The organism is Myxococcus sp. AM011 (assembly GCF_013372595.1).
Lineage (GTDB): Bacteria > Myxococcota > Myxococcia > Myxococcales > Myxococcaceae > Myxococcus > Myxococcus eversor.
Genome location: NZ_JABXEM010000005.1, coordinates 1 through 99344 on the forward strand (window position 1 = coordinate 1; position 99344 = coordinate 99344).

Consider the following 99344-nt stretch of genomic DNA (forward strand, 5'->3'; position numbering starts at 1 on the left):
AGCCCCCCAAACCGGGCCACCGCGGGGGTCCACCCCTCCACCTGGGACGCATCCTGGGGCACCAGGGACTGGGCACGACGCAGGTAGCGCAGTCGCTCGTCCCAGCGGTCGATGTCTCGGAGGACCTCTTCCGCGGTCGCCGTGAGCGGGTGGAGCACGGCGGCGCGCGTCCCCAGGTAGCGGGGCGGTCGCTCCATCATCGGCTGGAGCAGCGGGTCGAGTACCTCGTGTTGCTTGGGCTCCGAGATGCTGTATCGCATCCGGAAGGCGCGGGGCATCACGAGGTCGTCGTACCACTCACGAAAACCCCCGAACATGCCCCGGTGTAGATCGTCCCACGGCGAGTCGTAGAGGAAGCAGTACTCGGTCTTCCCCACGCAGTACCCATAGAGGAACAGCGTCTCGTCCGCATAGCCCGTCACGCCATAGAGCAGCGCATCCCCCTCGGCCGTGCGTCCCGTCAGTGGGGCGAACTGATGGACCGGCATCCGGGAATGCAGGGTGCGGAGCTGGTCCAGGAGCGTGCGGACATCGGTTGGCATTTCAGCGGACATGGGCGGAGACCCCGGCGTTGAGCCTCCATCAAGCCCTGGACGCGGCCTTCCGTCCACCCGAGAGGCATCCCATTCCGCTGCTGGCCGCCCGCGGGATTTCGAAGTACAAAAACTCGATGGAGAGGATTCGTTGGCTCGCGCTCGCACTGCTGATCCTGTTCTCCGGCTACACCGTTCACGCGAGTCGGACAGAGTCGTTCTGGACGTCCCTGAAGCGCGTCCTCGCGTTGAGATGGGGCCGTCAGGTGACGATGGACCTCTATCTGGGGCTCTTCTTGTTCAACTTCTTCGTGTATCTCAACGAAGGCTCGGTCCTTCTGGCACTGGTCTGGCTGGCGCCGACCCTGGTCCTGGGGAACATCGTTCCGCTGATCTACTTCGTGGTGAACTTCAACTCACTGGTCGGCCACTTCCTGTGAAGTGTCGCGGTGCGGGGCGTGTCGGGCCGCACATGTCGATGCAGACCCCGTGGAAACCCCCATGTCAGCTCGTGGGATTCCACCAGGACTCTGTCTGTCTGTGATTGTTTGTGGTGTCTTTGTCCGGTTTGGGAACTTGCGGGGGTTGTCCGGATTTTGATGGATTCCAAATCTTGGTATCTGTTTTCCAGTCACCCATCCATCCCGGAGGTAGACCATGTCATCACGTCTTCGCAGACATGCCGCTCCCTTGTCGTTGTTGCTCACCCTGGGGCTCGCCCTGGCCGGATGCCAGAAGGAGAGTCCGCAGGCGTCAGGACAGAGTCGCACCGACATGCCGAGCTCGAACGAGCTGCGCCCCGGGGACCTGACCTACGTGCGCGAGCTGGCGGCGAAGCATGATGGCGTCGTCGCGCTGGACCTGTCCGATGAGGCCCAGTACCGCTTCCTCCGCTCCCGCGTGGCGGCGGCGGGCAAGACGCCGGAGAAGTATCCGCAGTTCTTCGCCATGCTCCAATCCGTGCGGGAGCGTCACGCCGCGCGCAAGCACGGCGTGAGCGCCCAGGCCGCCCCGGAGGTGCCGAAGGACCACATGATTGGCAAGGTCATCGTCGGGCCGGACGGGAGGACGTTCGAGGCGACCGCGTTCTCCACCGTCCAGGGTGGGGCGGACTACAGCTTCCTGGACGTGGTGGTCTGGGATGAATTCCAGAAGCAACAGGTGTCCGACTATGGATGGGGCGAGGTCTATGCTGATGGCCGCAAGCTGTGGGCCCGCGCCACCGGAGTGCTCCCGGCGGACCCGAACGCGCTGCTCTTCGTGGACTCCGCGAGCATCGTCTCGTTCAACGGTGAGGAGCAGGTCGTCTTCAAGTCCCTCACCGTCGCTCCGTCCCCGGGATGTGAAATCATCCATCCTCAGGACCTGGCGCCCGTCGCGAGGCCGGACAACATCGTCACCATCTGCCTGCAGCGCAACAACGGGGACTGCGACTACCCGATGGTCGCTATCCAGCAGGTCCAGATTCCCCTCCAGGGAACGATGACCTTCCCCTTCCCGGTGACCAGCATCAACAACACGGTGGACACGTACGCCAAGCTCGTCGAGGAGAGCGGTGGGCCTCGGCAGATGGCCTTTGGCACCTTCTTCAGCTGGCTGCAGATCAACCCCGCGGACCCACGACAGGTGCGGTGGTCCATTCCCCAGAACCAGGGCGTCTTCACCGGCATCCTCTTCAGGCCCTACGAGGACGTGGACCTGTTCATGAGCATCGACGTGACGATGAACCGAGGGGGGAGGCCGACGCGGGTCGTCAAGCAGTTCTCCTCGTCGCCCACCTTCACGCCGGGCATGGCGTGCGTGCCGAAGATTCAAATCTCCTACAGCTGCCTGGCGGAAGGCACCCAGGTGAAGCTCGCGGGTGGCAAGAGCGCCCCCATCGAGAGCATCGCCAAGGGCACCCGCGTGGTGACGGATGGCTCTGGCCAGGCGCTGCGCGTGGCGGATACGACGGTGGGCACCGAGAGCATCCCGATGGTCCACCTCCGCGACGAAGCGGGCCATGACCTGCTCCTCACGGGCACGCACCCGGTGATGACGCCGGACCAAGGGGTGGTGTGGGCGGAGGAGCTGAAGGTCGGCAACCGCGTCGTCACTGATTCGGGTGTCTCCACGCTGGTGAAGGCGGACCGCGAGATGTTCAAGGGCGCGGTGCACAACCTGAAGCTGGACCGGACCTCGCTCAACGAGCGCCGCGAAGCCAAGGGCAGCACGCTGTATGCCAACGGCTTCCTGGTCGGCGACGTGAGCATGCAGCGCGCCTACGAGTTCAAGGACCGCGCGGCTGTGACGGCGGAGTTGCTCGCGCGGCTCCCTTCGAAGTGGCAGGTGGATTACCAGAACAGCCTGAAGACGGGTCGGCTCCCCCAGGGCCCCTGATGGAGTGAGGGCGCCCCGCCCTGACGTAGAGCCAGGGCGGGGGCGTCTGTCTTCACCGACGTCAGGGTGCCGGGAAGTGGTCGAAGTGCTGGTCCAGCGTGCGTGTTCCGTCTGGCTGGTTGATGCCCGTGGTCAGCCAGGGCGGGACGACGCCGCCCATGACCGCCGGGACATTCATCGGCTGGCGCCGTCTGTCCTGGAACCGCGGCCCCGTCCCCGCCGTCAGCGCACCCAGACGCAGCCCTGGGAGGGTGGCCGTCCCCGTGTGGCATGAGAGGCAGAAGGCGTTGCCGCTCGTGTCCGGGCGGGGCATCGCCGAATGGAGCGCGGGCATGGCCAGCATCCCGGCGCGCATGCACCGCGCGGCGAGGCCGGGAGTGGGGTGCGGATTCTTGTGCACCCGGTCGATGCAGAGGTGCTCTCCGTATTGGGCCGGGTAGTCGAGCGGCTCCGAGTAGGTGCCCAGCCGCATCTGCTCGCAGATGGACCGCCGCATCCCGGGATACAGCGCCGCCCGAGAGCGCAGCGCTTCCAGCGTCGGAGTCCACGGCTCGGGCTCCCGCCGCGACAGGTCCACCGTCGTGCCGAGCGCCTGGTTGCAGACGAGCTCCTCGGTCCAGGGCCGCTGCGCGTCGCCCGGTGCCAGGGCGTAGATGCGCAGCTCATCCACCCAGCCGAAGAAGGGCAGCCGCATCTGGCCCGGTACGAAGGCCGGTCCCGGGTCGCTCACCGTCATCCACGTCCAACCATTCATCGAGTTGAACATCGGGTCGAAGCCCACGTCCCCCGGCGCGACGGTCAGCGTCGAGTGCCACGTCCCATCGATGTAGAACGCCAGGGTCCGCTGGCCTCCGACGGTGTGAATCTTCATGCCGAAGTGGAAGTAGCGCCCCGCCTGCACCAACGAGCCCAGGTTGACGGTGTACGAAGCGCCCGTCGCGCCGTTGTACACGGAGAGCTCGTGCCAGACATTGCCGGTGTTGTCCTTCACCTGGACCAGCCCGACCCACGAGTTGTCGGAGAAGTAGAAGAGGGTGCGTGGCAGGCTCCGCACGAGCGTCGCGCCGGGCCTGAGCACGTTGTCCTGACGTGAGTCGAGCCAGATGCCGAGCAGCCAGTCACGCTGGGCGCCGTTGACCGGATAGCCCATGTCCATGAGGTCATTCAGGCCATCCAGCCAGACACCCTTGCCGCTGACGCCGCCCAGGGCCACGGGCTCGATGCGCGCGCCGCCGCGCAGGCGCACGGAGGTGGGGGCCTGCGGTCCATCCGTGCCGAGCAGCGGGCTGCCCGTGGCGGCGTTCTGCGCCAGCGGGTTGCGCTTGAAGCGGAAGTCGGCGAGCTGGCCGCCGCGCACATAGGCCCAGGCGTCCTTGACGGGCATGAAGCCGTCCTGGGCGAAGGTCTCCGCGCGCCAGGGCCCATACGGAGACACGTCCATGCGCATGGCCGCGTTCATGTGCGCGACGACGAAGGCGCGCTTGTTGAGGTAGTCGTCGAAGGCCACCTCGGTGTTGCGCTGCGTGTTCGACTGGACGTTCCACACCACGTCGAAGGGCAGGGTGGGCCGCATCCCGTCGAAGTGGTTGAGCTGGTTCTCGAAGGAGAAGATCTGGGAGCTTCCCCGGGGCGTCAGTGACACGTCCGCGCCCGAGTACAGGCGCAGATCATAGGTTCGCTGGTACTGGTCGTCGGTGTGGCCCGCCAGGTCGGTGATGCTCAGCCCGTTGTCGAGGATGACCGCCTTGCCGCGAGTCCACGCGCCGAGCACGCTGACGGCCTGCGCGGGCGCCCGGTCCGGATTGAAGGTCGCTCGGGTCGCATCCGACGGCGGGCCCCAGGTGACATCCGTCTGGGAGATGGTGCTGTAGCGGTCCTCGCGCAGCACCTGCCGCGCGTAGTAGCCGTCATGGGGATTGTTCTTCGCGGCGAAGAACAGGTTCTTCCCCTCGCGGTCCAACCACGGGTAGGCCCACTGGTTTCGCACGCCGAAGGGCATGGCATTGCCCAGCGTGTCCCGGAAGGGCTGCGGCCGGCCGTTGACCACCTGGGACTTCGCCAGCTCGTAGCGGCTGTTCACCAGCGGGTCCATGGGCATCATGCTGATGGGCTTGAAGTGCCCCCAGCTCGAGGCGCGACACACGTCGTCGGAGGCCGCGTAGTACAGGCCATTCATGTTGACGACGAACAGCCGTCCGTCACCGCTCGTCGCGGGCTCGAACAACGCATAGGGCCGCTCGTTCGTGCCCCAGCCCGTCACGCCATTCCACGTCCCACCGTTGCCGATGACGCCGTCCTCGTCGTCCTCGACCTGGAACGAGGAGCGGTAGCTCTGCCGGTCGAAGAACTGGCACCACTTGGGCGCGGAGGCGGACGTGTTGCGCACGTAGACGGGCGTGGGGAGCGGCCACACCGGCACCGCGATGTAGCACTGGAAGCCAGGGTTGGCGGTGAACAGGCGCCGCCAGTCGATGGTGTCCGGCGTGCCGGGAACGCTGTACGTGGAGCCCGCGCTCATGTCGCCCCATGGCGAGTCATGGATGTTGAAGGGGCGGTACGGCGGCAGGTTCCAGGTGGGCAGGGACTTCACCTCGCCCTCCGGGTTGCGAGGGTAGACCCAGAGGCCCCAGCCCGCGGTGCCCGCCCCGTCGACGGGCTTGCCCGCATCCGTGGACTTCGGCGTGCGCACGAAGACGGTGAGGTCCACCGAGCGAAGCTCCCAGCGTTTGCCGTCGGAGGCGACCATTCCGTAGACGAGCGACATCTCATAACAGTCGCCTGGGACGGGGGCGGTGCTCACGTCATAGCGGGCCGTGCACGCCACGGGGTTGCGCCCATGGCTGCCCTGGAGCTGGGCGGACATCGAGTTCTCACAGGTGGTGCTGTGGAGCGCGTCGGGAAAGTCACCGTTGTTCTTCGCCGTGAGTCCGGTGGCCATGGGGTTGAAATAGGTGAAGGGGTGCAGGCCCACCGTGTGCGGAGGTTGCACGTACCGGATGCCCTTGCTGGCGAAGTCGTAGCGGAAGTCCTGGCCCAGCGTCTCCGGACGGAACGAGTACAGGATGGAGCCTTCCGCGCAGCCACGGCAGCCGCCGCGCACGAAGAGGCGGCCGTCGTTGGTGCCTCGGTTGAAAGGCAGCACCTGGATGGCATTCGCCGCGTCGCCATTCTCCGGCATCCGGGGCGTGGACCACCCGTTGTCGTACTCGTTCGGCGGAAAGGGCTGCATCACCCCGGAGAGCGCGGCCGGGCGCAGCGTCAGTGGCGACGCATAGGTGGAGCGATAGGGCCGCCACGCGGGGGACAGCTCCCGGAAGATGCTCGGCCGCTGCGGGTTCTCCACGTTGTAACAGTTGTCGATGACGCCGTAGTTGTTGAGGCCGGTGGAGCAAGCGCTGGTGCCCACCATGGCCACATCCGTGAACCAGGTGGGCGGGTCCAGCGGCGCCTGCTGTGTGCCGACAGCCCCGGGGGCCAAAACCGCCGGCGCCGCGGGCGCCGTGTCACAGGCGATATGGAGTATCAGCAGGAGCAGGAAGGCGGATGACAGCCTTCCCGCGAGATGTCTTGGGTTCAGGGGCATGCACGCCGTGTAGCAGAGACGTCGCACACGGCGTCAACCGGGCATGAATGACCCATGCCCGGGTTTCATCAAGGCTCAGCAGCAGTTGCTCGGCTTCTGCGCGATGACGGCGATGAGGACGGCGATGTTGATGACGAGCTGCGCCAGCACGACGGCGAGGTAGGCGCCCCCGGTGGTGAAGAGGCCCACGACCATGAGGATGAGCGACGCGCAGTTGAGGGCGATGGAGACCCAGTTTCCGGTCAACATGTCACCCACCACCTTGCCAAGCGTCCCCGCGACGTAGAGCGCCTTGATGACCTTGATGACGGTGCTGCCGCTGGTGGCGCCCTTGGCCGCTTCGCCGATATCCTTGAGCAGCGCCGTGCTCTCTCCGATGACCTTGCTCAAGGAGGAGACGGCCCTGGTCGCCGAGAACCCCAGCCCCACCACCGTCAGAAGCAGGCAGAGCGAAGTCGCGGCCACGGAGATGACCCAGCCGACGCACTCCGTGTTGACGGTCAACTCCATCCGTCCGCACTCCACGGGCCCCTGGGCGGTGTGGTGGTAGAAGACGTACGCGGCGCCCTCCACCTTTCCGGCGATGGAGCCCACCGGCATGCCTCCGGGGCCGTTGCCTTTCGCCAGGCCGAGGTAGAGGTTGTTGCGGAACAGGGAGCGCAGGCGGTCCTTCATCGCTCCAGGAACGGAGGCGAGCACCGGCTCATAGGCGGCGATGATGGCTTCGACCTGGTCGGGCGGAAGCGGGCTGTTGGCGGGGTAGGGCACCTCGTCCGGGGACCAGCGGACGGCGGGCTCCAGCCGCGCCGAGGGCTGCACCATCTCCACCTGGGTATAGGAGCCTCCGGACGGGGGCGGCGACTCGGACGGCGGGGTGACCACGGTGGCGGGAAAGGCCGTGTTGAGGAGCACCGGCGGATTGCCTGTCACCTGGTTGGCGAGCATGAGGCTGCTCCAGGCATAGAACGCGACGCAGCCGTCGGAGTCGGAGGGGTCTTCCGACATGTACTGCTGGACTTCGTTGGCTGAAATCACGCGGGACCAGAGCGCCGCCGCCTGGAGGTAGCCCTGGAGTTCGTTTTCGGCGGACCCCGCGGTATCAGGGGTGTACGTGGCGCCGAACATCCATACCGGGTTCGCGAGCACCGGCATGGTGCACACGATGGTCAAGGTCAGGGTCCCATCGAGGTAGATGTAGACCATGGTCCCGTCATACGTGGCCGCCAGGTGATGCCAGGAGCCCGGGGGCAGTTGGATGCTGTCCCCCCAGCCGCTGGAGCCCCCCGCCGTGTCCTGTTTGAGCTCGAGGTTGAACCCACCGCCGTTCCACATCACCCCCAACGAGAAGCCGTAGCCGGTGTCGCGGTCCCTGCACGAGAACAGGGTCCGGGACGCCGCCTGGAACTCGGAGGGCGCGTCGCAGTTGAACCAGGCCTGCACGCTGAAGGGGTCTCCGTCCGCCACCACCGTGAGCGCGTCGCGAGGAGACGGTTGGACTCCCGTGTTGAGCAACCGCAGCGCCGGGGCGACCATCACGACCTGCGCGCCGCCCGTGAAGGTGGCCGCGTTCCGGTTCTGGCCGGAGACGTCATTGCTGGAGCCATCCGCGAAGCTGTAACACGCGGCGAGGTTCGTGCTCGGCGAGGGGATGTCCCACAGGGGGAGGCGCTCACCCTCGGGCAGCGCCGTGGACCAGAACGCGACATTGATGAACTGCGCGTCCGACGTGTGGCCCAGGCTGAACAGGCTGTTGGTCGCGGTGACCCGGGAGAGGGTGCCTTCGATGAACGGCGTGCCATTCACCGACAACGAGTAGGTGCCCTGGTTGGTGCCTTGGGTCTCGAAGACGAGCAGGACGTACTGCCATTGGTTCTGCAGCAGCTCGATTTCAGAGCGCTGCGGCGTGCTCATGCCCGGGATGCTGAGGGTGAGCAGCATCCCGTGCTGCCCGATGTAATAGGACGTGCCAGACAGCAGCAGGAATCCGTCGTAGGCGGGGGCTCGCGGGTTCAGCCAGAACCCGATGGAGTAGGAGCTGCTGCCGCTCAGGTCGACAGGGCTCGACGTGCCAAGTGAGATGCTCTGTCCATAACGCACGTCCGCGGCACCGTACTGATACATGGGTCTCATGCAACAAGGGCAGAGCAAGGGATGCGCCAGACCGCGCATTCCCCTGTTCTCGCCCGGTCAGGTAGTGGCGCGGGCTCGGGGTGAGCCGACCTGGTGCGTCCAGTCGTAACGCCGTTGCGTCGCGCCGGGACGCATTCGCGTCCGGAGGCGCGAGGTCTCCAGACGAGGGAGATGCTCGGAGGGTTACCGGCCCTTGCGGACCTCGTTCCAGAGCTGGTCACCCCATTGTGACTCGGAGGTGGTCAGGTCCTTGCCGGTGTCGGGGATGATGGGGAGGCTGCCATAGGCTTCGTCGTCAGGCAGGTAGGTCTTGAGGACGTTGTACATGTACAGCCGGCTGATGCGGCCGTTGCCGTCGTCGAAGGGGTGGATGGCGACGAGCTGTTGCTGGAGCCGCGCGGCGATTCGCGTCACCGCCTCCGCGCTCTCCGCGGGAGCCTTTGTCAGAGCTCCCTCCAGCTCCACGCGCGTCGAGTCCAGCAGGTGTGTCAGTGCCCCCTCCAGCTCCCCGGCGGATTGAATGCCATACGTCACCGAGTACTTGTAGTCCTGGGCCTTTCCCTTGCCAGGGCTCACCAGTCCCTTCGCGTTCTTCAGGACCCCCGCGTCGACCAGTGCCTGGACATCCTGTCGCCATATCCAGAGGGCCTTCTGCTTCCCATGCTCCCGGAGCTTCTCCTGCTGGTACTTCGCGGAGGCCAGCGGCGCGAAGGTGTCCGCGCCCACGTAGTCGCCCGCTGGGAGGTTCTTCAATGCCCCCTTCCAGCCGGCGGCCAGGTCATCCGCGCCGAACCACCGTCCGATGCGCAGTCCCAGGGTGGTGGCATTGTCGGCGCCCTCGGGTGCCAGCGAGTATTCGTCGTCGTCCTGTCCCCAGCCTCTCCAGTTGTCCCGGAGGGCCACGGGTTCTCCGGCGAGTTCGGATGCGGTCTCCAGCAACCCCGCGGAGGTCCAGAAGCGCGCCAGTGACTCATCCGCCAGGGAGCGGCGCAGCAACTTCTGCCAGCGCCGGAAGCCCCGCAGGCCATACAGCTCGCGAGGCGCGTGGATGCCCGTCGTCAGCCCCTCGATGCCCAGGTGCTCGGCCTCTTGCTGCGTCCAGGGCTCCAGCGACTGGAACTTCTCCACCGCCTGCTGATGGTGGCGTTGGTCGATGTAGCTGCGGACCTCCGAGTCCTCGCGGCGCGACTCGTCGACGTCGAGGGGCCGCTCGTCCAACTCGCCGACGCGGGCATCCGGCGCGATCTCCCGCAGGGTGTAGACGGTGGCGTTGCCATGGGGTTGGACGTCCTCCACGACGAAGCGCGCATAGGGAGGGAAGACGACCTCCCGTTGAAACCATTTGAGCTGGCCCGCCAGGAGCTGGACGTCGCGGCCGGTGAACAGGCTGTGGATGGCATAGATGACGCCTTTCCCCGCGCGGTCGAACTGGGTGTTGAACCTGGGAGAGAGGGACGAGCTCCAGAGCACCCCGGGGGAGACGACCTCGCCGATGACCTTCTTGTCCTCCTCCTGGTCGGCTACCTCCTCGCGGCGGTAGACCCAGCCCTCGTGGACGGGGAGCCCCTCCACGCCTCGCACCACGTCGTGGACCTGCCGCAGGACCACCTGGTTGTTCTCCAGGCCCCAGGGGGCGTCGAGCGCGTCGCTGAGCTGTCCAAAGTCGCCGGAGATGTACTTGCTGATGCCGTGAGCCCCGGTGGGGTCGGACTCCACCAGGTGATTGGCGGCGGCCTGTTTGTCTTCAATCGGGAGTCCGAAGTCATACGTGCCCAGGTACTTCGCGACCTTCGTGACATTGTCCGCCAGCGTCGTCCGTTTCTTGGGGGCGAGCTTCTTGTCCGCGCCGGGCAGCTTCCGCGGGCGCGCCTCGGGTGGAACCAGGGCCAGGGCCAGGTTCTTGTACCAGTCCACGGTCTTGGCCGCGTCGTGGTCCTCGCCTTTCGTGAGCAGGGTGGACACATACGAGGCCACATCCCCGGCGGACCTGAAGCGCGCCTTGAGCCTGTCGTAGGTCTGCTTGTCCTGGATGCCGAGGATGAGCCGCTGGTTCCTGGCGGAGACCTCATCCCAGAGGACGCCGGGAACCTGGGGGGCTGACTCCTCCGAGCTGACCAGTCCTCCCTTGCTCCGCAGCGCTTCGACCTGCTTCTTCGTCGTGTCCTGGAGGAAGCTGGGGAACGCGCCCAGGCCCGGGCCCCAGGTGCTCTCGTCCTCTTGGGCGACAAGCCCCTCGAGCACGGACTGGAAGCCTGGCGCCTGAAGCTCGTCCGGATACCTCCACTGCATGTCCTCGACGACCTCGGGGGGGACGGCCTGCCGGTAGAGGTGGACGCCCTGCTGGGGTGTCTGGACACCTCCGGACTTGAAGGCCTCGAAGAGGCTCATCTGCTTGTCGGCGTGCAGTCCCGCGAAGACGAACAGCCGGGCCTGCTCTTCGTCTCCGATGCCATTGGTCGCCAGGGAGAAGGCCGTGGCGACACGGGAGTCCAGCCCCGAGGCCACGCGGTTCTGGTGGGCCCGACTCGACTCGGCATAGAGCGAATCGAGCTGGAACCCATCCGTGTCGACCGCCTTCTCCTCCAGGCGGCGGTGACGTTGCTGCTTCTTCTTCGTCTTGTTGATGGAGCCGCCGTACAGCTTGTTCGCGTTCTTGATGTTCAGGTCGAAGTCGAAGGTCTGCTCACGCCTGGACGTCGTCCAGACCCGCTCCGAGTCGTCGGGCTTCGGGAGCTGCCAGGCGTCTTGGATGGCCTGGCGGGCGATGTCCATGTTCTCGGTGTCATTCGCGAGGTGTTGGGTCAGCGCGTCCTCGAAGCCGACCTCCGCGAAGCGGGTGAGACCTCGGGACAGGCCGAGCAATTGCTGACCCGCGACGTTGTTGTCGAGCTTCTGGCGTTTTCTCGGGGCGTTCTCATCGCCCTCGTCCGGACTGGCTTCCTGTTTCTGTTCTTCCTCCTGGAGGAGCATGTCGTCTTGCTCCTCCAGATCGGGCGCCACGGGAGTTCGTGTCTCCGAGAGTTTCCGCTTCTCGCCGATGCCCTTGGCGCCCTGGAGCGCGGCGGCCTCGACCTCCTTGACGAGGAGGTCGCCGGTCTCGGCCGAGCCGCTGACCCGGGCGTAGTAGGTGTTCGTCTTGCCGTAGAGGTAGAGCTGTTCGCCGTCGTGGCGTCGGTCCTTGAGGGTCCTCAGGTTGAGTCGATTGCCTCCCGACTCCGGCCGTCCGTGGACGCCCTGGATGGGCGGTCGTGACGTGGGGTGCGGCGTCTGGAACGGCCCCGGCTCGGGGCGCGTGCCTCCCTCGTGGATGGGCATCCGTTGGGTGGCGGCCCGCCCCTGGACGTCTGCCTCCCGCTCCAGTCCGGCGTCGTCATTGATGGCGGCGCCCTGGGTCTGGGTGGTGGCCTTCACACGCCCCTGCATCTGCTGCACGACATGCCAGGCCTCATGGGGCAGGTGGCGCTCCTGCCCTGGGCCCACGTGGATGTCGGAGCCCTGGGTATAGGCCAGGGCCTGGAGCTGCGCGGGCTTGTCGGAGTCGTAGTGGACCTTCACTCCATTCATGGGGAGCCCGGAGAGTCGCTCCACGCCCGCCTTCAGCGGTCCGGGCAGTCCGGTGGCGCGGCCTGGTGGCGTGGAGAGGGCTTCCGCCGTCCGAGCCTGGGCCACCACGCGGGGGCTGCTGTCCATCATCCGCTGCAATCCGAGCTGGGCCTGGACACGGGGGCTGAGCGCGGCCCGGGCCTGGAGCTGGACGTAGCGGGAGACGTCGGGCGCGGGCTGCTCGAAGGACGGCGCGGGGGGCCGGCCTGTCATCTCTCGCGAACTCTCCACGACGGGGGCATGCTTCTCGTCTGTGTCGAGCTTGGGGGGGAAGACACCCATGGACGCCGTCCCTTCCGGACCTGGAAACCGTCGCTCGAAGGTATGTGAGTCGCTCGCTGCGTTACGAGCACCCGGGACGTCGGCTCATCCCCGGCGTGGACTGCCTCGTACCAGGGAGGGTGGGCTCCGACGGGCCGACCTCTCCCGACAGGCGGGGCATCAGGTCCAGGTGCGCTGCTGGTTGCGCTCGTTCTTCTCGCGGAAGGCCTGCTCCAGGTCCACGCCGACGCGGTTGGCGATGGCCAGCAGGTAGTTGAAGACATCCACCAGCTCCTCGCCGACGTGGGCACGGGCCTGCTCGGTGGGAGTGCCGCGTCCCTCGTCATAGAGCTTCTCGTGGCGGCGCACCGCCTTGAAGACCTCGCCCACCTCCTCGCCCATGAGGAAGCAGTTGTGGACCAGGTCCAGCTTCAGCCAGCCGTGCAGGGCCTCCAGCTCGTGGATGTAGCGCTGGTAGTCCTTCATGGAGGCGTCAGGGGGCAGTTCAATCATTCCCCTGTCCTCCGTCATGAAGCGGGGGCCGTCAACCACCTCGCCGCGCGGGCTGGAACACGCGCGATACACGACTCGCGGAGGGCTGATGCGGGAAGTCCGAGCGCTGGCTTGTGACTTCCCGGAGCTCCGAAGAGGGCTGACCCGAGACCGTCAAAAAACACGAACCCCCGGCCCGACGTGAGTCGCGGACCGGAGGCTCGGGTGTCGACTCCCATGGCATCAAGAATGACGCCGTGGGGTGGTCGCCAGGGCTGACTAGTAGAGGGTGGTCAGCGCCGTGCGGTCGGAGGCCGTGAAGTTACCGGTCTCCGTCGAGCGGAAGCAGGAGTTCATGAGCGAGCCACCGGTGGAGGCCGTGGTCGGCGTGCCAGCGATGTGGATGGCGCCCACGCCCGCGGTGCCCTCGTTGGAGGCGGCGCCGCCGCAGCTGATGGCGCGGTTGTAGTAGTCAGAGTGACGGAAGCCGACCGTGTGGCCCAGCTCGTGGGTGATGACGTGCTCGTTCACGCCCACGCTGTAGGTGTTGAGGCTGGTGCCGATGTTGATGGTGCCGTAGGGACGGCCGCCGGAGGGGAAGCCCGCCGAGCCGCCAGCGCCGGACGTGGTCTGCGCGGTGATGGTCGCGCTGCAGCCGCCCGCGTTGCCACGCACCATGGAGAAGGACAGACCCAGCGCGTTGTAGTTCGCGATGGCCAGGTCCAGGCCCTGGCTCAGGCGGGTGTAGCTGTTGAACGTGGACGTCGGGACGACGCAGATGCGGGTGATGCTGGAGCTGACCAGGTTGGTCGTGCGGTACTGCTCCATCGTCTCCACGGGCTGCTGCAGCATCTCGCGGGACGCCTCGAGCGTCACGTGGGCGTCGCGGCCGACGTACACGTTGCCGTCCGCCACCATGATGTCGTTCGCCGGGAAGCCGGCCTCGACCAGGTTGGCGATGATTTCCTGCTCGACCTGCGACTCATCAACCTGCACGTCGGTGCCGCAGCCAGTCAGCAGCGCGCTACCGGTCATCGCGAGGACAGCAGCTCCCTTGAACATCTTCTGGAACACGGGCATCGGAGATTCCTCGTCCATTCAGACTACGGGGGGACGCGTCATCCGCCTGGTGTCCACCAGCAGCGGCCTGACGCGCTCCCGGCCTTGAGCAATTGATGGGCCATTGAGTCTCGCAGGGCGAGAAACCCGCAAACGATGTATAACGTGGAGTATCCGTGCTCCAGGCATCCGAGGCGGATGTGTAAACAACGTTGACGCCGTTGGGCTTAAGTCCGCGTGGCTCCAGGAGATTTTCGGAGTATTTCGAAGCGTTTCGAAACCACACAGTGATGTCTGGTTATCGGGCACCTGCCTCATGGGGCAATACCAACCCAGGTTGAGGGCTCGGCGGGTCCCCGGGGATTCACCCCTGTCGAACTGTTACATGAAGTTGAAGGGCATGGAGACGGCGAGCGTGTGGATGAGCTGATCGCTCTGCGCGGTGGGCCGGCGGGTGAAGACGTTGAGGTAGCCCACCTCCAGCGAAGCGTGGTCTCCATACTTCCAGCCCACGCCCACGAACGCGCGGTTCATGTCGAAGCCCGCGCTGGGGCCGCCCGCCACCGAGTTGAGGTGGTAGAAGACCTCGTCCCAGGCAATCAGGGACAGCCGCCCCTCCGCGGCCACCGGCTGTGCGCCTCGGAGCATGACGCGCGCGCGGAGGGAGACCTCCGTCGTCCCGGCCAGGAAGCGCTGCTCGAAGCGGGCCCGGAGCGTGCCTCGCACCGAACCCAGCTTCGGGGTGTAGAGGTACTGCTGGAAGAGGCGGCTCTCTCCCTGCCGCAGGGCCGGGTCTCCATCCCAGACCCAGAGCGGAATCCAGGCCTGTCCCAGCCACAGGGACATGTCCTGGAGCAGCCGCACGCCCCCCGCCGAGCGGAGGATGGCGCGGCCATCGTCCTTGCTGAAGCGCGGCTGCGCCTCCAGATAGTAGAGGAAGTGCTCTCCGATGCCGCCCTGGGCCGACACGGTGTACCAGAGCTGGACTTCCGACTGGACGGGCCGGGCCTCCACGGTGCGGAAGGGAGCGACGAGCAACAAGCCGATGAGGGGAAGGAGCTTCTCCGTGCGCATGGTGCGGGGCCTAGAGCATGACTCGAACACGGGCTCAACCCGGCTGATGACACGACTGCGGCCTGAGTGACGATGGGGCGCTCGTGTCCGCGTCGTTCGTGGGGCCGCGCGCCCGGCGTGTCGACGAGGGTACAGGGGCGCGGAGCTGCTCCAGGTGCCCGTGGCCGGGGTGTGAGCGGCGGCGCCGAGGAGCGAGGACTCTGGGCGCGTTGACGGTGTCGGTGTGGCGTGTTTGATGGACGCTCACCGAGCCGAGGAGATTCTGGGGCATGAGGACTGTCAGCGCATTCAAGTGGGTCCCGCCGTTCGCTCAAGGTCTGGTGCGGGACCTTCGGGTGAGGTGGGCGCTCGAAGAGGCTGGATTGCCGTACCAGGTGAAGCTCATCGACAGCGCCGTCCAGGCCTCGGCGGACTATCGCGGGCTCCAACCCTTCGGGCAGGTGCCAGTGTTCGAGGAGGACGGCCTCGTCCTCTTCGAGTCGGGGGCCATCGCGTTGCACATCGCGCACAAGTGCGAAGTGCTCCTGCCGACGGATGCGGTGGGCAGGGCCCATGCGGTGACGTGGCTCTTCGCGGCGCTCAACTCCGTTGAAATCGCGATTCAGCCGCTCGCGGAGGTGGACCTGTTCTTCCCCAACGAGGAGTGGGCGAAGCTGCGCAGGCCCGCGCTGGTGGAGGCGCTCCAGGAGCGGTTGGGTGAGCTCGCGGCACGGCTGGGGACGCGCGAGTACCTGGAGGACCGCTTCACGGTGGGCGACCTGATGATGGTGACGGTGCTGCGCATCCTCCGTCACACGGACGTGCTCGACGGGTTTCCCACGTTGAAGGCGTACAAGGAGCGATGCGAGGCCCGGCCCGCGTTCCAGCGGGCACTGGAGGCGCAGATGGAGCCGTTCCAGAGACCCCGCGCCTGAGGGGGAACGGATGAGGGCTCGACTTGGGATTCGGCTGGGATTGATGACGGCCTGCAGCAGTCGCCCGGGGATGGAATCTACTACGCGACCTATGGTTCCCCCTTGGGGGCCACCGTCCTGGTCGGGCCCAGCAACCGCAAGCGGTGCATTCCACCTCGATATGTGGTGGACGAGCGCGGGCGAGTGGTTCCCATCGCGGACTACCACAGCCATCCGTGGGCCCCCTCCGAGATGTCGCCCGGGGACCGGCAGGCGGGCCTCCAGCGGTTCCTGATCCGCGTCCAGTTCGGACACGGACTGCACCATCATGAAGCTGGTTCCCTGCGTCAACGAGTCTCGTCCTGGTGAGGCGTACGTGAGGCGAGGAATGCGGTGGGTGCTGATCGGCCCTATCAAGAATGAGGACAAGCGGTATGGGCGAATCACGGACGTCGGCAGCGAGTGACGTTGGCGAGGTGACTGCATGAAGCGCACGCTCCTGCTCCTGATGGTCCTGCCTGGATGTGCCCTCTTTCGCCCGGGGCCCCGCCCGGTTCAGGCGCCACCGGAGGAAGCGGCGCGGGTGGTGTTTCCTCGCGACCTGCCGGCCCAGGGGCTTCACGAATTGTCGGGCACCCTCGCCGCGGCCATTGCCCTGGCGATGGAGGACTTCCGCCCGTTGGGAGCCAAGCCACATCGCGGAGCCACACCGCTGGAGCAATGTCTCTACAGGCGTGAAGCCTTCAACGTCTCCACCGCCCCAGGCCCAGGCGGCATCATGTTCGTTCGCTTTTCCTTCAGCCCGAGCAACTGCGCCGAGCACGAGCGGGAAATCGTCCTCGACATGGGCGCGACCTACGCAGTGGACGTCCCTGGCGCGAGAATCCTCGCCGTCCAGCGTTGAGCACCCGCGCGTCACTTCTTCGGGCAGGAGAGGAGCGTGGGCACGCTCTCCTTGCATTCGCAGCCGAGCTCCGGAGAGAGGGTGCAGGTCTGGGTCTTGCTCTTCCCCGCGGAGCAAATGCAGGTGACGCGCGCCCGGGTGGCCCTGGCGGTGGTCTTCACCGAGACCAGGTTGAACTCGGGCGTGGTGCGCGTGCTGACGACCTCACAGGGAGCCGATGCCGAAGATGTCTAAAGGGGTGGAGCTAAGGGCCGGACCGGTCCACGGAGGGCGCCTTGTTCGCGGACGGCTCCATCCGCTCCGCGCGAAACCGACGCAGGCGACGGCTGCTGACCAGCAACCCATCGACGCTCCCTGACGCCGCCCGCGTGAAAGTCATGGCGCCGAGCGAGCCGACGAACCGGTCCCCGCCCACGGGCTCCAGCATGACTTCGTCCCGTCGCGGCCAGCGCACCGCCAGCTTTCCGTCCGTGACGCGCACCGTGTACGTCATGTCGACCTCCTCGCTCCGGTACTGTCCGGCGAACACCGCCAGGTCCGTGGGCATGGGCGCGCTCAAGCGGATGAAGTCCCTCGTCGTGGGCCAGGAGTCCTTGATGCTCAGCTCGCGCGGGGCCTGGGGCTTCGGCGTCGCGAAGCGCCACACATGCTTCGACTCGCCGGGGCGGAACGCGCCCTCTCCAATGTGGACGAAGGGCTTGGTCGAGCCGACTTCGCGCAGCGCTCCGTCCTTGAACTCCAGGCGCACGACCTCGTCCGTCAAGGGACTCCAGTAGTTGCCGGCGAGCGCCGACAACTCCGCCTCCGGCAGCGCGACGGCGGGCGGCATCGTGTCCTTCAGGAGGTCACCCAGATACACCTCGGCCACCTTCCACGAGAGGTCCGTGGATGAAATCGAGCTGCCGTTGCAGAGCACGACGATGGCCAGTCGTTGGTCGGGGAAGAGGACGGCCTCCGTGCGGAAGCCGGATGCCATGCCGTCATGTCGCACCGTGCGCAGGCCGCGATGCTCCCCCAGATGCAAGCCACCGCCGTAACCCGTCTCGATGCCGTTGTTCAGCTTGCCGGAGGTCCGCATCAACGCCGTCAAGGCCGGCCCGCCGACGCGCCCGTCCATCAGGTTCTGCTCCCACTTCAGCACATCACCGACGGTGGAGAGCAGATTGCCGGGGCCGTAGTTGTCGGTGTTGGGCATGCTGATTCGCCAGCCACCCTCACGGGGCTCGTAGCCCGTGGCGCGCCTGGGAACGATGGCATTGTGGTCGTCCTGGAACCCGGTGTCGTTCATGCCGAGCGGCTTGAAGAACCGCTCATCGGCGAAGGCCCGGAGGGACTTGCCGGAGACGCGTCGCACGATGACCGCCAGCAACGTGTACGCGGCATTGCCGTACAGAATCTCCGTCCCCGGCTCGAAGTTCACACCGCGTTGCCGGGGCAGCGCCCAGAGGACGTCCGCCTCGGTGCTCAGGTCGTCGCCGCGCCAGCCGGCGAGGCTCATCAGTTGGCCCTGCTCGCGCAACCCGTTGGTGTGGTGCATCAGGTGCGCGAGGGTGATGGTCTTGCCGTAGGCGGGTATCTCCGGCACGTATTGGCGGAGGTCGTCGTCCAGCGACAGCTTGCCCTCCTGTGCCAGCAGCCCGATGGAGAACGCGGTGAACTGCTTGGAGATGGAGGCCATGTTGAAGACGGAGCCCGGCGTGATGGGGACGTCGTACTCCAGATTCGCCATGCCGTAGCCCCGCGCGTAGTCCAGCACGCCGTTGCGAGAGACTCCCACCGCGCAGCCGGGCGAGGCCTTGCCGCTCCAGGGCGAGAAGATGGCGTCGACGCGGGTGTGACGCTGTGACCGCGAGCCTCGTGGTGTCTGGGCACTGGCGATGGTTCCTGGCACGAGCCACTGAGTGACGAGCGCCAGCAGAAGAAGGGAACGGGGAAGTCGCATGCGAAAGAGGCTCCTCGAGCAGGGCGCGGAGGCGCCCGTCGTGAGCGAAAGGATTCCCGAGCCTCCAGCGACGAGCAGGGCATATCTGCGAAGCCCCACCCGGCATCGGTGAGCCGCGCGATTCAGGCGGTGAGCCGCGAAGAGCGGTCGCCTCGGACCGTGGGGTGACGCCCGCTCGCCTGGCGGTCCATGGCCCGACTCCGGTGTGACGCGAGACATTCGCGCCCGGCGCCCGTTCTCCTCCCTGGAGCCTCACGTACGATGAGGTCGACCCTCACCGCTCTCTCGACACGCGTCCTCGTACGAGACCAGACCGCGCGCACTCATGCACTCGAAAGCACGCTGGACCTTCCTCCTGGGCTTCCTCTTCATGGGCTGCGCCAGTTCCTCGCCAGGACCTCAGCGTTGTTCCGAGCGGTCGCCATATCAGGGGCCGGCGCTGCGCACCGCGCCTGAGTCCATCTGGCCGACGCTCGCTCCACGGCGACCCATCACCGGAGTCCTCGATGCGGGGCTCACCCAGGCCCTGGACACCGCGTTGGACGCCGTCCTCCGGCAGGTCCCCGCCGCCAGCGTCGCGGTCGCCGTGCCGGGACAGGGACTGTGGACCGCGACTCGTGGGAAGTCGCGGACCGACACGCAGGAACCAGTGGACTCCGCCTCCCTGTTCCAGGTCGCCAGCGTGACGAAGAGCTTCACGGCGATGCTCGCGGGCCAGCTCGTTCAAGAGGGGCGCCTTCGCTGGGACACTCCGGTCTCCACCTGGGTCCCCGAGGTGCCCGGCACTGAGTTGATGACCCTGGAGGACCTGCTCGAACACACCCACGGCCTGGTGAGCTTCAATGCCCTGCCCGGTTTCGAGGACGGCCCTTACCGCTCCCCCGAGGAGTTGATTCGTCTCTCCGCCGAGCAGCCTCCCCAGTTCTGTCCGGGCGGGAACTGGGCATACAGCAACACGGGCTACGTCATGCTCGGACGCATCCTGGAGCAGGTGGAGGGCAAGCCTTTCAGCGTCCTCCTCCAGGACCGACTCCTTCGTCCGCTCGGATTGGCGCACACGGAGTTCAGGGCAGCGGGCCTCCCCCTCACCCAGGTCGTCGTCGGCCATGTGGCGGGGGCTCCCGTCACCGACCTCGACTACGCCGCCCCATACAGCGCGGGCGGGCTGGCCTCGACGGCGGAGGACCTCGTGCGCTTCTGGCACGCGCTGCTGTCCGGCGAGGTGTTGGCGCCCGCGACGGTTCGAGGCCTGTTCCAGGACATGCACTCCATGGACGTCATGTACCCGCCGACGCAGCCGGGCAGCACGATGTTCTACGGGCGAGGCGTCCAGCTCTACGACGTGCCGACGGGCCCTGGCCTCATGCTTGGCCACAGCGGAGGCATCAAGGGCTTCTCCTCGGTGGTGGCCTATGTCGTGGAGGACGATGTCTTCGTGTCCGTCGTCTTCAATGACAGCCAGGTCTCGGCCGAGGCGGGACTGTGGGCCCTCGTGCGCGCCTTGCGCGAGCACCGCGATGCCCAGGCCTTGCCTTGACAGTCAGCGCTCAGGAAGCGGAGGCGATGCCCCACAAGCCCACGGTGCCGTCGGGCTCGCCCCACGCCACCGTCGTCCCGTCCGGGCTGAAGACCGCGTTGCTGCCATAGAAGTCGTTGTCGACCTCGTAGCGGAACACCCGGGCGCCCTCGTCCACACCGAGCACGAGGAAGCCGAACTTCGTCACCGCGAGCAGCCCGCCATCCGGACTGAAGGCCGCGTGGCGTGAGCCCGGCACGGGGCCCGACAGCGTTCCGCCCAGGCTCCAGTCGCCCACGTGGAAGCGCTGGATGCGGGGACCCGTCGTCGTCGCGACGAGCTGCTCGCCCGAGGGGTCGAAGGCGACATTCACGAACTGTTCTTCCTCTTCCGCGTGGACGTGCGCGAGCTGGCCCGTGCTGGCGTTCCAGAGGACGACCCGCCCCCGGAGACAGGCGGCGGCGAGCCACTGCCCGTCGGGAGAGAAGGCGAGCCCCACGACCTCCTGCTGTGGCCCCGCGAGCCTGCCCAGGGCCGTCCAGGTCCCGGTGTCCCAGAGGAGCACGCCGCTCCCCTGGTCATGCATGGCCAGCCGGGTGCCATCCGCGCTGGCGACGAGGCCCCAGGCCTCATGGTCGGGGAGCTTCGCCTGACGCAGGAGCGCGCCGCAGGACTCGGCGTACAGGCCCAGCTCGAAGCGGGTGTTCGTCACCGCGATGCCCCCGAGCGCGGGCAGCGCCTGCATCGCGACGCCTTTGGGAACGACAACCTCTCCGGCCAGGGACTCCCGTCGTCCTTCCTGCCAGTGCCACCAGCGCAGCCGCTCATCTCCCCGGTGCTCCAGGGTCACCAGCAGGTGGCCGCTCGGAGAGAAGCCGACCTTCTGGTACTCGACCCGCTGTTGGCTGGGAGTACCCCAGCGACCCAGGAGCGACCAGCGGTTGCCATTGTCGGGACGCAGCACCTGCTTCATCACCACACCACCTCGTATCGAAACCCCGAGGCCACCCGCATGGTCCGGGGTGGCCTCGAGGTGGGTCATCATGCACTACGGCAACAGGTCGAAGTGCGTCTGCTTGCCCCAGTACTTCTCCAGCTCCAGCAGCTCCTGGCCGAACTCGTCCAGGTCATTGGGGTTGCGATTCACCATGGACGCGAACCAGTTGCGTATCTGCTTGCTCACGCCGATGGTGTCGTCCGCCCACTCAGGCAGGCTGAAGACGTACTCGACACTCCCGAGGTCATCCTCGATGGTGACGCCGGTCACCTTGACCGTGATGGCATCCCGGTTGGTGTTTCCCTTCACGCTGGTGATTTCCCGCCGGAAGTACGGCGGCTTCGTCGACGTCCCCGGGGAGATGCGGACCACGGAGAAGTCGTCGTGCACCCAGTTTCCGTCCGCGTTCTTGGTGAAGCCCCTGGCCTGGAGCTCGGCCTCCAACTGGGCCACCGTCTTGCCCTTCATGGTGCCCATGCTCTTGACGTGCCCGCCATTGGCCACCGCGTGACTCCTCTTCGCGGCGGGAATCTGGAGCATCGACAGCTTCTCCAACTGGAGCAGTCCCGTCTTCTTGAGGTGCTTGGCCAGGCGCTGGACGGCGGTATCTCCCAGTCCATTGAGGAGGCGCTCCACGTCCTTGCCGGACAGGCCGTCCACGTGGTCGATGGCTTCCTGCCCCAGCCGCTCCACCAGCTCCTCGCGCTTCACCTTGTCGGGGATGTCGTACCAGCGCTTGATGAGGGCCTCGCAGCGGTCCGCCACGGCCTTGCCCACCGGCGTCACCGCGTTGCCGACGGCGCGCCAGAACCGGCCGGTGCCGACGACCATGCCCATGGCGGTGAACACGCGCTCGCCCGTGGACAGCTGCGTCCCGTTGGGCATGCACGTCTCCCAGCCGGTGATGACCTCGCAGAAGTCGATGAAGTCACCGACGGGCGTCATGCCGACGCCGAAGAGCGCCACCTCCTTGATGATGACCTGGGCCGAGTCGCCGATGCTCAAGAGCGTGGAGATGATGCTCGGGTCCTCCACCGCCGCGCCGTCCTCCACGGACTGCCAGCCGCCGTGGAGCCCGTCGAGCGTGTTGAGGATTTCGTTCTGCTGCGCCGTCGGCGCGTCGCCCTGCCAGAGGTTGAGGTTGGACTGGAGGCCGTCCGCCTGATGCGCTGCCTCGGGGCGCTTGCGCAGGTAGGCGATGAGCGACTTCGTCGACGGGCGCACCGGGGTGTCCAGGAACCAGCCGGCCTCGTCCATGTACTCGCGCACGACGTTCCACACCATGTCGCGGGCGTTGATGAAGGCACCGACCTCCTCCATCGACACGCTGGCGCGGCTCTGGATGGCCTTCTCGAAGATGTCCTGGTTCTGCCGCCAGCTCCGGACGATGGTCATGAAGCCGCCGCGGTTGACCACCACGCCGGCGCTCCGCGTGGTCTCCAACTGCTGCAGCACCTGCGTCGCATAGGCGAGGTAGGGGTCGTTGTCCGGGTCGAAGTCGTCACCCACGTCCAGGTCCGGCGCTTCCACCTCGGGGATGGAGCCGGGGTCCAGGTCCGGGTCATACGTCCCTGAGTCGCCCAGGTCCGGGGAGCCCGTGGGAGGTGTCCCGGCGAGCCAGTCATCCAGGCCGCCCATCTGCCCTCGGAAGTCGGACATGATGCGGTTGATCTCCGTGCGGAGCGCCGCCAGGTCTTCCTTCAAGTCCCGCAGCAACTGCTGGAGCTGGCTGAGGACGCGCGGGTCCACGCCCCCATAGCGCGACAGGATGTCGCTGAGGTCCGCCTCGGTGATGGAGTCGAGCGGGCGCTTGGACAGCTCGTCGATTTCGCCCTTCAGCTCGGCGAGCAGGTCGAGCTCCGCCTGGGCCAGCGCGAGGTCCCCGTGGATGCTCAACAACTGCCACTTGCGGTCCTCCAGCACCTTCTCGAGGTTGGCCAGGTTCTCCGACAGGCGGGGGTTGATCTCCTTCAAGTCCAGCGCCACGGACGTGGTGCCCGAGTAGGCGGTGCCACGGCGCTTGACGAGGAAGAGGGGCCGGGCCGTCAGCCCACCGGTCTCCAGTTGCACGACGTCATCGGTGATGACGCAGCTCTGGTCGGGCTGCGCGAGCATGACGTTGAAGTAGAACTGGTTGGCACCCCAGCGCAGAAGGGTGGCGTTGAAGGGGGCTGCGAAGAGGTTGGAGTCGTTGCCGTGGGCGTCGACCCGGTAGTTGCCGGCAACCGTCCGGGTCGGCAGCGGCATCGAGTTGATGGAGAAGTTGGCCTGCCCCTCTTGATAGAGCCGGCTCGTGTCCTGACAGCTGCCTTCGCTGCGGTAGGACGTGGACCGCCAGGCAATCACGTAGTCGCGATAGGTGGTGGCGAGCGCGGTGGCGGGCGCGAGGACCGCGCAGGACAACAGCAGGGCAAGTGCTCGAAGGATGGATGAAGTCATGACGGGCCTCACAGGTCCGAGGCGCGCAGCGCGACGTCATGCGCGAGCACGGCCTGGCGGAGATTGGCGTTGTTGAGGTGGGTCTCCACGTCCACGAGGAGCGCCTCGGAGACACCGGCCCTCCGCATGTTGGTGACGTTCAGCCGCACCATGTTGGGAAGAGTCGTGTTCAGGTAGTTGCGAGCGCTGGTGAACTGCCGGCGCAGGGCGATGCAGCCCGTCTCCATCCAAGGCGTGGAGGTGGTGGAGACGTTGGCGCACAGCGGCTCGAGCTGGAGGATGCTCTCGAAGTCGACGTGCTTGCTCGCCAGGAAGAAGTATTTCAGTTTGGTGCTGCGAGGAGGCAGTTGCCACAGCGCGGTGGTCCGCTGGTTGGCATTGGCGAGGAAGGCCTCGGAGGCCTTGAGCGTCGCCGCGGTGGCGAGTGTCTGGCGGGTGGCCGCGTTCGCCTGGGACGTCACGAGCGCGCCCCGGCGCAGTCGCATTCCCTCCAGCAGCTTCGCCACGGCCGTGGCGACGCGGGCATACCGTGCATCCGCGTAGCTGGAGATGTTGTTGAGGACGATGGCGGAGCGCTCGGTGAGGTTGACCCGAGGCAGGTTGTTCCGCGCGAGGAAGGACGAGAAGGGCTCGGTGGCAAGCAGGTGCCGGGCGTGAATCTGTCCCATCGAGTGGACCAGGCGCCGTGCGTCCATCTGGAGCTGCTGCGGGCGCTGGCTCTCCGTGCGGCTCAGGTCCACCAGCTCCCCCTGGAGTGCGCCCAACTGCGCGAGCGTCGCGGCGGAGGCGCGGGTCGAGATGTCCTCGAGCTGCGTGAAGAGGGCGGCCTCGCCGTCGCGGTACGTGACGAAGGCGGCGAGGGTGGTGGTGACCTGCGGCTCCAGCGCCTCCAGGGCGAACTGGTAGGACGCGAAGTGGTGCTTGTACTCCTCCAGCGTCTCCCGCTGGGTGGCCAGGTCCGCGCTGGCGGCGCGCTGTTCGGCCGTGGCCCGTGCCTTCAAGCCGTCACCCACGCGAGCGCGGGCATCGGCGCGGCGCTTGTTCCTGCCGTCGAGCTCCCTCTGAGACGGCCCCACCATGTCCTCACCGACACTCTCCATCTTCTCCAGGCTCGTCTCGTAGATGGCCATGGACGCGCCGATGGACATCCGGAAGTAGCCCTGGACCTCCTCCGTGCGCTGCACCCAGATGCTCGGGTTGGCGCTGTCGCCGGCGGGGGCGAAGACGTAGGGCGGCTTCGACTTGCATTGCGAGCGAAGCTCCGCGTCCGTAAAGGTGTCGCAGAGCGCTTCCTGTGTGGGTTTGAACTCGCTCAGGAGCGAGTCGATGCTGGAGCCTCGGGGCTTGCACAGCGTCCTGCTCTTCGCCCAGAAGAAGATTTCCACGCAGACCTGCTCGGAGGCCAGGGCAGGGGACATCTCCGCGACGGGTGTCCGGGGTTCACGTGGGGGCGGAGCGCTTTCGCTCGTGCCGCATCCGGTGGCGCCCAGGGTGAGCATCAGCGCACCGAGGACACGTCTCCTCATGTTCTTTTGTGTCTGGGTCATGGGATGTCTTTTGTGAATGGGATTGAGGCCGGGGGCGCTCAGGGCGTCGCCCAGGGCGCGAGCTGCGCCCGGGCCAGGTCGAGCTTCGCCTGGGCGGCGGCGGCTTCCTGCGCGGCCACCTGGTACTGCGCCTGGTATTGCTCCTTCGCGCCGGCTGCGGAGAGCAGGGAGAGCTTCTGGATGACGGGGAGCGCCTCGGGGCCGATGAGCTCCTCCAGCGTCTTCGGCGAGCCATCCGGGTGGTGGTACTTCGTCGGGTCGCTCAACGAGCCCAGGACGAAATAGAAGTTGGCGAGGATGCCGGCTTCCTCGTCGGTGAGCACGCCCGCGCAGCCCATGGCGGCCTTGAAGATGATGGGGGCGGCTTCCTGTCCCTGGACATGCAGGGCGTGCGCCGTCTCGTTGGTGAGGTCCACGAGGAAGCTGTTGGCGAGCGTCTTCATGAAGTCGAACGCGGCGCTGTACTCGACGAGGCTGGCCAGGTGGTCGCGCTGCGTCGTCTTCGTGGTCAGCTCCGCCTGGAGCGCCTGGAGGATGTCCTGGGCCTGGGCGGCGTTGTCCACGTCCACCTCGTTCCAGGTGATGCTGAGGGAGACGCGGCAGGTGTCGGCGAACGCGGCGGTGCCCGTCCACGCCGAGGAGTCCTTGAGCTCCAGCGAGGCCATCAGCTCCCGGTCCAAATCTCGGAGGGTGACCTCTGGGGTCGACATGAAGGTGTAGCGGGTGGCGGGCGTGCCCGGAGGCGTCAGCGTCACCTCCAGGGGGAACTGCGTGGAGCAGTTCCCCGTCATGACGCGTCGGAGGATGGTGCGCAGCGGGACGGCGGTGGCGAAGTCCGTGGCGGTCAATGTCTGGGTGGGAATGGAGCAGCGACTGAGGCGCCCGTTCCCCATCGTGCAGTGGGACGGGGAGATGAGGTCCACCGTCGTGGTTTCAGCGCGCGCGGGAGCGCTCCACACGAGGGAGGAGAGGACGCCTGCGGCGAGTGTGAGTCTGGCATTCATGATGGTTTGTGTGTGGCGGGCATCCGGCCGGCATCCGGAAAAACCCGCGGAAATGAGCCCCCATGGCTATACGCGCGCATGGGCGGATGTTGGTTCTGGCTCATGGACACGACAGCGCACGTGGCTGCCTGCTGGGCCGCCACGTGCGTCTCGATTTGACCGAGATTGAGAGCGTATTTCGGGGCAGCGCGACCTGCGGAGTGGAGATGAACTCGTCCAGTCCTGATGGACGGCGTCGGCGCTCGCCGTCACGAGTCCCGGGTACTGCGGAAGCGCTCATGGCGCTCCTCCAGGTACTCCGGACGGGGACGTTGCGCGGCGGGCAGGGTCACGAGGAGCGGATGCCCATCTGGTCCGCGTCGAACGCGCCATGGTGGAGCTCGCACAGCGACAGTCCGTTGGAGAGCTCGGGGCGTCCGCGCACAGATGGGCACCCGGCACCGGGTCAGGGACGGCGCCGGGGTCCGACCAGGCTACCGGGTTGCCGTCCTCGGGGGCCCACCGCGCCGTGGGTCCCGTCACCGAAGTCCCGTGGCGCGCGCACCTCTGGTGAGGTAGCGCCCCCAGCAGCTTGCCTCGCGCCGGTGCACGGGCGTGTAGCCACTCGAGGCCCTGCCAGGGCATCCACCGCCTGGGATTGGCTCCAGGCCCTCGGGCCAGGTGTCCTCCGAAGCCGGCTTGCTCCCGCGAATTCACACACCTTGAACCCAGCTCAGTGGCCGCCCGACACTTTCGCCCCTGGCCGGGCTCGGTGGAGACGAGCCCGGAGACGTCGCCGTTCAACTCTCGCGAGGGCCTCTTCATGGCAGACACACTTCCGATTCAAATCGTGAACAACACGCCCTATGCGGACAGCGATATCTGGCTCGTGGCCACCGGGCAGCAGCAGCCGGACAGTCCGGGGGAGGGGCGATTCCATCCGTGGTATCGCCTGGCCGACGCGAGGACCGGCGCGCTCGAGCAGATACAGCCCGGCGACGAGAAGAACGGGCTCCTCGACTACAGCATCAACCTGGAGACTGGAACCGATGGCGGGAAGATGCTGCTGCCGGCGCTCAACGGCGGCGCGCGCATGTACTTCTCGGTCAAGGACCAGCTGAAGATGAAGGGGGCCAGCATCATCGGCTCGCCCTACTTCAACAACACCACGCCGAACGGCTGGAGCACCCACGGCGACAACTTCGGCACGCTCTTCGACTGGTGGGAGTTCGTCAACCTGCCGAAGGACCCGACGACGGGCTTCAATGCGAACCTCACGCAGGTCGACATGGTCGGCATTCCCATGTCGCTGCGTGTGTACGGCAAGGATGCGCCCGGCGGAGACGGGGTCGGCTTCAAGGCCGGCGCGCGCTCCCAAATCCTGTCGGCGCTCAAGGCCACCCCCGGGTGGGAGAAGCTCGTCATCCAGAATGGCGGTCAGGACATCGTCGCCATCGCGCCGTTCCACGGCATCGAGAACGGTGCGTTCAGCCCGACATACTTCGACCCGTACATCGACGCGGTGTGGGAGAACTACGCGGCCGGCGGCCCCCACCGACTGGGCGTCGAAGTCGAAGCCGGGATGTACTTCGTCGGCTCCGTGGACGCCTCGGGCTCGTTCGTCTTCCAGCAAGCATCCGTCGCTGGGAGCGTGCAGCCCGCGTTCTCGAAGCCGACGACCTTCCAGGTGTTCGCCAACCAGGTCAACGCCCAGGAGGGTGGGGGCCTCCACGGCTCCCAGATTCAAGGCGCGCTCGCCCCGGCGCTCAATCGAACCGTGCTGCTGGCTCAGGACCGTCTGGGCGTCATCAGCGGAACCGAGGCGTGCAAGGAGACCCTGCGGGACAGCTACCAGGCCTGGAAGGGCCTCACGAATCACTACGCCCGCGTGGTGCACGCCAACGCCATCGACGGCCGCGCATACGCGCTCGGCAACGACGACAACTGCGACGGCAGCTCGTTCACCGTCTCGCGGCAGCCCACGAGGGCGACCATCACCCTCGAGGCTTTCTGACGGCCGATAGATAGACCTCGAACGGCTTCATCGCGGAGGGCTGGAGCTGGAGGCGGATTACGAAGACGATCATCACCGGGAACGCGACGGGAATGACCCAGGCCAGGAAGGGCGGCGGAGGATTGGCGGCGAGCAAGAACATTCCGCTGGACTCTATACCCGTGACCGACGCCCTGCCTCGCGTCGGAAAAAACCGCCTGGCTCTGACCGGATTGCAATTTGACGGCGCCACCCCAATGTCATTGCATGGCGCAATCTCTTTGTCTGGAGATGGGCGTTCGGGCCTATGGTGGCCGCGCGGGAGTGTCTGGCATTCGCCTCCGGGCGGTGTCTGCCTCTCGCCTGTACCCCACATCCATCCAGAGGAATCCCATGTCACGACTCATGCCCTGGCTCTGCCTTGCGACACTGCTCACCGCCTGCGCTGGCGACATCACCGAGGTTGGACCGAGCACGACCTCCACCCAACCCCAGTCGTTGCCGGGCAACCCCCCGCCGGGCCATGAGGAACTCGCATACTGTGGCGATGGCATCTGCGGCGACTTCGAGGACGAATGGACCTGCCCCTGGGACTGCTCCGGATCCGGATACTGTGGTGATGGTCTCTGTGGTCCCAATGAGAATGCGTGGAACTGCGAGATTGATTGCCAGGTCTGTGGTGACGGGGTCTGTGGTGGCAACGAGGACGTGTCCACCTGTCCGGATGACTGCGGGTACTGCGGAGACGGGGTCTGCAGCTCGAACGAGAACGCGTCGTCCTGTCCGAGCGACTGCCCTTCCTGTGGCGATGGCATCTGCAACAACGGCGAGACGACGGGGACGTGCCCGGGTGATTGCGGCACCTCGACTGGCACCACGCTCGGTCGCTTCTCGCGGTGGTGCGGCAAGGTGAACACCCACAGGTCCGTCAGTGGAAGCTGGACGCCGGACCCCGATTGCACGTCGGGCTGCGACATCGGCGGGCTGGCCTACTGCAAGAAGTTCTGGCCCGCCTCGACGGTCATCCGCCAGGTCGCCCTCACCACGAAGCCGTCGAGCGGAGCCTGGGTCACCGCCGGGTGCGGCTATTGGCTCCAGTCCTGGAATGGCGACGACGAGTTCGAGTGCGTGAACTGAGGGAGGGGCCTGCCCGACGGCCGTGAGCGCACCTGCTCCGGGCGCCTGGAAGCTCGGGCGCCCGTCCGTCGGGCCGTCCGCTTGAAGGCGGTCCTCGGAGATATGACGTTTCCCGTCCAGGCTGGATGGGAGCGAGGGCCCCATGAGCGAGGAGACAACAGCGCCGCTGCCTCACGGCACGCGGGACAGCGGCATTCCCGCGCGCTTCTTCGCGGACCCCGACTTCGACTTCGAGGCGCGGATGGCCCTGGGGCTCGCGACGCAGGGGGTGGGCGATATCGGCGGCGTGCTCGTGACGCTCGCGTCCATCGAGGAGGGGAGCGCGGAAGGGTGGTTCCAGGCCTGGAAGGCCTCCGCGGAGCGGTTGCGTGCCCAGGCGGAGTCGAGCGCGGCCTCCGGACACGAGGAGAGCGCGCGGTGGTTCTTCCTGGCCGCGGCGGAGGCCTGCTCGCGCGCGCTCGCCTTCGTCACGGGCCTGGCGGACCCCGGCGTCCTGGCGCCGACCTTCGCCCTGCATCGACGGTGCTGGGATGCGGTGGTGGCCCACTCCGAGGGCTGCTTCCTCCGGGTGGAGGTTCCCTACGAGGAGGGGACGCTGCCCGGCTACCTCCTCCGTCCGGATGCCTCGGGCACGGCGCGGCCGACGCTCGTGATGACCAATGGCAGTGACGGCTCGCTCACGTCGCTGTGGGGCACGGGCGCCTCGGGCGCGCTGCGACGGGGCTTCAATACCTTCGTGTATGACGGCCCCGGACAGCAATCGCTGCTGTTCGAGCGGGGCATCGCCTTCCGACCGGACTGGGAGGCGGTGCTCACTCCCGTCGTGGACGTGCTGGTGTCCCGCTCGGATGTGGATGCGCGCGGGCTGCTCGCCTATGGCATCAGCCAGGGCGGCTACTGGCTTCCTCGTGCGCTGGCTTTCGAGCCTCGCTTCATCGCCGCGGTGGTGGACCCGGGAGTGATGGACGTGTCCACGTCGTGGACGTCACACCTGCCACCAGAGCTCATCGCGCTGCTGCACGCGGGAGCGCGGGAGCCGTTCAACGAGGCGATGCGCGAAGTGGAGGCGGACCCTGTCATGGCCCGGGTCATGGCCTTTCGGAGCAGGCCCTACGGCACCGGGACGCCGTTCGACACGTTCTCCCAGGTGCTGCGCTACCACCTGCGTGACGTCGTGGAGCGCATCCGCACGCCCATGCTCGTCCTCGACCCGGAAGGCGAGCAGTTCTGGCCAGGTCAGGCGGAGGCCTTGTTCCAGGCGCTGCGTTGCGACAAGGAGCGCGTCCGCTTCACCCGCGAGGAAGGGGCGGACTTCCACTGCCAGCCCCTGGGCCGGGCGCTCACGGACGTGCGCATGTTCGACTTCTTCGCCGACCGGCTCGCCCGCGTCCGCACGCATTGACGGCCGCCGCTCTCTGACTGTCTTGCGCGGCGCGTCGATTCCATGCCGGCGCGCACGGATGGCGAGAGGTGCGTAGGCCTCGTGACAGTGATGTCGCGGTGTGCAGGGCGCTACACCCCCAGTCATCGCGGTAACCACTCGAAACACCTGGAATCATGCTTGGCCCATGCATTGCTCAGGAGGGGACACGTACCCACACCCCTTTCAAGGAGCAGTTCATGAGGAACGCCAGGTCCTGGCTCGCCGGCGTCGCGGTGTTCGCACTCGTCGCCACGGGATGCGACAGCGAGAACCCGCCCGACGCGCGGAAGGTCGCGGACGTCACCGCCAGCCGTGCCGCGGAGATGGTGCGCGGCGTCAGCGCGAGCGTACGGACGATGAATGGCCTGCCCGCGGTGGACAGCCTGGAGGAGGCCCTGTCCGTCTTCAGCACCGGCTTCGAGGGCGTTCCGTTGCCGGCGCTCCCGAGCGAGGAGACGGAGGAGGACGGCTCGTCGCTCCCCGACTTCTCCAACGAGGCCGAGACGAACGCCCAGGCCGCGCGGCTGGAGAAGTACCTGCGCGAGCGCGTCTTCACCGCGGAGCACGTGGAGTCGACGGAGGGTGACTCCACCGTCTTCCTGCTCAAGGGCGAGAATGTCTGCACCGATGGCAGCGAGGCGGCGGACACCGACTGCGTGAAGTTCGTGAACCAGTCCGAGCTGCGCGTGCGGGCGACGACCCTGGACGATGACGGGCTGGAGCTGGCGTTCCTCATCGGTTCGAAGAAGGCCCAGCCCGTGTCGCTGCGCTTCCTGCCGAAGGTCATCTCCCTGGTCGTGGACCTGGGGGGCGTGAAGAGCGCGGTGCAGCAGCTCGACGCGGAGGCGGCCGCCGCGCTGCCGACGGTGATGGTGGGGCAGGTGGAGCTGAAGGTGACGAAGGAGGGGGCGCAGCACTGGATTGTCAGCGGCTCCATCCTCCAGGCGCTGCGGCTGGAGCTGGCGGGTGAGGGTGGCACCGTGGCCATCTCCTCGGCGCGCGCCGCGCCGCTGGTGGAGCTGGAGGCGGATGGCGTGGCGAAGCGCGCGCGCTTCCTGCTGGACTTGAACACCACCGAGGTGAGCCTGCCGTACTCGGGTTTCGCGCCCGCGCTGCGGGGCAAGAACTGGACGGCGTCGCTGTCGGGCCTGTCGTTCACCCTGGAGGCGACGGAGAACCAGAAGGACTTCACCGTGGCCCACGTGGGGCTCGGCGATGCGCAGAGCTTCTTGAGCCTGGGCACCGACAAGCTCTTCACGCTGGACCTCAACAGCCAGTCCGGCCGCCACTTCGACCTGAATCTGTCGCGCGGGGATGACGGACTGCCGCTGGTGCGCGTGCAGCCGGAGGTGGACCTGGTGGCGCGCTTCTTCCTGGCGCCGCTCAAGGCGGACCCGGAGATGGAAGTCCCTTCAGCGTACGAGGATGCGACGTACCGCGTTCGCTTCACGGGTGGGACGGGGGGCCCGAGCCTGCGTCCGGTGCGCGCCAACGCCACCACCGGCTTCAAGGGCGGCGTGCAGGTCGTGACGGGCGAGCTGTCGCTCACCGCCGGGGCCTCGAGCGTGGCCGTCCCCGCGGGCCAGTGCCTGGTGGGCCGTGAGACTTCGAGCGGCGGTGGCTCGCTGCTCGACTACCTGCAGGCGGGGAGCTGCCAGTAGCCCGCTGTCAGCGCTGACGTGAGAGAGCCGCGCTCCACTCCAAGGTGGGCGCGGCTCTCTTTCATTCGGGTGACGGGCTCAGCCCTTCCGTCGAAGGCGCAGGCCTTGGTGTCGGAGACGCCATGGCCGGGCGCGATACGCATTGTCGACTTCAGGTCCTATCGATGTGGGCAGGTATTGACTGGAAGGAATTCCGGACGGCCCGCCGTTGCTGGAAGACGAGGTGAGGTTGACCCGACGGCACACCGGCACCTGGGTCTGTTGCGTGTGCGTGCACGGGCCTCCCACTCTGCCCGCCGCGAGTGCGTCGAAACCTCTTCGACGTGAGGCTTCTGGGGGAGTCATGGCGCAGGACGACGGGCAGGGTTCAGGACCCACGGTGGAGTCAGGAATGGCACGCAGGACGCTGCTGCGGGGCCTGGGTGCCGCGGGGGTCGGCGCCGCCCTCTCCGGGACGGGCTCGGCGGCGGAGGCGGCGGGGCCAGCAGCCGTTCCAAGGGCCGCGACTCAGGCGACGCCCGCGGCCTCGGGGCAGATCACCGCGGACGGAGTGACGCGCGCCCTGGCGGTGCTCGACGACATCGTCAAGAAGGACAAGGCGGCCACCACCGTGCCCGGAATCGCGGTCGCCGTGGTGTACGACGGCGTGGTCCGGTACCTCAAGGGCCTGGGCGAACGACAGGCGGGTGTCGTGGGGGACGTCGACGCGGACACCGTGTTCCAGCTCGCCTCGGTCTCCAAGCCGCTGAGCTCCACGGTGATTGCCGCGGCACTGACGCGGCGCCTGGCCAAGGTGGACTGGAATGACACGCTGCAGACGTTCCGTCCTGGCTTCACGCTCGCGGATGCCTGGGTGGGGCAGCACGTCACGGTCGCCGACATGTTCGCGCATCGCAGTGGCCTGCCCGACCATGCGGGAGACCTGCTCGAGGACCTGGGCTACAACGCCGACCAGATCATCTCGAAGCTGGCGCTGTATCCCCTGACGCGGTTTCGCGACTCGTATGCCTATACCAACTATGGACTGACGGCGGGGGCGTTGGCGTTCGCCACGGGGACGGGGCGCTCCTGGCAGGACCTGGCGCGGGAGATGATTTTCGCGCCGCTCGGCATGAGCAGCAGCTCCTACTCCTTCGCGGACCTCCAGGCCCTCAAGAACCGGGCGGCGCTGCACACGCTGGTGGATGGCCAATGGAAGCCAGACCTGGGGGCCAACAATGACGGACAGGCGCCCGCCGGTGGCGCGAACTCGTCGGTGCGAGACTTGTCCCGCTGGCTGACGATGTTGCTCGCGGGAGGCAGCTACCCGGGCCTTCAGACTCCCGTGGTGGACGTCCCGGGGCTGCAGACCATCTGGCGGCCCAGCAGTGTCACCCAGGGGCCGGACGAGCTGGGAGGACGGGCGAGCTTCTATGGCCTGGGCTGGAACGTCGGCTACGAGGACACCGGCGAGTTGAGACTGGGCCACTCGGGCGCCTTCGGCCGGGGTGCGTCCACGGTCATCACCGTCTATCCGTCCAAGAAGCTGGCCATCGCAGTGCTGACGAACGCGGACCCGCGAGGCGTGCCGGAAGCCATCTCCGCCGAGTTCGTGGATGTCGTCCGCTACGGCGCGTCCACGCGAGACTGGCTGGCCTTCTTCGGGCCCCTCGTGGCCGAGCCCATCACCGCGGACCAGACGAAGTATTCCAAGCCCGCGGTGAACCCGACTCCCGCGCGAAGCCTCAATGCCTATGTCGGGACCTATCCCAACCGCGTCTACGGAGACCTCACCGTGTCGCTGAGAGATGGGGCGCTGTCCTTCACCGTCGGTCCCGCCGGTAAGCGCTTCGCGCTCATGCACTACAGCGGCGACGAGTTCTATTTCCAGACCACGGGCGAGAACGAGTCAGGGTTCTCGGGGGCCCTCTTCGCCGCGCCACGAACGAAGGTCCTCTCGCTGACCATCAACGCGTGGAACCGCGACAAGCTGGGGGTGTTCACCCGCCGCTAATGCTGACAGTCGGGTTGTCATGGTTATATTGGTTGTGGCGATTTGCTGGTCTAGGCTGCGGTGCTTCAACCCAGGAGGAGCGGATGAACTGTATCGTCAAGTGGGCTGTCGTTGCCGGGGCCGTGCTGATGGCGGGTTGCGGTGGAGCGGCGGCGACCGAGGAGTCCGAACTCCCTGTCGAGGCGTCGGAGGAGGCCGAGCTGCGACCGGCATCTTGCGTACCGGGCGCGCTCACGGAGATCACCTACTACCGTGACGCGACGAAGACCGAAGAGGTCGGTCGGCAGGACTGTCTCTGTAATGGGACCATCATCCGAGGGGGGGTGGTGTCTCCGCACGTCTCGATCTGGACCTACGGTTGTTTGCGCTGAATCCGCCTGCATTCCGTGACAGGGCATTCGAGCGGCCCACCCCAGGGAGTCGGGGTGGGCCGCGGGCGTTCAACTCCATCCAGGTCCGTCAGATGGAGACGTCAGGGCGCGGGGGCCGCCGACTGGTTCACCAGCACGTCGTGGAAGTAGGCATTCACATACCCCAGCGGGCTGGGAGTTCCGCTGCCGCAGGAGGGCAGGGCGTGCGTCACCACGAGCTCCTTGTTGGCGATGCCCGGGACATGGGTGTCCGTGACGGTGTAGGCGCCGTACACCTCGGGCTGGCTGTCGCGCTGGAACACGAAGCGGTCATTTACCGCGTCCCACTGGACTCGCAGCCGGGCCTGCTCGCCCTGGTGAACCGGGCCCAGGTCCGACGTGAAGAGCGAGCTGCGCCCCGTGCACGACGCGTCCCTGCACCGCTCGATGAGCGCTTCCACCCTCAAGTCCTGTGAGCCCAGCGGGTCCGTGGACCGGGAGACGATGCGGATGGACGCGGTGATGTCGTCCTTCGCGCTGGCCCGGCTCGGCACGGCGGCGTTGAAGAAGTGGCCGGACAGCTCCGCCGCTCCCTGGGAGACCCCGACACCCGGCGCCGCGCACCCCGTGCTCCGGGCGTTGTTCACGCGGACCTTCGCCTCGATGGCCGTCACCGCCGACGGCTGCGTGAAGCGCAGGCCGTAGCGTCCCGCGCCCGTGTTGGAGCGGCTCAAGAGCCGCAGGCGGGTGAAGGCCAGCTCACGAATCGCCTGCTGCCGGCTTCCGCTCTCCTGGCTGGTCCACCGTGCCGCGTCGATGCCGCGCACCTTCGTCGCGCGAGGCGGGTTGGACTCCGTCGGGTTGAAGTTGTCGTAGGGCACCATCGGCTCGACAGCGTGGGCCGTCCCCCCGAGGAGCAGCGCGAGCACCGCGTACTTCAGATTCATTGCGCTCATGGGGTCTCCAGCTCCTTCAGTTGGATGAAGTGCCGCACCCGGGCGTTGTCGCCCGTGTCCAAATCCTTGCCCTCGGTCTCCAGGGACATGCCGTTCTCGTACCCGTTCAGGAAGCTGCCCATCAGCTCGAGCCCCGTGAACCAATCATTGGGACTCGTCTCGCCCTTCACCCGGCGGACCAGGCCCGTCCCCGCGAAGAAGCTGAAGTGGCCGTCCCGCTCGTCCACCGCCGTCCCCGCGCCCCCCTCGGGGATGGAGTCGTAGTGGTCGTTGGGGCCAGTATCCTCCTCCCAGATGGCGGAGGTCATGTTCACCACCCCCGTGAAGTTGGCGGGCAGGTCCGGGAACTGCGTGGGATTGTCCGGTCCTGTCTGAACCTGCCAGTTCGGGTAGATGGTCTGGTCCTCGACGATGGTCAGGAAGGCGTTCTCCCGGAAGAAGCCATTGGCCGTCATGTGGACCCGGGGCGTGAACCAGTCCGCGCAGCAGCCGCTCTCCGTCTCCAAATCCGTCACCTGCTTCACCGCGTATTCAAGCCGGTGAGGCTTGGCGGGGTTGTACTTCACGGTGTCCTTCACCTTCGTCAATGCCACGCTCACGTCCACCATCGCGTGGTCCGACAGGCATTGCTGGAAGAGCTGCGGCGGGTTCGACAGGATGATGCTGGAGTCAGGGTCGAAGTGCGGCTTGACGTCCGCGGTGGGCTCCTTGAGCAGCGCGTAGGCGGGGAACTCCAGGGTGTCCTCGGCGGGGAACACCAGCACGTAGTCGAGCCGGTCCTTGGAGCCCAGTTCGTCCGTCACCAGGTCCGTGCAGGTGGTGCCCAGCCACGTTCCGGTCGCCATCGGGTCCGGGCCGGACGAGGTGCGCGCCAGGTCACGGGACTCGGAGAAGAGGCTGTTGGCCTTCTCGAACTCGGTGAGCTGGCTGATGTCCAGGAAGCTGGGGCCCACCATGTCTTGATAGCGGGGGAAGTTGGAGTCGGGCTGGGTGGCCTTGGGCCCCAGGGTGTTCATGTCCCCGAGCAGGAAGGCGGGGCGGTCCATGCCGCTCGGCCACGTCCCCTGGGGGAAGATGTCGTCGTCGCCGAGCAGGTACGGGAAGGTGTTGGCATGCAGGGGCCCGCCTTTGCGCACCTGCTGGACATAGGCCTTGATGTCGAAGAGCTGGTCCTCGCGGGCATCGGTGTCCGGCCCCGGAGTGTTCTCTCCCGCGTTGACGTGGGTGCAGAACACATCGACGAACTCACCGTAGTCCGTCGCGGAGGAGGTCCTGGAGGCGCCGGTCTCTTCCATGACGATGACGGGCTCGGTCGCGGCGGGGGTGGCGATGCGCGCCCAGATGACGCCCTTGTCCTGCATGCAGTCGGAGCCGGTGCACATGTGAGAGGGAAAGTGGTGCACGCCTCCCTCCAGAATCTGCCGTGAGGACAGCAGCACGAGGCCCGTGCTCTCGGTGGGCAGCTTGAAGACTTCGTCGTTCAGCTCCGTGACGGCCTGCATGGGCGGCAGCAGCTCGATGGCGCGCAGCGCGTTGACCTTCTCGATGAGCTCGCCGCGCTCATGGGACATCCAGATTTCGGAGATGCAGGCGACCTCCTTCCTGAAAATCTTGACGGCGACGGTGTCAATCTCTCCCGAGCCTCCGTCGGGGACCCAGAATGTCGCGTCGGGCATCTGCCCCACGTTCCACATGGTGAAGCTCAGGGGGATGGAGACGGGCTCCTTGAGCTCGAGCGTCTCCCAGGTCGAGGGGATGAAGTCGACGGGCGACTGGTTCTTCACGTTGGGGAAGATGCCGCCTCCCACCCGCTGCGTGGCGCCGGCCACCGAGAAGACGGTGCTCTGGATGCCGAGGCCCAGCTTGCGGACGAGCGCGGACAAGGGTTCGCTGCCGGTGATGGGCGGCACGCTGCTGCGCAGCTTCACCGCGAACTCGATGTGCACGCGGGACGACTGTGCGCTCGGGGTCGACACCACGACGGTGGTGGCCCAGGCCTGGTTGGGGTCGGTCAGTCCCGTCCAGCCATTCGTGTTGTTGCCCATCCGCTGCGAGAGCGTGGTGTTTCCATTTGGACCGGTGGAGTAGCGCAGCTGGAGGCGACGGTCCTCGGAGCGGGGCTGGTTCGCCCCGGTCACCTGGTTGATGGTGGCGTCGCGTTGGGAGTCGAGCCAGATGTCGATGAGGCCCGCCGCGTCCAGGAAGTTCCCGTTGGCGTCCTTGGGCCGGGGCAGCCGCATGCCGATGAACAGCGTCTGCGAGAGGCAGGGGTTGGTCTGGACCGAGGGAATCCCGCCGGCCTTGGGCATCCCGAAGTTGCACTCCTCCGAGGTGTACTCGGCGTTGTCACTGACGAGCAGGTACAGCTCGCCGTTGGGGCCGCCGTTCGCATAGTCCTGCAGCGGGAACTTCTTGCCGTCGGCGTACTCCATCGGAGCAACCCAACCGTCCACCGTGGGCTGGGTGCACGTCGCGCCGGGGCTGCATTGGACTGCTGCGTTCTGAGGAGGAAGCCTCGTGACGTGGGGCGCCGCCAGGGCCCATGTGGGGATGAGACTGGCGAGAGCCAACAGGAATGCACCGCGTTGCATGAAACCTCCGGGTTGTGCCCCAGAGGAACGAAGGCGTTCGCGGATCTTCCCGCCCGTGTTTCACGGCCCTTTTATTTTACGCGCCGGCGGGCGGCTCGCGGCGGCCGCGGCGGCTTCGCGCAGCTTGTCCTTCTTGCTCTTGCGCTTCCCCTTCACGCCGCCATTCACGTCCAGGGGCGGGGTGGGGACGTCGACGGGCTCGAACCCCGGAAGCTGTTCGCGGGGGAGGCGGAGCTGGTGGCGACGCTCGATGAGCCGGAAGTGGGCCTGGGTGTCCGCGCTGATGAAGCTGAGCGCCGTGCCAGGCTCGCCCGCCCGGCCCGTGCGGCCAATCCGGTGCACGTAGTCCACGGGTGAGCGCGGCAGGTCGTAGTTCACGACGGCGGGGAGCTGCACGATGTCGATGCCGCGCGCGGCGACATCCGTGGCGACGAGGACCTTCACGCGCTTCGCCTTGAAGTCCGCCAGCGCGCGCGTGCGCGCTCCCTGGCTGAGCTCTCCGTGCAGGGGCGCGGCGGTGATGCCAGCGCGGTTGAGCTTCATCGCGACGTGCTCCGCCCCATACCGGCTGGCCACGAAGGTCAGCACGTGGGACCAGCCTTGGGTCTCCAGCAGGTGACGCAGCAGCATCGTTCGCCGCCCCGCGTCCACCTCGATGGCGCGCTGGATGACGAGGTCCGCGCCGGGCAGGGCTTCTGGCTGGATGTCGATGCGGGTGGGCTCGTGCAGCAGCGCCGCGGCGAGCGTCCCCACGGCGGGTGGAAACGTCGCGGAGAACAACAGGTTCTGGCGGCGCTTGGGGAGCAGGGCGAGCAGGCGCGTGAGCTCGTCGGAGAAGCCCAGGGAGAGGAGCTGGTCGGCCTCGTCGAGGACCAGGGTCTCCACCGTGGAGAGCCGGAGCGCGTTCTGGTCCACCAGGTCCAGCGCGCGGCCCGGCGTGGCCACGACGAGGTCCGCGCCTCCGCGCAGCGCCATCATCTGGGGGTTGATGGAGACGCCGCCGACCGCGAGGCACGTCTTCAATCGCCGGGGCAGATGGCGCCCGAGCTGCTCGACGGCCTCGGCGATTTGAGCGGCGAGTTCGCGGGTGGGAACGACGATGAGGGCGCGGGTCCGCCGGGGTGTGCCAACGGGACTCACGCCCAGGGCCTCCAGGAGCGGCAGCACGAACGCGGCGGTCTTCCCCGAGCCCGTCGGTGCCGACGCCCAGACGTCACCGCCTCGGAGCACCGCCGGAATGGCGGCGCGCTGCACAGGGGTGGGGTCGAGGCAGTCGAGGTCGCTCATCGCGCGGACGAGCGCGTCCGAGAGACCGAGGGAGGAGAAGGTCATGGCCGGGCACCCTATCCCACGGATGGGGACGCACCCGTCCTAAAGGGCTGGGGTGGCGGCTCAGCGGTGGCCTTCCTGGCTGCCCGGGTCGGGGCCTCGGCCGGAGGCGTGGCGTTCGTCGGCGTCCGGGAAAATGGAGAGGGGGTGTGAGAATTCCTCCCCCTGGCGCGAACCATGGAGTGAAGGCGATGGACGCGTCACTCGCGTCCTCGCACCCTGTGGACCCGCGATGGCCGAACCCGACCGACATGCCCGCTTCCTCGCCCTCCTGGAGGCGCACCGGCGAATCCTCTACAAAGTCGCCCGCGTCTACGGCGTCCCTGGGGTGGAGCCGGACGACCTGGTCCAGGAGACCATCGCCCAGCTCTGGCAGTCGTTTCCCCGCTACGACGAGAGGCTCCGGTTCTCGACGTGGATGTACCGGGTGGCGCTCAACGTGGCCATCTCCTTCCAGCGGCGGGAGGGGACGCGGAAGCGACATCTCGCGCCGGAGAGCCAGGAGATGCTGGAGGTGGCTCGGGACGTGGAGGGGCCTCCGTCGGAGGACCTCGCGCTCTTGTACCAGTCCATCGCCCGGCTCGATGACCTGAGCAAGGCCCTGGCGATGTTGTACCTGGATGGCCACGGCCACGCGGACATCTCGGAGGTGCTCGGTATCAGCACCGCCAATGTCTCGACGCGAATCGGACGCCTGAAGGACCGGCTGCGCGCCGACATGAAGCGCCTCTCAATCGACACGACGAAGGAGACCTGACGATGGAGCTCGATGATTTCCAGAAGTGCTGGCAGGCGCATGACGCGCGGTTGGACGAGGTGATTCGCCTCAACCGACGGCTGCTGCGCGCGACGGAGCTGGAGGGGACGAGGACGGCGATGACCCGGCTGCGAGTGTCGATGGGGTTCGAGCTGGTGATGGGGCTGGTCAGCCTGGTCGCGCTGGGGGCCTTCATCGCGGCGAACGTGCATGAGCCCCGGTTCGTCGTGCCCGCGCTGCTGCTTCATGGTGTGGCGCTGGTGCTCACGGCCATCTCGGGGCGACAGTGGCTTCGCGCGGGAGCGCTCGACTATGCGGCGCCCATCACCCAGCTCCAGGCCGGTGTCGAATCGTTGAGGCTGTCCTCGGTCCGCACGACGCAGTGGGTGCTGTGGCTGTCGCCGCTCTTGTGGACGCCGCTGCTCATCGTCGGACTGCGAGGCGTGGTCGGGGTGGATGCCTGGCGCGCGTTGGGGACGGGCTACCTGGCGGCGAACGTGCTCTTCGGGCTCGTGTTCCTGGCCCTCATGGTGGTGGGCAGTCGATGGCTCACGAAGCGGCCCGCGGGGGCCGCGTGGCTTCAGCGGCTGGCCCATGCCGTCGCCGGGACGAACCTGAACGTGGCGCGCGAGCAGCTCGCCCGCCTCGCGGCCTTCGAGGAAGCGCCGCGAGGCGCTGGGAAATAGCGAGGCTCGCGCTGGAGCGGCCCTCCTTTTCTCCGGACACACAGGGCCGTGCACTATCATCCCGCGTGCACGGGCCGTCGGTCGACCCGGCCTGGGGGTCATCGTGGTGCGCAAGGTTCAAATCATCGCCGTCGCCGTCGTCGTCGTCGGATTCGTCGGCGCGGGCCTCGCCTCGGTGCTCATCCGCGCCCTCGGCGTCGGCAGGCTGCACGTCCTGACAGTCGCGGGCAGCGCGGTGGAGCTCTCCGTGGACGGGAAGCCGACGCCGGAGGCGAGCACGGACGGTGACCACCTCGTCTTCGAGGTCAGTCGCGGCCCGCACAAGGTGAAGCTGACGGACCCCGTGTCCGGCACCGTCATCCACTTTTCCGTCGACGTCCCCTACGGCTTCGACGAGCTCCTCCTGCCGACACGCGAGGACCAGTGTTTCCTCCGCTTCGACATGACGGAGGCCGCTTACGGTCGGAAGGGCGCCGATGGCGAGGAAGCGTTGCCCCAGGTGGCGGACCGGTATCAGAACACCAACGAGCCCATCAGCATCCCGAGCCACACGTACTACACCTTCGCTGAACTGCCCGAAAACGTCAGGTCCTCCGAGAAGGCCTTCCTGCTGCGCGACACGCCGTGTGACTTCGCGGGCGAAGGCGCCAACGAGGGGTTGCAGCGCATGGCGCTGTCTGACCGGGCGGATGTGTTGTTCACGGACCCGGATTCACTGCTCGTCAAAGACGAAGCGCGATAGCCGCACGGAATCCGGGCACTTCCTCCGCGCTCCCCCGAGGGGTTCGCCAGCGGCCCTCCGCTGCCTTCCTGTGCCCGCTCGCTTGCCCGCAACGGGTGCTCGACTTCGCTCAGGCTCCCCGAGATGATGGCCGCTCGCCCTCATCGAGCACCATGGAATCCCCTAGAGCGGAAAGGCCTCGTCGGCGGTGGGCGCGAGTCTTCGCGGGCGTGGTCCTGCTGCTCGTCGTGCTCCCCGCGCTCGTGCTGCTCGGGGCCGTGGTGGTCTTGCACAACCTCGACCACCCGTGGGTGAAGCCGCGCATCCTTCCCAGGGTGGAAGCGGCCACGGGCCTGTCACTGGATTACCAGCGCGCCCACGTTGCCATTCTGTCGGGGTTGCGACTGGAAGGGCTGGTGGTGCGGACCCCGGCGCCGCTTCACGCCGCCGCGCCCGAGCTGCTGCGCGTCGGCACGCTGGAGGCGCAGTGGACGCTGGATTCACTTTTGAATGGGCCCACGCTGCTGGAGCGGGTGTCCGCGCGGGACGTGGCCGTCACCCTGGTGGCCGATGACGCGGGGCCCACGTCCCTCACGCTCTTGACGCAGCCGGAGCCGCTGCCCGCTGAAGCTCCCCTTGGAACCTCCCAGCAGCTCGCTTCCTTCCTGGCTTCGGCGCCTCCCGTCGGGAAGGTCGAGGTGTCGGGCGTGTCGTTGGCCTACGTCCGCGTCCGGAACGGCGAGGTCGTGGACCACTGGTCCTTGCGCGGGCTCGCGGCGCTGCTCGAGTTGAAGGAGCAGGACGGGAGATGGAAGGTCTTCGCGAACCTGGGCGGGGCTGGTGCTCCACTGCCCCTGGAGGTGCGCCGTGAAGGCCCCGCCGCTCCCCTGGGTGTGGCCGCACTGGAGCTGGCGCTTTCGGTGGAGGCGGGGGCCGAGGCCGCTCGCGCGCGGGTGGACCTGGATGTCGCGCGGCAGAGCTTCGATTCGCGGTTCACGGTCAGCACGCTGCTGCACGGCGCGGTGTCCGCGCGGTTCGACACGGAGAAGCGACACACCGTCATCGAGCTGGAGCGCACCCGGCTGACCGACAGCGCCCAGGTGGAAGCCCTGGTGGTGCTGCCGGATGCGGCGGAGGTGCCCGTGTTCGTGACGCGGGCTCTGGCGGACGTGGACCTCGGAGGGTTGCTGCAAGCGATTCCCGCCGAGTGGCGTCCGCTCGTCCTCGAACAGGGCAAGGCGCATCTGGACGCCCGGGACGTCTCGCTGAGCGCAGTGCCGACCCTGGGCACGCAGGGCAAGCTGGGCCTGGACGTCGACGTCACGGCGGTCCGGATGGTCCAGGACGCGCTTCAGGTGGCGCTCGGCAGTGGCCGCGTCTCCCTGGTGGCGACGCCTGATTCGAAGCAGGGGCTGTCCGCTCAATTGGCCTTCGCGCTCCAGGCGCTGGCGGTCGACGGGCCCACCACGCTGCGAGTTCCGAAGGCCCAGGGTGAACTGAAGGGACACCAGCTGCGACCGGAGCCCTCTTCACCGCTCATGCTCGCGGGGGATGCAACGCTGTCCGCCATGGTGGAGGCGCTGGACGTCAGTGCCTCGGGTGTCCGTGCGAAGGCCGAACGACTGGGCATTCAGCTCCGAGCTCCGTTGGCCAGGGAGCCGCCCTTCGCGCTGAGCGCGGACGTGCCCGTGGGCGCGCTCCAGGTCGTCCTGGCGGATGGGCGCGAGGTGCTGAAGGGCCCCGTGCACCTGAAGCTGGATGCGTCGGAGGTGTTCCCGCTGCTCGACGAGCCACGGCTCAGCCGGGCCCGGGCCCGCGTGACGCTCGATGTCGGCGCGGTGCACGCGTCCCTGGATGCCACCAAGGGCCCGGAGGACGTGGCGTTCACCCTGACCGCCCAGACTCCGGACCTCGCCGTCGCGCGGCCCTTCCTCCCCAACGAAGTCGCCGCGCGTCTGGGCTGGAAGGACCTGGGCGTGGACCTGACGTCCAAGGGCACGGCGACGGCGCTCTTCTCTCCCACGCCTCGCTGGGACCACCGGACGGAGCTGCGGCTGACGCGGCCCGCATGGGACGACGTGACGGCCAGCACCATCGCCGTCGTGACGAGCTCGCGGGGAGATGTATGGCGACACAAGGCGGAGCTGGACGTTCGAGTCGAAGGGCTTCGCGCGGGTGACCTGGAGGTGGGCACTCAGCACCAGTTCATGACGTTCGACGTCGACCGTCGGAAACCCGCGGTTCGCTTGGTCGTCACCAGCAAGGAGGGGCTGAAGGGAGGGGTCGATGTCGCGCTGGCCTTCGACCGGAAGACCCGTGCGCTTCGCGGCGATGTGACGGCGGACCTCCCGCCCCTCGGTCCGTTGTCAAAGCTCCTGGCCCGGTTCCATGTGCCCGCGGCGGTGGATGCCTCGAAGTTCGCGCTGAAGCTCGATGTGCATGGCACCCTGTTTGGCGTCTTCAAGGACATCACCTCCGAGGGCCAGGTGCGGCTGATGCCCACGCCGCTGCGGGGCGTGGGCTTCGAGGGGACGGCGGTGATGGACGCGCTCGGCGTCCGCTGGAGGGACGATGCCCTGTCCCTCAACCTCCCCGCGGTGCACTGGCGAATCGAGTCGCACATCGATGGACCCCGGCGGAGCGTCCACGGTGACCTGACCGCGGAGAAGCTCACGGTCGGCTTGCAGGACCGTCGGTTCACCTTCGCCGACCTGTCCAGCGATACCCTCTTCACCTTCTCCGACAAGTGGGAGGCGGACGACATCGAGGTGAAGCAGGACCTGAAGGCGCGCACGCTGGAGCAGAAGCCGGCGCTGCCCTATCCGGTGCAGGACCTGACGTTGGCGTTCACCGCGACTCGCAAGGCCTCGGGTGTCATCCACGTCCCCGACCTGCTGCTGTCCAACGGGGGGACGAGCACCGAGCTGAAGGTGAGAGGCAGGCTGGACCTCAGCGAGGAGCGGCGGCGCCTGGCGCTGCGGGGACAACTGGCGCAGGACCTGTCCAAGCTCGCCCAGCCCGGTCTCCTGGAGAGCAGCGGCAAGGTCGCGGTCGAGTTCCGGGTGGCGTCTCCCGACCTCGTGGGATTCCGGACCTTCTCCAGCCTGCTGTTCCAGAACGTGAATGTCCGACTGCCACCGCAGGGAATCGTCGTCGAGGCGCTCGATGGCAACGTCCCGCTCACGGAGAACTTCCAGTTCACCGAGGGCCAGGTGCGGCTCCTGGACGACATCGACGTGAATCCGTACCCGATGCTGCGGTTCGCCGACCAGCACCCCTTGCTCTCGCGCAGCGGGTTCGTGTCGGTGGCCCGCATCACCACGCCGCAGGTCTCCATCTCTCCGCTGGCGGGCAACCTCGCCATCGACCAGCACGTGGTCTCGATGACTCAACTGGAGATGGGCGTTCGCGGCGGGCGCATCACCGGCCAGTGGCTCCTGGACTGGCAGGGCAAGCAGTCGACGCTGGAGGCGCGCGTGAGGGCCACCGGCGTGAAGTCCTCACACGGCGAGCCCTTCGACGGCAATGCCGCGATGGTCATCTCCGCCAAGGACCGCAGCATCAACGGCCGCGCGGAAATCCTGCGCATCGGCAATCGGCACCTGCTCGACCTGTTGGACCTGGAGGACCCGCGCCACGTGGACCCCGCCACCAACCGGGTCCGCTATGCCTTGAGCCTGGGCTATCCGGAGCACGTGCGCGTGAGCTTCAACCACGGCTTTGGCAGCCTGAGCATCACCATGGGCGGTCTGGCCAAATTGATCAGCATCAACGACATCCGGGGCATTCCCATGGGGCCCATCGTGGATCAGCTCATCAAATCCATCCCCTCCCTGGAGGCCACGCCATGAAACACCGCGGGTTGCTGCTGGTGGCCGCGCTGGCCGCTCCCGGGTGCATCAGCGCCCCGGAGATCGTCATGGTGGACCGCGCGACGGCGCTCGAGGAGCAGGCCTCGGGTTCGTTCAAGGACGTGGAGCAGCGGCTCGCGCGCGCGGGCATGAGTCCGACGCCGGTGCCGCTCACGCCCAACCAGTTGGAGGAGCTGGGCATCCAGCCCACGCCCCTGGTGGAGAACCTCGGCAGGACGCAGGCGGACCGCGTCGACGAGCTGCTGCGGCGCCACTGCGTGGGCGAGGGGAAGGACGGGCTCCTGGCGGACACCCGTCGTCGCTGTCAGGCGGGGCGCCTGACGTCCGATGACGTCGCCCTGATGGAGCGGGTGAACCGGGCCCGGCTCCAGCTCTGGAAGTGGATGCGGACCGTGCGCCCCGGCGTGCCCGAGGAGTCGCTGCGCCAGAGCTGGCATCAGATGCACGCGGAGGGCGTGGTCTGCGGTGGCTGGGTGGAGGCCGCTGACGGCACCTGGGGAGAGAAGAAGTGCTGACGCCCCAGGGGCGGTGCTTGCTGCTCCTGGCCCTGCTCGTCGCGAGCGGCGCGAGCGCGCAGGATGACGAGAACGACGGCGGTGTGCGCATGCCGACACGGCTCACCGTGGGCGTGGGTGACCAGTTCCTCGGGCAGTTGGGGCCCGATGAGAACACGTTGATCTTCGCGTCCAACCGCAACATCGCGACCGAGCTCTACACGCAAGACCTGGAGAAGGGCCGCGAGCGCCGCCTCTTCGACGAAGGCGCCGAGGTGACGTGGCCGCGCGTCAGTCCCGACGGCAAGCACCTTCTCTACATCTCGTTCCGGAACCAGGCCGGTGGCCAGTTGTGTGTGCGGGAGCTGCCCGGCGCGGAGGAGCGTCGCTGCCTCGACGAGGAGGCCAACGCGCTGCAGGCGGAGTGGATTGACTCGTCACGCATCGCGCTGGTGAGCCGGGCCACCATCCAGGGGGACCTGCGCTTGTCGCGGGTGGAGCTGGGGCGCGAGTGGAGCGTGAAGACGCTGCTCGAGCGCAACCTGACGAGTCCCACGCTCACGTCCGATGGGCGCTGGTTGGTGTACGTCCCCGTCGAGCGCTCCGTGACGCAGGTGGGCCCTGGCTTCGCCGCGCGTGCCGCCACCCACCTGGAGGCGCTGCGGTTGGACAGTCCAGGCGCGGCTCCCATCGCGATGGACCTGGACCTTCCGGGGCAGACCGGGCAGCCGGTGTTCTCGCGCGATGGGCGCTTCCTCTACGTGGTGCAGTTCTTCACCGACTCCACGGGGGACGGGCTGATTGATGCCAGCGACACCGGGGTGCTGTTCCGGGTGCCTTTCGAGGCGGAGCGCGACGACGCGCCCGCGCTGGCCGCCGCCGCCAGTCCGACCCAGCTCACCAGCGCGTCCTGGAACTGCCAGTACCCCTCGCCCGCCTCCGCGTCCCTCATCGCGACCTGCTCGCGCTCGCAGTCGCTGGATGTGTATCAGCTGCCACTGGATGGGCAGGTCCCCGACACGTGGGATGTGCGGCAGCTCAGTGAGGAGCTGAAGATGGTGGGCAGGCGCGCCGACCAGCTCCTGCTCTACCGCCACCGCCTGTTGCTCGAGGCCCGGCCCAAGCTGCGCCGGCTGTTGATGATGCGCCTGAGCCGGCTCCATCTGGACTCCGAGGACTTCAGCGCGGCGGAGTTCTACGCCGACCAGATGCGCCGGGTGGAGGACTCCGCGACCACGGGCCTGGAGGAGCCGCTGCGAATCCTCATCGACCACCGGCGCGCGATGAAGGAGCGCGAGCGCGGTCGCATGGTGGAGGAGCTGAGCGAAGCCGAGCGGCAACGCATGGCCGCGCTGGAGCCCGCCCATGCGCCCAGTCCACCGACGGCCGTCTTCCAGCGCGTGGTGCGCAGCGAACTGGCGGAGGCCGCTGGGGACTTCACGCTGGCGCGCAAGGAGCTGGAGTCGGCGGAGCTCGTGGACACCACGCCTCGCGCGGTGCTGGAGGCCTGGTACGACAAGGCGGACGCGCTGTACCGCAAGCTCGATGACCGGGACGCCCTGGTCGAAGCCGGCCGTCGGCTCTCCATGCACAAGGTCTTCCCGGCCGACGACCAGCTCGACTTCGCTCGCGCCGCCGTCAGCGCGTTGTACCGGGGCCGCCCCTATGCCGAGGCGGATGCCGCCATGGCCCAGGCCCTGACCGGGGCTCCCGCTGGCTCCGCGTATGCGTTCGCCCTGGAGCTGGGGCGGCACGTCAACGCGGTGCACGAGGAGCGTCCCCCGCGTCCCGTCCGGGATGCGTTGATGGCGTTCTACCGCCAGCAACAGGACCCGCTCCGCCGACGCGCGGTGGTGCAGGACGCCGTCGAGCGTGCATCGGGGCTCGGCGCCGACGGCGTGCTGGAGGCCCTGGCGACCGTCTATGTCGACGATGCTCCCGCGGGCACCGAGGAGCGCCGCCGGGCCGAGCGGCTGTTCCGGCGCGCGATGATGGGCCGTGCCTACCGCCGGTTGGGACAGCAACGCCGGGATGAGGCCCGTGCCGACTTCGACCTCGTGACGAAGCGGACGGGCTTCCTGGAGAGCGCAGTCGAATCCGTGAGCCTGCGCTTGCGTGCCGATGTCAGCCCCGAGGTGGTGGAGAAGGAGGTCACCACCACCTCCGCGAGCATGGCCAGGCCGCTCGCGCATTTCGTGAAGGCCTACCTCATGGCGCGCCAGCTCCCCAAGCTGGATGATGACAAGGCCCATGCCCTGATGGTGAAGGCGGCCGTGGCGGAGCTGCGCCTGTCGTGGCCGGAGCTCAAGAACCAGCGCGCGGTGCAGGCCCTCCTGGGCGCCATCCACCATGAGGATTTCTTGCGGAGCCGCGCCCCCGCCGCCGCCGAGCGCGCCAACCGGCACTACATGGTCGCGTTGGACTTGATGCGCAACAACGTCCGCTACAAGGCGATGATTCTCGGCGCGTTGGGGATGCTGCATACCCAGGTGGGCAACTACCACATCGCGCTGGGCTACCTGGACCAGCGGGACAAGCTGCCCTACGTGGACAACTGGGCGGGGCTGGCTGTCTCCCTGGCGCGTGCGCGCGTGCTCCTGCACGTCGGGCGCGACGAAGAGGCGGCGAAGGCGGCGGACCAGGCCCTGTCCATGGTGGATGCCACTCCGAGGCTGTCCCGCTTCAGCACGCTCGTGGTGGACCGCGCGGCGCTCTACAACCTCGCGGCCGGCAGGTTCGAGCGCGCGTTGGCGCTCTATGACCGCGAGCTGCCCATCATCGAAGCGAGTCCTCGCGACGAGGAGGGGTTGCGCAACCGGTTGGTGGTGCGGCTGTCCCGCTGCGCCTCGGCGTTGGGGATGGGGCAGCCCCAGCGGACGTTGGAGGACCTGGACCAGGTGGAGCGCGACCTGGGGACTCCGGAGGTGCGGGCCGCGCTGAAGTGGGCACGCTCCACGCCGGAGCATGTGCTGCGCACCTATCGCATCATCGCCGCGGGCCTGCGTGCGAACGCGGAGAGCCGGCTCGGAAACCTGGATGCCGCGTCCCGTGCGCTCGAACAGCGGCGGGAGCTGTTCCTGGAGCAGTTCGCCCAGTTGGACAGGGATGAGGATGTCCGCGCGGTGACGCTGGCGGAGATGCGCCTGGCGGAGAATGCCGTGGATCGCCAGGACCCGGCGCAGGCGGCCCGGTGGCTGGGCAAGGCGTTGGAGCACGCGGACGCGCTGGTGGAGCGCACCCATGCCCCGGTCGATGCCGGCCAACTGGATGTGCTCTGGTTCGCGGCGCAGCTTTACTCGAACGGGAGCACGCGGCTGCCCTTCGACGTGCCGGAGCGTCTGGGCAAGGCACGGCGCTCTCTCATCGACCAGCGAGACGCGTCCTGGCGCGCGTATCTGGCGTGGTTCGAAATCTACATGGCGCTCAACGCCCACCCGCCAGCGGAGGTCCGCGACGCGCAGGTGCTGCCCGCGCAGCGGTAATCGACGCTCCCATGCGAGATTGGAGTGAACTGGAGCACTCGCTCGTGACGTCCTGGCGCCTGGAGACGCTCGCCGTCCAGGCGGACCTCCTCCAGCAACAAGGAGACCCGCGCGGCGAGCTGATGGCGTTGGACTTGAACCCCACTCCCGAAGACCGGGGCTGGCGGCATCGACGACAGGAGTTGCTCGCGACCTGGCTGGGCGCGCCGCTCGCGGAACGTGCGGGCCACCTGGTCCAGCATGGCTTCATCCACGCGCTTCGCGATGACCGCTTCCATCCTCCGGGCCTGCTCGACAGTCCGCTGGGCACTTTCGTCAGGCGCTACACGGTGCGCGGCGATGAGCGGGCGCTGGCCCGACTCGCGAGCCGTCCACGGCCCTGGCTGGTTCAGCTCACTTCATTCCCAGCAGTCCCGCCGTGCGTGTCGGCGAAGCGGTGCGGGACGCGCTCATCGCGGCGGCACCTCATCTCCATGAGCTTCTCCTGCTGGGGACACGCCCTTCGTTCGATGCCTTTCCCCATCCCACCGTGCGTCGCGTGTACGTGGGCCAGGGAAACCTCCCGGCCCCCCAGAACACCCTCACTGTTCCGGACGGTGTCGAAGTGCGCGGCACCTCTCACGCGGAAGGCCGTCGCGGCCCCTGGGTGGAGAACGCGGAGCAGGAACTCGCACTCGAGGCGGTCCAGGCGCAGCCCGACTGCGGCCAGCTTGAGGAGTCCTATGGCGCGTACTTCGCCGAGGTGGGCTCCCTGCCCGCGCTGCTCGCGCGCCTGCGCTCCGCCGGACTCGTCGCGATGGACGGTCCGCGCGTCCGACTGACGACGGCGGGCCGTGTGCTGAGCAACCTCGAGCCCCTCCGCGTGCCTCGGGTCCCCCCGGCGCCGCCTGACCTGGGCCGTTGGGTCCTCTGGGCCGAGGCGCGCCAGTCCGCGAGCGAACAGCACTCGGTGCCCATCAGGAGCCTGAGTGGACACCTCCAATGGCTCGATGCCTGTCTCTCTCTCGCGCCCCTCGACACGCGCGTCCAGGACACGCTGGTGAGCTATCGCCGCTTCCTCATCGACACGTTGGTGCCCGCCGGTGAGCACGAGGTCCTCGCGTTCGACTCACCCGGCCCTCTCGCCGAGGCCGTGGAGACGATGTTGGAGCTGGAGGACCTGGACCTGGAGGTCCTCCACCTGGACAACCCGCTGAGCCACGATGGCCTCGGGGCGCTGGAGGCAGCGCTCGGTTCTCCGCGGGACTCCAGCCCCGCCCTCTTTCATCTCGTGTGGGGCTCGTAGGCGACGAACGAGCCCGGCATGACGCTGGGGGCCTCGGGTGCTCACGGCAAGGTGTAGAGCCCGACGACGTTCGGGTCCAGCGTGGCGCTGGAGAGCCGCAGGCCCGTGGCGCCACTGACGCTCGTGATGTCACTCACGCCCAGGTCCGCCAGGGAGAACGAGGCGGCGCCCAGCTTGGACTGCACCGTGCCTGGCGGGGTGCCGGTGATGTTCGCCACTCCGCTCGTATAGGAGACGGTCGCCAGGGCGGTGGACGTGGTGCCAGCGGAGGAGGGCGTGAAGTCGCTCGCGAGCAGCGCCAGCGACCAGGTGCCCACGGGCTGGTTTGCGGCGTTGACCAGCGTGACGGTGGTGCTGTCGCCCAGGGTGGTGGATGTCGTCGTGCTGTCGACGATGAAGAAGCGGGTCTTCGCGGTGAAGCTCGTGCCGAACTGGAAGTGGCCCGTGCCCAGGTTGTTCGCGCCGTCATGGACCCCCAGGCCGGAGACGGCCACGTTGGCATTGGCGGGCGCCACGCCCACGGCGCTGGGGGTGTTGGTGCCGGTGATTCCCTGGGCCGTCGCACCCACGAACTGGGAGAAGGTGCCCTCCGCCGTGGTGAGCGAGGCCAACGAGACCACGCCGGTGAGGTTCGCCGGAGTGCCCGCCGTCACCGCGCCCGTGAAGGTCGCGCGAGTAACGGGCAGACGCGTGGGGCCACGTCCAACGGGAGGCTCGGCCAGGGTCGTGATTTCATGAGCGATGCGGTGGAGGTTGCTGGCGTCGGTGGCGCTGATGCCCAGCTCGGCCGCCGCGCTGCCCGCGCCCGTGGCGAGGCCTCGGGGATCGACCTGCGTCACCCTGGCGAACAGCACCGCGGCGGAGAGGTAGCTTCCGTACTTGCTCGAGTGACGGCTGTCCTGCGCGCTCCACAGGTTGAACATGCCCGGGGAGATGCCATCCGACGGGTTCGGGTCAGCCAGTCCCTGGTCGACCGCGCGCAGGAAGCCTTCTCCCACGCGGGCAACGCCCGTGAAGCCCCAATCCCTGGAGGCCTTGAAGTAGGCGTCGCGCAGGTCGGTCTGCATCGCCTGGAGCCCCGGGGTGCCGCTCGGATAGCCCTGGGTGCCCACGCCGGTGGGCGAGGCCCAGGTCTCGTACAGGAACAGGCTCGCGGCGGGGTTCTTGGAGAGCACCAGGGAGCGCAGGGTGCGCGCGGCGTCCGTGAAGGCCGTGGGGGAGCCACCTCGCGGGGTGGGAAGCGGCGTCGTGCTCTGCTCCTGCAGCACGACTGCGTTCCAGGTGGCTTGGCCGATGATGGCGGTCCTGTTGGAGGCATGCCAGCCGAGCGTCTGGCCACTGGCCGTTTCGAGGCAGACATTGAACGAGAGGCCGGCCTGCACGGTCAGCTTCTTGAAGATGCCTGGGATGCCTCCCACTCCAGAGCCATTCGTGTCCGTGACGGCGGCCTTGTTGTACGAAAGGGTCGGCTCCTCGTGGCCGTGGGTGAAGCTGTTGCCCACGAAGAGGATGTTGCCGCCAGAGATGGCCGCGAGGGAGTCGTCCAGGGCGTCTTCGTGCTCCGGGGCCGCGAGGGCGGAACAGCCCATGCCGACCGCGAGGACGCTCCAGGCCATCAGTGCCAGCGCTCGTGAGGAGACGGTGGGCCACGACGGTACGGCGACGGGTGAACGGCGCATGATGCCTCCCTCATGAACTCGAGTCCGAAGTCACTCGAACATCCTGGCCTTGCTTCGGGTCCTGTACCTTACGCCCGTGACGGAGTCCCACGCACCCCGCGGCGGGCATGCTCCTGGCGGAGGACGCAGAACTGACAGACTCCCGCGATGAGCAGCAGTCCCCAGGTGCACCTCGGCTCGCGCGTCACTCCCAGCACGAGCACCGACAATGCCAGCAGCCAGGGGGCCCAGAGCGCCTCTCCCTCCCGGTATCGCACATACACCCGGGCGGGTGGCAGCAGCAGGACGCACGGCACGAGGAAGAAAGGCCACTCTTCCGGGGGCCTTCGCAGCATGAACGCCATGGAGAGTGTGGCGAAGCCAGCCCACTCGACCAGCACGAGTCCCGTGCGCCACGCGAGGGTCCGTCGCTCGGAAGCCGGCAATCCGCGCGTCACGGAAGCGGGGGGCCCATCGCCCGTCAGGGGGCCCACTCCCGTCTGGGCCTCGCGCAGACGCGCGCGGCGCGAGCGCACCTGGGCGGCGATGGCCACGAGCCCGAGGGCTCCCACACCCACCATCGCGACGAAGTCCGACAAGGAAGGGACGCGTGGGCTCCCTGCCAGCACGGCCACGCGGGGCCCGGATGGACGGGGAGCGGACACATCGAGCAGGCCCGCGACGGTGTGAGTCATCACTGTCGCCACTGCGATGAGAACGCCCAGGATGATGGGGACTTCACGAGGCGCCGCCATGTCGGCAGTGCAGGGGAGCCCAGGCCCGCTGTCAAGTTGCGCCGAAGTGTTGCGAGACACCACACCCAGCGGGTGTGCCAGGAGGGGTGAGCCGTATCACCTGGGAAGGCAGGCTGTGTTTGAGTTGCCTTGCACCATCCTCCCGAGGCATGCTTCTTTCGAATTCTTATTCCTATCATCCGTTGGAGATTTCCTTGTTCAAGCACCTCCGCCACTGGGCGCCAACCCTGCTGCTCCTGACCGCGGCGTGCTCCTCCTCGGAGCCGGAGCCCGCTGCTCCTCGACCGGGCGATATCATCCCAGGATGGCCCCAGAAGACCTCGGTGGAGCCGGTGCGGTTCGTGCCCCTGGCCGCGGGTGGGGTCTTGGGGATGCCACGGCCGTATGAGAACTCACGCGGGGCTCGGATTCCAGCCTCTCTCGTCAAGTACGACGTAACAGGGCAGGAACTCGTGCAGGAGGCCCTCGGTAACGGTGTGAGCTCGTCCGGGTTCTTCTCGGTGGATGCGCAGCAGCGCGTGCTGACCGTTACGACGGCCTTCGACGGAAGCACTTCGATGTCCGTGTGTCGCAGGCACACGAGCGACGGGACGGCTGATTCATCGTTTGGCGGTTCAGGGTGCAGCCACATCACCGGGCTTCCGCTGGCGCATGCCTCAGGCGTGATCTCGCTTCCTTCGGGCGGCGCGCTGGCAGGCTCTCCCTCCTACCTCGTTCAACTGACCGCCAGTGGTGCCCGCGCTCCCCAGTTCGGGACGGATGGCGTTTTCTTGCTCGAGCCAGGCGACTCCGTGGATTCCTTCCTGGCTCAGTCCGACGGCCACATCCTGGTCTCGTTGAGAGCTTGGAACAACGCCGCGCAGAGGAAGCTCATCCGACTCACGCCCTCCGGGGCGCTCGACCCGAGCTTCGCGAACGCGGGCACGCTCCCCGATATGGGCGGTCCCATCCTGGTGCGTGCCGACGACACCTTCCTCCACCTGCGTGCCAAGAGCATCGCCGCGTATCTTCCCGACGGCACACCGGACGAGGGGTTCGGAACGAACGGGACGGTGAACCTCCAGGAGGCCACGGGGATCGATGCTGACCAGTTCGGCACACGCGGATTCACCCAGGATGCATCGGGTCGCATCTATGTCACGGCGGTGTTCACCAAGGAGGGCCGCGATGGTGGGCTGGTCGCGCGCCTTACACCCACAGGGGCCTTCGACCCGGAGTTCCACGTGCGAGACGCATCTGGCGCTCCCATCACGTCGGTGGGGTCTACGCTCACGGTCGGCGCGGATGGGAAGATCTGGGTCATGCTCTCGGTGGGTGAGGGCGACTCCGTGCGGGCAGGCCTCGCGCTGCTCTTGCCCTGAGCTTCGTCCCTGTCAACGGCGGTGGGGTGCCGGTGGGCACGCACGTCCCACCGGCACCTTCCCACCTCGACTGACCCGCCTACTGCACGGTCAGCACGCCACTGAAGGCCTCCGCGGAACCGAAGGACACGGTATCGGTGAGGACGAACGGCCTGTTCACCGCGTCATATGAAGGCGCCACGATGGCAGCCACGTTGAGGTGGTAGTACGCCCCCGACTGCAGGATGCCCGCGGGCAGTCGGATGGAGGTGGTTTCCCCGCTCATGTAGAAGGAGGCGGAGAGCAGGGTTCCACGGGGGGAAGCACGCAACTGGTAGACATGCACCGCGTAGGCATTCGGCGACCCGGAGGCCGGTGGCTGCCACTGGATGACATGGGAGCCCGGGGTGATGAGGAGCCCGGTGAACGCGTCCGCACCGTCCACCGTCAGCCCTCGGGGCGACCCGACGCGCGGACGGATGGGGGCTGCGGTCAGCGCCGAGGGCTGGTCCCTCACGGACATCCGCGCCAGGCGCCTGAAGGGGGTCGTGCCTGGTATCTCCAGGGGGACGGTGAAGTAGCTGATGGCCTCGCCCACCAGTCCCCAGTTGGCTGGGTAGGGATTGCCATACACGAGTGTCTCGTTGAAGTCCCCGGCCTTGTTCGAATGGTCAAACGTCAGCAGCTCTCCGGAGTAGCCAATCCACTCCGCCTGGGTGAACGGAATGGGTGACAACCGGAAGTCACTGAAGGCATGCGTGGCCGTCGGGTGCACCTCCGCGGCGATGGCGGCGAAGGTGGAAATGCGCCAGTCGAGCGGAAGCTCCCGTGTCGGCACCGGCTGGAGCGTTCCCTGGATGCGAATGGGCTGGCTCCCGTCGTTGGAGAACGGGGGGAGCTGGAAGGCACGAACCGCGGAGGTATATTCCCGCGAGCTGCCATCCGGCAGGGCCGCCAGGGCGCGAGGCTGGCGCTGAACCACCCACGCCCTGTCACCCTTCTCCTGTTCGAAGCGCACGGGTGCACCGGCCACGGAAAGCGATACGTCCTCCGCGCTCCCGGACGTGGCGCCATCGGCGAAGGCGGGGTACATCGCGCCGGCGAGGCCCACCTGCTCCGAGATGAACTGCAGCCCCGAGGAGGGGAAGGTCGAGTCGACCCAAGGCTCCAGTCCTTCCAAGGCCAGGCTCGCCGCGGGCCCGCGCTCCAACGTCACGACGTCAGGCCGGCCCAGCCGGTTGATGCCCAGGTCCAGGTCGCGCGAGTTCGTGACGAGGTAGGTGTTGCCATAGTGCAGGTAGTACGTCCCCTGGGGCACCTCCGGGAACACATACACGCCGGGCTCCTTCAATGCGCCGGTGATGGGGACCAGGCTTTCGCCCTCGGGGATGAGCGCCTCCAGGGGGCCGCTGCCGAAGTCAGCCGGGTGCCGGGTCAGGCCGCTCTCCGTCAGGTGGCGCGTGAACAGCGTGACGCGCACGTCATTCGAGCCCGCATCCGGCGTCCCCGGAGGCGGGGTGGGCCCGGAGTCATCCGAGCACCCCATCCAGGTGGCGGTGGCGCACAACAACAACGTCAACAATGACAGTCGACGATTCTTCATCTGTCCTCACCCCCCAGACGCGCGGGCCGGGCGACATGCCTGGCACCGGCGCTGGTCCAAGACCCGACCTGCGTGTCGAGTCCTGTTGACCTGTCATTGCAAAAGGCTTGCGCAGTGCGTCGTGCCGGGCATCACGCGGTGCCTCTGCTCAACCTGGGGGGAACGGGCAGGGGGCTGCATGGTGGGTGTGCAGGGTACGCATCGCGGCTGTGCCAGCCGTTGCACACCCGGCCACTCAAGGGACGCGCGCGTCGAGCCACGTCAGGTGGGCGTCGATGGTCTCCGCCACGACCTGGGCCTGCTCTGAGGAGCTGGGCTCGGTGTACGGATTGCCAATCTCCTTGTGCTTCCACTTCACCCAGGTCTGCTTGTACCAACCCCAGTCGAGGTTCGTCCCCGTCGACGGCGGTGAGGTGCCTGCGTACCCGGAGAAGGCGCGGATGCCCGTGGCGGGGGCCACCTCCTGGCCTCCCACCGTGTGGAAGATGTGGAGCCGGTGGGTGCGAGGGAACTGGGCCGTCAGGTTGGTGGCCCACGCGCCATAGAACGTGCCCCAGGGCCGCACGGGGTTGTTGATCTTGCTGTCGTAGGTCCCCAGCTCGCCCTGGCTGTTGCGACACACGCCGTCGAACGAAGACACATAGATGTCGATGCCGTCGTGCGCCGTATTCGCCCGCAGCGCCTGGGCCAGCCGCATCACCAGACATCCTCCACGCGAGCTGCCCGCCAGGTAGATGGAGCGCGTCTCCGGACGGACCTGCGCTTGAATCCAACCGGTGAATCCGTTGACGACCCGCTGCTTCGAGTCGCTGTCATCCAGGTGGTCGAAGTTGCTGTCGTTGACCACGGACAGGTAGGTCCTTCCCCGGGGGAACCAGCCCAGGGCGTCCAGCTTCATCGCCAGCGAGCGGCCGTCCAGGGTGACGTTGGGGCACGAGACGCCGTCGCAGGACGCATCCCAGTTGGAGGACTGGCCGGTGACGCCACTGGAGTGGCCGCTGCTCGAAATCTTCTGGCCCGCCGACATGATGACGAGCGCCTCGCGCACGGCGGGCGCATCCACCTCCGCGATGCGGATGTTGTGGAGCGTGTCATCGGAGGCCCCCGCCGCGCGGAAGGGCTCGAAGCCGGACGCCGCCTGATAGCTACCCGAGGCATTCCTGTAGGTGACGCGCCGAGACACGACGGTTCGAGTGCCGCCGCTGGGATAGGCCAGGGCCTGGGATTGGGCCTCCAGCATGCCGTCCGGCTCCAGCGGGCCACCGCAGCCCACGAGGGTGCCTCCGAACAGCAGGGCCAGTTTCATCCACGAGACGACACGACGAGAGGTGCCCGGGGTCAGAACCATGTGTTGCTCCGCTTCCTGGAAGTGTATGAAGTCGAGTCTCTCATGGATTTCCAGATGCCGAGTGGACGACGTGTGTCGGAGCACCCCGGTGCTCACGCCGCGCACCGGGTCGCCGTGTCGTTGGGCCTGCTGCTCGCCTTCGCGTCCACGGAGGCGCATGCGGATGGCCTTTCCGCCATTCCCTACGGAGACAACTGCTGGGGAACGGGGACGGACGCGGACCGGGATGGCCTGAATGACGACTGTGAGCACCAGGTCGCGCGCTGGTTCATGCCGCTGTTCTGGTTCGACACCGGGGAGAGTGGTTACGAGCGCCGTCCCTACTACGCGGTGAAGAGCGAGGGCTTCGCGACGCGGACCCTGCGCATCTTCTACCTGGACACCTTCTTCGACGACACCGGCGTCACCACCGGCCACGACGGCGACCCCGAGTTTCAAATCTTCGAGGTCCACTACTCCGCGGGCCGCTGGTACCTGGACTGGGTCTACCTGTCGGCGCACCGCAAGAGCGTGTGTGAGTCGTCGGCCTGGTATTCCTACGAGCAGCTGGAATACGACATGCGCGACTCACGCAATGCCTACCGGGGCTGGCCCGTGCTGTACGTCGCCGAGGACAAACACGCGACGTACAACAACCTCTCCACGTGTGACAGCGGCTGCCTGGCCCAGGACTACTGCAGCCGCCATGTGGCGCAGTACCTGGACACGTCCTCCACACCGCTGGTGTCCCGCAACGTGGGGTCGACCGCGGTTCCGCTCATCAACTCCGTGGTGCTGAACGGAAAGACGGAGCGGTTGCTCGACGACGTCGACTTCAAGGGCTGGGATGACCAGTGGTACCGGACCAACTCGAAGGGGTATCGCCGGCACCTCAACGACTTCGGTTTCTGAGGGGTGCGGAAGAACCCGCGCATGTCGCTCGAATCGCCTCGCCGTCGTTGGGTGACGCTCGTCGCGGGCGCCGCCGTGTCGTCGCTGCTGGGGTTGGGGTTCTGGTGTCCCCCGCGCCCGCATGACGGCGTGGCGCCGGAATCACGAAGCCTGGCGCCTCCAGAGCCCGTGGTTCCCAGCGCGTCGGTGGTGGAGTCTCGGACGTCCATCGTCTCGACGTCCTCCATGGAGGGGGTGCCGATGCCCGCGAGTGCCTCCGGAGAGGCCTTGGCGGCGGCACTGAACGAGGAACGGGTGGTGCTCGCCTCCAGCACCGTCATCGAGCGCCTGGAGATGGACCGACCCTGGGCCTGCGCTGGCGGGCAGGTCTCCCTGGCGGGCAGGGTGGGGGGCGCGCCGGAGTCAGGGGCGCTCTATCGATGGGTGTGGCCCGGAAGCGACTCCGCCGCGGAGCTGCATCCGGGGGCTCGACTCCAGTGGCGTGCGCCTGCGGCGCCGGGCACCTGTTTCGTGCGCTTCCAGGTGTGCAAGGACCTGGGCGGGCGACGCGTGGGCGTGTTGGCCGAGCAGGTGCTCCGAATCGAGGTGCGTGATTGCGCGGGGGGCGCGGAACACGAGGCAGGCCAGTTGGAGGTATCCGTCACCCAACGCGCAAACGGCGCCTTCCTCTTCCGTGCTGTTCCTCCGGAGTCCGAATCGCCGACCGGCTATGCCTGGGACTTCGGTGACGGACGCACCGCCGTCACCACGGGCCCCGAGGTCGAGCATGCCTATGACACCCGGATGTTGGAGTCGCTGGACGTCCGGACCTTCACGGTGCGGCTCACCGCCAGTCGACGAGCGGGCACCGCGCTGAGTGCCATCGCCTTCGTCGGTGTGCGCGGGCAGCCTCCGTCCGATGAACCGCCGCCAGCGACGCTCACGCTGTCACGCACGAGCGGGGATTCGGAGGTGTGGCGGAGCGAGGTGTCCGTGGGAGTTCCGGAGCAGGGCGGCGTCACCTGGGAGCGCGTGGAGAGGTTGACCCTTCATTGGGACGACCAGGTGGAGGTGATGACGCGCGAGTGGCGCCAGGTCATCACGGTGGAAGAGGAGCTCGGCCGGGGTGGCTTCCGGGGCTTCGTCGTGGTTCGCCCGTCCGAGCTGGCGGCGACCGTGAAGCAGGTCGTGGATGTCCTTCACGGACGCGATGACAGCGGCGTCAAGGTCTCCCTGTCGTGGGCCTCCTTCAAGAGAGAGGCGCCGCCCGTGAAGCCCTCCGTCGAGGCTCGGCTTCCGCTCAAGTAGGGTGTGCCTTGTCTCAGGAAAGGTACTTCGCCACCGCCGCCTCGAGGGACAGCCCTTCCCGAATCGCCCTGGCGGCCTGCGCGTACTTGCTCTGCGTCACCGGTACGCCATGGACGAAGTCCACCTCGGGCGTATAGAGCCCGGCTCCCATCGTCGGGTAGGCGAAGGGCGCGACGCGGACCAGGTCTGTTCTCAGTGATGTCTCGCCCGAGAAGGTCGGTACGCCAAACTCCGCCGAAGGGGCGAAGCCATATCGATTCGGTGCCGGGCAGTAAGCCTGTCCTCGAAGCAGCCACACCGTGGGCCACGGGACGAATACATTCCAGTTGCCGAAGGTGTAGTGGACGCGCGCGAGCGAGCCCCTCGCGGGGGTGAAGTAGTCGCCTTGAGGAAGGGTGATGTTGGCTCCTCGGCAGGCCAGGGCATCCACGGGCGGTGGTGAATAGTCACCCATGTGTCCGTCGACCAGGAGGTAGTCGAGGATGTGGCGTGGGCGTGGAGGTGCCACGACGGGCGGCGAGAAGGCGCGGGGCGCGAGCTGGCAGATGAGGATGGGGCTCATCATGCCCCGGCACTCGGGACATCGGGTTCTCGGTGATGCCCGAGGAGCGTCGTCCGGAGGGCCGAAGACCGGAGCGTCATCCCCTTGCTCTGTGTGGCCACACTGCAGGCAGCGCATCGCCATGATGAAGTTCCCCCCGGCACGCTCGCGGTTCGCGAGGACGCCCCTGGCTCCCGCCGGAGCTCGTGAGGACCTGTGCATGGCGCACGCCAGCACTTCATCCCGTCGCCACCCTGGCGGGAGCGCTCCGTGCGTCAGGCCTGTCGCCCGCACCGGCGAGAGACATTGCGTTTCGGGAGAACGCCGCCGCGTTCCCAGGGGACGCGGCATGTGATGTCTCCCCAAGCGCGCGGATGAGCGGCACGCGGGGGCGAGGTGATGAGCGTGTGAGTCGCCCGAGGGCCGTGTGGGCACTCAGGGCTCGAGCAGGTCCTGGTAGATGCGCCTCACCTTCCTGGCATCGTTCGCGCTCATGGACTCCACGCGGCCGATGACGTTCAGGTAGTCCTCATCCTTGGTCCTGATGGTGATGGCGGTATTGGTGACTCCGAACGCGTTCTTGTCGTAGTGCATGACGGAGCGGTAGTCGTACTCGGTATCGTAGACGTCGGAGCGCGAGGCGGGGACGATCTGGAACTGCGGCCCTCGGCCCTTCTGGATGTTGTCCCAGATGATGCGCACGAACTGGTTCCGGTCGTAGCGAGACTGCTCGTGCCACAGGCCGACGGCGTGCAGCAGCTCGTGGATGATGATGTCGTGATAGAAGCAGCTCGCCTGCTGGGTGTCCATGAGTGACAGCTCCTGCACGCCGCCCACCCTGCCCGGGCCCGCATCGTAATAGCAACCATCTTTCGTCTTGATGATCCTGACGAAGTCCTTCTCGTCGGTGCGGTGGACGAAGCGCACCCCTGTCCTGTCCTTGATCTCCTTCATGGCCTGGGTGATCATCTTCTCCTGGGCCGATGTGAAGACATTGGACACCACGTAGGGAATCTTCCCCTCCGGCCAGCGCAGGCTGCCCTGGGGAATGCCATTGAACTGGGAGACTTCCAGGGCTTGCTTCAGCGCGCTCGGGCTCTCAGACGCGCGGCCCACGAGGATATCTCCATCGAGCAGGAGCAGGCCGTTGCGCTCGACCACTGGGACGTCCAGTGCTTCCGCCTCCCCGAACGCCTCCACCTGGGCCAGTTGAAGCCGGTCGCTGTCCATGAGCTGACCTGGCCTGAGTCTGGGGCCAGAGGCAGCCTCCTCGGCTTCGGGGCCACAGGCCAGGACGGTCGCGAGGACCCAGGGAAGAAGGCACAGCGACTTCGCGAATGCAGACTTCATGAAGGGCTCCGGGAAAGGGACGCAGCAGCGCGGTCATATCACCCCCTGGGACAGCCACGCGCTGGCCCGTGGCTCCGTGCGCCTGGGGACTGATGGTGTGAGTGATGTTGTCCCGTGAGGCTGGACTTGAATCGTGAGTCCGGTGTCTGTCTTTGGTTTGAAGGCGGTTCGCGCGCCCGTGCCTTGGTTGCGCGACGGGACGGGAGCACGCAGGCTCCTCCTTCATGAACCCGGAGACATCATCGATGAGCTCCAGGAACGTCGTCCTTCCTCTCTGTCTGGCACTGTTCGCGTGTCACTCAGAGGGGGAGCCCGTCACGCCACCCCTCGATGGAGACTCCTGCTACGAGCATGTCCGACGCCTCTCTGCTCATGACCGGGTGCTCTCCACCCGCCTGGACCACAAGTCCCGGGCCGCGAAAGAAGCCCAGGACGCCGCGCGGTTCGTCTCCGTCATGCTCGACTCCCGGGAGAACGGTGACTGGTACGCCTGCGGGATGACCCGTGCCTGGGTCACCGAGGTGTTCGAGGGGCTGGAGCGACAGTATTCCGAGTACCGCATCTACCAGAGCTACGCCGATGCCTACAGCCTCAGCGCCTGGCTCTCCGACAGCACCGAGGGCCTCTTCGAGCCGGACACGGGTGAACTCATGGTGTGGAGGGGACTCCAGGCCGCGGTGAACCAGTTCCTGGCGCAGATCAGCACCGGGCAGGCCTCGCTGGACAACCTCGATGCATTGCCCGCCGACTGGCGGTTCGCGCTCCCCTACTACGAGTCCGTCCGTGACGCGGACGAGGCCTTCGTCCTCGCGGGCTTCACGCCCGCCTGGGAGCGATACGGCAAGGGACGTGTCGTCCCTCCGGCGGAGTTCTTCGACGACTACCTGGTCAAGCTGGGCCGGCCCGAGGTGTATTTCCGTGAGAATGACCACCTGCGCGCTCCGTTCCCGGAGGAGATCTGGAACACCTGGATGGAGCTCCATGCCGCGCCCAATCCCCTCCACCACCCGGGGCTCCCGCACGACCTCGTCACGGACCTCCTGCTGGGGGACCGCGACTACCGGCTGGAGGTCCTGGACGTGGTGCTTCCCGGGGACGAGCGCGCCCTGCGGGACGGTTGCGCGGAGAATGCTCTCATCCTCGATGCCGCCATCCTGAGGCCGTGAGGCGACCTCCAGGCTCAATCGCTTCTACCTGGTGGCGGGCCCTCCGCCTCGCCTTGCTGGGCCATCGCTGAGTCGCAGGGAGCCGGCGGAGCGCATCAGCTCTCGCAGCGCGGAGGGAGGAACGTCGTTGTATCTGCGAAACGTCCTGGTGAAGTGCGCCTGGTCGGAGAATCCCGTGCAGAACGCGACGTCCGTGAGCGTCAGGCTCGAATCGCCCAGCAGCCCCTGCGCGGCGTCGACCCGCGAGCGCTGCAGCGTCTCCGAGAACGTCGTCCCTTCCTCTTGCAAGGCGCGTTGAAGGGTGCGGCGGGACAGGGCGAGCCGCTGCGCGCTCTCCACGAGCGTCCAGGAGTGCAACAGGTCGCCGACCATGAGCCGCTGGAGTCGGTCGCGAACCTGTCCTGTCGCTCCCTTCGTTGACGCTTCGCTCACGGGCGCGGGAGCCCGCCGCGCGGGCTTCCACGAGAAGGTGGCCACGTCGGTGACCGCGGGCAGCTTCCTGGGGGCGAGCCTGGAAGCCCCACCGTGGATGACGACGGCCGCGCCGGAGGCGGACGCGAGCGACACTTTCAATCCCGTGAAGCCGGCGGTCTCCAGGATGGCGATGAGGACGCCCCAGATGAACAGGTCGTTGACGACGCGAATCCGCCCGCCGTCGATGGCCACGTGGCGCAGCGTCATCCGGGCGCGAGCGAGGTCATGCTCGACGAGTCGTGTCCGGTGCCGGGAGTGCATGAAGCGCTCGAGCGTGCTCCACCGCTCCACCGTCTGCAGGGGCGTCCGCGCCGCGCAGAGCGCGCGCAGCACGGGGTGTGAGGACAGGGCCCGCAGCGCCCGGCCGAGCTCCAGCACGGGGCGCCACCCATGGGCGTCCATGACGTCCTGGAGGATGGCGACCTTGTCGCGACCCTCGGTGGGAATCCCCGGGTAGTCCCGCGCGACGACGGCTTTCAGCACGGCACTCAGGGCCGCGCTCGTCATGACGCCTTGGTCCTCCATGGTCAGCAGGTCCTCAGGGAGCGGCGTCCGGAGCCGTGCTGGCTTCCAGCTCGCACCGCCCCGCGTTGCGCCAGTCCGTGAGCGCGGCGAGGAAGAGCGCATTGAAGTCAGCGCCGGAGAAGGGGTTCTGGCTCGTCACCAGGTTGCAGTCTCTCACGGCACGCGAACGGCCTGGGAACGCCGTCTCATGTGCATAGCCCGCCTCGTCGAGCTGGTCTCCGATGCCTCGCACCTGTGCGCGCGCGCCCATGACGAACGTCTCGATGTACCACTCCTCGAAGCCAGACACGGAGGTGACGCGCCGCCCCGAGAAGGGACTCTGCTCCGCGGGCAGTCGCGCCAGGAGCGCGGGTGCATGGCACACGAGCCCCACGGGGCGGGCGGTCGCCCCGAAGTCGACGAGCAGGCCGTGCAACTCCGCGTTGTCGAGCAGGTCCACCATGACGCCCTGTCCTCCGGGGATGAGGAGGGCCTGGAACGTCTCCGCGCGCGCTCGGGCCTCCGCCAGGGGAAGCGGCGTCTGGAGTTGGGGAAGCCCTGCCACCAGGGCCTGGGCTTCAGCGAGCGCCTCGGGGCGCTCCTTCCAGTACGACGGCTTCAGGCCCTCTGGGTCGAACGCGGGCCTCTGCCCGCCCGGCGTCGCGAGCACCACCTCGTAGCCCGCGTCGACGAGCGCTCGGTAGGGCTCATAGAACTCATTCAGGAAGACGCCCGTCGGGCGGGTGCTGCCATCCGCGAGCTTCTGCTCGGAGGCGGCGGAGAGGATCATCAGCACCGCCCCGGGCGCCTGGACCTCCGCGGGCGGGAGGGGGGCGGAGGGAAAGACGAGACGACGGGTGGGCGTCGTGGCACAGCCGCACGCGCCGGCGAAGCAGGCGAGCGCGAGTGAGACGAACCACCACGTCAGCGTCCTCCCGACGCGGAAGGCGGCAGACGGGGGCGAACCGGGGGCATCCATGCAAGTCCTCCTGGTGACAGCTTCATCGCCAGGGTAGGGGCGCGAGCACGCTCGGGCTTGAACGAATGCGCCAATCCGCGCGGGGGCCTCAGGCGAACGACTTGAAGTAGTTCGCCATGATGGCGGGATGGTCCGAGTAGAACTTCCCATCCAGGGTGCGGGACAGCGACACCGTGTCTTCGCCTCTCAGGTTCATGGACTCGGTCGCGACCTGCGCGCTGTTGGCAATCAACCCACCCATGTAGTTGTTCTTCGCATTGGTGTTGGAGTGGGACAGCGTATAGACGGGCTTGATGGTGTTGTCCGAGACGGACTCGAAGGAGAAGCGGTTCGGGAAGAACCCGCCGTTCAGCTCGAACGAGTCCATGTTCAGGTCACCCAGCAGCGCGTCGACCTCGTTGTCCCGTGCGAACTGGCCCACCTCCTCGAGCGCCTCCTGCTTCTTGGTGGGGGACGAGAAGCCCGTGTAGGCCGCGTCGAGGTGAACGCCGGCGACTTCGAAATAGACGCGGAACTCGGGCACGATTTTCTGGACGCAGAGCCACTTCTCATCGTGTTTGACGCCCGGGCGGACGAGCGTCCTCGCGTGGTACATGACTTGGGTGATGTATTTCTCGTCGATCAGCACGTAGGCGGCGATCTCATTCTTCGCGTCGACCTGAGGGTCGAGCAGCGCGCGGATGCTGCCGACCTTCCGGTACTTGAGCTCAGGGCAGGGCTGGAGGACTGAGGGGAACGGAGCGTCCTTGAGCTCTTCCGAGAGGAAGATGACCTCGGGAACGAGCCGGCTCAGTTGCACATGCACGTCGATGGGGCTGGCGGCATGGAGCCGCTTCCACTCCACGGAGTTCGTGCACGCCATGATGTGCTTGAGCACGATGTTGTTGTAGCCGGCCAGGATCTCCGATTCATCCAGGGGCGTCGACTTGGCCTCGAAGACCTGCTGACCGGGATAGGGCTTGGTGTTGAACGATGGGAGCGCCTGGGTCGCCGCCAGGTTCGAGCTGGGTGCGAAGATGTTGTTGCCCAGGGGAACGAAGTCCGCCTGGAAGGTCCCTTGCTTCGCGTTGTTCCGGTAGAAGTTGTTCCCCGCATCGAAGGGGATGAAGAGCGTCATGCATTGCATGCGCATGACGCTGGGCGGGACGTACTGCGCCGTGTCGTCGACCACGGTGGGCGTCTCGATGGTCATCTCCGTCTCGAAGACTCCCCCCGAGATATCTGACAACGACTCCGCGGACTGGGTGCGCCGGAGCTTGTGCCGGCCCTTCGAGACGCCGGTGAGTCGCGTGGAGGCCTGGCCGACCCTTCGCTTGTGGTGGTCCAGCTTGCTGCCCTGGTACTTGTAGTCGTCCTGCTTGGGTCGCCTCCCGGCGATGAGGGCGCTGCACTTCCTGCAGACCTTCCTGCTCTCGAAGCTGAAGACGAACGCGTTCTGATGACACCTCTGGCACTTGATGAGCATGCTGCCTCGTTGTCACCGGGGGGGAGGGGGCCGCGACAGCGCGGTGATTCGGGGTCACGGTCGCGCGGGCGCACTTTGCAGCCACCGTGCCGGTAGCTGTCGCAGGGGCTGACTCGGCGCTGCGCGGTCCACCGGAAGCCCGCAGGCAGCTCGCCTCCCCGCCGGTTGCGTCCAGGGCCGACGCTGGTGCGTCCTGGCGCTACGCGAGCCGCGGTGCTCCCGTCAGCCCGAGGACGATGTGCGGGCTCGGAGAGTCGTCACGCGGTGTCACCGGTCGTGAAGATTCGACGCGGGTGGGTGAGGGGCTTTCGGAGGCCTGCTCGTTCTCCTCGGGAGGAAGCGACCCATTTCGGGTGCCTTCCGTGAAGGAGCTCCGACCATGCCGCCGCTCTCGTTCCGGCGCCTCGTGTTGTCCTGCCTCGCGTTGCTGGCCGCCTCGGGTTGTATGACGGGGCCTCACAACGGCACCACCACCGGGGACTCGGTGATTGGCGAGACGTTCCTGTTCGAGGGCTACTACCCCGAGCCGAGCACCCCCGTGTCCCTCCAGGTCTTGAGGGAGCCCCATCTGGACCCGACGGTGGAGTCGAACTGGCAGCAGTTCGCCACGTCCATCACCACCACCACGCCCACTCCGTTCAACCGCCCCGAGCCCCTCTACCACTGGAGCGTCACGGCCGCGCCCGTCCCCAACTCCCTCTTCTCCGCGCGCTGGCCCTCGGGCGGACTGGTGAAGGTGCGCGCCGTCGCCATGGACCCGGATGGGCAGACGGTCCTCTACACGTTCGACGACATCACCTACGCGGACTGCTTCACCCAGAACGCCACCCAGCCCTGGAACACCCTGGGCACCGAGTGTCAGGGCCTGGGCCTCAACCGCTCCGCGCTGGTGTCCACGCGGCTCAACCCCGTGGACCGGCCCATCGCGCAGAGGCCCGAGTTCCTGGGGCGCAAGTCGCCGGGACTGGGCGCCGCGGAGACGCAGCAGTACTACGCGCAAATCCAGGCGCCGGGGACGCTGGAGGCCTTTCGTTCCATCTATGGCTTCGCCGCTGGGGGCGATGTCACGGCCACCTACTACAACGACGGGGACCTGGGACTGGGGCGGGAGATGCATTGCAAGCCGTTCGCGGTCCCCCCGTCACAGGTAGGCCTGGCCTGCTACGTGAGGAACTACGGCGTGCTCGACGGCGAGCCCATCTTCGGTGGCAGCTCCGCCTCCGCGCTCCAGGACGCGGTGGCCCGGACGAACTCCTTCGCCACCGTGGCCATGACGTTCACGCCCCCCGCCAACGCCGCCAACAGCGTGAAGTTCATGGTGTACGACGCCGCGGGCGTCTTGACGCCCACCGCGAAGCTCGACAACACCGGCTTCAACACCTTCGTGCCCGGCAACTGTCTGTCATGCCATGGCATCAAGGCGAACTATGACGCGGCCACCAACTCCGTGGTGGGGCGGGCGCAATTCCTCCCCTTCGACGTCTTCAGCTTCCGCTATTCCACCGCCACGGGCTTCACCCAGTCAGCCCAGGCGGACGCCCTGCGGCGCCTCAATCACCTGGTCACCCTGACGGGGCCCTCTGACGGCATCCGCGAGTTCATCGAGGGCACCTACGCGCCCAAGCTGGTCTCCGACGTCACGGCGGTGGCCAATGACACCTATGTGCCTCCCAACTGGACGAACACCAAGCAGAAGGGACTGGGGCTCTACCGAGGCGTCGTGAAGCCCTACTGCCGCACCTGCCACATGTCCTCCACCGACACCAACCTCGACTTCCTGGACCAGGCGGACTTCAACCTCTACTCGGGGGCCATCAAGGTGGATGTGTGTGGCGCGGACCACTCCATGCCCAACGCCGAGCACGTCATGAAGAAGTTCTGGAAGAGCGGCGCCCGCGCCTATCTGGACCTGGGATTGGACATGCAATCCCCCTGCGGCCCCTGAGGGGTGGCGGCGCTGGGGCTCGCGAGGGCGGGAAGATTTCTCGCGCCGGTCATTCTCGACTCGCAGCCCCGTTGAAGCGCAACCACACCCCACACCGCCGCGGGCCGCGGCAGGGTGACCACCGCCAGCGACCAGCCGCTGACCTGCTACGGACTTTCCGTCACTTGATGCAGAAGAAGGCCCAGTTCAGCGTGTCCCCGCGATTGGCCCACTCGACCTCCTGGCACGACTCTCCGGGCCCGCAGGCCGCATTGCCCTCGCAGCGGCGGTGACACTTCCGGTCGCCCTTCTCCTCCTGGCAATAGAGCTCCTCATCCGGAACGGGCGGTCCACAGACCTGGCTGACGTAGCAGGCCTCGTCGGCGCTCGCGCACTTGTCGGTGAACGAGCAGGCGGCGAGCGAGGAGTTCGGCACCTTGGATTCGTCGTCTCCGCAGCCGGTGAAGGAGGCGAGACAGAGCAGGCTGATGAGGGACAGTCGCATGGTGACTTCCTGGTGAGGGGTGAGCGCTATCGCAGATCTTCCTTCAGCGCGGACTGCATCGCCCGCCTGTTCTCGGGGAAGCCCTGGTTGGGGTAGGGCCGGGCGCCGCCGAGGAGCGGCTCATACTTCTGGTACATGGGGTCCGAGCGCGCGGGCTCCTGCTGGTAGAAGGCGCGGTTGGCCTGGAGCAGGTAGCGGGGAGTCGTCCCCAACGGGGCGTCCTCGCTGAAGGCGATGAGGCCACGCACCTCGGGGTCGCTCATGTACGTCATGAAGGCCTGGGCATCCTCCGCGCACGTCCCCGTGCAGTTCGCGTTGAGCACCAGGGCATCCACGAAGACCGCGGGCGCCGAGCCCGTGCCGAGCGGCACCGAGATGACCGCCGGGAGCGGCTGGGTGGGCCGGGCCTGGCGAATGTAGAACAGGCGCTCGGTGTAGCCCATGAAGCCATTGGCCTGCTCCGTCGCGAAGGCCTCTTCCGCCACGGTATTGCTGTCGTAGCTTCCATCCATGCACGGGTTGATGCCCGGCTCGAGCGAGCAGCTGTCGACGACTGTCTTGAAGGACGCCACCGCGGGCGAGTCCAGTGGCAGGGAGATGGCGGTGGACAGGGACGCGCCCGGATGCGTGTCGGCCCAGGCATCCAGATACGAGGAGGGCAGCGTCCAGCTCCCGTCGAAGTTCGTGGCGAGGGGCCGCTTGCCGGGCGCCACGTCACGGAGGACCCGCACCAGCGACGCCGCATCCGTGGCCGTCTGGAGTTGGGGGCTGTGTGAGTAGACGACGTAGGTGCAGAGATAGGTGGGCGTGCCGTAGCTCGCACCCGAGAGCCGCACGGCCTCCTCGGCGGCGGGATACGAGGGGCCCACCTCGAACGACAGGGGCTGAATCCAGCCCTTCGACGCGAGCGAGCCGAGCACCAGCGTGTCCACCTCCACCACCTGGGCCGCGCCCGTGCCCTGGCCGAGCAACTGGTTCATCGTGCCGCCCTCGTCCAGGTCATAGAGGTCCAGGTTCGAGTCGAACACGATGTCCAGGTCGATGTCCGTGTGCTCCCGCTCGAAGTCGGCCTCGAGCCGCTGCTTGAGGCCCGCGAAGCCATCTCCCGCAGCGTCTGGAATGTAGGGGAAGAGGACGGCCTTCAGGGGCCGGGGAGGCGTGGGCGTGGGGTCGGGTGACTCCGAGCAGGCGCTCAGGGCGAGGACGACGGGGCAGAGCAGGGCTCTCCAATGCATGGCGTGGCTTCCTTGGGAATGTCTTTCGAAAGGAGCCGGAGCGTGCCACGGGTCAGAGCGCGAGTTCCACGCCAAGGCCAGGCGCTACCGACCAGAGCGTCTTGCGGTGGGAGGTGCCCGGATACCACTCGCCGACGAGCTGGACGCGGAAGCGCTCCAGGAAGGCCATGCCCGCGAGCGCCTGGACGACGGGGCGCGAGCAGGCCGTCACCCGGCTGGCGCCGCGTCCCTCGCAGCCTTGTGTCCCATAGCGGTCATTGGCGCTGAACATCCATCCCGCGCGCAGCCCGAAGCGGCTCTGCGCGAGGAAGGACTGGTCCGTGCGCGGCCGGTATTCGAGTCCGCCCACGAGCGCCGCGGAGAAGGACTCGCCACCTCCGGAGGAGAACACGTCCTCGAGTCCCCGGAAGCCGATGGCGCTGGCGAAGCGCAGGCCCGTGGGGAGCTTGGAGGCGAAGGCGCCCAGGCTCAGGCCGACCTCGCTCTGGGTGGGGCCCATGGTGAAGTGCAGCACGGTGTCCGGAGGCGCGAACGCCACGCTGTCCGCCGCGAGCTTTCCCGCGAAGCCGACCACCTGCTTGTCCGCGCCGGACTGCGCCGAGGTGAGCCGGTGCAGGGCGCTTCCAATGGACTCGCGGATGCGGACGATGGCGAGGTCTCCGCGCCCCTGCTCCACGCCGAGGTCGCGGAAATGGAAGCCATAGGCCCCGAGCAGTCGCATCGAGTAGTCCAGCTCCGGCTCCTTCTCGCCCTTCTTCCAGTCCGGCCAGCGGCGCGGCGCGACGCCGGGGACCCTGGGCGGAGGGTGTCCCGCCATGGCGCGGTCACAGTGCCGGTTGCGCCAGGTTGCGCCCTCGGTCTCCTTCTTCGCGGTGCCGCACGCGAAGTAGAGCTGGTCCAGGGACACCTGGAGCAGCGCGCGGAAGTCCGCCAGCGCGTCTCCCTGGCAGGCCTTCGTCGCGTCCGAGGCGCCATCGTAGACGGCGCGCATGCAGGTGAACGGCGCCCACCCGCCGGGCTCCTCCGCGGGCTCGCCGATGGGCTCCGCGAAGCGCGTGCTCCTGTCCGCCACGTCCTCCAGCATCCTGCGGGCGTCGTACATGCCCAGGTAGAAGTCGAACGTGCGGAACTCGGTCTCGAAGAAGCCCAGGAACGCGAAGAGCGGGGCGCTCGCCGCCGGGAAGTGCCGACGCGGCAGGATGAGGTGGCGGGCGATTTCGGGCTCCTCCTCCAGCAACAGGGCCAGCTCCTTCGAGCGAGCCGTGTCCACGAGGGCGGCGATGAGCCCGGCCAGCTCCACCGGCAGGGATGTCGCCGCCGACCGGGCCTCGGCGGGCGGAAGGGAGGGGTACTCGGTGGCGTCGGGGTCGACGAACGCGAAGGTGATGCCCTTGGGCGTGTCGCGCACCCCGGGCGTGGGGACGTCGCGCCAGCGCAGCTTGCCGTCGGAGGCCCGCAGGCCATCCCTGGCGAGCCCCACCGCCAGCCGCAGCGGCGCGTTGTCGAAGATGCCGCCGTCGATGTACCGCGCCGTCCCGGCCTTCTCCTGGGGGCACACCGGAGGCGTGGCCTTGGAGCTGCTTGACTCGCAGGTGGGCAGCTCGTGGGGCGGGAAGGCCACGGGGAACGACATCGACGCGAGGATGAGGTTTCGCAGGTGCTCGAAGGGGATTTCGCCCTGCTCATCCGTGACGAGCAGCGGCTCCATGCGGCGGCTGCCGGGCGTGGTGTAGTTGGTGGCGCGCGGAGGCTTGCCGGGGCCCCGGCCCTGGATGCGGATGGCGAACTTCTCTTCGATGCGCGGCAGTGGCAGGCGGTCGTTCGCGGCCCAGAGGACCCGGGGCTCCGCGCGCGTGGTGGAGACGCCGAGCACCACATCGCACGAGGGAGTCAGTCCCTTCTTCCACACCTCTTCGATTCCGGTCGCGCCGTGCTCCAGCGCATCGCGCGAGAAGATGCCCAGCGGGGACGTGGAGGAGGGGATGAAGAGGCGGTCGAACCCGATGGGAATCCAGGTGCGCCAGAACAGGGACTTCTCGGGAGAGGGCGCTTCGGCGCCGCAGGCGGCCATCACCGCCAGCAGCGAGTTGAGGCTGCCGGCGGAGGCGCCCGTGAGCAGGCGGAGGTCCACCCGTTGGCTCCCCCGTGACGAGGCGAGCGCGTAGTACAGGAAGCCCGCTTCGTACACGCCCAGGGACACGCCTCCGCTCACGGTGAGGGAGACCGCCGAAATCGGCGGGGCGTCCGGGTCGAGTGGCTGGGACTTCGCCGGTGGGGTGATGAGGAGCAGCGCGCACGCGAGAACGAGCGCGGTCGAGGTGGCGACGGAACCCATGGCCGCGGACCGTAGGCCCCCGCTGGTCGGGGCGCATCATCCTTCGATGACTCAAGCCCCCATTTGTCGAGTGTCGCGTCGTCCCCTGGCTTCCGCTCCACCTGTCAGGCGGGCTTCGCCACAATCAAATGCCTGAGGTCTTGGAATGCGTCGACAACCGCCTGAACGACCTCGTAATGCTCCACGCCGAGCTTCAGGTTCAGTGGGATGACGGGAGTGGCCCTGGAGCTCGGGTCTTCGTCCCTTCTCTCGCTGGTCCACCATCGCGCGCTTGGCCCACGACCAGGTCCTCGACGAGCAGCTCGTCACCAACGCGCCGGCGGCGGAGGAGTTCGCCACGGTTACGGGACTGGTAAAAGCAGTAAGGCGAGCGCAAGCTGTGATGGCACGCATTGACGGTACATCTGCATGCCCACGATGCAGCGTGTCCAGGGGGGCTCATGCCGACGCTCAGGTGGTGGGCTGTTCTGCTCATGTTCTCCGCTGGCTGCGCCGGAGCGCCGGAACACATCGGCAGCGGCGATTTGCTCGCCGCGAGCTTGGAGGACTCTGCGGCGTCCTGTGCACAGTCGGCGGGGGAGTCCGAGGAGGGCTGCTATGCCCCGTCCTGTGGCGAAGCAGAGTGTGGGCTGTTCCGATGCGAGGACCTCGCGTCGCCTCCGCTCGCACTGCGGTTTCCGCCCGCGCAGGCCGGCGGCACTACAGCCCGCCTTCAGCGGTACTGGGGTGGCGCAGTGCCGTTACCAGGGCGGCTGCCCGTCTTCGTCATCCCGTGGTACCAGCGCGAGGAGCTGCCGAGCGTCAAGGCGGCGCGGAAGGCCATCGCCGAGTGGACGAGGCGGCCGAAGGAGCGTCACCACATCTTCCCCCGCGCCTTCGCGGGGTACTTCGAGTTCGTCGGCATCAACATCCACCAGTACACTCTGCTGGTCGCGGTCGAGGAACACCAGCGAGTCCACGCGGGCGGGAATGGTGGCCCGTGGAATCGGGACTGGAGGAAGTGGATTGATGCGAACAGGTTTACGGCCACGCGCGACGACCACTTCAAGCAGGGGGGGCGGATGATTTCAAAGTATGGGCTCATCGGAGTGCCAATGACGTACTGGCAGACCCTGCGGCTGTACTCCGCTGGAGAATGAGCAATGCGGTACTACACGCTGCAGGAACGCGAAAAGGTGCGGTGGAGTGGCGGGTACGACATGGGCAGGCGCTGGCACCTGCCCGGCGTTTCGTGCTCCACGTGCGGGAGCACGTGGGGAGGAGGAGGCTATGACTACCCAGCAGTGGATTTGTCGAAGCTGGGGAGGGAGGCCAAGGCGCTTGAGCGCCCCCGGTGCGTCCCTTGGGCCGAATTCACGGGGCTGCGAGCGAGCGTGTTGCCGCTGGTTCCGCCCGGCGCGGTGGTGACGCCGGGGTCGGGCTTTGGCCCGTTGACGGGGCGAGCACAGGGACGGTTCGGCCCCGTGAGCGTCCACATGCCGTGGACGCTGCTGGTGCGACCGGACGTCGTGCGGCGTCTTGACGGACTGACGGGGGTTGTTCCCGTGCCAGCAGCTTTCCGGCGTGCCCGGAGCGACGGTGAACTGCTCGAGTTGCAGGTGATGCCGGGCGGCAAGCTGGTCGGCGAGGACGGCCACAAACCATGCAAGACCTGTGGACGTGCCAGTTGGGTTCTTCCTCCGCCCGAGATGCGGCGCCTGGCGGTTCCTCCATCGGCCGATTTCGCTCGAGCAACAGCGAGTGTGGTGGTTGTCAGCGAGCGTGTTGTCGAGCGGCTTGAGCGGCAGTTGGAAGAGTCCGACGTCGTCGCGCTCGATGTGAGTGGCGCCCCAGGGGCCGAGAAGCGGTCCGATGTCGCCCCGCCCGCATGAACTGGGTGCTCGCGGGATTCAGTCGTCCTCTGGTTTCCGCTCCGCCTGTCAGGCGGACTTCGCCACAATCAAATCCCTGATGCCTCGGAGTGTGTCGACAACCGTCTGGACGACCTCGTGATGCTCCACGCCGAGCTTCAGGTGCAGTGGGATGAGGGGCGTGTCGCTGTTGCTTGGGTCTCGGAGAATCATCGAAGGTGTTCGCAACGCCAGTGGGCTGAGCGCTTCCAGCAGGTGATTCCAGGACTCCGTCTGGCTGGGGAACTCCAGCCAGAGGGGGGTCTCCGCGAGCGTGTGCCACCGCCAAGGGCTCAAGAATAGGTAGAAGTCATGGCCCTCGATTTGGACGGTGCGCCAGTAAGACATCCTGCTGCCTCCGCTCGTTCCCTTCTTGCAGACCTTGGCGGCGACGGCTGCTTCGCAGATTTCGTCGACCAGGGCGCCGAACTGGTAGATTCGCCGGCCGATGTCCGCGGACAGGTCTTCTTGGCGGAGCGGAAGAAACGCCGTGGTGTCCTCTCGGGTGCAAAGCCCCAGCAGTTGATTCAGGTTCTCCGAGGAGGCGTGATCCCCTTGTGCTCGGGCCGTGCTCTGGAGGCTCTCCAGGAATGGTTGCCATGCGGCCAGCACCAGGACCTTCTGGGGACCCATTTGCAGGACAGCAGGCCGCTCGGGACCCACGTCGAACGGGGATCTCTGTTGAAGGTCTTCCTCGCAGCGCAGCCGCAGCTCTCTCCAGAGCATCTGGCGTCTGGCTTCCGGTGCGAGGACGAGCAGTGCGGTGGGCCTGTCGGAAGGGAGTGCATGGAGATAGGTCACCGGTTGTTTATCGGTGAGACCCGCCCAGAACTTGGCCTCGATGAAAAGCACCGGCGCTCCACTTTCGTCGGCGCCACGCAGGTCCGGGCGAGCGGCGTTCTCCTCGCTCCGCTGCGTCGTGAAGGAGACCACCTGGGGCGGAGGGGCGCCCAGACTCTCCATGAAGCGGAGGACCGCCCGCCGCAGGTACTCGTGTCGGCGCAAGATGAATGCGAGTGCTTCCGTGGCCACGTTCTCGGGGTGGGTGCTGAGACGCGTGGCCAGATGCCCGAGGAGACTGTCGTTGGGGTCCATGGTGGGAAAGAACCCTACGGCACGTCTGTCCATTGAAACAGCCGTGAGTCTTTGGGGCCCATGCTCGACAACCGCTACGGAGCTGAAGACAGGGCCTGGTTCACGCTTGGCGCGGACGTGGTGGGCGTGTTCACGGAATGCATGAACAATGACCGGCAACGGGCGGTTGCTCCCCGGGACTCGCTTCTACGGGAAGGTTTGCTACCTGTCCGACAGCATGGGCTGCGCGGATGCGCCGGCGCTCATCGTCCGTTCCGGCGGATACACCGTTGAACGCTGGCCTTGAGCGTCGTGGTGATTGACGTGCGGGAGCCGCCTTGACGCCGGAGCGCGAACCGTCCACGGGTTCGCGCTCCAGCGGGGGTTCCGCCTAGTAGCGGTAGGTGTCCTGCTTGTACGGGCCGCTCTTCTCCACGCCGATGTACGACGCCTGGTCCGGGGTCAGCTCGGTGAGCTGCGCGTTGAGCTTCTTGAGCTGGAGCCGGGCGACCTTCTCGTCCAGGTGCTTGGGCAGCACGTAGACCTTGCCCACCTGGTACTTGTCGCTGTGCGAGTACAGCTCAATCTGCGCGATGGTCTGGTTCGCGAAGGAGCTGGACATCACGTAGCTGGGGTGGCCGGTGCCGCAGCCCAGGTTCACCAGCCGGCCCTTGGCGAGCAGGATGATGCGCTTGTTGTCCGGGAAGATGATGTGGTCCACCTGCGGCTTGATCTCCTCCCACTGGTACTTCTCCAGGGAGGCGACCTCGATTTCGTTGTCGAAGTGGCCGATGTTGCAGACGATGGCCTGGTCCTTCATCTTCGCCATGTGGTCATGGGTGATGACGCTCTTGTTGCCCGTGGCGGTGACGAAGATGTCGGCCTTGTCCGCGGCGTAGTCCATGGTGACGACGCGGTAGCCCTCCATCGCGGCCTGGAGCGCGCAGATGGGGTCGATTTCGGTGACCCACACCTGGGCGGACAGCGCGCGCAGCGCCTGCGCGGAGCCCTTGCCCACGTCTCCGTAGCCGGCGACGACGGCGATCTTCCCGGCGACCATCACGTCGGTGGCGCGCTTGATGCCGTCCACCAGCGACTCCCGGCAGCCGTACAGGTTGTCGAACTTGCTCTTCGTCACGCTGTCGTTGACGTTGATGGCGCGGAACAGGAGGGTGCCCTTCACGGACATCTCCTGGAGGCGGTGCACGCCCGTCGTCGTCTCCTCGGTGACGCCGAGAATCTTCGCCGCCTTGCGCGTGTACCAGGTCGGGTCCTGGGCCAGCTTCGCCTTTATGGAGGCGTACAGCTCGCGCTCCTCCTCGCTCTGGGGCGAGGCGAGCAGGCTCGCGTCCTTCTCCGCGCGCTTGCCCAGGTGCATCAGCAGCGTCGCGTCACCGCCGTCGTCCAGAATCATGTTCGGACCTTCGTGGTCGCTGCCCGCGGGCCCGAACTCGAAGATGCGGTGGGTGAAGTCCCAGTACTCCTTCAGCGTCTCGCCCTTGTGGGCGAACACGGGCGTGCCCGCGGCGACCAGCGCGGCGGCGGCGTGGTCCTGCGTGGAGAAGATGTTGCACGACGCCCAGCGCACCTCGGCGCCCAGGGCCTGCAGCGTCTCCACCAGCACGGCCGTCTGGATGGTCATGTGCAACGAACCGGTGACGCGCGCGCCCTTCAGCGGCTGCTGCTTCGCGTACTCTTCGCGGATGGCCATGAGGGCGGGCATCTCGCTCTCGGCGATACGCATTTCCTTGCGGCCCCACGCGGCGAGCGACAGGTCGGCGACGGCGTGGTCCTGCTTCTGGGTCTGGGGAACAGCGGTCATGGCATGGCTCCTGCTGATGGTTGCGGCGCGAGCTGGCGAGGAACTCCCGAGCCGCCAAAAAGCGGACCCACCCTCGCAAGCAACGCGTCCAGGTGAGTGCCGTTGGGTACCGCGCTTCGAGCCTGGGGCCTGAGGCCTCGCAACACTCCTCGAAGTCACGGGCGAAACTACGAGAAGCCGCCGCGAATTTCAAAGGGAGATTGCCCCCCAGGCCGGCGGGCCGACGGGCGGGGGCACCCCCGCGGGCCGAGAGGGGTGTCGAGTGCTGGACAGGGCCGCCAGGGGGGAGGCAGCATCGCCGCCTTCCAACAACCTCCGAGGGTCGCAATGTCGTCGAAAAGCGCTGGAGCATCTCTGAAGGCCATCAACGAGAACATCCGGGCGGCCTTTGCCCGTCGCGAGCGCTGGGCCGGCCTCGCTCCCCAGGTCTTCGAGACCCTCAAGGGGCTGATTGAGAAGGCGAACCAGGACGCCGGAGCGAAGTCCGAGGGCAGCCTGACGCTCGTCATCGAGCAGGTTCCGCACTGGGATGACTCGAAGGCGTTCGAGGTCCGGTTCCTGGGCCACGACATCGGCCTCGTCAAGGGCAACGGCGCTCCCGCCGGCCCGGTGCACGCGCATGGCGCGTCGATGAAGATCGCCCCGCTGGTGAGCGGCCTGGTGGGCGCGAGCTACACCCCGAGCTTCCTCACCGTGGGTGAGGAGCACTACGGCGACGCCAAGCCGGAGCTGGCGCTGCTGGGTGTCTTCGAGCCGGACGAAGTGGCGAACCCGAAGCTGCTCGCGGAGCTGCTCGACAGCACCGCGTCGCACGCCTCGGTGGACCACTGGGCGAGCGGTGGCACGGTGCGGGCGTCGGGGAGCTAGTCCGCGTCATCCCGGGCCAGGCCGCGGTGGTTCGCGTGTGCCTGGCCCGTGGGCCTTTCAAGGGACGGTGACGGGGTAGCGCTTCTCCAGCGCGTTCCAGGCGGACTCGGAAAGTCCCCAGGGTCCGCAGACCAGTTGCTTCAGGCGTGGGAAGCGGTCGCGATGCCGCGTGAGCGTCGCGGCGCCCTCGTCCGTCAGGATGACTCCCGTCAGGTCGAGCACCTGGAGTGACGGGAAGTGCTCCATGCGGACCAGCCCGTGGCACAGCATGTCGCCGAACGCGCAGTTGCGCAGCTCGAGCTGACGAAGGGAGGGCAGCCCCTTCGCCTCGAAGAGCGGCGCCAGGTCTTCGGGGGTCCACGCGATGTACCACTCGTATTGAAAATCGATGTGCAGCCGTTCGAGTTTGGGGAGGTGTGCCTCCCGAAGGAACTGGAGTCCGGTGCCCTTGGGCACGGGCGCGGGTTTCCACTGCGACAGGTCCGAGGGGCCGCAGGGGATGAGCCCCAGCCAGTGAAGGGAGAGCTCGCGCAGCTCGGGATGCTCGACGTGCACGGCCTGAAGCTCCGTCATCGGGAGCACCAGGGTCTGGAGCTTCGGGTACAGGGCCAGGAGGCGTGAGAGTGAATCCAACTGGACCCAGCGGATCCACTCCCTCCCATTGGGGCAGGAGAACTCCAGGGTCCACTCGCGCAGCGAAGGGCGAGCTCCCGCGCGCTCCAGTGTCTGGAGGAGCGCTTCCAGGGGATTCGAACCCCGGCCGGTGAGCTTGATGCCGAGCGTCTCGAGCAGCGCCGCATCAGGCGATGTGAGCGCGATGTCCAGCAGCGCGAGCCCCGAGTCGGCGCGGCCGAAGTCGTCGAGGTCGAGCGAGAGCCCGAGCAGCTTCGTGCCCTGCCGACGAAGCTCCAGCTCATCGTCATGGATGACGTCCCAGTAGTTCTTCCGGTCGAGGGTGAGCCGCTCCAGCGATGGCGCGAAGCCAGTGTGGCGGATTTCCTCGAGGAGGAGGGGGAGCTGCTCTTCGGAGCCTCCGAGGTCCACGCGCAGGCCCAGCGCGCGAACAGGCTCCTGACGGATGAGCCGCGCGTAGACGCCATGGGCGCGGCTTGCATCCACCGTGACGCGGTCCACGAACCCGCGCGCGAACACGGCATCACCCGGGAGCAACCCGAGCTCCGCGAGCCACGTCGCCTCGTGTTCCGCGAGCAGTGAGGCCTCTCGTGCCCGAAGCGTCTGCGCGGAGGGTTCCGGCTTCATCTTCGCGAGCGCACACTGCACCTGGATGAACTCACCTCGTGGGTCGCCTCGCTCACTCAGGGCCTGCGCGAGTCTCAGGCGAAAGGTGTCATCCACATCGGATGAGAGGGCCGCGAGGTCTTCCGGTGAAGGATTCACTGCCGGACTCTACGGCGCAGCGAGGAGCCCGCCCACCGTCATCATGAAGCGGCACTCCAGTCCCGCCGGTGGGCTCGCGGCGCGTTGTCGTCGGGGGCTACTTCTTCTCCTTCAGGGCTCGGAGCACCTCGCGCGCCGTCTCCGCTGACGATGCCGGGTTTTGGCCTGTGACGAGCCGTCCGTCGCGCACCGCGAAGCTCTTCCACAACGGGCCGGACTCGTAGCGCGCGCCCAGCTCGCGCAGCCGCGTCTCCAGCGGGAAGGGGACGATGGCGTCGAACTTCGCCGCCTTCTCCTCCGCGTTGCTGAAGGCCGCCACACGCTTGCCGTTCACCAGCGGCTTGCCATCCAGGCCCTTCACACCCACCAGCGCCGCCGGGCCATGGCAGACCGCCGCGATGACGGCGCCGCGCGCGTAGCCCGTGGAGAGCAGCTTGTGAAGGGGGACGTGCTTCGCCAGGTCCCACATCACGCCGTGCCCGCCCACCACGAAGTAGGCGTCGTAGGTGTCCTTCACCTCGGCGAGCGTGAGCGTGCGCGCCAGCTTCTTCGTGGCCTGGGCGTCGGCGAGGAAGGCCCGCGTCGTCTCCGTCGACTCCTTCTCGCTGCGCGGGTCCGCGGGAGCCGCGCCTCCCTGGGGCGAGGCGATGTCCACCTGGGCGCCGGCCTGCGAGAACTGCGCGTAGGGCGCGGCCAGCTCCTCGAGCCAGAAGCCCGTCCGCTCCCCGGTATCTCCGAACTGAGAATGACTGGTGACAATCAGCAGGACCTTCACGGCGGTCAGGGCTTCCATGGCGGGCTCCTCACGGCCCCGGGATGAGGGGCCAACGGAGTGAAGAAGTACTCCCGCGCCCATCCCCAGAAAACCGAGAGGGTCTTCACATAAAGTGAAGCCATGCTTGGCAATCGCGAGGCGCTCTGGACGCTGTGGGAGGTGAGTCGCGCGGGGACTCATGCCGCCGCGGCGGCTCGGTTGGGCATCACCGCCTCCGCCGTGGGACAGCAGCTCAAGGTACTGGAGCGACAGGTGGGCGTGGCCCTGTTCGAGCGGGTGGGGCGACGGGCTCGACTCACCCCCGCCGGAGTGGCGCTCGTCGCGTGTCTGGGCGAGCACCTGCCCGCCCTCGACGCCGCACTGGAGGAAGCCTCCGAGGCGCAGCGGACCGTGCGCGGGGAGGTGTCGCTCGGTGGGCCCTGGCCCTTCTTCCGGCACTGGCTGCGCCCGCGCCTGCCGGGCCTCCTGGCACGACACCCCGAGCTTCGGCTGGAGGTCCGTTTCGATGTGCCGAGCCGCATCGCTCGCCGACTGCTCGAGGGAGAACTGGACCTGGGCATCGTCGGGCTCCTGCCCGAGGCACCAGGGCTGGAGGTCCGGCAGGTGGCGCAGGAGCGCTTCGTGGCGGTGGCCTCGCCCGCCTACCTGAAGCGCTGGGGGACGCCTCGCAGTGCCCGGGACTTCGGGGCCCATCGCTTCATCGCCTTCGACGCGGACCTGGCGATGCTCGGTCCATGGTGGCGGACCACGCTGGGCCCGAAGGAGCCGCTGCCCGCGCAGGTGGTGTGCCGCATCGCCAACCTGGATGAGATGCTGGCGCTGGCGGAGGCCGGCGTGGGCGTGACGGTGCTGCCCGACTATCTGGTGGACCCCGCCGTGCGCGACGGGCGCGTCGTGGCGCTCACGCCAGAGGTGGGCCGGCGCTCGCCTCGGCGTCCCTGGGGCACGCTCTGGGTGGCCTGGCGCCGCGCCGCCGCTCCCACCGCCCGCTTCCTCGCGGTGCGTGACTGGCTTCTGGACGGACAGGGGACGGAGGCTCAGCCGAGGCGCCGTTCGGGGTGAATACACTCCGTCAGCCGGGCGCGTTGCAGTTTCCCATTCGACGTTCGTGGGAGTTGCTCCACCCGGTAGAACTCGGTGGGGACCTTGTGCGGGGACAGGTGCTCGCGCAGGGTCTGCCGCAGCTCGCGCTTGTGAGGGCTGGTGGTGCCAGGCTCGAAGCGCAGGAAGGCCGTGAGTGTCATTCCATACAAGGCGTCCTCGCGGCCCGACACGGCGGCGTCCGTCACCCCCGGCAGGATGCGCAGGACGGCCTCGATTTCGAGCGGGCTCAGTCGTTCCCCGCCGACCTTGAGCAGCTCATCGTTGCGCCCCAGGAGCGTCACCAGGCCCGTGGGACTCAGTTCCGCCACGTCGCCCGTGTGGAGCCAGCCCTCCTCGCGGACCTTCTCGCGTGTGGCCTCCGGTGCCCCCAGATACCCCAACATCACCTGTTCGCCTCGCACACAGAGCTCGCCCTCGGAGGTGAGCTTCACTGTGAGCCCGCCGACCGGGAAGCCCGTGGCGGAGGAGAAGAAGGCCGGGTGGTCGCTGCGCAGACAGAGCACCCGAGGCGCCAGCTCCGTCTGGCCATAGCAGGTGTAGACGCGGCTGGCGGGAAAGGCCCGTGTCAGGCGTTGGCGCAGCTCCAGGCTCAGCGCCGCGCCAGCGGAGACGACGTGGGTGACGGCTCGCGTGTTCGAGGGCCCGTCCCCCAGCAATCGCAGCAGCGTCTCGTGGTGGGAGGGGACTCCGCTGATCATCCCCTGCAAGCGTCCTTCATCGAGCAGTCGCTTGAGCTCGACCAGGTTTGCGAGCAGGTGAGTGGGGATGCCCGCCGCCAGCGCGGGGAGCAACTGCCCGAGCAGCCCGAAGGAGTAGGAGAGCGGAAGGAACAGCGTCTGGCGGGACACCGACGCGAAGTCGAGCGACGTGAGGACGGCGGCCACGTTCGCGTCGATGTTCCTCCGGGAGAGCTGCACGGCCCGAGGCGCGCCCGTGCTCCCGGAGGTGAACAGGACGACGGCGGTCTCCGGATGGCGGAGTGGCTCGGTCCGTCCGCTTCGCCAGGAGATGGACAGGTTCTCATCCAGCTCGAAGCAGTCCCCGAGGCTCGCTCGCCGCGCCTCGACTTCCGAGTCCGTCCAGTCGTGCGCGAACACGGCCAGTGGATGCCCTGCTTCGTAGAGGGCCAGGAAGCGGGTGACGAACGCGAGCGACCGGCGGAACCTCAGGATGGTGAGCGCCGACGGCCTGTCGGGGAGGCGCGCCTTGAGGGCCTCGACCTCGCGTCGGAGCGCGGCGAAGGAGTGCGTCTCCTCACCGAGGATGAGAGCGGGGGCGTCATCCGCCCGGGAGAACGCGTGTGCGAGGTTCATGTCGGGCTGCCTTCGTGGCTAGAGGCGCTTGAGCAGCGCGCAGGCGGACGCGCCTCCCGCTCCCGCGGAGATGAGCAGGACGCTCTGCCCCGAGCGCAGCGGGAGCTTCTCCTGGAGGTGTGCGAGCGCGATGCCCACGCTGGCCCCCGACGTGTTGCCGGTGAATTGGACGGTCTCCACCACCTTCGCGGGGTCCGCCCCCAGCTTGTCGGTGATGGCTCGGATGAGGTGCAGGTTGGCTTGATGGGGAACGAACCAGTCCACGTCCGCCACGCTCATGCCGAGCCGCCGCAAGAGCGAGGCCGCGCCCGCCGACATGTTGTCCACGCCCTTCATGAACAGCGTGGCCCCATGCTCCATCTTGAGGAAGACCTTGGTCGGGTCGTCGTTCAGATGATGAGGCAGGCGAGAGCCTCCCGCGCGGATGGCGATGATGTCCGCCATGGACGCGTCCGCGCCCAGTTCGCTCGCCATGAGCTGATAGTCGGCCTGCTCGGGACGAGTCGTCACCAGACAGCTCGCGCCCCCGTCGCCGAACAGGGCCGTCGTCGCCAGGTCCTCGCGGTTGAGGAACTTGGAGCGGATGTCCGCGGCGATGACCAGATGGTCGCTCCCCGTGGCCAGCGCGAGTCCCGCGCCGACGTGGACGGCGCTGGTGAAGCCCGCGCAGGCGGCCACCAGGTCCAACACGCCAATGCCATCCAGGCCCAGCTTGGGAAGCACCAGCGGCGAGGTCGGCGGGGTGGGGAAGTCTCCCGACACGGTGGCCAGGAGGAGTTGGGAGATGCGCCGCCGGTCGATGTCGTAGTCCTCCAGCAGCCGCAGGGCCGCCGCCGCCGCGACGTCACTGCACGCCTGCTCCGGCTCCACCCAGTGCCGCTTCTCGACGCCGGTCCGGTGGGTAATCCAACTGGGCCGCGCGCGCGTCCCCATCCAGTCGAGCACGTCCTGGTTGGTCATCACCTTCGCGGGCAGCCACGAGCGAGGGCCGAGCAGGTACACCGGTGCGGTGGGCTTCAGGAAGCTCATGGCTTCAACACTCCTTCCAGTCGGACCATGGGGAGGCCCCCGGTGACGTCCAGCACCGCGCCGTTGATGTACTGGTGCTCGGACAGCAGCGAGTCGAGCGCTTCACCGACGTGCTCGGGCTCGCCCAGCGACCCTTGTGGAATGACGCCACCCATCCGCTCCACGTAGTGGGGACGGGACCAGTACTTCTTCGTGCGCGTCGTCTTGAAGAGCCCCAGCCGCACGGTGTTGCACAGGACGTTGAACGCGCCGTAGTCCACCGCCAGGTTGCGCATCAGTCCCTCCAGCGCGGACTTGCACAGGATGTACGCGCCATAGCGCCCCGTGCCGCTGACCGTGGAGACACTGGAGATGAAGACGATGCGGCCCCGACGGGCTTCGAGCATCGACGGCAGCAGGCGGCGCAAGAGCCAGACATTGCCCATCAGGTTCGCGGTGACGTCTGTTTCGAGCGCCGCTTGCGGCAGTTCGTGGAAACGGTGAAGGGGAGGTCGCCGTGTCCACGCATTCAGCACCAGTCCTTGAAGGCCCCCCGCCAGCAGACCGCGCAGGGCCTCTTCGCTGAGTCCAGGAGCCGCGAGGTCCAGCACCAGGCCCTGGGCCTTCAGCCCTTCCTCGCGATATCGCGCAAGGCATTGCTCCAGCGAGGCCTCCGAGGAGGCCGTCACGAACACCTCGTCCCCCAGGGCCAGCCGTCGCCGGGCAATGGAGCGGCCGATGTCGGAGCCTCCTCCGGTGACAAGGACCCTCATGTGGCGCCCAGCTCGCGCAGCCAGGTCTCCAGGGTGTCGAGGCTGTGGAACGCCTGCTCGGAGAAGTCCTTGCCGGAGATGCGCAGCGACAGCTCCTTCTCCAGCGCGGCGACACCGAGCACCATCATCAGGCTGTCCATGCCATGTGTGACGAGGCTCTCGGAGGTGTCCGAGGGCAGCTCCTCCATGCCCGCGCTGAGCAGGGCCTTCTTGATGCGTTCGAGCAGGTCCATGTCGTGGCGCTCCCTCGTCACTGCTTCACCCAGTGCTGCATCGCGAAGGACAGCCCACCACCCACGCTCATCAGCAGCACCGAGTCACCTGGAGCGAACAGCCCCTGCTCCAGCGCCTCCGACAGTGAGAACAGGACGGAGGCGCCGCCGATGTTGCCGACGCGGTCCGCGCTCCAGACGAGGCGCGCATCGAGCCCGCCTTCCGCGCAGACCCGCTCGATGAGCTTCCGGTTGATTTGATGGGCCACCACCCAGCGGACCCGCTCCAGGCCCCGTCCGCCGGGGAACATCGCGCGGAGCATCTCCAGATATCGCCGCAGCGCCTCCTCACGAAGCCGGGTGCCGTCGCCCGTCATCGCGTAGCCCCCCTGTTCGAGCACGCTCCGGTCCGGAGGCAGCCTCCCGGGCGTCGTATACAGGTCCACCAGCGTCCCGTCCGTGGCGTAGAGACACTGGCGCACCTCGAAGTCGGGCGAGGTCGACTCACGGCGCAGCCACAGGGCCGCGCCTCCATCCGCGAGGATGAACCAGGTCTCCTTGAGGGCCGGGTTCATCACCTTGGACAACGTCTCCGCGCAGCTCACCATCACGTTGTCGTAGCCACTGCCCAGCAGGGACATCGCGAGGTGCAGGCTGGCGAGGGAGGTGGAGCACCCCGCCTTGAGCTCATAGGCCGAGGCATGACCGCCGAGCCGCCCCAGGATGGCCGCCGCCTGCGAGCCCGTGTAGCGGCTGGTCGTCGTGGTTCCGTGAATCAGCGCTTCGATATCGGCGCCGCCACGTTCTCCGAGCGCCCGCCGGGTCGCCGTCAGCGCGAGGGACTCGCTGGTCTCCTCGTCGCCGGGCGCGGGGGGCGCTTCACCCGGGAGTGCTCCGGGCAGTCGCGCGAGATGGCGCTGCCCGAATCCCAGTCGTGCCTGGAGCTTGCGACCGAGCGCCTCCAGCGTCTTGGCGGAGCGGCCGTGCTGCTCGGAGTCCCGGGCGAGCAGCTCCGCGTTGGACACGGCGCGCGTGCCGGGCAACGAGCGGCCATGTCCCAGCACCTGGATGCCCAGGCGAGGCTCCAGCAGCTTCATCGCGGGCTCGCTTCGGCGGAGGCGCGGGCCGGGTTGAAGTGCTCCCAGGCGAAGTTCTCGACGCGCGAGTCCTCCGGCAGCGTGTCCTTCAGGAGCTTGTTGCCCATTCCAATCCAGCTCCTCGAGCCGATGGTCGTCCGGGGCCCCACCATGGCTCCCGCGCCGAGGAACACGTTGTCGCCGATGCGCACCTCGCCGAGCTGGACCTTGTCGCCGAGGAACAGGTGCCCGAGGACGAAGACATTCGCGCCCATCGTGCAGCCCTTGCCGATGGTGAGCAGCGGGTAGTCCGCGAGCATGGCGAAGAGGGACGAGTTCACCCCGTACGCGATGCGCGCCCCCATGGCCCGCCAGTACAGATACTTGGTGACGTAGAAGGTGAAGAAGAACGGCTGGAGTCCGGAGATGCGCACCGCGTGACCCAGGCAGAGCACCGAGTACCAGGCGAGGTAGTCCCGAGACAGCTCCATCGGGTAGGTGCCTGGCCTCATGCGAGGGATGCACAGGCGCATGAGCCAGCACGTCACCAGGAAGACGGCCGCGAGGACTCCGGGCGCCAGCAGCGCCCACGCGGCGAACCCGGGCCTGTCCCAGCACCACCGCAGATAGAGCAGGCAGGACCACCACGCCACCAGGCCCGGCGGCAGCGCGAATGCCATGGTGATGAGGTCCACGAGGAGCACGCGCGCGACGCTGAAGGCTCGGGACTGGTGTTTGAACCGCTGCCTCGCGGCGGCGAGCGTGTCCGTCGCGTCCTGCGTCATGCGGCCTCCTGGCGTACGGGGGTCGGCGCCTCGGGGTTGACCTGGAAGAGGGGGAAGTAGGACGCGACGCGTGCCTCGTCGACGTCGCGCGCGAGCTGGGGAATCTCGTCCCAGGTGTAGACGCGCTCATGGTCCACGGGAGGCAGCCAGCCCATCTCCTCCGCGAAGCCCACGGCCGCCACGGCCTCCGAGTAGCGCGCGTAGTGGGTGTGGATGTGCTGGTGGCGTTTGGTGCACTCGGTGGATCGCGAGAGGTCGATGAGCTCCGCGCCGAGCTTCCAGCCCGCGGTGGCAATCACCCCCTGGCGGCCGAGCGCCTTCAGCGTGGCCTGGAAGAGCGGCGCGCCGATGTGGTCCAGGAAGATGGAGACGTCCTGACCGCGTCCCGCTTCCTTCACGCGCGCGAGGAACCGCTTCTCCGATTGGGTGTAGCGCTGGCGATAACCGGAGTCGGCGGCGAAGAGGACGGGGTCCAGCATCAGGTCGGGGAACTCGCGCCGGTCGATGGGGATGATGTCCACGGACGACAGGTGGCGCAGCCGCTCGTCCTGGGACGCGACCATGGCCACTCGACACCCGGCGTACCGCGCCAGTCGAAGCTGTGCGTAGGAGACCCCGCCGCCCCAACCGACGACGAAGGGCGCGGGGCAGTCGGACTCGCTGACCTGCAAGCGCCAGCAGCCGTAGGCGAGCCGCCAGTTGGACCACGCGGTGATGTAGCGCAGGGAGAACGCGGCCCACTGTTTCAGCGAGTGACGCGTGTCGCGGGGGAGGGGGACGAGCACCCGTTCCGGGAGCCGTGTCCTCCGGGCGAGCAGGCCCATGGTGTGGCTGGCGTCGTAGGCCAGCACCTTGACGGGGTAGCCATGCTCGTCCTGCTCCGCGTTGCAGAACACGAGGCAGACGTCTCCCGGGCGGACGCGCGTGACGGCGCTGCCCGTCTCCAGCACGCGCACCACGCCCGCGTTGCCGATGACCACCTTGTCCTCGCGGCGCAGCCGGCAGATGTCCACGGGCACTCGCTGGAGGGCGTGGCCCATGTTGCCCTCCCAGCAGCCGTAGAGGGGCTCCGCGAGCACGTGCTCCGGGCCCAGGTCTGGAATCGCGAAGGACTCCTGGACGAGCTCACCCGGAACGCTCTTGCCGTCCCGCTGCCTCTCCCCGCGATGAAGGACCCAGGCCTGCACCTCTTGCATGACCGCTCCAGTGAGGCGCCGTGGGAGAGAGACAGGGCGCGTCGACGTGGAGGGATGATGTTGAGTCCTGATTCATGTCTCAAGAATGCCCGGGGTGTGCCTTCCTCCGGTGCGGGGCACCGTTGTCCTGGGACACGTCGAGGCCGGGGGAAAACGCAGGTGGGGCGTCGGATGCCACCCCGGTGGTGCGCTCACGGGGCGGCGGGGCAGGGGGCCCGGAGGGGTTGCGGCGCGGCCCTGCCTGGGAGGTCAGGTGCGGTGCTCGTTCGGCATGAGCACCGCGGGCCTCACGCCTGGAAGTCTCGCGTGAGCCGGGCAATCGCGGCGGCCGGGCCCCGCACGCGGAGCTTCCTGCCGTGCTCGTCGAACTCCTCGGTCAGCACCGTGGTGTGCTCGTACACCTCTCCGATGCGGCCCTGGCTGGCGTACGGAATCATCAGGTGGGCCTCCACCATCGACGCCTCGAAGAACTGGATGATGCTCAGCCGGAGCTTCGCCACGTCATCCGGTCGATGGGCCGAGAGCAGCACCGCCTCCGGGTGCTCGGCGCGAAGCGCGTCCTGCGCGGCTTCGTCCAGTCGGTCGGTCTTGTTCAGCAGGAGCTTGCTCGGAACCACGTCCGCGCCAATCTCGCGGAGCACGGACCGGGTGACCTCCAGCTGCGACTTCCAGGTCGGGTCGGACGCGTCCACCACGTAGAGCAGCAGCGACGCCTCCAGCGCCTCATCCAGGGTGGAGCGGAACGAGGCGACCAGGTCGTGCGGCAGCTTCTGGATGAAGCCCACCGTGTCGGAGACGAGCACGCGGGGACGGGTCTCCGGGTGCAGCGCGCGCACCGTGGTGTCCAGCGTGGCGAAGAGCTGGTCGGCGACCAGCACCTCGCTCCCGGTGAGCGCGCGCATCAGGGACGACTTGCCGGCGTTGGTGTAGCCGACGAGCGCCACCCGGAGCTGCTCCCGGCGGGCATACCGGCGATGGTCCTGTTCCTTCTGGATGACGGCGAGCCCCGCGCGCAGCTCCGCGAGCCTGTCTCGAATCTTCCGCCGGTCCAGCTCCACCGCGGAGTCTCCGGAGCCACGGCCCTGCTGGCGCTCCCGGCCTCCCGAGGACTCCCGCAGCCGGGGCGCGAGGTAGGTGAGCCGGGCAATCTCGACCTGCATGCGCGCCTCGTGGCTGCGTGCGTGCCGGTGGAAGATGTCGACAATCACGCCGGTGCGGTCCATCACCTGGGCCCCCGTGGCCTTCTCCAGGTTGCGGAGCTGGCTCGGCGACAGCTCGTGGTCGACGACCACCACGGTGGGGCGCGGCCCGCTCACGTCCTCCTCGGGCTCGGAGGCTTCATCGTCCTCCTCGAAGTCCTCCTCCTCGGCCTCGGTGTCCTCTTCTTCTTCGGCCCCGGTGTCCTCGGCCCCGGTGTCCGCTGTCTCGGGGGCCTGGGCGGGCTCATCGCCCTCCTGCTCGGAGTCGTCCTCGGCGGCCTCCCACTTCGCGCGGGCCTTGGAGGTCCGGTCCTGGGCGCCCGAGGTGATGACGCCGGGGCCTCCGGTGAGCGCGGCCAGGTCCTTGAGCTTCCCCTTGCCGAGCACCGTCCCCGTGGCCAGCGCCCCTCGACGCTGGGTCACCGTGGCCACGGCGTCATAGCCCAGCGTGTGTACCAGCCGCTTGAGCTCCGCGAGGTCCGCGGCGTGCTCGATGTCCGTCACACTGGGGAATTGGACGCCCACGAGGACGGCACGGGGGCGAGCAACGGGTGGGGTCTTCGACATGGGGACGCTCGTAACACGGGGCGGGCCCAGGTGGGGTAAACGAGAGCTTCCATGAGTGACCTCATCCAGGCGATTGGTGTCCTGCTGAGCGGCGCGCCCGCGAGCCGTGTCGACGCGCCTGCCTTTCGTCCAGACTCCGCGTGGCTGCTCGTCTGCCTGATGCGCCAGCTCGTCCGCCAGCGCTGGCTCGTCCGTATCGTCGAGGAGCGACTCACCACGAAGCGGGACGCGGCTGACGACGAGGACGAGGATGAAGACTCGGGAGACGTTCCTGGCCTCGCGGGCTGGAGCTACGAGTTCCACGGCAGGGGCTGCTGTCTCTCCAGCGAGGACGAGATTCTGGATGTCGACTTCCATGGAGACGAAGGGGCCACCATCGACCCCTACTTCTTCGCGACCCGCATCTTCTCGCTCAAGGCGCCGGGCCTCCCCGAGGCGCGTCTGGCGGCCCTGCTCCCGGGGCGGGACCTGGTGGTGAGCGGCATCCGTGAGCTTCAGGCCCAGGGGCTCTTGCGGCACCCTCCGAGCGAGCATGTCTTCAGGCTCCCTCCCGCGCTGGAGGCGCTGGCCGACGCGGCTGGCACGCTGGACTTCGATGCTCCGGACGCGCGCGAGCGGAGCTTTCTTTGGCTCGGAGACTTCGAGGCGCTGGACTCCAGCGTGTTCGCCGAGCGAGTCCTCGCGGTCCGTGAAGCGCGCAGGGAGTGGCTTCTCGCGAGGGCGACCGTTCCCTCCCTGGCGGGCGATGCGCTCGCGGCCCTCCAGGGCCTCGTGTCTCCCGACGCGTTCGTCGTGACTTGTGAGCGCGTCCTCTCCGGTCCCATCTCCTCCGCCATGGGGGCGGCCATCGAGCGGCTGGACGCGCTGCCAGGGAACGCCAGCTGTCCGGCGGTGTTCAGCCTGCTCCAGCGCATGTCTCCCGAGGAGCACCACCCCTATTCGCTCCATGCCGCCGCGGCCTATCTGCTTCGCCGTCAGTTCGAGCGGGAGCGGGTGCTCGCGGCGGTGCTCGCCTTCGCCCGGGTGGACAAGGTGAAGGGGTACGGAGGCAATCCCTATGCGGGAGAGTTCGCGCTCCTGGCGCTGGAGTACGCACCCGAGCACGCCCTGGAGTTGGTGCGGCGCGCGCTGCGCTCCTCCGTCCCCATGGCTCGGATGCGGGTCTCCACCGTCCTCTGTGCCCTGGATGCGCCGTGGAGTCAGCGGGAGCTGAGCGCGGCCCTCCAGTCCAGCACCTCATCGGACCGGGGAGACGCGAAGTACCTCCAGCTCGCGCTCGCGCGGAGCCAGTCCGAGTGGGCTCGCGCCGTCGCCGCGCGGTGGGGGCGCCAGCAGCCGCCTCCCGCCACCTCGGAGTTCGGCTTCACCCACGAGGAGGTGATGGAGGCCAACGCGGACGGCTGGTTCGAGCACGAACTCGCGAAGGCGCGCGACTGGGTCCAGCGCAGGCGCATCCAGACGCCGAACGAGCTGGAGTGAGACGCCCCGTGGCCCAGGGGCGCCCCTCTTCACGCGAGGACTCCGGAGCACCGCTCAATCGCAGCGCTGGACGTCCTCGGTGATGTAGCCGTTGCGGCTGGAGAGGCTCCGGTCGTAGCAGTCGCCCGGGAAGCCTGTCACCTTGTAGCGGTGCGTGGACGTGCCCACGGCGTTGCGCTGCGCGCGGGGAACGCCCAGCGTGTACGCGGCCTCACCGGTGAAGACGTCGCTGAGCTTGCGGTGCGTCAGGGGCTGGAGGCCGTGCAGCTCGAACGCGTCCTCCGCGTCGTTCATGGTGATGCTCGTCGTGAGCCGGTTCTCCGGCGTCACGCTGATGAGTCCGTCGAGCACGAAGCGCTTGTCGGAGCGGCTCACCGTCGGAAAGAGCTCCCGCCCCACCACGGTGACGGTGCTGGTGTCGTTCCACGTGGCCAGGAGCTGGTCCGGGTTCTCCATGTCCCCCAGCCAGCGGTGCATGCTGGCGTTGGACACCTTCTGCTCGACGGTCGTCAGCTCCCAGCCTCGCGACGTCCGCAGGTAGCCCGACACGCGCAGGTGCTGCCCGCCCTGCGTGTCCACCTGATGCCAGCCGTCCACGAGCGCGCAGTCGGCGTCATTCGTCAGCGCGCCGACCTGGTGCTGGAGCAGTCCGCCCGTGACGCGCGCGGCGCTCGAATCCCTCCAGACGAGCACGTTGGTGGGCAAATCCCAGCCAGGGCGACCCTCGGGGACGCCCAGCACGCTCACCCGGAGCTGGTGCGGCTGGCCGTCGGTCAAGAGGCCCGCGAAGGGCGTGAGGTCATAGGTGATGGGGCGGATGTTGAAGGCCCGGGGCGCCGGCAGCACGTACCAGAGGAACGGATTGGACCAGCCGCCCGTGTAGACATGAGGGAAGGGCATGGCGATGCCCGCCACCTTTCCATCCACTTCAATCTGCACCTCGCGGTACGGGCCCGCGTCGGCGGGGCACGAGTACGGCACGACGGTGGGCGCGGTGATGTACCAGAACTCCTCGCAGCCTCCGCCCGAGCCCGTCGCGTAGACCTCCGCGAGGAGCCGCGTGGTGTTCTGGGGCACCGTCACCTCGCCCACCAACGCGCTGCCCTCGCGGCGCGGGTTGACCAGCGGCAGCACGTCGCTCGCCGTCCGGGCCGCTGGCGTCTGCCTTCCCTGCGCCGCGTAGAACGTCAGGTACACTTGCACGTCCAGCACACCCGTGTAGGTGTCATTGACGACGTTGCCAATCAGCATCCACACGGGCTGGGGCTGACGCAAGAGCGGCGCATAGGCGGTGATGTCCTTCTCCACCGACCACGAGATTCCATCGCGAGACGGCTCGGGCGTGGACGTCTTGAAGAGGGTGACGCCGCCCACCTCCAGATGGCCGAGCCGGTCGTACTGGACGCCCTGGACCTTGCCCTCCATGCGCAGCACCACCTTGTGCCACGGCCCCGGGCACTCGGCGGGCGGAGTGAAGGTGCCCGTGAAGGGCGTGAAGTCGTCGAACTTCTCGTCGACGATTCGCACGGTGCACGACGCCGTCGCCGGCCGCTCCACCGTGGGCACCGCCGTGCGCGGGTCATCCCAATCCGTACCGAACTCAGGGGGAGGCTCGACGGCCAGCGCTGGCAGCGTCGCGCCCAGCGTAAGGACTGCCGCGACGAAGGCTCGGGGGAAGGCTCTCACGGCTTTTCCTTTGAAGGCGGTTATTGCCTGGAGACTAGGCCCCGCCTGCGTCGTGGGCAATCGAGCCCCGCGCGAAAGCCCCAGGCCCGGTGACGTGGGCCTGGGGCTTCGGGGTGAATCACTCGACCCAGTGCTGGACCGTCAGGATGCGGAAGCCCGTGGTGGCGTTGACGAAGAAGTGGACCTGGATGCCGGCCCAGGGCCCGTCGTTGTAGCCGATGTGGCAGCCCTTGAACGTGCCACCCGCGGTGCGCGCGTCGAGGTCATCCAGGCCGTCGTTGATGACGCTGGTGGGAATCTGCCCCTGGTACGCATAGGTGTTGGCGGCGCTCGAGACGTAGTTGTGGACCTCGGTGGCGTCGGCCAGGTTCGGGCGGTTGGTGAAGCGGTTGTTCGGGAAGGTGGCGGGGTCGATGCCGAAGCACTGGGCATAGGCCAGGCGGTCATTGCCGTACTCGCCGTTCATCACGCTCTGGATGTCGAACGCGAGGTCCATCTTCACCGTCCAGTTGCCCTCCGGGAGGGCGTTCACCGAGGAGACGAGGACCTCCAGCGCGTAGCCCAGGTTGGCGGCGTTGCGCAGGTTGCGCAGGCTCACCGCGCCGATGCCCGACGTATTGGAGATGGCCTGGACGGACGTGAACGGGCGCAGGGCGAGCAGGTTCGTGGCGCCATTCCACGCGTACGGCAGGATGGCGTACAGCGCGGAGCTGCTCACGGTGTTGACCAGGGAGACCACCGCCGCGGCGTCATCGGTGGAGACCGCCAGCTCGTCCAGGATTCCCACGCAGCTGCTGTTGATGAGGCCATTGGCGCGCGCGCCGCTCTCCAACTGCGTCAGGCGCACGGGGCCCATCAGGTGGACGGCGGAGAGCTGCGCCAGCGTCGCGAAAGGCGCCGTCGAGCGGCTGCTGACCAGGTTGAGGACGAGGTCGCTGGGCAGGTACGCGTCCAGCGTCCCGGGCGCCGCCGTGTTCGCGAAGGTGAGGATGCCCTGGCACTCCGGCGCGACGTCCACGTTCGTCAGCGTGAGGGACGCGTCCTGGTTCGCGGGTACCTCGGTCGTGGGCTGCTCGGACGGGGTGGAGGGCTCGGAGGGCGAGGTGGGACCACAGCCGACCAGCAGGCTGAGGCAAAGCAGGGCTGAACCGAGACGACGCATGGAGAACTCCTCAGTGCACGACAAGAGAGGGGTCACCCATACACCAGTAGCCTGACTCGCTGATAATCCGTGTTTCGTTACAGAGTCGTGCCGGAGGGTTGCTTTCTGGACGGACCCGCTGGACTCGGGCATGCAGGAGGGCCGTCCACTCAGAGGTTCCAGTCAGGGGCCTCTCCCGGCGTAAGGAAGTGCATGCGAGCCTGTCCGTGCTGCATGGAGACGCTGACAGCCGGGTTGCTCGGCTTCGGCAGCCGGCGCCTGGCGGGACGCTGTGAGTCGTGTGGCGACGCTGTGTGTGAGACGTGTCTCAGCGTGCAGGTGCTGGAGGCGAGCGTCTTCCGGGCACGCATGGGCGGACCCGCACCGACAGGGGAGCAGGTGAAGGGGCGGGTGTGCCGCTCGTGCCTGTGGGAAGTCCTGGTGGACCAGGGTGAGACACCGCCGTTTCCCGCGCCGCGTGGACAGCGTGAGCGGGCGAGACGCGATGCTCGGGAGAAGTGCACCCACGGTGACGTGAAGCCGTGCATGGCGTTCTGTCCGGCGTGTGGTGACGAAGTCTCGTGGAAGAGCGAGCACGGCAATCCCGCCTGCGAGGCGTGCGGCGCGCCGTCCCACCGGGACTTCAACTGCTGCTGGGCCTGTGGCGAATCGTTCGAGGAGGAGAACCCGCCGAGGCCCGTCGCCCGCGGGTACAAGCTCGACTTCGACTGTGACGGTCCCGAGTGCGCGGGGAAGCTGGAGTGGCTCATGCCCTTCTGTCCCTGGTGCGGCGAGGAGAAGCACTGGGAGCACGAGGGGGAGCTGACGTGCGACGAGTGCGAGGTTCAGCTCGACCGGGGCTGGGCGTTCTGCGTGCGCTGCGGAGAAGAGGCGCCGCTGCCCGACGAATGTCCCCGGTGTGGGGTGGGGCTGGAGGAGGCCGCGTCGGCCGCGCGCTGTGAGCAGTGTCACCATCTGGTGTGTGGGGACTGCTGTGATGTCCGGGGCGTCGCGCAGGTGGGTGGCGAGGCCCAGGAGCGGCTGCTGTGCTCGAGCTGTGGCGAGGGCCGTGAGCCCGTGAGCGAAGAGCGCGCGCCTCCGGACGAAGCGGAGCGAGAGGTCCCTCCCGAAGAACCCGCCGCGCCGCGTGCCGAGACGCCTCCCACCGCGTGGGAGGTGCTCGGCGTTTCGCGCGGGGCGCCGCTGCCCGACGTGAAGCGGGCGTACCTGGCGCTGGTGGCGCAATACCATCCGGACAAGGTCGCCCAGCTCGGTCCGAAGCTCCAGGCCCTGGCCCAGGAGGAGACGCGTCGCATCATCGAGGCGTGGGAACAGGTGCGGAAGCAGTCGCGGCCCTGAAGTCAGTCCCGCGCATGTCTGGCTTTGGAGCCGTTCGGCTCAGCCTCCAGGGTGATTGATTGGCGCCTGAATCCATCCAGGTTCTACGCGGAGGACTCCTCGCTGTGGCTCACGAATCCGGCCTTCCTCCAGACGAACTACCTGCCCATCCACGACTTCTTCCAGGACGGCGACGACACGCGGTGAGTCGCGCGCTCCTTCTGGCCCTGCTGGGCGTCGTGCGCTGCGCGGTCCTGGCGTGCCAGGGGCACCGCGCCACTCGGACACAGGACGAAGTCAGCGTGCCTCGCGGTTCGGTCCGGTGGCGACGTCATCGCTCGGTCAAGTCCGATCTCGGGAGGCGTGGATCAAGCTCATGACGGACTTCGAGCGAGAGCAGAGTGCCGCGAGCCTCGCGCTCTGTGGGCACTACTACCTGGACCTGAAGATGCCGGAGCGCGCGGAGGCATGCTTCTCCCGGTCCCGTGAGGTGAACCCCATCCATGCCACGGTAGAAAGACTGGACCATGAAGCCGAGTCCGCTCCGGCGCGCGCGTTCGAAAAGCTCCAGGCGGAGGTGCGAAAGGAGAGACACCCGGGCCTTCTTCGAGTCATGGCGGCCTACCATGCGCGGGCTGGACGGAGTCAGGAAGCGCTCCGTTGGCTCGACGAGTCCCTTCGAATGAATCCCAGCCAGGAGCGAGGGATGCTCCTGCTCGAGCAGGTTTGCGCGAGCTTGGGGGACAAGGAATGCCTGAAGCACTACCGCGACGGAAAGGCGCCGCGCTAGCGACCTCGCGAGAGCGGCAGGGGGCACATCCTTCCGCCGCGGGCTGACCGAGTGGACTCAGGCGCTCCGTGGCTCCACTTCGCCACGGAGCGCCCGGAACCTCGCTACTACTCGACCTGGACCTGGATGACCTGCTCGGCCGTGTTACCCGCCGCGTCCGTGGCGCGGATGAGCACCAGGTGCGAGCCGGGGCCGGAGAACGTCACAGGCGTGGTCGCCAGGTTCGTCCCCGCGCCGACGTCGGTGTCGCTGACCCAGTTGGCCGTCACGTGGACCGGGGTGAGGTCCGTCACCTCGGTGACGACGTCCACCGTCAGGGGCTGCGCCTCCTCGAGGTTCGGCGCGACGATGCGGAGCAGGGGCGCGGTGCGGTCCACCGTCACCTGCCGGCTCTCGGTGGCGATGCCGCCGTCCGTGGCGATGACCGTGAGCGTGAGGGTGTGGTGGCCTTCCGCCAGGCTCAGCCACTCGACGACGTGTCCGCCGCCAGCGTCCGGAGTGAGTCGCACGGGAGCGCCGCCATCGATGGAGAGCAGCACCACGCTGATGGGAGCGCCACCAGGGCTGGCGGTGGCCCAGCCGCACGCCTTCACCTGCGCGGCGGACGTGTAGCGCGGCACGTCGCACATGATGAGGCTGGGCGGCGTGCCCTCGGAGTCGACCACGTGGATGGCCGTGGTGCAGGAGGCGCTGTTGCCCGCCGCGTCGGTGGCCGTGTACGTCACCGCCGTCGTTCCACGCGGATAGGTGCCGGCGGCCGGGCCGCTGACCTGCGCGCCACACGCGTCGGAGACATTGGCCGCCCCGGGCGTGACGAAGGCGCCGTCAGGCCCGGTGGCCTCGACGAGGCGCTCGGGCGGACAGACGATGACCGGCGGGGTGACGTCCACCACGGTGACGGTGGCCGTGCACGTGTCGCTGGCCTGTCCGTCCGACACCGTCAGGGTGACGGAGTGCGTGCCCGGGCCGAAGGGCCCCGTGGGGGCCTGCGACACGGAGAGCGGGCCGGGCTGCTCGTCCGGGTCGTAGCTGCCGTTGTCCACGCTCGCGGGCGCGTTGCAGTTCGTCGGGCTGGCGTTGACGGCCACGTCGCGGCAGATGGCCACGGGCGGCTCGTTGGTCGAGCAGGCGAGGCTGACGGGCGCGCTGCCCGCGTTGTTGGTCTCGATGCACTCCGTCTCGCGACCGACACCGGTGCCGTCATCGTCCGCCTTGGCAAAGACGACCGTGGTGCCACCAGGCGCCGAGGCGAGCGCCAGGCTCACCACCGCGCTGCTCCCCGCGCTCAGCACCGTGGGGAGGATGCCTACGCCCAGCAGCGTGCCGCCGGAGGTGGGATTGCCCTGGAAGAAGGCCACGCGCAGGCCCGCCGAGGTTGCCGCGTCACCCTGGTTGTTGACGCGGGCGTGCAGGCTCAATGTGCCCGTGGTCCGGTCACACGACGAGGTGACCTCCGTCACCGTCACGTCGGCCGCGGCATAGGGGCTGGTGCTGCCGTTGCCCTGGCTGTTGGCGCGGAACGTGTTGAGTCCCGGCGTGCGCCAGTTCTCGACGGGGTGCGCGGGGATGGTGCCGTTGTCGTTGACGTTCGTGACGGAGTACGCGTGCTGGTTCCAGATGCGACGCGTGTTCACCCAACCATCCTTGCGGTCACGGAACACGCGGATGCCGGTAGGGCCGGCCCTGCTGTAGTTGTTCGACGCGACGACGATTTCCGCGTTGTCATCCGCGTCCACGTCGACGATGAGCGGGTTCTCGTACGTCGTCCCGGACGCGTGGGCCACATCGAAGCGCACCGCACCCGTGGCACCGTCGTAGATGCGCAGGCGGACCTCGTCGCCGTAGACGACCTCGGCACGGCCGTCGCCCTCGAAGTCGAAGGTGGACGAGCCCGTCACGTTCGAGCTCTGGTCCTGCGTGGGGCTGGACCACTTCACGGCGCCATTGGTCTCGAAGACGGCATACCGGCTGGCACCTGCCACGCCTACTTCAGGCGAACCATCCGCGTCGAAGTCCGCGATGTTGGGCGCGCCACCGCTGCCGCCACCGGGAATCGTCTGGCTCCAGAGCAGGGTGCAGTTGTCATCCATCAGTGAGACGACGCCCCCGCTGACCACGACGACTTCTCCGTTCGAGTCCGCGTCGAAGTTGGCCACGCCCGACAGGCCGTTGCCGATGCTCGTGTTCCGGCACTTGAGCGTGCCGTCATGGCGGTAGATGGACCGGCCGTTGACCACTTCCTGCAGCCCGTCACCGTCGATGTCCGCGGCGAAGGAGATGGGGCCCTGGGGGCCACCAATGGTGTCCGTGCCCGCCCACTTCAACGCCCCGGTGTTGCTCAAGACGTATTGGCCGTTGAGGATCTCCACCGTGCCGTCGCCGTCCAGGTCCGCGAAGGAGGGGCCGCCCCAGCTGTTCTGGGAGACCGTCGTCCGGAACTTCAAGGCGCCCGTGTTCTCGAAACAGAGCAGGCCCGTGCCGCTCTCCGGGACGGCACACAGCTCCACCAGCCCGTCACCGTCGATGTCCGCGCCCGCGATGCTCGCCGCGCCGCGCACGCGCAGGGCCGGGTCCGTCACCGTCCACAGTTCGCTGCCATCCGCGCCGCTGATCGCTCGCAGCACGCCATTGGTGGTGTAGTTGCTGCCCGCGAACGTGCTGAAGACGACGTCCGGGACGCCGTCGCCGTTCACCTCCACGACGATGGGCGCCATCATGACCTGGACGTGAGTTGGCAGGACGGTGCTCGAGTTCCACGCCCACTCCAGCTCCGGCTCGAAGTTCGGGTCGAAGGGCGGCTGGACCTGGCACTCGCCGTTCGCCGCCGAGGCAACCTTGCCCAGGGAGTCTGCTTCCGGGGAGACGGGGAGCGACGTCTCTCCACAGGCTGTCAGTGATAGCAGTCCCGCGACCGACAGCTTGATGCCTGCTCTCCACGTCCACTTCCCTCGGGATGTTCTTGTCAATTGCATGTCCCCTGTCCTTGGGTTTGGGCTTACAGCGATTGCGGTCTATAGGGGACTGTCGGAAAATGCTGCAAGTGAGTCGGAGTTGAACTCGGAGGTGGAGACTCCGACGAATGCCTGCCATTGGGTCAGGTTGATGAATGTCACGATGACGCGTCGAAAATCGTGGCTGGCTGGAATGCGAGCCCTGTTGGTGGCGAGTGGTGTGGATGTCCAGTTTGGTAGCGCGCTCGTTGGCGATCTGCCAATAATGGGCCCCCATGGGTCTTCCGGTGCGTGCGGCGCTGGTTCAAGCGGTGGGTGGTCCCTTCCTGCTCGACGAGGTCGAGCTGGACGGCCCTGGTGTGGGAGAGCTGCGGGTTCGCGTGACAGCCAGTGGCATCTGTCACACGGACCTCACCTACCGGGCGGGTGCGGGGCGGTTCCCATTCCCGGCGGTGCTGGGCCACGAGGGCGCGGGG

Annotated in this window: 78 protein-coding genes and 1 riboswitch; of the genes, 33 read left to right on the forward strand and 45 right to left on the reverse strand. The window is 67.8% G+C overall.

Features of this window, described 5'->3' with window-relative positions:
• The coding region (locus tag HUW62_RS01800; protein ID WP_176433384.1) for a hypothetical protein at positions 1 to 554 on the reverse strand (554 nt) is incomplete at its 3' end.
• 116 nt (positions 555 to 670) lie between these two features.
• On the opposite strand from HUW62_RS01800, the gene HUW62_RS01805 reads away from it, so the two are divergent.
• Both HUW62_RS01805 and HUW62_RS01810 read left to right on the forward strand, forming a co-directional pair.
• Positions 671 to 973, forward strand: a complete 303-nt coding sequence (locus HUW62_RS01805) for a hypothetical protein (RefSeq protein ID WP_163867441.1) — start codon at positions 671 to 673, stop codon at positions 971 to 973.
• A gap of 217 nt (positions 974 to 1190) precedes the next feature.
• Entirely contained in the window at positions 1191 to 2912 is a 1722-nt protein-coding gene (locus HUW62_RS01810) for a Hint domain-containing protein (RefSeq protein ID WP_176433386.1), read from the forward strand.
• 61 nt (positions 2913 to 2973) lie between these two features.
• Here the strand turns inward: HUW62_RS01810 and HUW62_RS01815 are convergent, their stop codons facing one another.
• The 6 genes from HUW62_RS01815 to HUW62_RS01840 all read right to left on the reverse strand — a co-directional run bounded on the left by HUW62_RS01815 (position 2974) and on the right by HUW62_RS01840 (position 15114).
• Positions 2974 to 6495, reverse strand: coding sequence for a hypothetical protein (locus tag HUW62_RS01815; protein ID WP_163867443.1), 3522 nt, complete (start codon positions 6493 to 6495; stop codon positions 2974 to 2976).
• A gap of 75 nt (positions 6496 to 6570) precedes the next feature.
• Positions 6571 to 8616, reverse strand: coding sequence for a LamG domain-containing protein (locus tag HUW62_RS01820; RefSeq protein ID WP_255203173.1), 2046 nt, complete (start codon positions 8614 to 8616; stop codon positions 6571 to 6573).
• A gap of 192 nt (positions 8617 to 8808) precedes the next feature.
• Positions 8809 to 12510, reverse strand: a complete 3702-nt coding sequence (locus HUW62_RS01825; protein WP_176433388.1) for a Fic family protein — start codon at positions 12508 to 12510, stop codon at positions 8809 to 8811.
• A gap of 159 nt (positions 12511 to 12669) precedes the next feature.
• Entirely contained in the window at positions 12670 to 13002 is a 333-nt protein-coding gene (locus HUW62_RS01830; protein ID WP_176433389.1) for a MazG nucleotide pyrophosphohydrolase domain-containing protein, read from the reverse strand.
• A 258-nt stretch (positions 13003 to 13260) separates the two neighbouring features.
• Positions 13261 to 14061 carry a M57 family metalloprotease gene (locus HUW62_RS01835; protein WP_163867447.1) on the reverse strand — a complete coding sequence of 267 codons (801 nt, stop codon included), beginning with the start codon at positions 14059 to 14061 and terminating at the stop codon, positions 13261 to 13263.
• Positions 14062 to 14421: 360 nt separating this feature from the next.
• A complete protein-coding gene (locus HUW62_RS01840; RefSeq protein ID WP_163867448.1) occupies positions 14422 to 15114 on the reverse strand; it encodes a DUF2490 domain-containing protein in 693 nt (230 codons plus the stop codon).
• A gap of 269 nt (positions 15115 to 15383) precedes the next feature.
• On the opposite strand from HUW62_RS01840, the gene HUW62_RS01845 reads away from it, so the two are divergent.
• From HUW62_RS01845 to HUW62_RS01855, 3 genes are all read left to right on the forward strand, one after another.
• Positions 15384 to 16028 carry a glutathione S-transferase family protein gene (locus tag HUW62_RS01845; RefSeq protein ID WP_163867449.1) on the forward strand — a complete coding sequence of 215 codons (645 nt, stop codon included), beginning with the start codon at positions 15384 to 15386 and terminating at the stop codon, positions 16026 to 16028.
• 463 nt (positions 16029 to 16491) lie between these two features.
• Positions 16492 to 16911 (forward strand): hypothetical protein, encoded by a 420-nt coding sequence (locus HUW62_RS01850; protein ID WP_176433390.1) that lies wholly within the window; start codon positions 16492 to 16494, stop codon positions 16909 to 16911.
• Positions 16912 to 16947: 36 nt separating this feature from the next.
• A complete protein-coding gene (locus tag HUW62_RS01855; protein WP_176433391.1) occupies positions 16948 to 17145 on the forward strand; it encodes a hypothetical protein in 198 nt (65 codons plus the stop codon).
• Positions 17146 to 17155: 10 nt separating this feature from the next.
• Here the strand turns inward: HUW62_RS01855 and HUW62_RS01860 are convergent, their stop codons facing one another.
• Complete coding sequence (locus tag HUW62_RS01860; protein ID WP_163867452.1) at positions 17156 to 18853, reverse strand: serine hydrolase; 1698 nt, start codon at positions 18851 to 18853, stop codon at positions 17156 to 17158.
• Between the two features lie 325 nt (positions 18854 to 19178).
• Between HUW62_RS01860 and HUW62_RS01865 the strand changes: the two genes are divergently transcribed.
• On the forward strand, positions 19179 to 20390 hold the full coding sequence (locus HUW62_RS01865; protein WP_176433392.1) for a serine hydrolase: 1212 nt from the start codon (positions 19179 to 19181) through the stop codon (positions 20388 to 20390).
• A 10-nt stretch (positions 20391 to 20400) separates the two neighbouring features.
• Here the strand turns inward: HUW62_RS01865 and HUW62_RS01870 are convergent, their stop codons facing one another.
• The 5 genes from HUW62_RS01870 to HUW62_RS49830 form a co-directional block, all read right to left on the reverse strand.
• Complete coding sequence (locus tag HUW62_RS01870) at positions 20401 to 21414, reverse strand: WD40 repeat domain-containing protein (RefSeq protein WP_217911048.1); 1014 nt, start codon at positions 21412 to 21414, stop codon at positions 20401 to 20403.
• 3 nt (positions 21415 to 21417) lie between these two features.
• Positions 21418 to 23805, reverse strand: a complete 2388-nt coding sequence (locus HUW62_RS01875) for a hypothetical protein (protein ID WP_176433394.1) — start codon at positions 23803 to 23805, stop codon at positions 21418 to 21420.
• An 8-nt stretch (positions 23806 to 23813) separates the two neighbouring features.
• Entirely contained in the window at positions 23814 to 25352 is a 1539-nt protein-coding gene (locus HUW62_RS01880) for a hypothetical protein (RefSeq protein ID WP_176433395.1), read from the reverse strand.
• Between the two features lie 38 nt (positions 25353 to 25390).
• The gene (locus tag HUW62_RS01885) at positions 25391 to 26356 is read right to left on the reverse strand and encodes a hypothetical protein (protein ID WP_163867457.1); all 966 of its coding nucleotides are present in this window, start codon (positions 26354 to 26356) and stop codon (positions 25391 to 25393) included.
• Positions 26357 to 26684: 328 nt separating this feature from the next.
• Positions 26685 to 26780 (reverse strand): HNH endonuclease, encoded by a 96-nt coding sequence (locus HUW62_RS49830; protein WP_368670322.1) that lies wholly within the window; start codon positions 26778 to 26780, stop codon positions 26685 to 26687.
• A 378-nt stretch (positions 26781 to 27158) separates the two neighbouring features.
• Here HUW62_RS49830 and HUW62_RS01890 point away from each other — a divergent pair, with 378 nt between their 5' ends.
• A complete protein-coding gene (locus tag HUW62_RS01890; protein WP_176433396.1) occupies positions 27159 to 28349 on the forward strand; it encodes a beta-1,3-glucanase family protein in 1191 nt (396 codons plus the stop codon).
• Here the strand turns inward: HUW62_RS01890 and HUW62_RS01895 are convergent.
• Positions 28330 to 28491: a hypothetical protein gene (locus tag HUW62_RS01895; RefSeq protein WP_176433397.1), complete on the reverse strand. Its 162-nt coding sequence runs from the start codon at positions 28489 to 28491 to the stop codon at positions 28330 to 28332. The genes HUW62_RS01890 and HUW62_RS01895 overlap by 20 nt on opposite strands.
• Before the next feature lie 230 nt (positions 28492 to 28721).
• On the opposite strand from HUW62_RS01895, the gene HUW62_RS01900 reads away from it, so the two are divergent.
• The 5 genes from HUW62_RS01900 (at position 28722) to HUW62_RS01920 (ending at position 34913) form a co-directional block, all read left to right on the forward strand.
• Positions 28722 to 29465: a hypothetical protein gene (locus HUW62_RS01900; protein ID WP_163867462.1), complete on the forward strand. Its 744-nt coding sequence runs from the start codon at positions 28722 to 28724 to the stop codon at positions 29463 to 29465.
• 142 nt (positions 29466 to 29607) lie between these two features.
• Complete coding sequence (locus HUW62_RS01905; protein WP_176433398.1) at positions 29608 to 30867, forward strand: S9 family peptidase; 1260 nt, start codon at positions 29608 to 29610, stop codon at positions 30865 to 30867.
• Between the two features lie 218 nt (positions 30868 to 31085).
• On the forward strand, positions 31086 to 32549 hold the full coding sequence (locus HUW62_RS01910; RefSeq protein WP_255203174.1) for a hypothetical protein: 1464 nt from the start codon (positions 31086 to 31088) through the stop codon (positions 32547 to 32549).
• A gap of 391 nt (positions 32550 to 32940) precedes the next feature.
• Positions 32941 to 34542 (forward strand): serine hydrolase, encoded by a 1602-nt coding sequence (locus HUW62_RS01915; protein WP_176433399.1) that lies wholly within the window; start codon positions 32941 to 32943, stop codon positions 34540 to 34542.
• Positions 34543 to 34625: 83 nt separating this feature from the next.
• Positions 34626 to 34913, forward strand: a complete 288-nt coding sequence (locus tag HUW62_RS01920) for a hypothetical protein (protein WP_163867466.1) — start codon at positions 34626 to 34628, stop codon at positions 34911 to 34913.
• A 101-nt stretch (positions 34914 to 35014) separates the two neighbouring features.
• Here the strand turns inward: HUW62_RS01920 and HUW62_RS01925 are convergent, their stop codons facing one another.
• From HUW62_RS01925 to HUW62_RS01935, 3 genes are all read right to left on the reverse strand, one after another.
• Positions 35015 to 35848, reverse strand: coding sequence for a hypothetical protein (locus HUW62_RS01925; protein WP_176433400.1), 834 nt, complete (start codon positions 35846 to 35848; stop codon positions 35015 to 35017).
• On the reverse strand, positions 35845 to 38280 hold the full coding sequence (locus tag HUW62_RS01930) for a hypothetical protein (RefSeq protein WP_176433401.1): 2436 nt from the start codon (positions 38278 to 38280) through the stop codon (positions 35845 to 35847). The genes HUW62_RS01925 and HUW62_RS01930 overlap by 4 nt, the downstream gene beginning before the upstream one ends.
• A 219-nt stretch (positions 38281 to 38499) precedes the next feature.
• Positions 38500 to 39771: a DEAD/DEAH box helicase gene (locus tag HUW62_RS01935; RefSeq protein WP_163867469.1), complete on the reverse strand. Its 1272-nt coding sequence runs from the start codon at positions 39769 to 39771 to the stop codon at positions 38500 to 38502.
• Positions 39772 to 40000: 229 nt separating this feature from the next.
• Between HUW62_RS01935 and HUW62_RS01940 the strand changes: the two genes are divergently transcribed.
• From HUW62_RS01940 to HUW62_RS01965, 6 genes are all read left to right on the forward strand, one after another.
• The gene (locus HUW62_RS01940; RefSeq protein WP_163867470.1) at positions 40001 to 40525 is read left to right on the forward strand and encodes an RNA polymerase sigma factor; all 525 of its coding nucleotides are present in this window, start codon (positions 40001 to 40003) and stop codon (positions 40523 to 40525) included.
• Between the two features lie 2 nt (positions 40526 to 40527).
• Positions 40528 to 41211: a hypothetical protein gene (locus HUW62_RS01945; RefSeq protein ID WP_240356580.1), complete on the forward strand. Its 684-nt coding sequence runs from the start codon at positions 40528 to 40530 to the stop codon at positions 41209 to 41211.
• Between the two features lie 103 nt (positions 41212 to 41314).
• Positions 41315 to 41953 carry a hypothetical protein gene (locus HUW62_RS01950; protein ID WP_176433402.1) on the forward strand — a complete coding sequence of 213 codons (639 nt, stop codon included), beginning with the start codon at positions 41315 to 41317 and terminating at the stop codon, positions 41951 to 41953.
• A gap of 152 nt (positions 41954 to 42105) precedes the next feature.
• Entirely contained in the window at positions 42106 to 45783 is a 3678-nt protein-coding gene (locus HUW62_RS01955) for a hypothetical protein (protein WP_176433403.1), read from the forward strand.
• Complete coding sequence (locus tag HUW62_RS01960; protein ID WP_163867473.1) at positions 45780 to 46319, forward strand: DUF1318 domain-containing protein; 540 nt, start codon at positions 45780 to 45782, stop codon at positions 46317 to 46319. The genes HUW62_RS01955 and HUW62_RS01960 overlap by 4 nt, the downstream gene beginning before the upstream one ends.
• Entirely contained in the window at positions 46313 to 49780 is a 3468-nt protein-coding gene (locus tag HUW62_RS01965) for a PD40 domain-containing protein (protein ID WP_176433404.1), read from the forward strand. Before HUW62_RS01960 ends, HUW62_RS01965 begins: the two co-directional genes overlap by 7 nt.
• On the opposite strand, the gene HUW62_RS01970 is transcribed toward HUW62_RS01965, so the two are convergent.
• A complete protein-coding gene (locus HUW62_RS01970) occupies positions 49711 to 50058 on the reverse strand; it encodes a hypothetical protein (protein WP_176433405.1) in 348 nt (115 codons plus the stop codon). The genes HUW62_RS01965 and HUW62_RS01970 overlap by 70 nt on opposite strands.
• 140 nt (positions 50059 to 50198) lie before the next feature.
• Here HUW62_RS01970 and HUW62_RS01975 point away from each other — a divergent pair, with 140 nt between their 5' ends.
• A complete protein-coding gene (locus tag HUW62_RS01975; protein WP_176433406.1) occupies positions 50199 to 51065 on the forward strand; it encodes a hypothetical protein in 867 nt (288 codons plus the stop codon).
• 41 nt (positions 51066 to 51106) lie between these two features.
• On the opposite strand, the gene HUW62_RS01980 is transcribed toward HUW62_RS01975, so the two are convergent.
• Positions 51107 to 52744: a cell division protein FtsK gene (locus tag HUW62_RS01980; RefSeq protein WP_176433407.1), complete on the reverse strand. Its 1638-nt coding sequence runs from the start codon at positions 52742 to 52744 to the stop codon at positions 51107 to 51109.
• Positions 52745 to 52812: 68 nt separating this feature from the next.
• Positions 52813 to 53478 (reverse strand): hypothetical protein, encoded by a 666-nt coding sequence (locus HUW62_RS01985; protein ID WP_176433408.1) that lies wholly within the window; start codon positions 53476 to 53478, stop codon positions 52813 to 52815.
• A 323-nt stretch (positions 53479 to 53801) separates the two neighbouring features.
• On the opposite strand from HUW62_RS01985, the gene HUW62_RS01990 reads away from it, so the two are divergent.
• Entirely contained in the window at positions 53802 to 54839 is a 1038-nt protein-coding gene (locus HUW62_RS01990) for a delta-60 repeat domain-containing protein (protein ID WP_176433409.1), read from the forward strand.
• 79 nt (positions 54840 to 54918) lie between these two features.
• Here HUW62_RS01990 and HUW62_RS01995 read toward each other — a convergent pair whose 3' ends face one another.
• Together HUW62_RS01995 and HUW62_RS02000 are read right to left on the reverse strand one after the other, a co-directional pair.
• Entirely contained in the window at positions 54919 to 56421 is a 1503-nt protein-coding gene (locus HUW62_RS01995) for a hypothetical protein (protein WP_176433410.1), read from the reverse strand.
• Positions 56422 to 56656: 235 nt separating this feature from the next.
• Positions 56657 to 57769 (reverse strand): hypothetical protein, encoded by a 1113-nt coding sequence (locus tag HUW62_RS02000; RefSeq protein WP_176433411.1) that lies wholly within the window; start codon positions 57767 to 57769, stop codon positions 56657 to 56659.
• 42 nt (positions 57770 to 57811) lie between these two features.
• Here HUW62_RS02000 and HUW62_RS02005 point away from each other — a divergent pair, with 42 nt between their 5' ends.
• Together HUW62_RS02005 and HUW62_RS02010 are read left to right on the forward strand one after the other, a co-directional pair.
• Positions 57812 to 58660: a hypothetical protein gene (locus HUW62_RS02005; protein ID WP_255203175.1), complete on the forward strand. Its 849-nt coding sequence runs from the start codon at positions 57812 to 57814 to the stop codon at positions 58658 to 58660.
• Between the two features lie 21 nt (positions 58661 to 58681).
• Entirely contained in the window at positions 58682 to 59947 is a 1266-nt protein-coding gene (locus HUW62_RS02010) for a PKD domain-containing protein (RefSeq protein ID WP_176433412.1), read from the forward strand.
• 13 nt (positions 59948 to 59960) lie between these two features.
• Here the strand turns inward: HUW62_RS02010 and HUW62_RS02015 are convergent, their stop codons facing one another.
• The gene (locus HUW62_RS02015) at positions 59961 to 60512 is read right to left on the reverse strand and encodes a hypothetical protein (protein WP_163867484.1); all 552 of its coding nucleotides are present in this window, start codon (positions 60510 to 60512) and stop codon (positions 59961 to 59963) included.
• A gap of 411 nt (positions 60513 to 60923) precedes the next feature.
• A complete protein-coding gene (locus tag HUW62_RS02020; RefSeq protein WP_176433413.1) occupies positions 60924 to 61838 on the reverse strand; it encodes a M12 family metallopeptidase in 915 nt (304 codons plus the stop codon).
• A 245-nt stretch (positions 61839 to 62083) separates the two neighbouring features.
• Between HUW62_RS02020 and HUW62_RS02025 the strand changes: the two genes are divergently transcribed.
• Positions 62084 to 63004 carry a hypothetical protein gene (locus HUW62_RS02025; protein ID WP_176433414.1) on the forward strand — a complete coding sequence of 307 codons (921 nt, stop codon included), beginning with the start codon at positions 62084 to 62086 and terminating at the stop codon, positions 63002 to 63004.
• Between the two features lie 24 nt (positions 63005 to 63028).
• Here the strand turns inward: HUW62_RS02025 and HUW62_RS02030 are convergent, their stop codons facing one another.
• From HUW62_RS02030 to HUW62_RS02040, 3 genes are all read right to left on the reverse strand, one after another.
• Positions 63029 to 63985 (reverse strand): AraC family transcriptional regulator, encoded by a 957-nt coding sequence (locus tag HUW62_RS02030; RefSeq protein ID WP_255203176.1) that lies wholly within the window; start codon positions 63983 to 63985, stop codon positions 63029 to 63031.
• A 31-nt stretch (positions 63986 to 64016) separates the two neighbouring features.
• Positions 64017 to 64961: a type 1 glutamine amidotransferase domain-containing protein gene (locus tag HUW62_RS02035; RefSeq protein WP_176433416.1), complete on the reverse strand. Its 945-nt coding sequence runs from the start codon at positions 64959 to 64961 to the stop codon at positions 64017 to 64019.
• 88 nt (positions 64962 to 65049) lie between these two features.
• Positions 65050 to 66426: a hypothetical protein gene (locus HUW62_RS02040; protein ID WP_163867488.1), complete on the reverse strand. Its 1377-nt coding sequence runs from the start codon at positions 66424 to 66426 to the stop codon at positions 65050 to 65052.
• A 379-nt stretch (positions 66427 to 66805) separates the two neighbouring features.
• Between HUW62_RS02040 and HUW62_RS02045 the strand changes: the two genes are divergently transcribed.
• Positions 66806 to 68371: a hypothetical protein gene (locus tag HUW62_RS02045; protein WP_163867489.1), complete on the forward strand. Its 1566-nt coding sequence runs from the start codon at positions 66806 to 66808 to the stop codon at positions 68369 to 68371.
• Between the two features lie 160 nt (positions 68372 to 68531).
• Here HUW62_RS02045 and HUW62_RS02050 read toward each other — a convergent pair whose 3' ends face one another.
• Genes HUW62_RS02050 through HUW62_RS02060 form a run of 3 tightly spaced genes read right to left on the reverse strand, consistent with a single transcriptional unit; the run spans position 68532 to position 72425 of the window.
• Complete coding sequence (locus tag HUW62_RS02050; RefSeq protein WP_163867490.1) at positions 68532 to 68855, reverse strand: hypothetical protein; 324 nt, start codon at positions 68853 to 68855, stop codon at positions 68532 to 68534.
• A gap of 26 nt (positions 68856 to 68881) precedes the next feature.
• The gene (locus HUW62_RS02055) at positions 68882 to 70090 is read right to left on the reverse strand and encodes an extracellular solute-binding protein (RefSeq protein ID WP_176433417.1); all 1209 of its coding nucleotides are present in this window, start codon (positions 70088 to 70090) and stop codon (positions 68882 to 68884) included.
• 52 nt (positions 70091 to 70142) lie between these two features.
• Positions 70143 to 72425 (reverse strand): patatin-like phospholipase family protein, encoded by a 2283-nt coding sequence (locus HUW62_RS02060; protein ID WP_176433418.1) that lies wholly within the window; start codon positions 72423 to 72425, stop codon positions 70143 to 70145.
• 473 nt (positions 72426 to 72898) lie between these two features.
• Here HUW62_RS02060 and HUW62_RS02065 point away from each other — a divergent pair, with 473 nt between their 5' ends.
• Positions 72899 to 73564 carry a TIGR02269 family lipoprotein gene (locus HUW62_RS02065; RefSeq protein ID WP_255203180.1) on the forward strand — a complete coding sequence of 222 codons (666 nt, stop codon included), beginning with the start codon at positions 72899 to 72901 and terminating at the stop codon, positions 73562 to 73564.
• Positions 73565 to 73567: 3 nt separating this feature from the next.
• Positions 73568 to 74296, forward strand: a complete 729-nt coding sequence (locus tag HUW62_RS02070; protein ID WP_163867494.1) for a double-CXXCG motif protein — start codon at positions 73568 to 73570, stop codon at positions 74294 to 74296.
• A gap of 48 nt (positions 74297 to 74344) precedes the next feature.
• Here HUW62_RS02070 and HUW62_RS02075 read toward each other — a convergent pair whose 3' ends face one another.
• Entirely contained in the window at positions 74345 to 75409 is a 1065-nt protein-coding gene (locus HUW62_RS02075) for a hypothetical protein (protein ID WP_176433420.1), read from the reverse strand.
• 370 nt (positions 75410 to 75779) lie between these two features.
• Positions 75780 to 77210 carry an adenosylhomocysteinase gene (ahcY, locus tag HUW62_RS02080; RefSeq protein WP_163867496.1) on the reverse strand — a complete coding sequence of 477 codons (1431 nt, stop codon included), beginning with the start codon at positions 77208 to 77210 and terminating at the stop codon, positions 75780 to 75782.
• A gap of 87 nt (positions 77211 to 77297) precedes the next feature.
• Positions 77298 to 77367: riboswitch (S-adenosyl-L-homocysteine riboswitch) on the reverse strand.
• Between the two features lie 170 nt (positions 77368 to 77537).
• Here ahcY and HUW62_RS02085 point away from each other — a divergent pair.
• Entirely contained in the window at positions 77538 to 78077 is a 540-nt protein-coding gene (locus HUW62_RS02085) for a hypothetical protein (protein ID WP_163867497.1), read from the forward strand.
• A 57-nt stretch (positions 78078 to 78134) separates the two neighbouring features.
• Here HUW62_RS02085 and HUW62_RS02090 read toward each other — a convergent pair whose 3' ends face one another.
• Complete coding sequence (locus HUW62_RS02090; protein ID WP_176433421.1) at positions 78135 to 79475, reverse strand: hypothetical protein; 1341 nt, start codon at positions 79473 to 79475, stop codon at positions 78135 to 78137.
• 97 nt (positions 79476 to 79572) lie between these two features.
• Positions 79573 to 80250, reverse strand: a complete 678-nt coding sequence (locus tag HUW62_RS02095) for a type 1 glutamine amidotransferase domain-containing protein (RefSeq protein WP_368670323.1) — start codon at positions 80248 to 80250, stop codon at positions 79573 to 79575.
• A gap of 120 nt (positions 80251 to 80370) precedes the next feature.
• Between HUW62_RS02095 and HUW62_RS02100 the strand changes: the two genes are divergently transcribed.
• Positions 80371 to 81312, forward strand: a complete 942-nt coding sequence (locus HUW62_RS02100) for a LysR family transcriptional regulator (protein WP_163867500.1) — start codon at positions 80371 to 80373, stop codon at positions 81310 to 81312.
• Here the strand turns inward: HUW62_RS02100 and HUW62_RS02105 are convergent.
• From HUW62_RS02105 to hflX, 8 genes are all read right to left on the reverse strand, one after another.
• A complete protein-coding gene (locus HUW62_RS02105) occupies positions 81288 to 82667 on the reverse strand; it encodes a class I adenylate-forming enzyme family protein (protein ID WP_176433423.1) in 1380 nt (459 codons plus the stop codon). The genes HUW62_RS02100 and HUW62_RS02105 overlap by 25 nt on opposite strands.
• An 18-nt stretch (positions 82668 to 82685) precedes the next feature.
• Positions 82686 to 83696, reverse strand: a complete 1011-nt coding sequence (locus tag HUW62_RS02110) for a 3-oxoacyl-ACP synthase III family protein (protein WP_163867502.1) — start codon at positions 83694 to 83696, stop codon at positions 82686 to 82688.
• Positions 83693 to 84448 carry an SDR family NAD(P)-dependent oxidoreductase gene (locus HUW62_RS02115; RefSeq protein ID WP_163867503.1) on the reverse strand — a complete coding sequence of 252 codons (756 nt, stop codon included), beginning with the start codon at positions 84446 to 84448 and terminating at the stop codon, positions 83693 to 83695. Before HUW62_RS02115 ends, HUW62_RS02110 begins: the two co-directional genes overlap by 4 nt.
• Positions 84445 to 84681, reverse strand: a complete 237-nt coding sequence (locus HUW62_RS02120) for an acyl carrier protein (RefSeq protein WP_163867504.1) — start codon at positions 84679 to 84681, stop codon at positions 84445 to 84447. The genes HUW62_RS02115 and HUW62_RS02120 overlap by 4 nt, the downstream gene beginning before the upstream one ends.
• A gap of 17 nt (positions 84682 to 84698) precedes the next feature.
• Complete coding sequence (locus HUW62_RS02125) at positions 84699 to 85757, reverse strand: 3-oxoacyl-ACP synthase III family protein (RefSeq protein WP_176433424.1); 1059 nt, start codon at positions 85755 to 85757, stop codon at positions 84699 to 84701.
• Positions 85754 to 86521 (reverse strand): DapH/DapD/GlmU-related protein, encoded by a 768-nt coding sequence (locus HUW62_RS02130; RefSeq protein WP_163867506.1) that lies wholly within the window; start codon positions 86519 to 86521, stop codon positions 85754 to 85756. Before HUW62_RS02130 ends, HUW62_RS02125 begins: the two co-directional genes overlap by 4 nt.
• Positions 86518 to 87717 (reverse strand): zinc-binding dehydrogenase, encoded by a 1200-nt coding sequence (locus HUW62_RS02135; RefSeq protein ID WP_176433425.1) that lies wholly within the window; start codon positions 87715 to 87717, stop codon positions 86518 to 86520. The genes HUW62_RS02130 and HUW62_RS02135 overlap by 4 nt, the downstream gene beginning before the upstream one ends.
• A gap of 287 nt (positions 87718 to 88004) precedes the next feature.
• Positions 88005 to 89483, reverse strand: a complete 1479-nt coding sequence (gene hflX / locus HUW62_RS02140; protein ID WP_163867508.1) for a GTPase HflX — start codon at positions 89481 to 89483, stop codon at positions 88005 to 88007.
• Positions 89484 to 89534: 51 nt separating this feature from the next.
• On the opposite strand from hflX, the gene HUW62_RS02145 reads away from it, so the two are divergent.
• Positions 89535 to 90962, forward strand: a complete 1428-nt coding sequence (locus tag HUW62_RS02145) for a hypothetical protein (protein ID WP_176433426.1) — start codon at positions 89535 to 89537, stop codon at positions 90960 to 90962.
• 54 nt (positions 90963 to 91016) lie between these two features.
• On the opposite strand, the gene HUW62_RS02150 is transcribed toward HUW62_RS02145, so the two are convergent.
• Together HUW62_RS02150 and HUW62_RS02155 are read right to left on the reverse strand one after the other, a co-directional pair.
• Positions 91017 to 92648: a peptide-N4-asparagine amidase gene (locus tag HUW62_RS02150; RefSeq protein WP_176433427.1), complete on the reverse strand. Its 1632-nt coding sequence runs from the start codon at positions 92646 to 92648 to the stop codon at positions 91017 to 91019.
• A gap of 118 nt (positions 92649 to 92766) precedes the next feature.
• Complete coding sequence (locus HUW62_RS02155; protein WP_176433428.1) at positions 92767 to 93810, reverse strand: hypothetical protein; 1044 nt, start codon at positions 93808 to 93810, stop codon at positions 92767 to 92769.
• A gap of 192 nt (positions 93811 to 94002) precedes the next feature.
• Between HUW62_RS02155 and HUW62_RS02160 the strand changes: the two genes are divergently transcribed.
• The 3 genes from HUW62_RS02160 to HUW62_RS02165 all read left to right on the forward strand — a co-directional run bounded on the left by HUW62_RS02160 (position 94003) and on the right by HUW62_RS02165 (position 95917).
• Positions 94003 to 95148, forward strand: coding sequence for a DnaJ family molecular chaperone (locus HUW62_RS02160; RefSeq protein WP_240356586.1), 1146 nt, complete (start codon positions 94003 to 94005; stop codon positions 95146 to 95148).
• Between the two features lie 51 nt (positions 95149 to 95199).
• Positions 95200 to 95334, forward strand: a complete 135-nt coding sequence (locus HUW62_RS48410) for a hypothetical protein (protein WP_255203178.1) — start codon at positions 95200 to 95202, stop codon at positions 95332 to 95334.
• Positions 95335 to 95503: 169 nt separating this feature from the next.
• Complete coding sequence (locus HUW62_RS02165; protein ID WP_176433429.1) at positions 95504 to 95917, forward strand: hypothetical protein; 414 nt, start codon at positions 95504 to 95506, stop codon at positions 95915 to 95917.
• 107 nt (positions 95918 to 96024) lie between these two features.
• Here HUW62_RS02165 and HUW62_RS02170 read toward each other — a convergent pair whose 3' ends face one another.
• A complete protein-coding gene (locus tag HUW62_RS02170) occupies positions 96025 to 98889 on the reverse strand; it encodes an FG-GAP-like repeat-containing protein (RefSeq protein WP_176433430.1) in 2865 nt (954 codons plus the stop codon).
• Between the two features lie 254 nt (positions 98890 to 99143).
• Here HUW62_RS02170 and HUW62_RS02175 point away from each other — a divergent pair.
• Positions 99144 to 99344, forward strand: a 201-nt coding sequence (locus HUW62_RS02175) for an alcohol dehydrogenase catalytic domain-containing protein (protein WP_176433431.1), incomplete at its 3' end; no start/stop codon positions are given.

Bases quoted from the DNA above. Each gene is read 5' to 3' on its own strand.
- HUW62_RS01805 (WP_163867441.1), top strand. From the start codon at position 671: ATGGAGAGGATTCGTTGGCTCGCGCTCGCACTGCTGATCCTGTTCTCC.
- HUW62_RS01810 (WP_176433386.1), top strand. From the start codon at position 1,191: ATGTCATCACGTCTTCGCAGACATGCCGCTCCCTTGTCGTTGTTGCTC.
- HUW62_RS01815 (WP_163867443.1), bottom strand. From the start codon at position 6,495: ATGCCCCTGAACCCAAGACATCTCGCGGGAAGGCTGTCATCCGCCTTC.
- HUW62_RS01820 (WP_255203173.1), bottom strand. From the start codon at position 8,616: ATGTATCAGTACGGTGCCGCGGACGTGCGTTATGGACAGAGCATCTCA.
- HUW62_RS01825 (WP_176433388.1), bottom strand. From the start codon at position 12,510: ATGGGTGTCTTCCCCCCCAAGCTCGACACAGACGAGAAGCATGCCCCC.
- HUW62_RS01830 (WP_176433389.1), bottom strand. From the start codon at position 13,002: ATGATTGAACTGCCCCCTGACGCCTCCATGAAGGACTACCAGCGCTAC.
- HUW62_RS01835 (WP_163867447.1), bottom strand. From the start codon at position 14,061: ATGCCCGTGTTCCAGAAGATGTTCAAGGGAGCTGCTGTCCTCGCGATG.
- HUW62_RS01840 (WP_163867448.1), bottom strand. From the start codon at position 15,114: ATGCGCACGGAGAAGCTCCTTCCCCTCATCGGCTTGTTGCTCGTCGCT.
- HUW62_RS01845 (WP_163867449.1), top strand. From the start codon at position 15,384: ATGAGGACTGTCAGCGCATTCAAGTGGGTCCCGCCGTTCGCTCAAGGT.
- HUW62_RS01850 (WP_176433390.1), top strand. From the start codon at position 16,492: ATGAAGCGCACGCTCCTGCTCCTGATGGTCCTGCCTGGATGTGCCCTC.
- HUW62_RS01860 (WP_163867452.1), bottom strand. From the start codon at position 18,853: ATGCGACTTCCCCGTTCCCTTCTTCTGCTGGCGCTCGTCACTCAGTGG.
- HUW62_RS01865 (WP_176433392.1), top strand. From the start codon at position 19,179: ATGCACTCGAAAGCACGCTGGACCTTCCTCCTGGGCTTCCTCTTCATG.
- HUW62_RS01870 (WP_217911048.1), bottom strand. From the start codon at position 21,414: ATGATGACCCACCTCGAGGCCACCCCGGACCATGCGGGTGGCCTCGGG.
- HUW62_RS01875 (WP_176433394.1), bottom strand. From the start codon at position 23,805: ATGACTTCATCCATCCTTCGAGCACTTGCCCTGCTGTTGTCCTGCGCG.
- HUW62_RS01880 (WP_176433395.1), bottom strand. From the start codon at position 25,352: ATGACCCAGACACAAAAGAACATGAGGAGACGTGTCCTCGGTGCGCTG.
- HUW62_RS01885 (WP_163867457.1), bottom strand. From the start codon at position 26,356: ATGAATGCCAGACTCACACTCGCCGCAGGCGTCCTCTCCTCCCTCGTG.
- HUW62_RS01890 (WP_176433396.1), top strand. From the start codon at position 27,159: ATGGCAGACACACTTCCGATTCAAATCGTGAACAACACGCCCTATGCG.
- HUW62_RS01895 (WP_176433397.1), bottom strand. From the start codon at position 28,491: ATGTTCTTGCTCGCCGCCAATCCTCCGCCGCCCTTCCTGGCCTGGGTC.
- HUW62_RS01900 (WP_163867462.1), top strand. From the start codon at position 28,722: ATGTCACGACTCATGCCCTGGCTCTGCCTTGCGACACTGCTCACCGCC.
- HUW62_RS01905 (WP_176433398.1), top strand. From the start codon at position 29,608: ATGAGCGAGGAGACAACAGCGCCGCTGCCTCACGGCACGCGGGACAGC.
- HUW62_RS01910 (WP_255203174.1), top strand. From the start codon at position 31,086: ATGAGGAACGCCAGGTCCTGGCTCGCCGGCGTCGCGGTGTTCGCACTC.
- HUW62_RS01915 (WP_176433399.1), top strand. From the start codon at position 32,941: ATGGCACGCAGGACGCTGCTGCGGGGCCTGGGTGCCGCGGGGGTCGGC.
- HUW62_RS01920 (WP_163867466.1), top strand. From the start codon at position 34,626: ATGAACTGTATCGTCAAGTGGGCTGTCGTTGCCGGGGCCGTGCTGATG.
- HUW62_RS01925 (WP_176433400.1), bottom strand. From the start codon at position 35,848: ATGAGCGCAATGAATCTGAAGTACGCGGTGCTCGCGCTGCTCCTCGGG.
- HUW62_RS01930 (WP_176433401.1), bottom strand. From the start codon at position 38,280: ATGGAGTACGCCGACGGCAAGAAGTTCCCGCTGCAGGACTATGCGAAC.
- HUW62_RS01935 (WP_163867469.1), bottom strand. From the start codon at position 39,771: ATGACCTTCTCCTCCCTCGGTCTCTCGGACGCGCTCGTCCGCGCGATG.
- HUW62_RS01940 (WP_163867470.1), top strand. From the start codon at position 40,001: ATGGCCGAACCCGACCGACATGCCCGCTTCCTCGCCCTCCTGGAGGCG.
- HUW62_RS01945 (WP_240356580.1), top strand. From the start codon at position 40,528: ATGGAGCTCGATGATTTCCAGAAGTGCTGGCAGGCGCATGACGCGCGG.
- HUW62_RS01955 (WP_176433403.1), top strand. From the start codon at position 42,106: ATGGAATCCCCTAGAGCGGAAAGGCCTCGTCGGCGGTGGGCGCGAGTC.
- HUW62_RS01960 (WP_163867473.1), top strand. From the start codon at position 45,780: ATGAAACACCGCGGGTTGCTGCTGGTGGCCGCGCTGGCCGCTCCCGGG.
- HUW62_RS01970 (WP_176433405.1), bottom strand. From the start codon at position 50,058: ATGGAAGCGGTCATCGCGAAGCGCGTGGATGAAGCCATGCTGGACCAG.
- HUW62_RS01980 (WP_176433407.1), bottom strand. From the start codon at position 52,744: ATGCGCCGTTCACCCGTCGCCGTACCGTCGTGGCCCACCGTCTCCTCA.
- HUW62_RS01985 (WP_176433408.1), bottom strand. From the start codon at position 53,478: ATGGCGGCGCCTCGTGAAGTCCCCATCATCCTGGGCGTTCTCATCGCA.
- HUW62_RS01995 (WP_176433410.1), bottom strand. From the start codon at position 56,421: ATGAAGAATCGTCGACTGTCATTGTTGACGTTGTTGTTGTGCGCCACC.
- HUW62_RS02000 (WP_176433411.1), bottom strand. From the start codon at position 57,769: ATGGTTCTGACCCCGGGCACCTCTCGTCGTGTCGTCTCGTGGATGAAA.
- HUW62_RS02005 (WP_255203175.1), top strand. From the start codon at position 57,812: ATGGATTTCCAGATGCCGAGTGGACGACGTGTGTCGGAGCACCCCGGT.
- HUW62_RS02010 (WP_176433412.1), top strand. From the start codon at position 58,682: ATGTCGCTCGAATCGCCTCGCCGTCGTTGGGTGACGCTCGTCGCGGGC.
- HUW62_RS02015 (WP_163867484.1), bottom strand. From the start codon at position 60,512: ATGATGAGCCCCATCCTCATCTGCCAGCTCGCGCCCCGCGCCTTCTCG.
- HUW62_RS02020 (WP_176433413.1), bottom strand. From the start codon at position 61,838: ATGAAGTCTGCATTCGCGAAGTCGCTGTGCCTTCTTCCCTGGGTCCTC.
- HUW62_RS02025 (WP_176433414.1), top strand. From the start codon at position 62,084: ATGAGCTCCAGGAACGTCGTCCTTCCTCTCTGTCTGGCACTGTTCGCG.
- HUW62_RS02030 (WP_255203176.1), bottom strand. From the start codon at position 63,985: ATGACGAGCGCGGCCCTGAGTGCCGTGCTGAAAGCCGTCGTCGCGCGG.
- HUW62_RS02035 (WP_176433416.1), bottom strand. From the start codon at position 64,961: ATGGATGCCCCCGGTTCGCCCCCGTCTGCCGCCTTCCGCGTCGGGAGG.
- HUW62_RS02040 (WP_163867488.1), bottom strand. From the start codon at position 66,426: ATGCTCATCAAGTGCCAGAGGTGTCATCAGAACGCGTTCGTCTTCAGC.
- HUW62_RS02045 (WP_163867489.1), top strand. From the start codon at position 66,806: ATGCCGCCGCTCTCGTTCCGGCGCCTCGTGTTGTCCTGCCTCGCGTTG.
- HUW62_RS02050 (WP_163867490.1), bottom strand. From the start codon at position 68,855: ATGCGACTGTCCCTCATCAGCCTGCTCTGTCTCGCCTCCTTCACCGGC.
- HUW62_RS02055 (WP_176433417.1), bottom strand. From the start codon at position 70,090: ATGCATTGGAGAGCCCTGCTCTGCCCCGTCGTCCTCGCCCTGAGCGCC.
- HUW62_RS02060 (WP_176433418.1), bottom strand. From the start codon at position 72,425: ATGGGTTCCGTCGCCACCTCGACCGCGCTCGTTCTCGCGTGCGCGCTG.
- HUW62_RS02065 (WP_255203180.1), top strand. From the start codon at position 72,899: ATGTTCTCCGCTGGCTGCGCCGGAGCGCCGGAACACATCGGCAGCGGC.
- HUW62_RS02070 (WP_163867494.1), top strand. From the start codon at position 73,568: ATGCGGTACTACACGCTGCAGGAACGCGAAAAGGTGCGGTGGAGTGGC.
- HUW62_RS02075 (WP_176433420.1), bottom strand. From the start codon at position 75,409: ATGGACCCCAACGACAGTCTCCTCGGGCATCTGGCCACGCGTCTCAGC.
- ahcY (WP_163867496.1), bottom strand. From the start codon at position 77,210: ATGACCGCTGTTCCCCAGACCCAGAAGCAGGACCACGCCGTCGCCGAC.
- HUW62_RS02085 (WP_163867497.1), top strand. From the start codon at position 77,538: ATGTCGTCGAAAAGCGCTGGAGCATCTCTGAAGGCCATCAACGAGAAC.
- HUW62_RS02100 (WP_163867500.1), top strand. From the start codon at position 80,371: ATGCTTGGCAATCGCGAGGCGCTCTGGACGCTGTGGGAGGTGAGTCGC.
- HUW62_RS02105 (WP_176433423.1), bottom strand. From the start codon at position 82,667: ATGAACCTCGCACACGCGTTCTCCCGGGCGGATGACGCCCCCGCTCTC.
- HUW62_RS02110 (WP_163867502.1), bottom strand. From the start codon at position 83,696: ATGAGCTTCCTGAAGCCCACCGCACCGGTGTACCTGCTCGGCCCTCGC.
- HUW62_RS02115 (WP_163867503.1), bottom strand. From the start codon at position 84,448: ATGAGGGTCCTTGTCACCGGAGGAGGCTCCGACATCGGCCGCTCCATT.
- HUW62_RS02120 (WP_163867504.1), bottom strand. From the start codon at position 84,681: ATGGACCTGCTCGAACGCATCAAGAAGGCCCTGCTCAGCGCGGGCATG.
- HUW62_RS02125 (WP_176433424.1), bottom strand. From the start codon at position 85,757: ATGAAGCTGCTGGAGCCTCGCCTGGGCATCCAGGTGCTGGGACATGGC.
- HUW62_RS02130 (WP_163867506.1), bottom strand. From the start codon at position 86,521: ATGACGCAGGACGCGACGGACACGCTCGCCGCCGCGAGGCAGCGGTTC.
- HUW62_RS02135 (WP_176433425.1), bottom strand. From the start codon at position 87,717: ATGCAAGAGGTGCAGGCCTGGGTCCTTCATCGCGGGGAGAGGCAGCGG.
- hflX (WP_163867508.1), bottom strand. From the start codon at position 89,483: ATGTCGAAGACCCCACCCGTTGCTCGCCCCCGTGCCGTCCTCGTGGGC.
- HUW62_RS02145 (WP_176433426.1), top strand. From the start codon at position 89,535: ATGAGTGACCTCATCCAGGCGATTGGTGTCCTGCTGAGCGGCGCGCCC.
- HUW62_RS02155 (WP_176433428.1), bottom strand. From the start codon at position 93,810: ATGCGTCGTCTCGGTTCAGCCCTGCTTTGCCTCAGCCTGCTGGTCGGC.
- HUW62_RS02160 (WP_240356586.1), top strand. From the start codon at position 94,003: ATGCGAGCCTGTCCGTGCTGCATGGAGACGCTGACAGCCGGGTTGCTC.
- HUW62_RS02165 (WP_176433429.1), top strand. From the start codon at position 95,504: ATGACGGACTTCGAGCGAGAGCAGAGTGCCGCGAGCCTCGCGCTCTGT.
- HUW62_RS02170 (WP_176433430.1), bottom strand. From the start codon at position 98,889: ATGCAATTGACAAGAACATCCCGAGGGAAGTGGACGTGGAGAGCAGGC.